Raw genomic sequence first — 110730 nt, 5'->3', positions numbered from 1 at the left:
GGTCGGATTCTGCTGAGCCAGCACCAGGGCGTTCTCCAGCAACACCGAGGAGCCGGAGCCGTTGTCGTTCATGCCGGGGCCGGCGGAAACGCCGTCCAGGTGGGAGCCGAACATGACCACCTGGTCGGCCGGCGCGGTGCCCGGCCACTCGGCGATCACGTTGTTGCCCGGGTAGGTGCAGCTCGTGCAGTTCTGCTCGGTCACCGTGTAGCCGGCGGCCTGGAGCTTGCTCTTGACGTAGCTGACGGAGGCCGTGTAGCCGGCCGAGCCGGCCCGGCGGTGGCCGCCGTTGCTGCTGGCGATGCTCTGGAGCTGGGTCAGGTGGGCCTGGACGTTGGTCACGGAGATGTCCGGGGCGGCCAGCGCGGCGAGCGCCGGGGCGGGGGCGGCGGCGGCCGGCAGCGTCGCCGTCGACGCCGTCAGCGCGACGGCGGCGGCGAGCGCGAGGCCCGCGGTCAACGTTGTGCGTCTCATGATGCTCCTCGGTGCAGGTCGGGGGTTCGTGCACCTGGGCGTGACCGGACCCCGCGCACCGGGTGGGCGGCGGGGTCCGGCGGCGTCCGGAGGGGCGCCGCGACGTTCGTTCCAGGGAAGCACACACTGACATGCGTCTATTCCCTGGTCAATATCCATTCCGGTCATACTCCGCGCCGATTCCCCGATCGCGGCTCGGCGTCGCAGCTGCCCGCCGCCGGCGGGTCCCCCGGCTCGGTGCGGTCGGGCGGTCGGGGCCGTCAGGCGGTCGGGGCCGTCAGGCGGTCGCGGCGGCCACGGCGCGTCCGGCGGTCCGGCCGGAGAAGAGGCAGCCGCCGAGGAAGGTGCCCTCCAGGGAGTTGTAGCCGTGCATGCCCCCGCCGCCGAAGCCGGCCGCCTCGCCGGCCGCGTACAAGCCGGGCAGCGGCTGCCCGTCGGCCCGCAGCACCCGGCCGTCCAGGTCGGTGTGCAGCCCGCCGAGGGTCTTGCGGGTGAGGATGTTGAGCCGGACGGCGATCAGCGGCCCGGCCGCCGGGTCCAGCAGCCGGTGCGGCGGGGCCACCCGGATCAGCCGGTCGCCCCGGTACGCCCGCGCGCCCCGGACCGCGGTCACCTGGGCGTCCTTGCCGAACGGGTTGGCGATCGCCCGGTCCCGGGCCTCGACGGTCCGCCGCACCTCTGCGACGTCCAGGCTGGGGCCGCCGTCCGGGGCGACGAGGTCGTTCATGCCGGCGACCAGGGCCTCCAGCGTGTCGGCGACGACGAAGTCCGCACCGTGCTCCAGGAACGCCGCCACCGGGGCGGGGATGCCCGCGCGGGCCCGGTCGACCACCTGCCGGATGCTGCGGTTGGTCAGGTCCGGGTTCTGCTCCGAGCCGGAGAGCGCGAACTCCTTGGCGATGATCTTCTTGGTGAGCAGGAACCAGCTGTGGTCGTGGCCGGTGGCGCGCAGGTGACGCAGCGTGGCGAGGGTGTCGAAGCCGGGGAACAGCGGCGCCGGCAGGCGTCGCCCGGTGGCGTCCAGCCACAGCGAGGACGGCCCCGGCAGGATCCGGATGCCGTGCTGCGGCCAGACCGGATCCCAGTTGCGCAGCCCTTCGACGTAGTGCCACATCCGGTCGGGGTTGATCACCTGCCCGCCGGCGGCCTCGGTGATGCCGATCATCCGCCCGTCGACGTGCGCCGGGACGCCGGAGACCATCCGCTTCGGCGGGGTGCCGAGCCGGGCCGGCCAGGCCGCCCGGACCAGGTCGTGGTCGCCGCCGATCCCGCCGGAGGTGACGACGACGGCCTGCGCCGCGTACGCGAACTCGCCGACCTCGACCCGGGAGCTGGGCGCGCCGCGCGGGGCGTCGCTGGGCTCCAGCACCGCCCCGCGTACCCCGGTGACCGCGCCGCCGGCGGTGACCAGGCCGTCGACCCGGTGCCGGAAGCACAGCCGCACCCGGCCGGTGTCCACCGTGGCGCGCAGCCGGCGGGCGAACGGCTCGACCACCCCGGGGCCGGTGCCCCAGGTGACGTGGAACCGGGGCACCGAGTTGCCGTGCCCGTCCGCCGCGCCGCCGCCCCGTTCGGCCCAGCCGACCACCGGGAAGAGCCGGTGCCCCATCGACCGCAGCCAGGCCCGCTTCTCCCCCGCCGCGAAGTGCACGTACGCCTCGGCCCACCGGCGCGGCCAGTGGTCCTCCGCGCGGTCGAACGCGGCGCTGCCCAGCCAGTCCTGCCAGGCCAGCTCCACGCAGTCGCGGACGCCCATCCGCCGCTGCTCGGGCGAGTCGACCAGGAACAGCCCGCCGAACGACCACCACGCCTGCCCGCCGAGGTTCTGCTCCGGCTCCTGGTCCAGCAGCAGCACCGTCCGGCCGGCATCGGCGGCCTCGGTGGCGGCGACCAGGCCCGCCAGTCCGGCCCCGACAACGATCACATCCGCGTCCATGCCGGAACCCTACGAACCATGGTGCCAAAATCGGTGGTACGCCGGTGCAGGATCGGCCCCGGCGTTTGTCATCCGGATGACAAGAATCGCGGTTGTGGGCGCCGCACATCGTCGGCGGATCGGGAGGGCGGGCGACCGTGGCGGACACCCTGGAAGAACTGGAGCCCCGCCTCGCCGGGCTTCCCCGACACGTCGGCGAGCACCTGCGGGCGGTCCGGCCGCGGCTGCACGAGGAGACGCTGCACAGCGTCCGGGCCACCATGCGGGCCCAGGGCCGCTCGCTGACCGGCGGGCAGGGCCGGGGCCTCGCCCTGGGCGTGGAAACCGCCGTCGACGCGTTCGTGGCGGCCGTCGCCGACCCCGGCCGGTCCCTCGCCGACACCCGGCGGGTCTTCCACGACCTCGGCCGCACCGAGTACCAGGAGGGGCACCGCGTCGACGCGCTGCGCTCGGTGCTCACCGTCGGTGCCCGGGCCCTCTGGGCGTTCCTGGTCGCGCCCGAGCGGCCGGACCGGCTCGCCGCCGACGAGCTGTACCTCATCGCCGCCGCCCTGTTCGGCTACACCGACACCCTCGCCGGGGCCGCCGCCGAGGGCTACCTCGACGAGCAGCGGGACGCCGCCCACGACTGGACCGTGGTCCGCCGCCGGCTGATCACCCTGCTCGTCCAGCCGGACCCGCCCGGCGACGCCGCGCTGCACGCCGCCGCCGAGGCCGCCCGGTGGCCGCTGCCCGGCGCCGTCGCCGTGGTCAGCGTCGACGGCACCGACGACGAGCACCTCGCCCGCGCCATCGGCGGCGGAGCGGTGGCCACGGTCATCGACGACGTGGTCCGGATCGTGCTGCCCGACCCGGACGCCCCGGGCCGTCTCGCCCATCTGCGCCGGGCGCTGACCGGCCGACGGGCGGCCCTCGGCCCGACCGTGCCGCTGCGGCAGGCCCGCACGTCGTACCGGCTGTCCCGGCGGGCGCTGCGCCTGCAACGGGACGGCGTGCTGCCCGCCGACGGCGTGCTGGACTGCGACGCGCACCTGCTCACCCTGCTCACCGCCTGGGAGCCGGGGCTGACCGACCGGCTCGTCGCGCGGGCGCTGGCGCCGCTGGCCCCGCTCGGGCCGGCCGCCCGGCGCGCCCTCGCCGACACGCTCGCCGCCTGGCTGGACAGCCAGGGCCAGGTGGTCGAGACCGCCCGGCTCCTGCACACCCACCCGCAGACCGTCCGGTACCGGCTGCGCCGGCTGCGCGAGCGGTACGGCGCGCAGCTCGACGATCCGGACGCCCGGCTCGCCCTGCACCTCGCGCTGCGTCACCACCTGGGCCGCCGCCCCTGACCGCCCATGCTGTGCCCCGGAGTCGATCACCCGGACCCGCGCCCGGCCGGGGTGGCCTTGGGAAAGGCCGGCCAACCCGACCGGGGTGGCCTTGGGAAAGGCCGGCCAACCCGACCGGGCAGCCGGCGACGCCCAACCCGGTCGCGATCTGCCGGGCGTGGCCTGCCGAGCCGGGTCAGCGGGCCGGGGCCAGCAGGGCCTCGGCCTCGGCCGCGGTGGCCGGATGCGCGGCGAGCAGAGCGATCACCTCCGGATCGACCGCCGTCCCGGGCCCGGTCGCCGGTTCGCCGACCCGCCACCCGCCGGGGCAGCCGAGCAGATCGGCGACGGCGTCGCAGGTCGCCGGGTGACCGACGAGCAGGTCGACCACCGGCCCGGCCTGGGCGGACGCCGGCGCGGCGGCGGGCGACGCCGCCGGTCGGGCCGCCCACGGCGGCACCCAGGCGTCCAGGGCGGGCAGGGTGGCGGGGAACGTCCGGCCGGCCTCGCGGACCAGCGTCGGCACCAGCTCGCCCGCCTGCTCGCGCAGGGTGGTGATCAGCGTCGGCAACCAGGGCAGCAGCACCGGGTCGGGCAGCCGGGCGAACGCCGTGGACATCAGCTCGACCACGAACGGCGCGAGGCCGGGAACCGGCTCCAGGGCCTGCACGAACCCGCTGAGGTACTGCGGGAACGCCGGCACCACCAGCGGGTTGGCCAGCAACTCCACGGCGCGGGCCCGCAGCTCGGCCAGCGGCAGCAGGCCGAGCTGGTGCTGGGCGGCCCAGTGCAGCGCCACCCGGGCCGGCGCCTCCGGCCGGGACTGCCGCACGGCCAGTTCGAGCTGGGCCCGGTCGCAGCCGAGCGCCAGCGCGAGGCTCTCCATGCCGAACAGGAAGCCCAGCATGGCGGCCACCTGACGGACCCCCGCCTCGGCGTCGACGAACGAGGTGGGCAGCAGGGTGCAGTAGTGGGCGTACCCGGTGGTGACGAAGGCCGCGCACCAGGCCGGCAGGTCCGGCTCGGTGGCCCGGTAGTGGGCCAGCAGCCGGCGGATGCGGCGCAGCACCTCGGGGGCCTCGTCGACGGTCCGCTCGGCGGCGAGCAACTCCACGGCGCGGGCGCCCAGCTCGTCGACGAGCCGGCGGCCGTCGAGCAGCAGTATCGCGTCCTCGACCGCCTCCAGCGCGACCGCCGCGGTGGCCCGGGGGCCCCAGGCCCGCCGGCGCAGCCGCTGTTCGAGGACCTGCTCGACGGTGACACCCTCGTAGCCCAGCTCGATGAGCGCGCGCTGGTGCCGGCCGAGCGCCAGGTCCCAGCTCTCCTGCGTCGAGCGCTCCCCCAGCCGCCGCTCGCCCATGATGGGGCGGACCGCGTCGCGGGGCAGCAGGTGGCGCAGCCGCCACAGCAGGTCGGAGCAGGGGACCACGGCCGGCTGGCCCTGGAGGTCCAGCAGGGCCCGCTGGATGGTGCGCTTGTCCAGGTCGAGCCCGAGCGGGGCGAGCCGGTCGAGCACGTCGCGGGCCAGCGGCGGCAGGGCTTCGTAGCCGACCTGGCCGATCCGGTCGCCGCCGAGCAGGATCTCGCAGAGCCGGCGGACGTCCCGCCGGCCCGGCACCACGTCCTTCTCGATGCAGGTCACCGCCGCGTCGGCGAAGTCGTACGGGGTGGGGCGGGCCCGGTTGCGCAGCCCGGCGAGCAGGATCGACGTCTCGAACACGGCGATCGCGTCGGCGGTACTGGCCAGGTACCCGTTGCGCCGGGCCAGCCGGACGATGTCCACGCACCAGCCGCGCAACTCCGCCTCGTCGAGGCCGTCGAGGACCGGCGGGCGGGCCAGGAAGCCCGACAGCCGGTCGGTCACCGGCTCGTCGGCCACCGCGACCGGGGCGGCGGCCCTGCGGGAGCGTCCCTTCGCGGGCTTGCCGCCCTGCTGGCCGGCGAGCCGGAACGGGACCGCGCCCGAGCGGGACACCGCCTTGGCCCAGGTGGCGGCGGCGATGGACACCGAGCCGGGTGCCAACCCGAACTGCGCCTCGATCGCCGAGTGGCTGGACGGGATCAGCCCGTACAGCCAGCGGGTGGCGGTGCGCGGGCTGATCTCGTACGGGGCCGCGTCGGGGCCGGTGCCGAACTGCGCGACGGGGCTGGCGGCGTGGAACGCGCCGCAGACGTACAGGCAGTCGGCCGGGTCGGCGCCGGAGGCTGCCAGGTGCTCCCGCATCCGGGTCCACATGTAGCGCTCGCGTTCCTCGTCGCGGTCGAGCCGCTCGGCGTCGGCCGGGCGCAGCCGCCGGAACAGGCTGCCGATCAGCACCATCACCTGGCGGTACGTCTCGTGGTCGGCGCCGACGAGGGGCTGCTCGACGTACTGGTCCCACCACTCCGACCAGTGCCGCACCTTGCCGTGGTGCAGCAGGTACGCCTCCAGCTCGGCGAAGCGGGGCCGCAGGTCGCCGATCTCCACGCCGACGGCGTCGCCGTGCAGCGCCGCCTCCTCCTCGTGGGTCGCCGCCGCCTCCTGCGGCGCACCGTCGGCGGGGCCGCCCGCCTCGCCCCCGCCCCCGGCAGGGTCCCGGGGCGACCACTGGAACACGTGGTCGACCGAGCGGTCCACCAGCACCAGCTCCACGCCGGGGGTCTCCAGCGCGTACGCGATGGCCTGGTACTCCGCTGACGCCTCGGTGATCGGGGCGACGACGCTCAGCGGCGCCCACTCGACGGGGAACCCGTCCAGCTTCGAGGCGAACGCCTGCACCGCCACCGGCAGCCGGCAGTTGCGCAGCTCGCCCAGCAGGGGTTGCAGGTCCTCGCACAGCTCCAGGTAGATGACCTTCGGCCGCTTCGCGCGCAGCCGGCGCACCATGGCCAGCGCGGAGGCCGGCGAGTGGTGGCAGACCGGAAAGATCTCCAGCCGCTCGCCGAGCGCCCGGTCGACGTCGTCGACCATCCCGGTGAGGATGCCGGCGAGCGCACCCGGGCTGCCGGCGAACATCTCGGCGGCGTCGGTGAGCTGCTCGCGCAGCCCCCGGAACGCGCCGGACGCGGCGCCGGGGGCCGGGGACCGGTCCCCGGCGGGCCCGGTGGCGCCGGCCGGCGACCCGGCCGGTGGGATCACGCCGGAGGACGGTGGTGGGGTCGCGCCGGGGGGCGGTGGTGGGGTCGCGCCGGGCGGCGCGGTCGTCGGGCCGGTCACGACAGGTTGGCGATCGCCTGGCGGCCACCGTCGAGGAAGCCCTCCCAGGAGCCGCCGTCCTTCTTGGCCCGGGGCTCCACGACGCCGTGCAGGTACTTGTTGAGGATGGCCAGGTCCTCCGGGCTGCGCCGGGCCAGCGAGCCGACCAGCGAGCCGGCGAGGGTCGCGGCGCTCAGGGTGCGGTCGCCGAAGAACTGGCTGTGCAGGATCGCGTCCTCCAGCACGCCGATCTGCTCGGCGGTGGACAGCGCCGACTCCAGCTTCTCGTCGTCGCTGGTGGCCGAGGCCGCGGCGGCCCGCAGGTCGGCGAAGCTCTGCAGCAGGATGTCCAGCAGGGTGGGCGGGACGTCCAGCTCGATGCTGTGCCGGCGCAGCAGCTCCTCGGTGCGGAACCGGACGATCTCCGCCTCGCTGCGCTTGTTGGTCACCACGGGGATGCGGACGAAGTTGAACCGTCGCTTCAGGGCCGAGGACAGGTCGTTGACGCCCCGGTCCCGGCTGTTGGCGGTCGCGATGATGGAGAAGCCGGGCTTGGCGAAGACGATGTTGTCGTCGTCCAGCTCGGGGATGGAGACGTACTTCTCCGACAGGATGGAGATCAGCGCGTCCTGCACGTCGCTGGTGGAGCGGGTCAGCTCCTCGAACCGGCCGATCACCCCCTGTTCCATCGCGGTCATGATCGGCGAGGGGATCATCGAGTCCCGGGACTGCCCCTTGGCGATCACCATGGAGACGTTCCACGAGTACTTGATGTGGTCCTCGGTGGTGCCGGCGGTGCCCTGCACGACGAGGGTGGAGTTGCCGCAGATCGCGGCGGCGAGCAGCTCGGCCAGCCAGCTCTTGCCGGTGCCCGGGTCGCCGATCAGCAGCAGGCCCCGGTCGGAGGCGAGGGTGACGATGGCCCGCTCGACGAAGCTGCGGTCGCCGAACCACTTCTGGGCGACCTCCCGGTCGAGCCCGTCGGCCCGCTCGGAGCCGAGCACGAACAGCCGCACCATGCGGGGGCTCAGCCGCCAGGAGAACGGCTTCGGGTCGGTGTCGACCGACTCCAGCCAGGCCAGTTCCTCGGCGAACTTGACCTCGACGGGGGCACGCAACATCTCGGACATGTCAGGGGTCTCCTAGGTGAGGAAGTTCTTGAGCTCGAAGACGAGTTTGCGGATGTGGCCGGAGATGACCGGGGTGCCCAGGTCCTTGAGGCGCTGGCGGAACCAGGGGTTGACGATCTGGCTGCCGGAGCTGTTGACCGAGCCGACCGGGATGAACTTCACCCCGGAGCGGTGCACCGCCTCGATGCCGTCGAACAGCGGCTGCGAGCGGCTGAACTCGTAGAAGTCCGAGATCCAGACCATGACGGTGTTGCGCGGCTCTGTGATCTTGGGCCGGGCCATGGCCATCGCCACCGGCCCGTCGTTGCCACCGCCGAGCTTCGTGCGCAGCAGCACCTCGAACGGGTCGTGCACCCACGGGGTCAGGTCCAGCGCCCGGGTGTCGTACGCGATGAGGTGCACGTCCACCTTGGGCAGCCCGGCGAAGATGGACGCCAGGATGGTGCAGTTGACCATCGAGTCGACCATCGAGCCGGACTGGTCGACCACCACGATCAGCCGGGCCGGGGTGGTGCGCCGGGCGGTCTGCCGGTAGTAGAGCTTGTCGACGTAGAGGCGCTGGTCCTCCGGGCTCCAGTTGGTGAGGTTCTTCCAGATCGTGCGGTCCAGGTCCAGGTTGCGGAACACCCGCTTCGGCGGCACCGACCGGTCGATCGTGCCGACGCTGGTCTGCTCGACCTGGGTGCGCAGCACCTCGGCGACCTCGTCGACGTACCGGCGGATCAACGCCTTCGCGTTGGCCAGCGCCACCCCGGACAGGTTGGACTTGTCCCGCAGCAGCTGTTCGATCAGCGACATGCTCGGGGTGAGCTTCGCGGCCAGCTTCGGGTCGGCGAGCACCTCGCGCAGGTGCATCCGGCGCACCAGGTCGCCCTCCAGACCGGCCAGCACGCCACCCAGCCCGCCGCCGGCCCCGGCCTGCCGGCGCAGCTCACCCGGCTCGCAGCCGAGCGCCCGCTCGAACCAGCCGGCGTCGGACTGCCACCGGGCGAGCTGGCTGGCGCTGACACTGCCCCCGCCGGTGGCGAAGACGTTGAGCAGCAGCTTGGACACCAGCGCCGCCCGCCGCACCTCGGCCTGCCCCGCCGCGGCCGGCTCGTCGTCCGCCGGCTGGTCGGGGGTGAGCAGGCCGTCCAGCTCGGTGGCGAGGCCGGGGAAGCGCTGGACCACGGTGTCGACGGAGACCGACGGGTCGAGCAGCGCGGCCGGCAGGCCGAGGTCGTCGACGACAGCCACGCTCGCCGCCTCCAGGGACGGCTGCTCGTCGGCGGGGTCGAAGAGCCGGGCCAGCAGCCGCCAGTAGAGCACCTGCCGACGGTTGGCGTCGGCGTTCACCTGCGCGCCTCCTCCGGGCGCCTCTGGGGTCGCGCTCATCGGCGCAGCAGCCGTCCGGCGCGTTCCCGCAGCACGGCGACGGAGTCGCCGGCCTTCGTTTCGGCCTTGGCGACCTTCGGGTCGGTGGGGCCCTGTGCCCAGTCGCCGTTGTGCGCGGTGACCGCGGCTCGCTTGACCGTGGCCTGCACGGCGAGCGGCTGCACCGTCCACCGGCCGTCCCAACGCAGCAGCCCCAGGCAGGCCGTCGAGGCGGCGACCAGGGCCGGGGTGAGCGGGCCGCAGGCCGGCAGCCGGTCGACGTCCACCGCGACGCGTTCCCCGTCGACGGTGAACCGGAGGCCGCCGTCCTCGTCGGTGTCGACGGCGTACCCCTCCAGCAGCACCGGCTCGGCGACGGCGACCGGGTGCCGGCCGAGCGGCGGGACCGGCGCGGCGACCGCGGTGGGCAGCAGCACCCGGGCGGTGGCGAACGGGTCGGCCGGCTCGCCGGGACGGGCCTGCCCGTCGCGCCACCACAGGTCGCCGCCGGACAGCGGAAGGTCGGTCACCTCCAGGCTGCGGTGCTCGGCGAGCGCGCCCAGCAGGACCGGGTGGTCGGTGAGCAGCCGCCACAGCGCCGGCCCGACGATGGTGTCGACCTTGGCGGCGGCGACGCCGGTGCGCACGAGGCGGGCCGGGCCGCCGTCGGCCGGTTCGAGGACGGCGTGTGCCTGCACCTGGACGGCGGTGGCGTGTTCGTGCACGTCGACGCCGAGCACCAGCAGCCGCCCGGAGACGGTCTCGACGCCGGCGGCGGACGGGTCGGGGACGCCGGCGGCCTCCTGGGCGAGCAGCACGGCGCGGGCCCACAGGTCGGCCCAGCGGCGGGCCGGCACGGCCGGCATCGTGGCGACCGGGCAGGACGCGCGCAGCTCGGCGGCCAGGCCGTCGAGGAGGACGGCCAGCCGGCGCAGCGCCGGGACGGCGAGGGTCGCCTCGACCGGCCGGCCGCCGGCCGCGACCAGGTCGTGGTCGACGCCGCGCCAGCCGGTGATGGCCAGCTCGGTCAGCCAGGACCGGGCGGCGGACAGCGGGGCCGCCGCCTCGGCGGGCGGCGGGCCGGCGGGCGGGGTCGGCCGCGCGGCGCGTTCCCGGCCGAGGGCGGCGTCGGCCCCGGCGAGCAGTGCGTCGTGCGCCGCGCCGAGCAGGGCGGTGCGCGCCCCCGCCAGGGCGGCCAGGTGCTCGTCGGCCGGCGACCCGGCGGTGAGCTTGGCGACCGCCTCGGCGACCCGGTCGCCGAGCGGGGTGGCGGCCAGGGCGGCGGCGAGGTCGCCGAGCGCGGCGGCCTGCGCCTCGCCCACCCGGGCCAGGCCGGCGACGAGCGCGTCGTCGAGGCCGGCGACCAGGTGCAGGGCCGGGGCGAGGCCGGCCGGCGCGGCGTCGCGCAGCGCGGTGAGCTGGGCCCCGCGCATCAGCGGCCCGCCCCGGTCGCCGGGAACCAGTGCAGCTCGGGCAGCGGGCCGTCGGTGGCCGGCAGCTCCAGGTAGGCCAGGTGGCGCAGGAACCGGCTGAACACCACCGCCGCCGGGGTCTGCTCGTGGTGGCCGTCGAGCCGGCGGGCCAGGTCGGCGCCGGTCCGCGCCCCGTCGGTGACGTCGATGCGCAGGTACCGGCCGACGCGCTCCACGCCGTACTGGAGGACGGCCTCGTCGAGCAGGGCGTGCAGGTGCTTGCAGGGCGCGCCGCGCAGGCCGCCGCAGGGCCGGTTGTTGTTGGTGGAGCAGTTGAAGCCGTGGCTGCCGGCCGCGATCGAGGAGACGTAGACCCGCTCGATGTCGGAACCGCTGGACACCACCCCCTGCAACCGGCCGTCCGCCAGCTCGACGAAGGGGACCTTCGCCAGCTTGCGGGGACGCACCGCGGGCAGCACCGGCGCGAGGCTGCGCCGCTCCCACGGGACGTGCTCCGTCTCCAGCACCTACGACCTCCGCACCCGGTGCGCCCGCGGGCGCACCGACTCCGCGCCGACGATGGGCCGGCGCACGACGAAAAGGGGGTGACGGGCGCGACGACCCGCCGGAACCGGGGCCACCGGGGCGCCCGTCCTGAGAAAGATCTTGCCTCACGGGTACGACAGGAAACGCCGGCCCCGGGGGCTCGGCGGCCGGTGCGGGCCCGTACACCTGCGTTCCCGGCGCGCCGACGACCCGCCGGCCCGGGAGCATCGCCCGGGTGGCCCGAGTCGGCCCGGGGTGCGACACGTCCCGGCTGGTGGCAATCTGGCCCGGGCGGGCCGGCACGCACAGTACGGTGACGGCCGCGCAACGGTTGAGCAGGTGCGGGAGGAGAGCCGGAAAATGGCCGAGGAGATCACCACCACCGACGAGTGGCGGGCGCTGGCGGCGCACGCGGAGAAGGCCCGGGACGCGCACCTGCGCGACCTGTTCGCCGCCGACCCGGACCGGGGTGAACGCCTCGCCGGTGAGGTGGCGGACCTGCACGTCGACTGGAGCAAGAACCTCGTCACCGACGAGACGCTCACCCTGCTCGCCGCCCTGGCGCGGCGGGCCCGACTGACCGACCGGATCGCCGCGATGTTCTCCGGCGCGCCCATCAACGCCACGGAGCACCGGGCGGTGCTGCACACCGCGCTGCGCCTGCCGCAGGACGCCTCGCTGATCGTGGACAGCCGGGACGTGGTGGCCGACGTGCACGAGGTGCTGGACCGGATGGCCGCGTTCGCCGACCGGGTCCGCTCCGGGCAGTGGGTCGGGCACACCGGCGGGCGGATCCGCACGGTGGTCAACATCGGCATCGGCGGCTCCGACCTCGGGCCGGTCATGGCGTACGAGGCGCTGAAGGCGTACCGGGACGCCGGGATCTCCTGCCGGTTCGTCTCCAACATCGACCCCACCGACATCGCCGAGGCCACCGCCGACCTGGACCCGGCGAGCACCCTGTTCGTGGTGGTGTCGAAGACGTTCTCCACCCAGGAGACCCTGGCCAACGCCCGGCAGGCGCGCGACTGGCTGCTGGCCGGCCTCGGCGGCGACGACTCGGCCGTGGCCCGGCACTTCGTCGCGGTGAGCACCAATGCCGATCGGGTGCGGGACTTCGGCATCGACCCGGAGAACATGTTCGGCTTCTGGGACTGGGTGGGCGGCCGGTACTCGCTGCCCTCGGCCGTCGGGCTGTCGGTGATGCTGGCGGTCGGGCCGGAGCGCTTCCGCGAGCTGCTGGGCGGGTACCACGCCGTCGACGAGCACTTCCGGACCACGCCGGTGGAGCGCAACGTGCCGGCGCTGCTCGGGCTGCTCAACGTGTGGTACACGAACTTCCTCGGCGCGCAGACCCACGCGGTGCTGCCGTACTCGCAGTACCTGAACCGCTTCCCGGCGTACCTGCAGCAGCTCACCATGGAGAGCAACGGCAAGTCGGTGACCCTGGACGGCACGCCGGTGTCGTACGACACCGGGGAGATCTTCTGGGGCGAGCCGGGCACCAACGGCCAGCACGCCTTCTACCAGCTGATCCATCAGGGCACCCGGCTGGTGCCGGCGGACTTCATCGGGTTCAGCCGCCCCCGGCACGACCTGGCCGACATGCACGACCTGTTCATGTCGAACTTCTTCGCGCAGACCGCCGCGCTGGCCTTCGGCCGGACCCGGGAGCAGGTCGAGGCGGAGGGCACGCCGGCCGAGCTGGCGCCGCACAAGGTGATGCCGGGCAACCACCCGACCACCTCGATCACCGCAGCCGAGCTGACCCCGGCGGTGCTCGGCCAGCTCATCGCGCTGTACGAGCACATCGTGTTCACCGAGGGCGCGATCTGGGACATCAACCCGTTCGACCAGTGGGGCGTGGAGCTGGGCAAGGTGATGGCCAACCAGCTCGCGCCGCTGCTCACCGGGGACGAGGCCGACCTGTCCGGGCTGGACTCGTCCACCCGCGCCCTGATCGCCCGGTACCGGACGCAGCGGCACACTGACTGATCGTCACCGCCGTCCAACCTGATCGGCCGACGCCCGCAGGGGCGTCGGCCGATTAGTCTTCTCGCGGGCCCGAAACATCTCCGCCCCGGCCCCGGCGGTTTCCTTCCAGATCACACGGCCTCGCGCTGACTTTTGTCACCCCCGACCCGTGTAACACGCATTCCGCTTCGTGACTTAGGGCACTGGGTTCGGGCGGCCACCTCCACGAAACTCGATTCAACGCCGGAGAACGGAACCGGCCGGGATCGCGGAGGGGGCCACGGTGGACGAGCGCTACGACAACTACTGCGCCGCTGACCGGCTCTTCTACGACTCGCTCGGCAGCGCGGTCGCGCAGCCGGCCTTCGCCGCCGCCGAGCGGGACGTGCCCGTGGGCTGGCGCCGCGAGTCGCTCGACGACTGGCTGATCCACGCTCCGGAGGGCGGCTCGCTGCCGCAGCAGGGCTGGAAGATCCACGTGTCGGCCACCCTCGCCAACGCCGAGCGGGTGCTCGACGCCGTGTGGGCGTACTGCGTGCCGCGCGGGCTGTCGTTCAAGTTCCTGCGCGGCCCGCGCACCCTGCTGCTGCGCAACTCCAAGTACGCGTCCCGCTCGGCCAGCGGCAAGTTCGTCACCATCTACCCCCGGGACACCGCCGAGCTGGAGCTGGCCTGCAAGGAACTCGACGCGCTGCTGGGCGGCGAGGACGGGCCGTACATCCTCAGCGACCTGCGCTACGGCGCCGGCCCGGTCCACGTGCGCTACGGCGGCTTCGCCCGCCGCTACTGCCTCTCCCCGGACGGGCAGGTGGTCCCCGCGATCGCCGACGGCACCGGCACGCTGGTGCCCGACCGCCGCGACCCCGTGTTCCACCTCCCGGACTGGGTCACCCTGCCGGACTTCCTCGCCCCGCACCTGGCCGCCCGCGGCGCCACCAGCACCACCGAGGTGCCGTACCGGATCGAGAAGGTCATCCACTTCTCCAACGGCGGGGGCCTGTACGTGGGCCGGGACCTGCGCACCGACACCGAGGTGGTGCTCAAGGAGGCCCGCCCGCACGCCGGCCTGGACGCCGACGGCATCGACGCGGTGGCCCGGCTGGAGCGGGAGGCCGCCGCCCTGCGCCGGCTCGCCGACCTGCCCCAGGTGCCCGCCGTGCACGACGAGTTCGCCCTCGGCGAGCACCGCTTCCTGGCCCTGGAGTTCATCGAGGGCCGGGCGCTGAACAAGGTCGTCGTCGACCGGTACCCGCTCATCGACGCCGACGCCACCGAGGCAGACCGGGCGGCGTACGCCGACTGGGCGCGGGGCGTCCTGACGCAGGTCGAGACGATCGTCGCCGCGATCCACGAGCGCGGCCTGGTCTACGGCGACCTGCACCTGTTCAACATCATGGTCCGCCCCGACGACCGGGTGGCGCTGGTCGACTTCGAGGTCACCGCGCCGATCGAGGGGCACCGCCGGCCGGGGCTGCGCAACCAGGGGTTCGCCGCGCCCGGCGACCGGACCGGCCCGGCGGTCGACCGGTACGCCCTGGCCTGCCTGCGCCTGGCGCTGTTCCTCCCGCTGACCCAGCTCGTCCGGATCGCCCCGGACAAGGCCGCGCACCTGGCCGACGTGATCGCCGAGAGCTTCCCGGTCCCCCGGCCGTGGCTGGCCGAGGCGGTCGCCGAGATCACCGGGACCGCCGCGCCCACCGCTCCCGGCCGAGAGGCCGGTGCCGGGGCCTCCGTGCCCGCCGCCGACCCGCGCCGGTACGACCTCGACGGCGACTGGCCCGACGTGCGGCGGCGGATCGCCACCGCCATCCTCGCCAGCGCCACCCCGGACCGCGACGACCGGCTCTTCCCCGGCGACATCGCGCAGTTCCACACCGGCGGGCTCAACCTCGCCCACGGCGCCGCCGGGGTGCTGCACGCCCTGGCCGTCAGCGGCGCGGGCCGCCGACCCGAGCACGAGGACTGGCTGGTGCGGCGGGCCACCGCCCCCGCGTCCGGCACCCGGCTGGGCTTCTACGACGGCCTGCACGGGGTGGCGTACGCGCTGGAGCACCTCGACCGCCGGTCCGACGCCCTCGACGTGCTCGACATCTGCCTGCGCCAGCCCTGGGCCGAGCTGGACCTGAGCCTGGCCAGCGGCCTGTCCGGGATCGCACTGAACCTCGCCGAGCTGGCCGGGCGCACCGGGGAGACCGGGCTGCGCGACGCCGCCGACAGGGTGACGGCGGCCGTCGTCGAACGGCTCGCCGACGACCCCGGGCCGGACATCAGCGGCGGACGCAACCCGTACGCGGGCCTGCTGCGCGGTCGTACCGGGCCGGCGCTGCTGCTGCTGCGGCTGCACGAGCTGACCGGCGAGGAGGCCCTGCTGGATCACGCGGCCACCGCGCTGCGCCAGGACCTGCGCCGGTGTGTGGTGCGCCCGAACGGCGCGCTGGAGGTCAACGAGGGCTGGCGGACCATGCCGTACCTCGGGCAGGGCAGCGTCGGCATCGGGCTGGTGCTGGACCAGTACCTGCGCCACCGCGCCGACGAGCGGTTCGCCGAGGCGAGCGCCGGGGTACGCCGGGCAGCCCGGTCCCCGTTCTACGCCCAGTCCGGCCTCTTCGCCGGGCGGGCCGGGATCATCGCGTACCTGGCCACCCTGACCGACGACCCGGGGCAGCGCCGCGAGCTGGACGCGCAGCTGCGCCGGCTCGCCTGGCACGCCCTGCCGTACGGCGGTGGCACCGCCTTTCCCGGCGAGCAGCTCCTGCGGCTGTCCATGGACCTGGGCACCGGTTCCGCCGGGGTGCTGCTCGCGCTGGCCGCCGCGCGGCACGACGAGCCGGTGGTCCTGCCCTTCCTCGCGCCGCTGGCCGGCGCGCCGAGACTCCCTCGCAGCGGCGAGGGCCACCCTGACCGCACCCACCACGGAAGGAGGTGATTTGACATGGCGCTCCTCGACCTCCAGGGCCTCGAGATGGCCCCGGCCGACCGCACCGGCGGCGGCTCCAGCGCGAGCCTGCTGCTCTGCGGCGACAGCTCGCTCTCCATCACCACCTGCAACTGACCGTACCGACCACACCGACCACCATGGATGGAGGTGATTCGACATGGCACTTTTGGACCTCCAGGGCCTCGAGATGGCCCCGGCCGACCGCACCGGCGGCGGCTCCAGCGCGAGCCTGCTGCTCTGCGGCGACAGCTCGCTCTCCATCACCACCTGCAACTGACCGGGTCGATCCGCGGCGCCCCGGGTGGACAGAACAAGTCCACCCGGGGCCGCCCGCCGTTCGAGGGGGAACCGATGCGCACGGGCGACGGGCTGTTGCGGCGGGTGGTCCGCGACGCCGGGGGGTGGACGGCCGCGCTGGCCGCGGTCACGCTGACCGGCGCCGTCGCCGAGCTGCTGCTGCCGGCGGTGCTCGGCCTCGCCGTCGACGCGGCGCTGACCGGCGGCACCCGGTGGTGGCCGGCCGCCGCCTGCGCCCTGGTCGTCGTCCTGGTCGCCACCGACACCCTCGGCGACCTGGCCAGCGGGTACGGCGCCGCCCGCGCCACCGCCCGGATCCGGGCGCGCCTGCTGCGGCACCTGTTCGCCCTCGACGTGCGCACCGCCCGCCGGCACCCGGTCGGGGACCTGGTCGGCCGGCTGGTCGGGCAGGCCGCCGACGCCGGTCAGGCCGGCACCGCCGTAGTGTTCAGCGCGATCGCGGTGCTCCCCCCGCTGGGCAGCGTCGTCGCGCTCACCCTGATCGAGCCGGTGCTCGGGGTCACCCTGCTCGCCGGGCTCGTGCTGCTGGCCGGCCTGATGCGCGCGTTCGTCACCGATGCCTCGGCGGCCACCGCCGGCTACCAGAAGGCCCTGAACTCGATCGCCGGCCGGCTGCTGGAGTCCCTGGCCGGCGCCCGGACCATCGCCGCCGCCGCGACCCGCGGCCGGGAGGAGGAGCGGATCCTCACCGCGCTGCCGGAGCTTCGCGGGTACGGCCGGCGCGGCTGGGAGCTGCTGGCCCGGGCCAGCGCCCGCACCGCCGCCGTGGCGCCGCTGCTGCAACTGAGCGTGGTCGCCGTCGGCGGGTACGCGCTGACCGCCGGCTGGCTCACCCCCGGCCAGCTCGTCTCGGCGGTCCGCTACGCGGCCACCGGCGCCGGGCTGGGCGCGGTGCTGGCCACCCTGAACCGCCTGGTGCGCAGCCGCTCCGGAGCGGCCCGGGTCGCCGAGCTGCTGGCGTACCCGGCGCCGGCCGACGGCGACCGGCCGCTGCCGCCGGGCCGTGGGGCGCTGCGGCTGAGTTCGGTGAGCGTGTACGCCGACGACGGCCGGCCCGTCCTCGACGGCGTCGACCTGACCGTCCCGGCCGGGGCAACGGTGGCCGTGGTCGGACCGTCCGGCGCCGGCAAGTCCACCCTCGCCGCCGTCGCCGGACGGCTGCACGACCCGGACGCCGGCGAGGTGCGCCTCGACGGGGTGCCGCTGCCCCGGCTGCGTCCGGACGCCCTGCGCCGGGCCGTCGGGTACGCCTTCGACCGGCCGGCGCTGGTCGGTGCGACCGTGCACGACGCGATCGGGCTGGCCCTGCCCCCGGACGGGGCCGCGCCGCCGGCCGACGGCTCCCCGGCCACCCCCGCCGTACGGCGGGCCGCCGAGACGGCGGCGGTCGCCGACGTCGTCGACCGGCTGCCGGCGGGCTTCCGCACCCCGCTGGCCGACACGCCGCTGTCCGGCGGCGAGGCCCAGCGGCTCGGGCTGGCCCGGGCCTTCGCCGCAGCCGACCGGCTGCTGATCCTCGACGACGCCATGTCCAGCCTGGACACCGTCACCGAGCACCGGATCGCCCGGGCGGTGGCGGGGCAGCCGGGCGAGCGGACGCGGCTGGTGGTCACCCACCGGGTCGCCACGGCGGCGGGCGCGGACCTGGTCGCCTGGCTCGACGGCGGCCGGCTGCGTGCCCTCGCCCCGCACCGGCGGCTCTGGGCGGACCCGGCCTACCGGGCGGTCTTCCACGCCGACGGGCAGAGCGGATGAGTCGCCGGGGACTCGGCACCAGCCACCGGGGACCCCGGATCGATCGCCGGGGCGACCCGGGCGCGACCCGCCCCGGGGTGCGGCAGGTCACCTGGGCGGCGCTGCGGGCCCGCCGGCCGGTCGTGGCGCGGCTCGCCGGTTGGTCGGTCGTCGAGGCGCTGCCTGCGCTGCTCTCCGGCGCGCTGGTCGCGCGGGCGGTCGACGAAGGCTTCCTGGCCGGCCGGCCGGGCGTGGGCCTGGGCTGGCTGGGGCTGCTCGCCGGGGCGGTGCTCGTCGGCGCGGTGGCGACCGGCCGGACGTACCGGAGCCTCGGCGCGGTGGTCGAGCCGTTCCGGGACGACCTCGCCGCCCGGGTGGTCCGGGCGGCCCTGCGGGACGCCACCCGGGCCGGCGGACGCGCGGACAGCGCCGCAGCGGCCCGGCTGACCCACCAGGTGGAACTGGTCCGGGACACCTTCGCCGGCCTGTTGATGGTGACCCGGGGCTTCCTGTTCGCCGCCGGGGCGGCCCTGCTGGGGCTGGTCGCCCTGGACCCGGTGGTCGCGGCGCTGGTGGCCGCGCCCCTGGTCGCCGGGCTGGCCGTGTTCCTCGGTGCGCTGCCGGCGATGGCCGGGCAGCAGCGCCGGTACGTCCGCGCCGGCGAGGAGCTGGGCCGGGCCGGCGCGTCCGCGCTGTCCGGGCACCGGGACGTGCGGGCGTGCGGGGCGGCCGGGCGGGTCGTCGCCGACGTGGGTCGGCGGGTGGCGGACCAGGCCGCCGCCGAGCGCGTCCTGAGCCGGATGTCCGCCGTGCGCAGCCTCAGCCTCGGCGTGGGCGGCTGGCTGCCGCTGGCGGTGCTGCTGCTGGCCGCGCCCCGGCTGGTGGACCGGGGACTGACCGCCGGCGCGTTGCTCGGCGCGCTGATCTACGTCTCCACCGGCCTGCAGCCGGCCCTGCACGCCCTGGTGCAGGGCATCGGCGGCGGCGGTCTGCGCTACGTGGTCACCCTGGACCGCATCCTGCGGACCTGCCCGGACCCCACGGACGAGCCCGACTCCCGGCGCGGCACCCCGCCGGGGGCCGCCGCGCCGGCCGGCCGTCCGGACGAGCAGGCACCGGGAGCGCCGGACCCGGGCCCGCCCGGCGGCACCGAACCGGCCGTGCGGGTGCGCGGGCTGACCTTCCGCTACGGCGCGGCGGCCCGACCGGTGCTGGCGGACGTCACCCTGAGCCTGCCCGTCGGGGAGCACCTCGCCGTGGTCGGGGCGAGCGGGGCGGGCAAGTCCACCCTGGCCGCGCTGCTGTCCGGCCTGCTCGCCCCGCAGGCCGGCACGGTGCTCCTGGGCGGGGTTCCGGTGGCCGGCGCCCCGCCGGCCGCGCTGGCCCGGCTGCGGGTGCTGGTGCCGCAGGAGGCGTACGTCTTCACCGGCTCGCTTGCCGACAACCTGCGCTACCTGTGCCCGGAGGCCGACGACGGCACCATGTCGGACGCCGTCGACGCCCTCGGGGCCGGGGCGCTGGCAGCCCGGCTCGGCGGGCTGAATGGGGCGGTGACGCCCGGCGCGCTCTCCGCCGGCGAGCGGCAACTCGTCGCCGCGGTGCGGGCGTACCTGTCCCCCGCCCCGCTGGTGATCCTCGACGAGGCGACCTGTCACCTGGACCCGGCGGCCGAGGCGACGGTGGAGGACGCGTTCGCCCGCCGGCCCGGCACCCTGGTGGTGATCGCGCACCGGATCAGCTCCGCCGTCCGGGCCGGCCTGGTGCTCGTGGTCGACGGCGAGCGGCCGGTGGCCGGCACGCACGAGGAGTTGCTGGCCCGGTCGGCGGCCTACCGGGAGCTCGTCGGGCACTGGGACGACCGGCCCACGCCGGCACCGGCACCGGCCCGACGGGGCTGACGCACCCGCCCCGCCGCCGCACCCGCCCCGCCGCCCCGCCGCCCCCCTCCGCTCGGCTCGGCTCGGCTCCGTGAGCCGCCGCGCCTCCTCGGCGGCTCACGGGGGCAGTCTTGTGTCAGATCCAGCCGGACTCGCGGGCCACCCGGACCGCCTCGACCCGGGTCCGGGCCCCGGTCTTGCGGGCGATCCGCCCGAGGTGGTTGCGGACGGTGCCGTGCGAGAGCCGCAGCGACCCGGCCACCTCGGCGACCGGGGCTCCGGCGGCGGTCAACCGCAGCACCTCGGTCTCCCGTTCGGTCAACGGGCTGTCGGCGCTGAGCGCCGCCAGCACCAGCTCGGCGTCCACCACCGACTCGTGCCGGGCGAGCCGCCGGATCCCGTCGACCACCCGGTGCGGGGCCACGTCGCTGGCCAGGATGCCGACCGTGCGGCCCGGGGAGAACACGCTGTACAGGCCCCGGGCGCGGCGGGGGTCGGCGAGCACCAGCAGGGGGCACCTGTGCGCCGCAGCGCCGTCGGTGATCAGGTCGAAGTCCACCACCGCGACGTCCGGCCGGCCGACGCGGACCGCCTGGCCGACCGCGTCGCCGCGGCCCACCTCCGCCACCACGTGGATGTCCTCCTCGGCGGCGAGGACGAGCGACAACGCGCCCCGGACCAGGGCACCGTCCAGGGCGAGCAGGGTACGGATCACGGCGGGCCTCTCCCGAGCAGCTCCATTGATCACGGACAGTCAATATTCAAACACGTTACTGACGGGTCCGCTCGGTGAGCGGGCGGGCCCGACACGCATCCGCGTCGGGCCCGCCCGCGACGGCTACAGCCAGCCGTCCCGTTGCGCCAGTCGGACGGCCTCCATCCGGTTGCGGGCACCGGTCTTGTGCAGGATGGCCGACAGGTGGTTGCGCACCGTCCCGTGGGCCAGGAAGAGCCGACGGGCGATCTCCTTGAGCGGCAGGCCCTCGGCCGCCACCCGCAGCACCTCCAGCTCCCGGCGGGTCAACGGGTTGACCGGCGGGCTCAGCACGGCCACCGCGGCGGCCGGGTCGATGACCCGCTCACCGGCGGCGGTCGTCCGGACCGCGCGCACCAGCTCCGACAGTCCGGCGTCCTTGCTGACCAGGCCGCGCGCGCCGGCCGCCAGAGCCGCCTCGACCAGCGGCGGGCTCCAGCGGTGGCTCATCGCCAGCACGGCCGTTCCCGGGGCCTCGACGGCCACCTTCGCCACCACCCAGGCCGACTCGGGCACCTCCGGCTTCAGCTCCAGCACCAACACCTCGGGGTGCTCCCGGCGCAGCACCCCCCACAACTCACCGATGCCGGCCGCATCGGCGACGACCTCGATGTCCTCCTCGTTCGACAGCGCGGCGCACAGCGCGCTGCGCAGCAGTCCCATGTCCTCGGCCACGACGACGTGGATCACCACGTATCTCCGATCTCGGGTACGCGTCGCACCGCCCGGACCACCCGGCTCGATGCCGGGGACGGGTACGGTGCGCGCGGGAACGGACAGCGTCGGCCCGGAGCGGCACCCCGACGGGTGCTCACGGGCCACGGTGGGCCACGTCGGGCGGTCGCACGGCAGGGGGCCGGCGACCGCGGGACGGGCCGGGCCGCGGGCTCAGCCGGGGCGGACGGTCACCGCCGGGGCGCGGCCGTCGACCGGAACCGACGAGCGCGTGGTGCGCTCCCGGCCACCGGTGTACGACGGCCAGCGGGCGTCGTCGGCCGAGGCGGGCACGGGCCCGGAGGTGGCACGGGCGTCGTCGGCGCGCTCGGTGGCCGGAACCGACCGGCCGGGCCCGCCCGACGGCTGCGCCTCGGCCACCGTACCGACCTGCCCCGAGGCAGCCCGGGCCGCGCCGGGGACGGCCGGACCGGCCGTCCACCCGGTCGGGGACGCCGACGCCACGGCCGGCCCGGAGGACACGCCGCCGACCAGGCCAGGCGACGGCGTGGCGGGAACGGGGGCGGGGACGGGGGCGGGGATGGGGAACGGCGACGCCCCCGGCCCGACCGGCCCGCCGGGGGACGGCGCGGGATCGGCCGGTGGGGTCGCGGGCCCGGGTGGGCCCGCCGGGTCGGCCGGGTCGGCCGGCAGGCCCGGCAGCGCCGGCAGCAGCGGGGTGAGCAGCTCGTCGACCAGCACCAGGACCGGGGGCAGGATCTGCTGCGCCGCCCCGTTGACCGTGTCTGCCAGGGCCGTCGTGAGGCTCCCGACGAGCGCCGGCAGGCGGGCCGTCACGCCGCCGACCGGGCCGGGGGGCATCGGGTCACCGGGCGTCACCGGACGCGGCCGCCCGTTCCCGGCCGGTGGGCCCTGTGGGCCGCCGGTCGCCCCGGCGACGGCCGACGCCACGTCGGGGACGCCTGGCCGGACGGCCGGACGGAAGTCCGGCCGGGTCGCTCCGTCGCCACCCGGCGACGGCGCACCGGACCCGGGACGCGTCTCGGGCGCCGACGCCGCACCGGACCCGGGCCGGGCGTGGGGCCGCGACGGCTCGCCGGACCCGGGCCGGGCGTCGGGCGGCGCGGGCCGGACCGGGCCCGGGGCGTCGGGCTCTGCCGGACGGGGAGCCGCCGGCGGCAGCGGCACCAGCAGCGGGCTGATGGGCCGGTCAACGAGGAGGTCCGGGCGGGAGGAGCCGGGCCGACCACCGTCGGAGGAGCCGCGGTCGGGACCGCCACGGTCGGGACCGGCGGGCCGGGCGTGGTCGGCGCGGGCGGGACCGGCGGGCCGGGCGTGGTCGGCGCGGGCGGGCAGGATGCCGTCGAGGGCACCGGCCAACGGGCCCGCCGAGCGGGGCGCCCCGTCGGGGCCCGCTGCGGCCGGAGGCCGGCCGCCGTCGTGCGCGGCGGCGGGGCCGGCGAGCAGCACGGCCCCGACGATCCCGGCACCCGTCGCGGCCAGCAGCAGCGCGATCCGCCGCACGACCCGGGACACCCCCACCTCCCCCACCCCCGCCCCCGCCTCCCCCGCGTGCACTTTCACGGAATGTGTGGCATCGACGCGCGCCATAGCCACACATTCCGTGAAAGTGCACGCACCGGGAACCCGCGCGACCGGGGAGGCGTCGGCGCGGCGCGGCGACGCGGTCACCACGGCCGGTGCGGAGCGGACAGCGGGACAGCGGGACAACGCACGCGGACAGCCCCCCTCCTCGATGACGTCGACACATCGTAACGATGCCGTCACCCCCACGCATCCCCCGGCCGGCCCGGTCCTGCCGGGCGAGCCGGTCGGTCACCCCGGCCGGAAGATGGCCGCGCAGGGCGGCGAACCGGGCCACCGTGAGGTACGACGGGTCGGCCCCTGCGGCTGGCGGAACACCTTCAGTCCGGCCGACCGCGGGTCAACGTGCGGACGGGGCCGGGCCGGGGGTCAGGTGTCGAGCCAGCGGTGGATGCAGTGCAACAGGTCCTCGGCGTCCACCGGCTTGGTGACGTAGTCACTGGCCCCGGAGGTGATGCTCTTCTCCCGGTCACCGTGCATCGCCTTGGCGGTCACGGCGATGATCGGCAGGTCGGCGTAGCGCGGCATCGCCCGGATGGCGGCGGTGGCTGTGTACCCGTCCATCTCCGGCATCATCACGTCCATCAGCACCAGGTCGATGTCGTCGTGGCGCATCAGGGTCTCGATGCCCTTACGACCGTTCTCGGCGTACACCACGTCGAGCCCGTGCAGCTCGAGGATGTTGGTCAGGGCGAAGACGTTGCGGGCGTCGTCGTCGACCACCAGGACCTTGCGCCCGGCCAGCCCGGCGACGCCGGCCCAGGGCGCGTCGGCCTCCTGGGCCGGCCGGCCCAGCGGCACCACCCGCCCGGGCACGTCCACCGACAGGTGCAGGGCGATCCGCTCGCGCAGGTCGTCCAGGCTGGCGACGATCTCCAGGGGGCGGCCCCCGGCCGTCGCCCGGAGCAGGGCCTCCTGCCCGGGCGCCAGCGGCCGCGCGTGGTATGCCAGCACCGGCACGCCGCCGTTCGCGGCGTCGTCGTGCAGCGCCCTGAGCAGCACGGTGCCGCTGTCGTCCGGCAGGTCCAGGTGGACCACGAGGCAGCGGTGCCGGCGGCCGGCCACGGCCTCCAGAGCCGAGGGGGCGTCCAGGACGGTCGTCACCTCGACCGGTGGGAGGCCGCCGGCCAGCCCGGCCGCGACACCGTGGACCAGCATGGTCAGCAGCCCCTTGTCGTGGTGTTCGAGGACGAGGACGCGCCGCTCGTCCGCCGGGGGTGGGCCGGTCGGCAGCCCGAACGGGCCGGGCACGGCGGCGCGGTCGCGCGCGACCATGTCGGCGAGGGCGGCGAGGGACATCGGGGGGCCGGCCGGGGCCGGCACGCCGGTGGGTACGGCCGAACCGGGCACGGTGGCCGGCAGGTAGAGGGTGAACGTGCTGCCCCGCCCGAGGACGCTGCGCGCGGTGATCCGGCCGCCCAGCAGGTGGGCGATCTCCCGGCTGATCGACAGGCCCAGCCCGGTCCCGCCGTACCGGCGGCTGGTGGTGCCGTCGGCCTGCTGGAAGGCGTCGAAGATCGCGGTGAGGTGCTGCTCGGCGATGCCGATGCCGGTGTCGACGACTCGGAAGGCCAGCACCGTCTCCCCCGGCGCGAACTGCTCGGGCAGCTCTTCCGGGCGGGCCCGCTCGATGCGCAGTTCCACCCGGCCGTGCTCGGTGAACTTGACGGCGTTGGAGACGAGGTTGCGCAGCACCTGCCGCAGCCGCTGCTCGTCGGTGTGCAGCCGCTGCGGCACGTCCGCCGCCGTGCTGATCTCCAACGCCAGGCCGCGCGGCGTGGTCAGCGGGCGGAACGTGGCGTCGACGTAGTCGCGCAGCACGCCCAGCTCGAACGTCTCCGGATTGATGTCCATCTTGCCTGCCTCCACCTTGGACAGGTCGAGGATGTCGTTGATCAGTTGGAGCAGGTCGGTGCCGGCGGAGTGGATGACGGTGGCGTACTCGACCTGCTTGGCGGTCAGGTTGCGGTTCGGGTTCTGGGCCAGCAGTTGGGCCAGGATGAGCAGCGAGTTCAGCGGGGTACGCAGCTCGTGGCTCATGTTGGCGAGGAACTCCGACTTGTACTTCGAGGCCAGCGCGAGCTGCTGGGCACGGGCCTCCAACTCCTGGCGGGCCTGCTCGATCTCGGAGTTCTTGGTCTCGATGTCGTGGTTCTGCCGGGCCAGCAGCGCCGCCTTGTCCTCCAGGTCCGCGTTGGAGCGCTGGAGTTCCTCGGAGCGGGCCTGGAGTTCCTCCGAGCGGGCCCGAAGCTCGGCGGCGAGGCGCTGCGACTCGGTGAGCAGCACGTCGGTCCGGGCGTTGGCGACGATGGTGTTGACGTTGACGCCGATGGTCTCCATGAGCTGGTCGAGGAAGTCCCGGTGCGCCTCGGTGAACCGGCTCATGCTGGCCAGCTCGATGACGCCGAGCACCTGGTCCTCGAACAGGATCGGGAGCACCACCAGGTGCTGCGGCGCGGCGGCGCCGAGGCTGGAGGAGACGGTGACGTAGTCGGCCGGGACGGCGTCCACCACGATCGCCCGCTTGCTCACCGCGGCCTGCCCGACGAGGGACTCGCCGAGGGTGTACCGGCGGCCGGAGGCCCGGTGGCCGTAGCCGCCGACCACCCGCAGGGTGGGGGTGTCCCCGGTCTCCTCCACCAGGAGGAACGTGCCGAGCTGTGCGGAGACCAGCGGGGCCAGCTCGTCCATCACCAGCCCGGCGACCACCTCCAGGTCCCGGTGGCCCTGCATCAGGCCGGAGATCCGGGCGAGGTTGGTCTTCAGCCAGTCCTGCTCCTGGTTCATCCGGGTGGTCTCGCGCAGCGATTCCACCATGGAGTTGATGTTGTCCTTGAGCTCGGCCACCTCGCCGGAGGCGTCCACGGTGATCGAGCGGGTCAGGTCGCCGGTGGCCACCGCGCTGGTCACCTCGGCGATGGCCCGGACCTGCCGGGTGAGGTTGCCGGCCAGCTCGTTGACGTTCTCGGTGAGCCGCTTCCAGGTGCCGGAGACGCCCTCCACCTCGGCCTGCCCGCCGAGCCGCCCCTCGCTGCCCACCTCACGGGCCACCCGGGTCACCTCGGCGGCGAACGACGACAGCTGGTCCACCATCGTGTTGATGGTCGTCTTCAGCTCCAGGATCTCGCCGCGGGCGTCGACGTCGATCTTCCGGGTCAGGTCGCCCTGGGCGACGGCGGTGGTCACCTGGGCGATGTTGCGGACCTGACCGGTGAGGTTGTTCGCCATCGAGTTGACGTTGTCGGTGAGGTCCTTCCAGGTGCCGGCCACGTTCGGCACCCGGGCCTGGCCACCGAGCCGACCCTCCGTGCCCACCTCCCGGGCCACCCGCGTCACCTCGTCGGCGAACGCGCCGAGGGTGTCGACCATGGTGTTGATGGTCTGGGCGAGCACGGCGACCTCACCCTTGGCCTCCACCGTGATCTTGCGGCTCAGGTCGCCCTGGGCCACCGCCGTGGCGACCAGCGCGATCGAGCGCACCTGGTTGGTGAGGTTGTTCGCCATCTCGTTGACGTTGTCGGTGAGGTCCTTCCAGGTGCCGCCGACGTTGGACACCCGGGCCTGACCACCGAGCCGACCCTCCGTGCCCACCTCCCGGGCCACCCGCGTCACCTCGTCGGCGAACGCGGAGAGCTGGTCCACCATCGTGTTGATGGTCTCCTTGAGGGCCAGGATCTCGCCCCGGGCGTCGACCCGGATCTTCTGGGTCAGGTCGCCCTTGGCCACGGCCGTGGTCACCTCGGCGATGCTGCGGACCTGGGCGGTGAGGTTGTCGGCCATGACGTTCACCGACTCGGTGAGGTCCTTCCAGGTGCCCGAGACGCCCTTGACGTCGGCCTGGCCGCCGAGCCGACCCTCCGTGCCGACCTCCCGGGCCACCCGGGTCACCTCGTCGGCGAACGACGAGAGCTGGTCCACCATCGTGTTGATGGTGTTCTTCAGCTCCAGGATCTCCCCGTGCGCGGTGACGGTGATCTTCTGCGACAGGTCGCCCCGGGCCACCGCCGTGGCCACCTGGGCGATGCTGCGCACCTGGTCGGTGAGGTTGACCGCCATCGAGTTCACCGAGTCGGTCAGGTCCCGCCACGTCCCGGCGACGCCGCTGACCTGGGCCTGGCCGCCGAGCCGACCGTCGGTGCCGACCTCCCGGGCCACCCGGGTCACCTCGTCGGCGAACGACGAGAGCTGGTCCACCATCGTGTTGATGGTGCTCTTGAGTTCGAGGATCTCGCCCCGGGCGTCCACGGTGATCTTCTGCGACAGGTCGCCCCGGGCCACCGCCGTGGTGACCTGGGCGATGTTCCGCACCTGACTGGTCAGGTTGCCGGCCATGAAGTTCACCGAGTCTGTCAGGTCGCGCCAGGTGCCGGCCACCCCGGGCACCTCGGCCTGGCCGCCGAGCCGGCCCTCGCTGCCGACCTCACGGGCCACCCGGGTCACCTCGTCGGCGAACGACGAGAGCTGGTCCACCATCGTGTTGATGGTGACCTTCAGCTCCAGGATCTCGCCCCGGACGTCCACGGTGATCTTCTGCGACAGGTCGCCCCGGGCCACCGCCGTGGCCACCTCGGCGATGTCGCGCACCTGGTCGGTGAGGTTCCCGGCCATCGCGTTCACCGAGTCGGTGAGGTCCTTCCAGGTGCCCGACACCCCGGGCACCTCGGCCTGGCCGCCGAGCTGGCCCTCAGTGCCCACCTCACGGGCCACCCGGGTCACCTCGGAGGTGAACAGCGAGAGCTGGTCGACCATGCCGTTGAACACGGTGGCGATCTCGCCGAGCAGGCCGTCACCGTCCTCCGGCAGCCGGGTGCCGAAGTCGCCGTCGCGCACCGCGGTCAGGCCCGCCAGCAGCTGCCGCAGGCCCGGGTCGGTCACCGAACCGGCCGGACCGGGAGCCGCACCACCACGTCGTACCGCCGACCGCTCGACCATCGCAACCCCCCGGAACCGACCCGCCGGGTGAACGGCCCGACGGCGACGACAGCAAACCGGGCCAGTATGCACGTGACGGCGGGCGGGCGGTGAGCAGTGGTCCTCCGCGGCTCAGCCCGGGCAGATTCGGGGCGGGGGCGTGGTCACCGCCCCGGGCCCGCCGGGGTGGCCAGCCGGGCGCTGACCCGGACGGTCGTGCCCCGGCCGTCGGCGCGGATCTCCAGGCCGTCGGTGAGCTGTTGGGCGAGCCACAGGCCGCGCTGGCCGACCTCGTTCGGCGCGGGGAGCGCGACCCGCACGTCGCCGAGGCCGGGGCCGTCGTCGGTGATCTCGCACGTCAGCCGGTCGCCGTCGCGGCACAGTCGCAGTTCGCCGCTGCCCCCGCCGTGCCGGACGACGTTGGCGACCAACTCGTGCACCGCCAGCACGAAGTCGTCCAGGACCACGCCGGCCAGTCCGGCCGCGCCGGCCGCGGCGACGACGGCGTGACGCAGCGACGTCACCTGCCCGGCGGCGATGGTCTGCGCCAACAGCGTCAACTCGGTACCCGCACGGGACGCGCCGGCTTCCGAGCCGCCACCGTCACCCCCATCGCTGATCATGGCCGGGACCGTACACGGTCCGCACCCGCCCGGGGCGTACCCTGCTGGATCTTCCGGCAGTCCGCGCTCAGCCGGCCCGGGTCGCGGGCAGCCGGGACATCAGCTGGATCTGGGCGGTCCGGGACCGTTCGATTCGGTCGGCGAGGTCACGTACCTCGGCGCCGACCGCCGCCGGCCGGTGCGCGCGGGCCAGCGCGGCCGCCCGGCGCTGGTGAGCGGTGAGCACGTCGACGAGCACGGCGTCGAACCGGTCGGCGGGCGCGGAGCGCAGCCGGGCGAGGTCCGCGTCGGCGGTCGGCGACCCGCTGGGGTGCGCGTGGTGCCCGGCGTGCCCGTCGTCGTCGCCGGGCGGGGTCGCGGCGGCCAGCCAGCGCCGCATGGTGGCCAGCTCGTCGGCCTCGGTCGCGTCGACGGCGGCGACCAGGGTGCGCAGCTCGGCGTCGGTCACCCGGCCCGTCGACTCGGCGGCGATCACCCGGGTCCGGTCGTGGTGGGCCACCATGGCCGTCAGGAACGGCACGTCCGCCGGGTCGGGCCGGGCCGACCGGGCGGCGGGCGGAGCGCCGGTCCCGCCGGAGGGCGGAGCGGGGACGGCGGCGGGCGCGGCGCAGCCGGCGACCGCGAGGAGCGCGGCGAGCGGGAGCGCCGCGAGGCGGCGGCGCACGCCGTGGACTGCGTCGGGTCTCATGGTGCCGTGGCCTTCCGTACTCGGCGGGTGTGGCCCGGGACCGGACCACACCCGGGGCTTCCGTGCTGGGCGGGTGTAGCCCGGGACCGGACCACACCCGGGGCTTCCGTGCTGGGCGGGTGTAGCCCGGGACCGGACCACACCCGGGGCTTGCGTGCTGGCGGGTGTGGCCCGGGACCGGGCCACACCCGGGGCGGGTCAGAGCCGGGTCCAGAGCGCCGGCACGTTCGGCGGCTCCCAGCCGGGCAGGGCGGTGTGCGGCTGCGTGCACCGGTACGTCGCGCCGCCGTAGGTGACCTGGTCACCGGCCCGGTACGCCTGCCCGGAGGTCCAGGTGCCGGACGGGGCCGGGGTGGTCGGCGCGGGCGTGGTCGGGGTCGGCGTGGGGGTCCGCGTCGGCGACGTGGTGGGGGTGGGCGTCGGGTTGCCGCCCCCGCCGATCTGGAGGTCCACGCAGGAATAGAAGGCGTTGGCGGTGTCGGAGATGTTCCAGATGGCGAGCAGCTTCTGCCGCCCCGAGTACCCGCCCAGGTTGACGGTGTGCGAGACGGTGGCGCCCGGCTGCTGCCCGCCCCCGTTGACCACGGCGACCCGGGTGCCGCCGATCCAGTACTCCCAGTTGCTGGTGGCGTGCCGGGCGGTGTTGGTCCAGGTGAAGGTCACCGAGCTGCCGACCGAGGTGGCCGGCCAGCCCCGGGCGTCGTCGTTGAGGACGGCGAACTGGCTGATCCCGGCGTGGCAGCTGCGCAGCCCCTTCGGGCCCTCGACGCTCTGCGGCTCGTACTTGATCTGGCCGCAGTCGGGCACCCGGTTCTGGGCGCAGAGCGCCTGCCGGCTCGGCGGACCGGAGATGTACCCGTGTGCCTGGACTGGTACCGCGACGGCCAGCGAGGCGATGACGGCACCCGCCGACGCGAGCGGAAGGACGACTGTTCGACGCATGTGAATGCTCCTTCGGATCGAAGCGGACGTCGGCGCACCGCCGAGCTGGGGGAACGCGCCCGCCTGGGGGATGCGATGAACATAAAGTAAACATTCTTAACAGTAAATACCCCAGGCGGAAAACATCCCGGGCGGCCCGCGCCCGCCACCCCGTCGCCGCCCCGTGCAGGGCGGGGCGGCCGGGCTGCCGGTCCCCGGCCACGGAAGCCGACCCGGGGCCGGGCCGCATTCGGCGAGGTCAGCGGCAATTCATTCCGCGGCGGCAGCTCATATCTCCGGTTCCGCTCGGACAAATTGCCATTGACGGCTGTTGACCGATTTGAGCACACGCCGCAAGCCGACGGCGGCCAAAAGGCTGCTTTTCCGATAGGGAATTCGTAGTTATCGGGGGTGGAGGAAACCAGCCCTCCGACTCGCCGAACAGGGAGCACGGAGGGTGACAATCGGTCCCGCGATCATAGGCCGCCCGACACGCATCGAGCCAGCCCAGGGCCCTGCCCAGGTCAGTCGACCCCGCAGGGCGGCAACCGGCGGTCACGACGGGTCGCCTGCCGCCGCGCCGGGCGAGCAGATTGCAGAATGCACGGGTTGACGCGCCGCACCCCCACGACAATCATTGCTGTCACTGGACGGCGATTATCGCGATTCCGGATAGACGACGTTTTCCCACGTCAGTGGGTTTATTCGCCGCATCCGCAGAACGCGCGGTCGCCGTTGGCGTCCAGTCAGGGAATACACCATCGGAACACCCGCCAGCAACGAGCGAGGAGCCAGCCGGTGAAGGGGAACGACGAAGCTCCCGCGCCGCCCCGGCCACTGCCGGCGGCGCGCCACGACCGACCGGAGGACCGCCTCGCCCTGCACGGCGGCGCGCCGGTCCGCCACACCCCCTGGCCCACGTACGACAAGGGCGCCGTCTTCGTCCATCCCGAGGACGAGGAGGCGGCCTGCCGGGCCGTCCGCAGCCACCTCTACTTCCGCTACGACCACCGGCCGCAGCACGAGACGGAGTGCGGCCGGTTCGAGGACGAGCTGTGCCGCTTCTTCGGCACCCGGCACGCCCTCGCGGTGTCCAGCGGCACCGCCGCCCTGGCCCTGGCCCTCATGGCCGCGCGGGTGCCCCCGGGCTCGCTGGTCGCCTGCCCCGGGTTCACCTTCGTCGCCACGCCGAGCGCCATCGTCATGGCCGGGTGCCGGCCTTTCCTGGTCGAGGTGGACCAGGATCTGCGGATGGACATCGACGACCTGCGGCGCCGCTGGGACCCCCGGATCGGCGCGATCCTCGTGGTGCACATGCGCGGCTTCGCCGCCGACGCCGAGGCGCTGGCCCGGTTCGCCACCGAGATGGGGGTGCCGCTGATCGAGGACGCGGTGCCGGCGCTGGGCGCCGAGCTCAACGGCCGCAAGCTCGGCACGTTCGGGGCCGCCGGGGCGTTCAGCACCCAGTCCGACAAGGCGCTCAACAGCGGCGAGGGCGGCTTCCTGGTCACCGACGACCGGGAGCTGTACGCCCGCGCGGTGGCGCTGTCCGGGGCGTACGAGGGGCGGTTGCGGCGGCACTTTCCCGACGGCGAAGCGCCGTTGACCGGCCTGGACCTGCCCCTGCTGAGCCTGCGGATGGACGAGATCCGGGCCGCGCTGCTGCGCGCCGAGATGGCCCGGCTGCCGGAGCGGCTGCGGCTGTTCCACCGCAACTACGGGTACGTTGCCGCCGCGCTGGCCGACCTGCCGGGCATCGCGATCCGCCGGCCGGTCGCCCCCGGGGCGTACCTCGGTGAGGCGTTCGTGTTCCGGGTGCCCGGCGGCGACGCCGGCTGGTTCGCCCGCGCGCTGTGCCGGGAGGGCGTCGACGCGCGCAACATCGGCGCCGACGACGACCTCAACGTCCGAGCGTTCTGGAACTGGCGGTTCGTGTACGACACCGACGACCTCGACGAGATCCGGGCGATGCTCCCGCGCACCGCCGGGTACCTGCGGGAGGCGGTGGACGTGCCGCTGTCGTCCAGCCTGACCCTCGACGACTGCGACGACCTGGTGCGGGCGGTCCGCAAGGTGGCCGCCGCCGCGTCCGCCGAGCACCCCGTGGCCGCCGAGCACCCCGTGCCCGCCGGACCCGCGTCGGCCGGGCCGGCGGAGCCGGTGCGCCGATGACGGCCGCCCCGACCCGCGCCGTGCCGCGCCCGGCCCTGGTGGGCATCTTCGGCGGGCTCTTCGCCGGCTACCTCGGCCTCACCGCGGTGCTCCCGGTGCTGCCCGGGTTCCTGCGCGACCGGCACGACGCCGGGGACCTGGTGGTCGGGCTGGTCGTCACGGTGACCGCGGTGACCGCGCTGCTGGTCCGGCCGGTCGCCGGTGCGCTGGCCGACCGGTACGGCCACCGCACCGTGATGCTCACCGGCGCCCTCGTGGTGGCCGGCGGCGGGTTGCTCTACTTCCTGCCGCTCAGCGTGCCGGTGCTGGTGGCGGTGCGGCTGCTGCTCGGCGCCGGCGAGGCCGCCCTGTTCACCGCCGGGGCGGTGTGGACGGTGGCGCTGGCCCCGCACCACCGCCGCGGCCAGCTCATCGGCCTGTACGGGATGAGCATGTGGGGCGGTATCTCCGCCGGCACCTTCCTCGGCGCCACCCTGCAACAAATCTCCTTCACGGCGGTCTGGGCGCTCGCCGCCGCCGCTCCCCTGCTGGCCGCCGCGCTGGTGGCCATGGTCCCGGTCCAGCCCCGGGATCCCGCCGCCGCACCGGCGAAGGGCGGCGGCGGGCTGCTGCTGCGCCCGGCGCTGCTGCCCGGCACCGCGCTCGCCCTCGGCGCCGCCGGGTACGCCGGCCTGGCCGCGTTCATCGTGCTGCACCTGGACGCGCGCGGGATCGGCTCCGGCGTGGTGGTGCTGAGCTGCTTCAGCGCCGTGTACGCGCTCACCCGCCTGGTCATCGGCCACCTGCCGGACAAGCTCGGCCCGCGCCGGGTGGCGGCCTGGTCGGCGGCCGGCGAGGCGGTCGGCCTGGTGATCATCGCGGTGGCCCCGAACCTGCCCGTCGCCGTGGCCGGCGGCGTGATCACCGGCGTCGGGTTCTCCCTGCTGCACCCCTCGCTGGCGCTGATGGTGATGAACCGGGCCGAACCGACCCGGCAGGGGGCGGCGATCGGGGCGTACACCTCGTTCTGGGACCTGGGGCTGGCCGTGTGGGGGCCGGTGACCGGCCTGGTCGCGGCGACCCTCGACTACCCCGCCGTGTTCGGTGTCGGCGCGGTCTGCGCCGTCGCGGCGGCGGTGCTGGCGGCGTGGATCGGCCGCCCGGCGGCCGGTCCCGGCGCCACCCGACCCGCAGGACGAGAGACGGAGGCCCGCGCGGCATGAGCGACCTGACCGTCCTGTGCGTCACCGGCTGGTGCCGCAACGGCAGCACCATCATCGGCAACGTGCTCAACGAGGTGCCCGGCTTCTTCCACGTCGGCGAGCTGCACTTCCTGTGGGGGAACTCCACCGGCCGGGGGGTCAACGACCTGTGCGGCTGCGGCGTACCGCTGACCGCCTGTGACATCTGGTCGCGGGTGCTGCCGGTCGGCCGCCCGGCGGGGATGTCGCCGGACGCGCACGCCGCCGCGGTGATCGGCCGCCAGCGGTCCCGGGTACGCACCCGACACACCTGGCGGGTGCTGCGCCGGGGCCTGTACGACGACGAGATCCGCGCGCACGCCGACCTGATGGGCGAGGTCTACCGGGCCGCCGCCGAGCGCACCGGAGCGCACACCATCGTGGACACCACGAAGATCCCCGGCGAGGCCGCGCTGCTGCCGTACGTCGCGGGGATCACCCCGTACTACGTGCACCTGGTCCGCGACCCGCGCGCGGTGGCGCACTCCTGGCGGGAGCCGAAGCAGTACGTCTACGCGATGTCGGCGGCGCGCAGCACCGCGTACTGGCACGGGTTCAACCTGGCCTCGGCGGCGATCACCCGGCGCTTTCCCGAGCGGTCGACGCTGCTGCGCTACGAGTCGTTCACCGCCGACCCGGCCAACACCGTCGACGCGCTGCTGCGGCTCTGCGGGGCCGACCCGGCCGGCAACCCGGTGCGCGGGCGGACCGTCGAGCTGCACACCAACCACACGGTGACCGGCAACCCGGACCGGTTCCGCACCGGGGCCACCGTCATCCGGGACCGCGACGACTCCTGGCGGCGCACCCTGTCCCGGGCGGACCGGCTGGCCGCGACGGCCCTGGCCCAGCCGCTGTTCGCCCGCTACGGCTACCGTTCCGCCCCGCGCGGGGCGGACCGACTGTCACCGACCAGCGGATCAGGGAGGTAACGAGCGTGGATCTCGGGCTCAAGGGACGGGTGGTCCTCGTCTCGGGCGGGTCCAGCGGAATCGGGCTGGCCTGCGCGAAGGAGTTCGCCGCCGAGGGCGCGCACGTGGCGATCTGCGGCCGCGACCCGGACCGGCTCGCCGCCGCCGAGCGGGAGCTGGCCGGGGTGGCCGCCGGCCGGGTCAGCGCCACCAGCGTGGACGTCACCGACACCGACGCGGCCCGCCGCTGGGTGGACGGGGTGGCCGCCGACCTCGGCGGGGCCCACGTCCTGCTGGTCAGCGGCGGCAGCCCGCCGGTCGGCACGGCCGCGCTGTTCGAGGTGGCCGACTACCGGGCCGCCGTCGACCGGGTGTTGCTGCCGGCCGTCGGGCTGGCCCTGGCGGCGCTGCCGCACCTGCGCACCGCCGGCTGGGGGCGGCTGCTATTCGTCGCCTCCGAGACCGCGAGCGTGCCGATCGGCCCGCTGGTCCTCTCCGGGGTGACCCGGGCCGCGCTGGTCCGGTTCGCCCAGGGCCTCGCCGTCGACGTGGGCCGCGACGGGATCACCGTCAACGTGCTCGCCCCCGGCAGCGTGCGCACCCCGCCGATGGAACGGGCCGCCGCGCGGCTGGCCGGCGACGGCGACGTCGAGGAGCAGCTCGCCGCCATGGGCCACCACAGCGCGCTGGGCCGGCTGGCCGACCCCGGGGAGGTCGCCGCCGTGGCCGCGTTCCTGGCCAGCGAGCGGGCCTCGTTCGTCACCGCGGGCGTGCACCTGATCGACGGTGGCGCCGGCGCCACCGGCCCGGAGCTGCCACACCTGACGGGCGTCCGCAAGGACACCTACGCCTGACCCCTCCCCCGATCCGGCGGCGGCGACGCCGGCCGGCGGCACAGCACGAAGGAGTGCGTGATGTCCACGACCAGCCCCACCTTCACCGAGCGGGACGTCTCCGAGTTCTTCGACGAGACCACCCAGACGTACCTCAGCTTCTGGGACAGCGAGGGCGTGCTGCACACCGGATACTTCGCCGCCGACGACGACGCCGACTACCACGCCGCCGCCGACCGGACCTCCGACCTGCTCGCCACCGAGGCGGGCGTCGACGCCGGCTCGACCGTGCTGGACGTGGGCTGCGGCTGCGGCAACTTCCTGCTCCGGCTCGCCGGGCAGACCGGCTGCCGGGGCGAAGGGCTGGACCTGAGCATCGAGCGGATCCGGTTCGCCCAGGCCAAGCGCGCCGAGCGCGGGACGCCGGGGATCGCCTTCCGGCACGGGTCGGCCACCGCCCTGCCGTACTCCCCGGGCAGCTTCAGCCACGTGGTCAGCCAGGACGCGCTGTTCCTGGTGCCGGACAAGCCGCGCAGCCACGCCGAGATGCACCGGGTGCTCGCCCCCGGCGGGATCCTGGCGATCACCGACTTCCTCCAGCCGACCACCGAGATCGGCGAGGCCGCCCGCCGGCACGTCTACGACCGGGTGCGCTGGAGCAGCGGCTACTCCCTCGACGGGTACGCCGAGGCGCTGACCGGGGCCGGGTTCGAGGTGCTGGTCGCCCGCAGCCTCGACACGCACATCCGGCAGACGTACCGGGTGCTCGGCGAGACCGCCCGGCAGCGGGCCGCGTCCACCGACGACCCGGCCGCCCGGGAGTGGATCCTCGGCTTCGCCGCGTCCTGCGGGGAGATCCAGGCCGCCATCGACCGGGGCGAGTTCGGCTGGGGCATGTTCATCGCCCGCAAGCCCGCCGCGCAGTGAACGGCGCCGAGCAGCGTTCCCGTCGTGCAGTGACCGTCCGACCACGACCCGAGGTGTGAGGCCATGCAACGAACCGACGTCATCAAGCGGACGATCGCCGAGGTTGTCGAGGACCGCAAGAAGCAGCTCTCGCCGGGGCAGGTCTTCGCCGACGCCTTCGCCGAGCAGGGCTTCGACACCCGCGTCGAGTACGACGTCACCATCACCGACTCGCTGACCAGCTCCCGGCGCAAGCCGCGCTACCCGTCGCGGAACGTGCTGAAGGTGGTGGACCTGTCCCGGGACCCGCAGGAGTTCTACTGGCACGAGAGCCCGGCCCGCCCGGACGACCCGACGGTCGACGGCGCCGACCTGCGCCGGGAGGCGGCCAACCACTTCCACCGCTCCCCCATCCCACCGCTGTTCACCACGAAGGCGTGGGTGCAGGTCCCGGACGGGCTGTGGGACGACCCGACGAGCTTCGCGGAGTTCATCAACTACCGCCTCGTCGTGCGGCTGGCCACCGCCGAGAACGTCACCATCCTGCGCGGCGAGGGCGGGCTGCTGACCATGCCGGACATCGCCCGGCTCACCGACCCGGGCCCGTTCGGCTCCACCATCCTGTCCGCCTGCAACGAGGTGGAGCAGAACGGCAGCACCGCCGACGGGCTGATCATCAACCCGGCGGACTACTACCGGCTGCTCGGCTCCGGCACGCTGATGCGCGACGTCGAGGAGAACGGCGTATTCATCGTCCGGACCCGGCTGGTCGACCCGGGCACCGCGATCGTCGGCGACTTCGGCCACGGCGCGCTGCTGTTCGACGCCGGCCGCTCGATGATCGGTTTCGCCGAGCCGCCGCCCGGCACGTTCGCCGAGCCCGGCCTGGCGCTGACCGCCGAGATCTACGAGCGGGTGGTGCTCAACCTGCCCACCTGCTTCTTCGTCGTGAGCGTGTAGGGCGCGGCGATGTCGACGACGCCCGCGCCGCGCCCGAGCGGCGGCGAACCGTCGCGCCCGCCCGGCGACGAGCCCGCGCCGCGGCCGAGCGGCGACGAGCCCGACGTGCTGGTGGTCGGCGCGGGCATCGTCGGCCTGTTCTGCGCCTGGTTCCTGGCCCGCGACGGCCACCGGGTCACCGTCGTCGACCGGGGCGAGGTCGGCGACCCGGCGGCCTGTTCCTCGGGTAACACCGGCTTCGTCGGCACCCAGGGCTCCGCGCCGCTCGCGGAGCCCGGCGTGCCGGCCAAAGGGCTGCGCTACCTGCTGAACCCGGAGAGCCCGTTCCACATCCGGCCCCGCTGGGATCCGGCCCTGCTCGCCTGGCTCTGGCACTTCCGCCGGCTCTGCACCGAGGCCGACGCCCGGGCCGCCTTCGAGATCCTGCTGTCGCTCAAGCAACGCAGCCTTGCCATCCTGCACGAGGTGTGCGCGGCGGGACCGCTCGCCGACACCCTCACCGCCCAGGGCATGCTGCTGGCCTGCAAGACCCCGGAGGGCTTCGAGCAGGCCCGCCGCTCGGTGCCGGCGGCGGTCGCCCGGGGGGTGCCGCTGCGGGTGCTCGAACCCGGCGAGCTGGCCCGCCTCGAACCGGGCGTCGAGTTCGACGTGGCCGGGGCACTGCTCAACGCCGAGGGCGCCGCGCTGCGCATCCCGGCGTTCCTCGTCGAGTTCGCCCGGGTGCTGCGGGGCATGGGCGTGGACATCCGCACCCACACCGAGGTCCGCGACTTCGAGGTGGCCGGGGACCGGGTCCGGGCCGTGCGCACGAGCCGGGGGGACCTGCGCCCGGCCGAGGTGGTGATCGCCGCCGGGATCTGGTCGGTGGCCTGCGCCCGCAAGCTCGGCCTGGACCTGATGCTCCAGCCGGCGAAGGGCTACGCGGTCACCGTCGCCGCCCCGGAGACCCCGCCCCGGCTGCCGATCCTGCTCAGCGAGGGCAAGGTCGCCGTCATGCCGCTCGGCGACCGGCTGCGCCTCGCCGGCACCCTGGAGCTGACCGGGATGGACGTCTCCGTCTCACCCCGTCGGGTCGACGGCATCGCGCGCACCGTCCGGTCGTACCTGCCGGGCCTGGACACCGACCGCCGGGTGCAGGTGTGGAGCGGGCTGCGCCCCTGCACCCCGGACAGCCTGCCGCTGCTCGGCCGCGCCGGGGCGTACCGGAACGTCTGCGTGGCCGCCGGGCACGGCCACATCGGGATGGGCCTGGCACCGGCCGGGGGGCAGCTGATCGCCCAGCTCGTCGGCGGCGTCCGCCCGGAACTGGACCTGGCCCCCTTCGCCGTGGACCGCTGGCGGCGTCGCTTCCCGCGCCGCCGCCCGACCCCTGGGAGTACGCGATGACCGACGACGCCCCGATCGGGGTGCTCTGCCTGGACACCTCGTTCGAGAAGATCCCCGGGCACATCCGCAACCCGGCCACCTTCGACTTCCCGGTGCGCTACCGGGTGGTCGAGGGCGCCACGCCGCAGCGCCTGGTCCGCGAGGCCGACCCCACGCTGTTGGAGCCGTTCATCGCGGCGGCCAAGGATCTCGAGGCCGCCGGGGCCGCCGGCATCACCGGCGCGTGCGGCTTCCTGGTGCTGTTCCAGGCCGAGCTGGCCGCCGCCGTGTCGGTGCCGCTGTGGTCGTCCAGCCTGGTCCAGCTTCCGATGGTGCACCGGATGGTCGGGCGGCCGGTCGGGCTGCTGGTCGCCGACGAGAACGCGCTGACCCCGCGCCACCTCGCCGCGATCGGCGCCGAGTCGGTGCCGGTGCGGGTCACCGGCATGGCCGGCCAGCCGGAGTTCCGCGAGGTGATGCTGGAGGGCCGCCGTGACGCTCTCGACGTCGACCGGCTCGGCCGGGAGGTCCTCGACCGCGTCGACCGGCTCGCCGAGGCGCACCCGGACCTCGGCGCGCTGGTCATCGAGTGCACCGACCTGGTGCCGTTCGCGCACGCGATCCAGGCCCGGCTGGGCCTCCCGGTCTTCGACATCGTCACCCTCACGACGATGCTGCACGCCACGCTCACCCGCCGCCCGTACCCCCGCCACCCCTGACCCACACCCCACACCCCACACCCCACACCCCACACCTGCGCGCAGTTTCACGGAAAGAGTGGTCATTCCGGCCGGGATAGCCACTCTTTCCGTGAAAGAGCGGGCGGGCGAGCGGGCGAGCGGGCGAGCGAGCGAGCGCCGGGTGGGGGGCGGCGGGGGCGGGCAGGGCGGGCGCACGGCGGCGCCGGGGGTCAGGGACGGCGGGCGTACGGGGCGATGGGGTTGGCCAGGGTGCCGGCGAACTGGAGCGCCGCCGACGGGTCGGACAGGTCCACCATCTGCTCGTTGTTGCGCAGCTGGAGCCGGTTGAGGCAGGAGTGCGTGAACTCCGGGGCGAACAGGTCGTAGCGGCGCAGCCGGTCGGCCAGGTGCGGGACGCGGTCGGCGTAGCCGTACGCGCAGTCCGCGACCGCCCGCCAGAACTCCTCCTCGGTGAGCAGCCCCGCGTCGGTGAACACGACGTTCAGGTGGCGCAGGTAGCAGGAGAACACGTCGGTGAAGATCGACAGCAGTTTCTCGTCGTCGGGGATGTCGGCCCGGACGCGGTGCACCGCCTCGGGCAGGTCGGCGTCCGGGTCCATCACCACGATCTCCTCGGCGATGTCCTTGAAGATCGCCCGCTCCACCGCCCCGTCGCGCAGCACCAGGATGACGTTCTCGCCGTGCGGCATGAACGCCAGGTCGTACGCGTACAGGGAGTGCAGCAGCGGGACGAGGTACGCGTCGAGGTACCGGCGCAGCCAGACCCCGGCGGACAGCCCCGACTCGGCGACCAGCGCGGCGGCGAACGACCCGCCGGCCGAGTCGACGTGCAGCAGCGATGCCATGGTGGCCAGCCGCCGCCCCGGTTCCAGACCGGGGACGGGGCTCTCCCGCCACAGCGCCGCCAGCATCTTCCGGTACGGGGAGTACCGGTCGGTGGCCGCCTCGAACCGGCGGTTACGGTACCCGATCGCGGCCCGCTCCCTGATGATCGTCAGCCCGGTGGCCCGGAGCACCTCGTCGCGCTCGATCAGGTCGGCGAGCCAGTCGTTGATGGCCGGGGTGGCCTCCATGTACGCCGCCGACAGCCCCCGGATGAAGCCCATGTTCAGCACGGACAGCGCGGTCTTGACGTAGTGCCGTTCGGGGCGGGTGATGTTGAAGAAGGTGCGCACGGACTGCTGGGGAAGGTACTCGTCCGGGCCGGGGCCGACCAGGACGAGGCGGCGCTCGGCCACGTCGGCGGCGAAGGTGACGGCGAGCCGGTTCCACCACTGCCACGGGTGCACGGGGATGAACAGGTAGTCGGCCGGGTCGAGGCCGAGCCCGGTCAGCGTGGCGGCGAAGCCGGCCAGCGCGTCGTTGCCCAGCTCGTCGCGCAGCAGGGCGTCGGCGTCGGTGTCGGTGGAGCAGGTGAAGGTGGTGTGGTCGCGGTGCGCGGCCAGCCAGAGCAGCCGAACCGGCCGGCCGACCTCCGGGGCGTACCGGTGGTACTCGTCGATGCCGAAGCCGATCCGGCCGTTGTTGGCGACGAAGCCCGGGTGGCCCTCGGTCATCCGGGTCTCGATGGTCTGGAAGTCGGCGCGGGCCAGCGCGGCTGCGTCGATCTCCGGCCGGTCCAGTTTGTACGCCCACCCGGCCAGGGTGGAGGTGATCTCCTCCAGGTACACGGGCAGCACCCGGTCGGTGAGCCCGAGCGCGCCGCGCAGCTCCACACACAGGTCGAGGGCGTCCAGGGGCAGCTCTGCGCCGTCGCGGCGGCGGGTGATGCTGTCCGGGTCGATTCGCCAGTGGTCGAGGGCGAGCCGCCGGGCGGCGAACCGGTAGGTCACCGCGCCGTCGTCGCTGGCCACCTCGTACTCCCCCGGCTCGCCGGGGGCGGCGGCGGGGCCGACTGGCTCGGGGGCGAGCAGCCGCTCGTGGGCGAACTCGGCGAGCGCCTTGCGCACCAGCAGCCGGTTGGCGCGCGCCCAGGTGTCGGGGGTCAGGTGGGCGACGGCGTCCTGCGGGTCCACGGTGGCGGTCGGTCCTTCGCTGGTGGTGGCCGCGCCGGTGGCAGCGGCGAACTGGGCGCGGGTGCAGAAGCTGAGCAGGCCGGTCTTGCCGGGCAGCTCCACGGTTCCGGCGGGGACGAAGCCGACGGCGGCGTTCAGCGCCTGCACGGCGGTGTTGCGCACGTCCGGCTCGACCACCACCCGGCGGTGCGCCGGGTCGGCGAACAGCCAGTCCATGACGGTGGTGATGACGGCCCGGGTGAAGCCGGAGACCGGGGCGTCGACGGGCGCGCAGAGGAAGTGCATGCCGACGTCCCCGGGGCGGGCCGGGTAGCGGCCGGCCAGCTCGACCCACGCCGGGTCGTACCGTTCGACGAGGAAGGCCGGCTCGCCCCGCCACAGCCCGACGAACGCGTCGTGGTGCTCGTCGGCGGCGATGCGCGCGTACTCGGCGGCGACCCGGGCCACGTCGGCGTCGGCCATCAGCCAGAACGCGGCCTTCGGGTGGGTCACCCAGGAGTGCAGCAGCGCGGCGTCGGCGACCGGGTCGAGGGTACGCAGGGCGAAGTCACCCAGCCGGGGGTCGGTGCGGGTGTGCACGACCTCGGTCACGCACCCACCCCCGCCGACACGCCGAACTCCTGGAACGCGATCCGCCGCTCGACCGGGTAGTGCTCGCGGCCGAGCAGCTCACGGATGATCACGGCGTTGCGGTACGGGCCCATGCCCAGGTCGGGCGAGGTGACGCTGTGGGTGTGGGTGCCGGCGTTCTGGAGGAACACCCGGCCGGCGTGGTCGACGCTGTAGTCGCGGGCCACGTCGAACCGGCCGTGGGTGTCGAAGCGCAGCAGGTGACGCACCGGGTCGAGGAAGTCCGGCACCGTGTAGCGGTACCCGGTGGCCAGCACCAGGCCCTGGGTGGCCAGGGAGAACTCGCCCTCCTGCTCGACGTGGCGCAGCCCGAGGGTGTACTCGCCGGCGGCCGGGTCGTGCCGGGCCCTGGTCACCTCGGTGTTGGTGAGCAGCCGGGTGTCCACCGGCCCGGGCACGCTCTTGGCGTAGAGCAGGTCGTAGATCTCGTTGATCAGGTCGGCGTCGATGCCCTTGAACAGCCCCTTCTGCTCGGCCTCCAGCCGGTAGCGGGTGGACTCGGGCAGGGCGTGGAAGTAGTCGACGTAGTCGGGGGAGGTCATCTCCAGGGTGAGCTTGGTGTATTCCAGGGGGAAGAACCGGGGCGAGCGGGTGACCCAGTTCAGCCGGTAACCGTACGTGTCGATGTCGCCGAGCAGGTCATGGTAGATCTCGGCGGCGCTCTGCCCGGAGCCGACCACGGTGACGCTGTTCTTCTCCCGCAGGGCGGCCCGGTTCTCCAGGTACGCCGAGGAGTGCACCACGTCGCCGTCGAGCCCGGCGCAGGCGGCCGGGACGTGCGGCGGGGTGCCGGTGCCGAGCACCAGGTGCCGGGCCCGGTGGGTGACGGTCTCCCCGGTGGCGGTGACGGTCACGTGCACGGTGAACAGGTCGTCGGTCTCGTCGTGGGTGACGGCGGTGACCCGGTGGCCGAAGCGCACCCCGGTCAGCTTCGCCGCCGCCCACCGGCAGTACGCGTTGTACTCGCTGCGCAGCGGGTGGAACCGCTCGCGGATGTAGAACTGGTACAGCCGCCCGGACTCCTTGAGCCAGTTCAGGAAGGAGTACGGCGAGGTGGGGTCGGCGAGGCTGACCAGGTCGGCCAGGAACGGGGTCTGCAACCGGACGGTCTCCAGCAGCATCCCGGGGTGCCAGTCGAACGAGTCCCGGGCCTCCAGGAACAGGCAGTCCAGGTCGGTCAGCGGCTCGGTGAGGCAGGCCAGGCCCAGGTTGTACGGGCCGAGCCCGACGGCGATGACGTCGTGGGTGGACATGGGTTCGCTTTCTGCGCGGGGGGTGGGCACGTTCGCGGTCAGCCGACGGGGCAGGGGGTGACGGCGGTGGCCCGCTCGTGCGCGTACCGGCCGGCGTGCTCGGCGATGAGGTCGACGACGTGCGCCACGTCGTCCAGCGTGGTCTCGGGGTTGAGCAGGGTGAACTTCAGGTACTGCCGGCCGTCGACCTTGGTGCCGGCGACGACGGCCGCGCCGGAGGCGGCCAGCGCCCGGCGGGCGTACCGGTTGGCGTCGTCGGCCAGCCCGGCCCCGGTCCCGGTGGGCAGGTAGCGGAACACCACGGTGCTCAGCGCGGACCGGGTGACCACCTCGAAGCGGGGGTCGCCGGCGAGCAGCCGCCACGCCCCGTCGGCCCGGTCGATCACCTCGTCGAAGAGCGCGCCGACCGCGTCGGGGCCCATCATCCGCAGGGTGAGCCAGAGCTTCAGCGCGTCGAACCGGCGGGTGGTCTGGAGGCTCTTGTCGACCTGGTTGGGCAGCTGCTCCCCCGTCGCCCGGGGGGCCGGGTTGAGGTAGTCGGCGTGGTAGGTGGCGTGCCGCAGCGCCTCGCCGTCGCGGACCAGCAGGGCGCTGGAGGAGACCGGCTGGAAGAAGGACTTGTGGTAGTCGACGGTCACCGAGTCGGCGCGTTCGATGCCGGCGAGCAGGTGCCGCCGGGTGGGCGAGACCAGCAGCCCGCAGCCGTACGCGGCGTCGACGTGCAGCCGTACCCCGGCGGCGGCGCACCGGTCGGCGATGGCGTCGAGGGGGTCGATGGAGCCGAAGTCGGTGGTGCCGGCGGTGGCGACGACCGCCATCACGGTGAGCCCGTCGGCGTGGCAGCGGGCCAGCTCCGCGTGCAGGGCGTCGGGGCACATCCGGCGGTCGGCGTCGGTGGGCAGGGCGATCACCGCGCCGGTGTCGAGGCCGAGCAGGCCGGCCGACTTCTGCACGCTGAAGTGGCCGGCGCCGGAGGCGATCACCCGCAGCCGGGGCAGCAGCTCACGGCGGGACGTCGTGCTGCGGGCGCACGCCTCCTCCCGGGCCAGCAGCAGCGCCTGGAGGTTGGACAGGGTGCCACCGCTGGTGAACACGCCGTCGGCGGCGGGGCCGAGGCCGATCCGCTGGGCCGTCCAGTCGATCAGGCGGCGCTCGATGAGGGTGCCGCCGGCGCTCTGGTCCCAGGTGTCCAGGGAGGAGTTCACGGCGGTGAGCACGGCCTCGCCGAGCAGCGCGGGGATCACCACCGGGCAGTTGAGGTGGGCCAGGTAGCGGGGGTGGTGGAAGTAGACCGCGTCGCGCAGGTACACGTCCTCCAGCTCGTCGAGGGCGGCGGCCGGGTCGGCGAGCGGGCGGTCCAGGTCGACGGCGGCGACGGTCGGGGCGAGCGCGGCCGGGGTGACGCCGGTGAACGGGCGGTCGGTGTTGGCGATCCGGGCGCTGACCCGGTCGATCCCGTCGGCCAGCACCCGCCGGTACTGCTCGGCGGTGCCGTTGGTCAAGAGGTGGGCGCGGGGGCCCGCCGGAGTGCCGGTGGCGGGCGGCACGTCCGGAGCGGGACGACCCGGGATGCTCATGCGGTTCCTCGACGGTCGGTGGGACTCGGGGCCGGCGGTGGGGCGGGGGCGGTCGGTGACCCCGGCGGGTAGGGCGCTCGCGGCCACGGTCGGGCGGTCGGTGACCCCGGCGGGCGGGGCGCTCGCGGCCACGGTCAGGCCACCGCGGCGGCGGGGGCCTCGCCGCGCAGGGCGTCCTCGGACATGCCGCACCGCCAGTAGCCGGAGAAGACCACCCGACGGCGGTCGGTGCCGCGCTCCTGCACGAGGTGGCGGCGCAGGCCACGGACCGTGGCGGACTCCCCGGCGAGCCACGCGTACGGGACGACGCCGGGCAGCCGGGCCGCGCGGACGGCGTCGCGCAGCAGGCCGGAGCCGGGCGGGGTGGTGCCCCGGACCAGCCAGGTCACCTCGACCCCGGGCGGGGCGGGCAGGTCCTGGATGTCGGCGACGTGCGGGACCTCGATCCAGGCGCGGGCGCGGGTCCCGGCGGGCAGCCACTCCAGGATGGCGCCGACGGCCGGCAGCGCGGTCTCGTCGGCGGCGAGCAGCATCCAGTCGGCGTCGACGGGCGGCCGGAAGCAGACGGCGCGGTTGTCGGCGACGGTCGGGCCGAGCAGTATCACCTGGTCGCCGGGGCGGGCCCGGCCGGCCCACCGGGAGGCGGGGCCGGTGTCGCCGTGGCCGACGAAGTCGATGTCGACCTCGCCGACCTCGGGGCGCTGGGCGCGGACGGTGTACGAGCGCATCACCGCACGGACGGCCGGGTCGAGGGCCCGCCACCGGCCGAACCAGTCGTCACCGGCGTCGACCGGCACCACGGGGGCGCTCTGCCCGGGGTGGGGCAGGAAGAGGTTGACGCTCTGGTCGCGCCCGCCACCGGCGAAGGAGGTGAGCTGCGGGCCGCCGAGGGTGATCCGGGTCAGGGTCGGGCCGAGGCGGCGGGCGCGCACGACCCGCGCCTCGTAGAACCGGAACCGGGTGGCGACCGGGTCGAGGGTGACGCTGGCCAACTCAGCTCACCTTCTTGGCGGCGGCGATCGCCTTGGCGAGGTTCTCCAGCAGCGGGGCCGCGCCGGCGTACGAGAAACGCGGCACGGCGTCCCACGGGGTGACCTGGTTGGCCTTGACCGCCGGGAGCTGGGCCCAGGTGGGCTTCTTGGCCATGTCGGCCGGTTGCAGGGCGGTGGCGCGGTTGTCCAGCAGGATCAGGTCGGCCGGGAACTTGCCGGCGTTTTCCCAGCTGAGGGACTCGAAGTAGTCGCCCTGCTCCAGCTTGGTCGGCACCACGATGTCGACGCCCAGCTCGGCGAAGTACATCAGGTCGGTGCTGACCTTCGGGTTGGAGGCGTAGAACAGGTCGGGGCTGCCGGACGCCGCGAGCACCTTGATCCCGGGGTTGGCCTTGACCGCCTGCCGGACGGACTCGGCGGCGGCCTCGAACCGGGCCTTGGCGTCGGTGACCTTCTTCGCCTTCAGGTCGGCGCCGAGGGACGCGGCCAGCTCGGCGTACCGCTCGATCGGGCGGTTCATCGGCACCCGGGCGGTCTTGATCGCGACGGTGGGGGCCAGGCCGAGGATCTTGTCGCGGCTCTCGTCGGGGACGTACCAGAAGGCGCCCGGGTCGTACATGTGGGTGACCAGCAGCTCGGGGTTGAGCGCGGCGTACTTCTCGATGCTGAACTCGCCCCAGACGTTGCCGAGCACGGCCACCTTGCCCACGTCGAGGTCGCCGGCCTGCGGCTCCTTCGACCCGTCGGCGCGGGTGGTCTCGCCGAAGACCCCGACGAGCTGGGCGTCGAGTCCGAAGTCGACCAGGGCGGCGGCGACGCCGGTGAAGGCGACGATGCGCTTCGGCGTGGCGTCCCGGGTGACCTTCTCGGGCCGGTCGTCGGTGAACGACCAGGGGCCGCTTCCGGCGGCCGGCGAGGAGGCTTCGTCGTCCTTGCCGCCGCAGCCGCCGAGCAGGGCACCGAGGGCGAGCGCGCCGCCGGCGGAGAGCAGGCCGCGGCGGGTCAGACGCGGACGGGACACGGGTACGGGCATGACGACTTCTTTCCACTCCGGGGTGGTCTGATGACCAAGTGCGAGGTTAAGTTACCCTAACCTAAGTCCTTGTCAACAGCGTCGTCGGTCGATTCCTACCCACACAGGAGCTTGCACTGTCCGTCATCGACTCGTCGCCGACCGCCCTCGCTCCGCCGTCGACGCCCCCACCCCCGCCGCCCCGCCGCGGCCGGCCCGCGGCCCGCCTGGCCGGGCTGCTGGCCGCGTTCCTGCTGCTGGCGGCCGTGGCCACGATCAGCCTCGCGGTCGGCGCGAAGCAGCTCACCCTCGCCGAGGCCTGGCAGGGGCTGTGGGACGCCGACTCCCCCGCGCACGCCGTGGTGCGGCAGATGCGGCTGCCACGCACCCTGCTCGGCCTGATCGCCGGCGCGGCGCTCGGGGTGGCGGGCGCGATCATGCAGGCGGTCACCCGCAACCCCCTCGCCGACCCCGGGCTGCTCGGCATCAACGCCGGCGCGTCGGCGGCCGTGGCCACCGCCGCCGCGTTCCTCGGCGTCACAGGCGTCGACGGGTACGTCTGGTTCGCCCTGGCCGGCGCGGCGGCCGTCACCGCCCTCGTGTACGCCGTCGGCGGCGGCCGGGGCGCCACCCCGGCCCGGCTGGCCCTCGCGGGGGCGGCGCTCAACGCGGCCCTCTACTCGTACGTCAGCGCGGTGATGCTCCTCGACGCGGCCTCGCTGGAGAAGATGCGGTTCTGGACCGTCGGCTCGCTGGCCAGCGCCGACCTGGCGACGGTGGTCCGGGTGCTGCCGTTCGCGGCGGCCGGGCTGGTGATCGCACTCGCCACGGCCCGGCCGCTCAACGCCCTCGCGCTCGGCGACGACCAGGCGCGGGCCCTGGGCGCCCGGCCCGCCGCGACCCGGGCGGCCGTCGTCGTCGCGGTGACCCTGCTCTGCGGCGCCGCGACGGCCGCCTGCGGGCCCCTGGTCTTTGTCGGGCTGCTCGTGCCGCACCTGGTCCGCGCCCTGACCGGGCCGGACCTGCGCTGGCTGCTGCCGGCCTGCGCGCTGCTGGCCCCGGTGCTGCTGCTCGGCGCCGACGTGGCCGGCCGGGTGCTCGGCCGCCCCGGCGAGATCCAGGTGGGCATCATGACCGCCGTGCTCGGCGGCCCACTCTTCCTGCACCTCGTCACCCGGACCCGGGCGGTGCGGTCGTGACCGTCGTACGGGTACGCCACTGGTCGGTGCGGTTCCGGGCCCGGGCCCTGTTCGTCGGCCTCGGCTGCGCGCTGACCGCGCTGGCCCTGGGCGTGCTGTCGATCGGCGGCGGCGACTACCCGATGGGCTCCGCCGACGTGCTGCGCACCCTCACCGGGGGCGGCACCCCGGCCGAGGACTTCATCATCGGCGAGCTGCGGCTGCCCCGGCTGGTCACCGCCCTGCTCGTCGGGGCCGCCCTGGCGCTGGGCGGCGCGGTGTTGCAGGCCCTCGTGCGCAACCCGCTCGGCAGCCCCGACATCCTCGGCGTCACCCAGGGCGCGGCCACCGGCGCACTCGTCGTGGTGGTGGTCGGCGGCAGCACCCTCGCCCTGGCCGGCGCGGCCGTGGTCGGCGGCCTGGCCACCGGCCTGCTGCTGTGGGCGGTGGCCTGGGCGCGCGGCGCGCACGGCCACCGGCTGATCCTCGCCGGCATCGGCGTCGCCGCGATCCTCACCGGCGTCAACGGCTGGCTGCTGACCCGCGCGCAGCTCATGGACGCCGCCCGCGCCGTCCTGTGGCTCACCGGCAGCCTCGACGGGCGCGGCTGGGCGCAGGCCGTCCCGCTCGCCGTCACCCTGGCGGTGCTGGTCCCGGTGGTGCTGTTCGGCTGCGGGCCGGCGCTGCGGATGACCGAGCTGGGCGACGACACCTCCGCCGCGCTCGGCGTACCGGTGCGGGCTCTGCGCACGGTGCTGCTGGTCGCGGCGGTGCTGCTGGTCTCCGTCGCCGCCGCCGCGGCCGGGCCGGTCAACTTCGTCGCGCTCACCGCGCCGCACCTGACCCGCCGGCTGACCCGCGCGCCCGGGCCGAACCTGGCCGCCGCCATGGCGCTCGGCGCGGCGATGCTGGTCGCCGCCGACCTGGTCGCCCAACGCGCCTTCACCGGGCACCAGCTCCCCGTCGGCGTGATCACGGGCGCGCTCGGCGGCGGCTACCTGGTGTGGCTGCTGGCCACCGAACGCAAGGCGGGCCGGCTGTGACCGGCGACCTGAAGACTGGAGCACCCCTGATGCAGCCCGGCACCCCCCGGCTCAGCGGCGACGGCCTGACCCTCGCGTACGACAAGCGGACCATCACCGAGCGACTCAGCGTCGCCGTCCCCGACCGGTCGTTCACCGTCGTCATCGGACCGAACGCCTGCGGCAAGTCCACTCTGCTGCGTGCCCTGGCCCGGATGCTCCGGCCGGCCGCCGGCACGGTGCTGCTCGACGGGCGGGACATCCACGCCCAGCCGGCCCGCCGGGTCGCCCGCACCCTCGGGCTGCTGCCGCAGTCGTCCATCGCCCCCGACGGCATCACGGTCGCCGAGCTGGTGGCCCGGGGCCGGTACCCGCACCAGGGCCTGCTGCGGCAGTGGTCCCGCGACGACGAGCGGGTGGTCGACGAGTCGATGGCCGCCACCGGCGTGGCCGACCTCGCCGACCGGCTGGTCGACGAGCTGTCCGGCGGGCAGCGGCAGCGGGTGTGGATCGCCATGGCCCTGGCCCAGCAGACCGAGCTGCTGCTGCTCGACGAGCCGACCACGTTCCTCGACATCGCCCACCAGATCGAGGTGCTCGACCTGTGCGCGAGCCTGCACGAGGAGCAGGGGCGCACGCTGGTCGCGGTGCTGCACGACCTCAACCAGGCCGCCCGGTACGCCACCCACCTGATCGCGATGCGCGACGGCGCCGTGGTGGCCGCCGGAGCGCCCCGGGAGATCGTCACCGCCGAACTGGTGGAGCGGGTGTTCGGGCTGCCCTGCCGGGTCATCGACGACCCGGAGACGGGCGGGCCACTGGTCGTCCCCGCCGCGCGGCGCCCGTCGGCGGTACGCCGCTGAGCAGAGACAGCCGGACGCCGACACTCGACCCTCAAGGTTCATCCTTAGAGGCTCAGAGCGCAGGCACGCGCCTCCGGCGGGATACAGCCCGAATGGTCAGGTAGGTTGCCCGCGTGGATCCCTGCCTGCACTTGGCCCTGCTTGAGGCCGACTATCTCAACGACGCGGTCGCCAAGATCCGCGAACGTTCGGTCGAGGAGCTCAAAGCCCGGTATGCCGAGGTGCTCGCGTTGGAAGTCCTGGCGGGCGCAGATCAGGCGTCCTGGACCGACGAGGCGGATCTGTGGGACGCGCTGCCGGACGGCGCCGACGGCACGATCCGGTCGCTGACCGGCATCGAGGGCTTTCCGGAAGTGAACAACCTGTACCTGCGCGAGTCCGAGGTCAGTGATCTCGGACCGCTCACCGCGCTGCCTGCGCTGGAGCTGCTGTGGGTCGGTGTGCCGCCGGACGCGGACCTGACCCCGCTGCTGGCCTGCGATCAGCTCAAGCGGGTGCACATCGGCTGTGCGGCCGTGCTGCGCCCAGCGGGCCACGAGGTGCTCGCGGCGCTGGCCGCGCGCGGAGTCCAGGTGGACAACTTCCTGCCAGACCCGGTCAAGGCGGCGGCACCATTCAGTGATCCGATCCTGAAGCTGGCAGTGCTCGATAGATTGATGGGCTCGGTCGAGCTGCCGCCGACGTACTTCTTCGACGGGTTCGAGTTCGACGAAGGCAACCTGGCCCGGCTGATGACGGTCGTGATACCCCAGGCGGCGCTCGACACCGTCGAATCCCTCAGCTGGCTCGGGGGTGGGCACGACACGGCGCACATGGTGTGGGAGCAGTGGGACGGCGAGTCCGACGAGTTCCGCATCCGATCGCTGGCAGGCGTAGAGGCGCTGCGCAACCTGCGCGAGCTGAAAATCACCCCGCTCGCCGTACTGCCCGAGCACCAGATCGCGCAGCTGCGAGCGCGTGGCGTCACGGTCAGCGAGGCGGACTGAAGCAGCGAGGTGGGCAGCGCCGGGCGTTGCCCTATCTGTGCTGCGCCGCGAGGGCTTGTCCGATGGCTCGTGCTCCGTCGGGGAAAGCGCCGGGGTTGGGGCCGGAGTAGTTCAGGCGCAGGTATCGGCCGGTGGGTTCGGCAGGAAACCAGTCGCCTCCAGCCGCGACCAGGACACCCGCTGCCTCGCAGTCGCGGGCCAGGCGCATCAGGTCGGTGTCGTCGGGCAGCCGAAGCCAGAGGTTCAGTCCGCCGTGCGGCACCGCGTCGAGGTGGGAGTCAGGCACGTGCTCGCGCAGCGCGCCGACGAGGAGGTCGCGGCGCGCGGCAAGTTGATATCTCAGTCCGCGCAGATGGGTATGCCAGGCGGGCTGGGTGACGACCTCGAGGGCGGCGGCTTGCAGGACGCCGCTGACGTACATGGATTGGGCCTGCGCATCGGCGAGGATACGGTCGCGGGCGGGCCCGCGGGCGATGAGCCCGGCGACGCGGACAGCCGGTGACACGCTCTTGGTCAGCGACCGCAGGTAGACGACGTGCCCCCCGTCGTCGCGCGCGGCCAGCGGCGCGGCTTCGGCGGTGATCCCGAAGTCGTGGGCCCAGTCGTCCTCGATGAGGAACGCACCGTGCTCGCGCACGATGCCCAGCACCCGGTCGGCGAGGTCTGGCGACCACTGGGCTCCGGTGGGGTTGGCGAAGTTCGGCTGGGCGTAGAACGCCCGCGCCCCCGTCTGGGTGAACGCGCGGTCGAGTTCGTCGGGGTCCGGCCCGTGGGGGCCACTGGTGATCGGCACGAGTTGCACGCCGGTCTGCTCGGCGGCCAGGATCGCGCCCCAATAGGTCGGCGACTCGATGAGCACGGGCCGGTCAGCTCCTACGAGTGCGCGGAAGATCGTGCTCAACCCGCTCTGGCTACCGGGCAGGACAATCACGTCGCTCGCGGCCGGGGGTGCGAGACCGGGCGGGGTGACCGCACCGAGTTCTGTGGCGAACCATGTCTGCAACTCCGGCAGCCCCGCAGCCGGTGGTCGCCCGACAGCAGCATCGCTGCGGGTGGCACGTGCGAACGCCGACCGCACCAATCTCTCGGGAAGGAGTTCCCTGTCGGGGTAGCCCGCGTGCAGGGCGATCACGTCGTTGGGTGTCGTGCGCAGCGCCGTGAACGCCTGTGCCCTGCGGTTCGGCGGGGAACCGAGCGCGGCGGTCTGCCACCCGTAATCGTTCGGTCGGGCCGTGCGGACGGCCCGCACGAAGGTGCCCACGCCCGGCCGGGCCTCCACGAGCCCCTGCGCGGCCAGCGTCCGGAGGGCTTTCTGCACCGTGACCGGGCTCGCCCCGTGACGCGCTACGAGGGCCCGCGTCGAGGGCAGCCGCGCCCCGGCGGGAGCCGCTGCCACCCAGCTGCGCAGTTCATCCAGGATCCGCTGACTGCTACCGTTTATCATGAGGACTGACGATAGCGCTACTCTAGTTTTGTCGCCACCGCTACCGAAGGCTCATGCCGGGCTGTGGTGGGGTCTGCTCGGTGTCGTGGCGTTCTCGTTCACGGTGCCGTTCACCCGCGTCGCAGTCGGAGGCGGGCGCATGTCCCCGTTGTTCGTCGGCTCCGGGCGCGCCGTCGTCGCGGCGCTCCTCGCCGCAGCCGCGCTGTGGCTGACCCGGCAGCAGATACCGCGCGGCACCCAGTGGGTCCAGGTAGCGGTCGTGGCCGGTGGCGCGGTCGTCGGGTTTCCGTTGCTGACCTCGTACGCGCTCACCACCGCACCCGCGAGCCACGGGGCGGTCGTCATCGCGCTCCTGCCCGCCGCGACGGCCGTGATGGCCGTGATTCGGGGTCGCGAGCGGCCTCGGACCCCGTTCTGGGTCGCCGCAGGGATCGGCGCGATCGCGGCCGTGGTGTTCACCGCGATCCAGGGCGGTGGCCTCGCCGGGCTGCACCGGTCCGACCTGCTGCTGTTCGCTGCCGTCATCGTGTGCGCGATCGGCTACGCCGAGGGCGGGCTCCTGTCCCGCGAGTTGGGCTCGTGGCAGACCATCTCCTGGGCCCTCGTGCTGGCCTCCCCGCTGATGATCGTGCTCACCGGCGTCTCGATCGTTGAGCAGCCACCGACGGGCTCGGTGATCGAGTGGGGCGCGTTCGCCTATCTCGCCGTGGTGAGCATGTTCCTCGGGTTCTTCGCCTGGTACCGGGGCCTGGCCATTGGACCGATGGCGCAGGTCAGCCAGGTGCAGTTGACCCAGCCGGTGATGAGCATCTGCTGGGCCGCTCTCCTCCTGCACGAGCACCTGGCCTGGCCCACGATCCTCGGCGGCATCGCGGTTATCGGCTGTGCGCTCCTCGCCGTTCGAGCCAGGAATCGCGGGAACCGACCCGCAAGCGCTTCCGGCCCGCATCAGCGCTCCACTGTCTCCGGGAGCCAACCGGTGCGGGTGAAGTAGTCGACGTAGGTGCCGAACAGCGCCTCGTCCACCTCGGGGCGGGACACGCCGGAGCCGGCCAGGGCGGCGTCGGTGGCGTCGGGGTCGAAGACCAGGCCGCCCTCGGAGCCGGCCCCTTCCAGCTCGGCGGCCAGCGTGCCCAGCAGCGGGAACGCCGCGTTGCCCGGGTCGGCTCCGATCCGGTCCAGCCACTCCCCCGGCTCGACCTCGGGCAGCGCGTAGCCCCTGGCCCGCAGCCAGCCCAGCGCGGTGTCCAGCCGCAGCAGCCGCCCGGCGGCCAGGTGGAAGGTGCGGCCGGCCGCCGCAGGCTGCCGGGACAGGATGACGATGGCGTCGCTGACGTAGTCCACGGGCACCAGGTCGAAGGCGGCGTCCACTCCGGCGGGCGCGGCCTGGGCCTGGACGCAGCCCTTGAGCAGCAGCCACAGGTAGTCGCCGCGCTGGCAGGCGCCGGTACGGCTGTGCCCGGCAATGCGGGTGGGCCGATAGACGGTGGCGGGCAGGGACCGGGCGCGGGCGGCCTCGATCAGCCCCTCGGCCACCCACTTGCTCCGCGTGTAGCCGTGCACCAGGTCCTCCGCCGGACCCGTGGGATGCTCCGGGCCGATCGGGTGGTCCCCGTGCCCCGCGTACACGCCGACGGTGGAGACGTGGTGCACCGGCACGCTGCGGTGCCGGGCCGCCAGCCGCAGTATCTCGGCGGTGCCGTCCACCGTGCTGGCCCTGAGCTGCTCGTACGGGGCGAAGAGGTTCACGGCGGCGCCCACGTGGTACACCGCGTCCACCCGGCGGGACAGCTCGTCGAAGGCGTCGTCGGACAGCCCCAGGCGGGGCCGCGCCAGGTCGCCGGGGACGGTGACGACCCGCTGCTCGTCGCGGCCTTCCCAGAGGCCGTAGCCCTCCATGACCCGGCGCAGCCGCGCCGCGGCCTGCTCCTGGTCCGCGCCGCGCACCAGGCAGTGCACCACGGCACGGGTACGGTTCAGCAGCGAGCGCACGGTGAACGCGCCGAGGAACCCGGTGGCACCGGTGAGCAGCACGTGAGCGGGATCCTGCGCCACCCGGATCGTCTCGCCGGCCGGGACGATGTCGGCCGGCAGCTCGACCTCGGCGGCCAGGTCGAGATCCCGCACGGCATCCTCCCGCCCAGGTGTCCGATCGCGGTCGACCAGCGTGGCAAGGCCGGCGACGGTCGGCGACGCCGCCAGGACCCCGAGCGGGATCTCCACCCCCAGCTCCTGCCGGAGCCGCAGCATCAGGCGGGTGGCCAGCAGCGAGTGGCCGCCCAGGGCGAAGAAGTCGTCGTGAACACCGATCCGGGCCGTACCCAGCACGTCCCGCCAGATCCCGGCGATGCTCTTCTCGGTGGGGGTCCCCGGCGTCACGTACGAGTCCGTCGGCTCCACCGCGAGGGCGTCCGGCGGCGGCAGCGCGGCCAGTTCCAGCTTGCCGCTCGACGTGCGCGGGAACGTCTCCACCGGCACGCAGACCGACGGCACCAGGTACTCCGGCAGCCGCGCTGCCAGCGTACGGCGCAGCACGTCCGGTGGCAGGGCGGCCCCGGCGGCCGGCTGGTAGTACGCGACCAGGCGCTTGCCCCCCGAGACGGCGTCCCGGGCCAGCACGGCGGCGTGGGCCACCCCGGGCACGGCCTGGACGGCGGCGGCGACCTCTTCTGTCTCCACCCGGTGGCCGCGGATCTTGACCTGGGTGTCCAGGCGGCCCAGGCACTGGATCCGCCCGTCGGGCAGGTACCGGGCCAGGTCGCCGGTGCGGTAGAGCAGGGTGCCCGGATGGAAGGGGTCCGGGATGAACTTCTGCGCGGTCAGCTCCGGGCGCCCCAGGTAGCCGATGGCCAGGGCCCGGCCGCCGACGCAGATCTCCCCCACCGCGCCCACCGGGCAGAGCTGTTGCCGCCGGTCCAGCAGCATGACCCGGGTGCCGTCCACCGGGCGGCCGATGGGCGGCAGGTCGGGCCAGGTGTCAGGGTCGGCGTCCAGGCGTTCCGCGGTGACCACGTGCGTCTCGGACGGGCCGTACTGGTTCTCCAGCACCGCGCCGGGCGCCCACCGCCGGAAGAACTCCCGCAGGGCGGGCGTGGCGTGCAGTTGCTCCCCCGCCGTGACGACCTCCCGGAGCGTGGCCGCCGGGCGATTGGTGGCGCAGGCGTACTCGGCGAGTTGCTGGAGTGCGACGAACGGCAGGAACAACCGCTCGACGCGCTCGGCGGCCAGCAGGTCGAGGAGGCGGGCGGGGTCGCGTCTCGTCTCGTCGTCGACCATGACCAGGGTGCCCCCGGTGGCCCAGGTGCTGAAGAACTCCTGGAAGGCCACGTCGAAGCTGAGCGCGGCGAACTGCAACGTCCGGGTGCCGGACCCCGCGAGGGAGCGGGTTCGCTGCCAGGCCAGCAGGTTGGCCAGGGCCCGGTGCGGCATGGCCACGCACTTGGGACGGCCGGTGGAGCCGGACGTGAAGATCAGGTAAGCGAGGTCGGCGGGCGCCGCCACGGGCAGGTCTGCTTCGGGTACGGGCGGCAGGTCGTCAAGGGAGATCGTCTCGACGGTGTCGGGGAGGAGCCCGGCCAGGTCCTGCTGGATCAGGGCGACCCGGATCCCGCTGTCGGCTGCCAGGTAGGCGATCCGGTCGGGGGGGTACGCGGGGTCGATGGGCAGGCAGGCGCTGCCGGCCTTGAGCACCCCCAGGACCGCGACGGCCAGCTCCGGGGAGCGCCGCAGGCAGACGCCCACGGGACGCCCGGCCGCGCCCCGCGCGACCAGGTGTGCCGCCACCGCGTCCGCCGCCCGGTCCAGCTCCGCGTAGGACAGGACCCGGTCCCCGTGTACGACCGCCGGGGCGTCGGGCGTGCAGAGGGCCTGGGCGGCGAAGGTCTCGTGCGCGAGGGGCGGTCCGGCCGGGGCGGCGGGCCCGGGCACCCAGCTTTCGAGGATCAGCCGGCGTTCGGCGGCCGGCAGGATGTCCAGTTCACGCAGGGGCAGGTCGGGATGGGCGACGGCCTCGGTCAGCAGAGTCAGCAGACGCTCCGCCAGGCGCTGGGCGGCGCCACGGCCGAAGAGGTCGGTGGAGAACTCCAGGAAGCCGTCGAATCCGCCCCGCGCGGGCACCAGGTGCAGGAAGATGTCGTACTTGGCCGTACCCGGGTGGAGGTACAGCCGCTCGGCGGTCACGCCCGGCAGGTCCAGAGCCGGGGCAGGGGCGTCGTCCAGCCCGATGACCACCTGGAAGAGGGGGAAGCGGCTCGGCGAGCGCTCGACCTCCAGCTCGCGAACCAGGTGCGAGTAGGGCACGTCGCGGTGCGCGACGGCACCCCACACCTGCTCCTTCGTCCGGGCGGTCAGCTCGGCGAAGGACACGTCGGCCGGCACCCGCTGGCGCAGCGGCATGATGTCGGTCAGGCAGGCGATCATCGGTTCGAGGATCTCGTCGTCCCGGCGGGAGACGGGCGTGCCGATCACCACGTCGTCCACCCCGGACAGCCGGGAGATGAGTGCGGTCAGCGCCGTGGCCAGGACCGTGAACGGCGTGGTCCTGGCCCTGCGGGCGAGCAGGCGGATGCCGGTGCCGAGCGTTTCGTCCAGGGTGAACTCGACGCGGTCACCGCGCGCGCCGAGAATCGCGGGCCGGGGCCTGTCGGTGGGGAAGGAAGACGCCGGCGGTGCCCCGCGCAACGTCTCCCGCCAGTACTTCACGGATTCCCTGCGGTCGCCTGCGCCCGCTCGGCGGCGCTGTTGCGCGTACGGGCCGAACTGGAGGGGAAGGGCGGGCAGCCCGGGTTCCGTGCCGTCCAGCGCGGCCCGATAGAGGGCGCTGAACTCGGTGTCCAGCAGGCTGAAGCACCAGCCGTCGAGCACCGCGTGGTGGATCGCCACCACCAGGACCGCGTCGTCCTCGGCCAGTTGCAGCAGCGTCCCCCGCAGCAGGGGTGGCCGGTCCAGGGGCACCGGCCGGGTCGCCGCCGCGACCTGGGCGGCGGGCAGCTCGTGCGGGCTCACCTGACGGACGTCCAGCTCGACCGGGGCCGGCGGCAGCACCGCCTGCCACGCTTCTCCCTCGACCAGGGCGAGGCGGCTGCGCAGCGCCTCGTGCCGGGCCACGATCCCGGTGAGTGCCCGCTGGGCGGCGGGCGGGTCGATCCGCGCGCCGCGCAGCCGGTACGCCCACGACTCGACGTACCGGGAGGTGCCCTCCTGGAACTGGTCGTTCAGCCAGATCGACTCCTGCTCGAAGGACATCGGGTAACCGGGGGCCGGTGCGTCGGCAGGGGGCGTGGCGAGCGTCATGGGAGGCGCTTTCCGGTTCGGGAGGGGCCAGGTCACAGGGAGGCGAGCAGGGCGCTGCGGTCGAGCTTGCCGGTGGTCGTGGTCGGCAGGGCGGCACGCCGGTGCACGTTGTGGGGCACCAGGTAGCCGGGCAGCTTGGCGGCCAGCGCGCGGCGCACCACGGCGGGGGTCGGCGCGGTGGGGTCGTCGGCCGTGTAGAACATGGCCAGCCGGTCGTATCCGCCGCCCGGGGCCGGGACGGGAACCACGGCGGCCTCCCGGATTCCGGGTATCCGGCGTGCGACGCTCTCGATCTCGCCCGGCTCGATCCGGTGCCCGGCGATCTTGACCTGGAAGTCGGTGCGGCCACGGAAGTGCAGCACCCCGTCGGAGTCCAGGAAGCCCAGGTCTCCCGTCCGGTACACACGCACGGGCTCCCCGTCGAGCGGGAGGAGGGTGAAGGCGGCAGCCGTGGCATGGGCGTCACCGACGTACCCGAGGGCCAGGCCCGCACCGGCGAGGCAGATCTCCCCAACCGTCCCCGGGGCGAGAGACTCTTCCCCGTCCAGGATGTGCACAATGGTCTCCGGCACCGGGACGCCGAGGGGGATGCCGTCCGGGTGGTCGCAGTCCACCGCGCTGATCCGGTGGGTGGTGGCGAAGACGCAACTTTCCGCCGGCCCGTAGCCGTTGATCAGGGTGCTGTCCGGGTACCGGGCCAGGAATCGGGCCACATGGGTGGGTGAGAGCCGCTCGCCGCCCGTGAGGACCTGGCGCAGGCCCGCGAGGCAGGGGCGTTCCGGGTCGTCCTCGTCGACGAGAAAGTTGAACAGGGAGGAGGTCAGCCAGGCGGTGTCCAGCCCGGTCGCGTTGACGAGGTCGGCGAGGTCGTCGGGGAGGAGATAGTCCGCGTCCGCGATGACGCAGGTGCCGCCGCTGGTCAGCGGGCCCCACAGCTCCAGGGTGAAGGCGTCCCAGGAGACCGGGGCGGCCTGCAGCACCACCCGGCCCGGCCCGAAGTCCGCGAAGCCGGGTGCGGGAAAGAGCCGGGTGGTCGCGTGGTGCGGGGAGAGGACTCCCTTGGGTACGCCGGTGCTGCCTGAGGTGAAGAAGACCGTGGCAGCAGCGGAGCTGTCGACGTACACCGACGGGGGTTCGGCCCGGCGCGACGCCGCCTGTGCCAGCGACTCGTTCGGTGCGGTCCAAGAGGGTACGTCTCCGTGCGCCCCGGCGTCGGTCACCATGACGGACGCCCCCACCATCCTGGTGACCTGGTCGATCCGCTCCCCCGGCCAGCGGCGGTCCAGAGCCGCGTACGCCGCACCGCACTTGAGGACCGCCAACAGGACGGCCACCAGTTGAGGTGCCCGGGGCAGACGCACCGGAACGATGGTCCCGGGCCGGACTCCGGCCGTCCACAGAGCAACGGCGTAGGCATCCGCAGCGGCGTCCAAGGTGGCGTAATCGACACGCTCGTCGCGGTGGGCGAGCGCGACGGCGGAGGGACGCAGGCGTGCCTGGTGGGCCACCGCTTCGTGGATGAGTCGTGGGGCTGCGGGCAGGGGGTGCGGCACGGAGTTGACTCCCGAACGTCCGGCAGGGCTGGGGCGGCGCGAGATGGGTGCGGTGCTCAGGCCTCGGTCGCCGAGATGACGTCGGCCAGGGTGTCGCTGTCGAACAGGACCGCTGGGCTGACGCGGACGCCCAGTTCCTTGCCGATCCGGGCGCAGATCCGCATGGCCTGCAGAGACGTGCCGCCGAAGTCGTAGAAGCTGTCGGCCGCCGCGACGTGCGGCACCTTCAGCACGTCGGCGACGATGCGGAGGACGGCGTCGTGGCTACCGGTGCGCGGTGCGGGGATGTGCTGCTCGGTCAACGTCCTGTGCCCACTCTCGCCTCGGATGGGAGTCTCGCCGGCGCGATGCTCGGAAGCAACCGTAGTCAACCCTGCCGACGTCTAGGAGCCCGCCGGCCTTACCCTCGCGCCATGGCCAGGCAGGGCGATTGCGAAGTCGGGCGGGAGCGCTTCGATCAGGATCCCAAGGTATCTACGACTGCCCGGACGCGTAGGCAGCACCGAACGAAGCCGAGGGGTGGGTCACGTTCGCGGCCACTCAGTCGAGACAGAACTCGTTGCCCTCGATGTCCTGCATCACGAGGCATGACTCGTTGTAGCCATCGGCCCGCAGTAGTCGCACGCGTACCGCGCCGAGCGCGACCAGTCGTGCGCATTCGGCCTCCAGCGCGGCCAGGCGCTCTTCACCCACGAGCCCGGTGCCGACCCGCACGTCGAGATGCAGCCGATTTTTGACGACCTTGCCTTCGGGAACGCGCTGGAAGAACAGTCGCGGGCCCACACCCGAGGGATCGTTGCATGCGAACGCCGAACCCTGACGCTCAGGCGGCAACGCGCGATCGAAATCGCCCCAGGTAGCAAACCCCTCCGGTGGCGGCGGCACGACGTACCCCAACACCTCGCACCAGAAACGAGCGACGCGCTCGGGTTCTGCGCAGTCGAAGGTGACTTGGATCTGCTTGACCGACGCCATCGGCCCACCATAGAGACGGGGTCTTTCGTCGTCCACCCGGATTCGCCCTGGTGCCCGGCATCGTCTTGACGGCAGCCACCGCCCAGGCCCGTCCCACGCGATCGGTGGAATCGAGAGGTCATCCGGCCGCCGACTCCCCTACGATCGCGTGATGTCCCGGCCGCCGTACCCGATTCGCACCGCGCGGCTCACCCTGCGCCCGGTCACGCTGGACGACCTCGACGACGTGTACGCCTATCAGCGCCGACCCGACGTCGTGCGCTGGATGCTCGGCGCGGAGCCGCGTACCCGCGAGCAGTCGCGGTCGTCGGTGCTCGCCATGGCGGGCGAGGACGCGCTGCGCGCGGAGGGCGACTGCCTGACCCTGGCCGTGGCCACCGACGCCGGGGTGATCGGGACCGTGGAGCTGGTCTGGCGCAGCCGGCTCGACCGCACGGCCGAACTCGGGTACGTCATCCACCCCGACCACGGCGGACGGGGGCTGGCGACGGAAGCCGTGACGGCGCTCCTGGACTGGGGATTCGACGAGTTCGGGTTGCACCGGATCTACGCCCGGTGTCACGGCCGCAACGACGCGTCCGCCCGGCTGATGACCCGGATCGGCATGCGCCAGGAGGCACGCCATGTCGAGAGCTACCTGTTCCGGGGGGAGTGGGCCGACCGACTCGTCTTCGCCGTCCTGGCCCACGAATGGCGGTCACGCACCGCGACAGCAGCGAGCTGCGCAGGGCAGGACCAGTTGTCAATGTAACGTTGACAGATGACACCCGAGTTGATCGAGCTGACCGATGTCGCAGTCGACCGGGCCCGGCTGGACGAGCGAGAGCTGGAGCTGATCGACCGCGCGCGGCACGCGGGTGCGACCTGGGGACAGATCGCCGCCGCGCTCGGCCTCGGCAGCCGGCAGGCCGCGGAGCAGCGCCGGCAACGCCTGGCGGCCGTACGACGGTCGCGGCGGCACGAACGGGATCTCGGGTACTCGACGCGGATCGCGGCGATACGGGGTGCGGTCCTCGATCTCCAGCGGTGGATCGACGCGGACCGGCGGTGGGATACGCGGTTCGGGCGTGCGGCTCTCGTGCGGAAGACCGCGGAGGCGGCCCTCGACGCCGACCCGGGCTCGCTGTACGCGTTGACATCGCTTCTCGCGCTCGACCTGGCAGAAGCAGGACGCGAACGGCTGCCGGGGCCGGTGCAGGCTGTCGCGGCACGATTCGACGATCTTCTGTCAACGAAACCTTGACAGACCGGGAACGTATTGCCTGAGCCCCGCTCAACATCAAGGATCTGAGTCGTCCCGACTCAGCTTTGGAGGGCTCATGCGCCGGAACGCCGGCCTGTTCGTGGCGATCTCGCTGCTGTCCGGCTTCGGCAGCAGCGCCATGTCGCTGGTGGCCGGGATCTGGATCCTGGACCTCACCGGTTCCACCGGCCTCGCCGCCCTCGCCGGGCTCTGCGTGTACGCCCCGGTCCTCGCCGGCCCGTGGCTGGGCGGCCTGCTCGACCGAGCGTCACGGCGATCGCTGGTCATGGCGGTCAACCTCGCTCTGGCCGCTGCTCTGCTCAGTCTCCTCACGGTTCGCGGACCAGGTCAGACGTGGCTCATCTTCCTGGTCTCCTGTGCGTACGGCGTCAGCTACGTGCTGATCGACGCGGGCGAGACGGCGCTGTTGCCCTCCGCGCTGTCACCTGCGGAGCTGGGCGACGTCAACGGCTGGCGTTCCAGCGCCCAGGAAGGCATGAAGCTCGTGGCGCCCCTGGCCGGCGCGGGCCTCTACGCGTGGCGCGGGGGCCACGCGGTCGTCCTGCTCAGCGCGGCGATGCCGGTTCTGGTCGCCCTCCTGTACGCGGCCGTACGACTGAAGCAGACGCCACCCGACCTACCGACCGAGCGGCAACGTGGCCTGCGCGCGGGCCTCGCCGTCCTGCTCGCCCAGCGGGCGACACGCGTCACGGTCGCGCTCGCCGCCGTGTCCATCGCCATGTCCGGCTTCACGACCGCCGCCAACTACGCGATGGTCACCGGGACGCTGGGCCTACCGACGACGTTCATCGGAGTGCTGTTCAGCGCGCAGGGCGCCGGCTCCATCATCGGCGGTCTCATCGTGGGCCGGCTCATCGTCCGATGGGGCCCGGTCACCGTGGGCGTCGCCGGCACGACGCTGTTCGCCGTCAACTGCCTGGTGCGCTGCCTGCCCTGGTGGCCCGGCACGGTGGCTGCCTCGGTGGTCGCCGGCATCGGCCTGCCCTGGGCCCTGGTCGCCGCAGTGACGGCGGTGCAGACGCACACGCCGACAGCGGTCCTCGGCCGAGTGGCCGGGACCGCGAACACCGCGATGTTCGGTCCTATCGTGCTGGCAATTCCCCTCGGCTCCGCCGCCGTCCAGCTCGGCGACCGCCCGACGCTTGTCGTAGCCGCCGCGATCTGCCTGGCTTCCGCATTCGGCGTGGCCTATCGCCCTATCGGGCGGCGGGAAAAGGAGCGTACGTCGGCAGCGGTGCTGCCTACCGGCGAGATGGCGCTACCCATCGCAGATGAACCGCACCCTGACCGAGCTCAACCCCCACAGGGTGCAACCCTCGCACGTTCGCCATCTGCCATGGAGCACCCATGAACCACGCTCAGGACAGCTCCGGAATCGAGAAATCACAAACATGCGCGAGCACTCGCATGCCTCCATGGTCGCCATGGCGGGCGAGGACGCGCTGCGCGCGGGGGGCGACTGCCTGACCCTCGCCGTGGCCACCGATGCCGGGGTGACGGCGTCAGCCCGCCGCATCGGCTCACCGAGAGGCTAACCGCGCTGCGCCTCGACGGGCGCATGGTGACCGAGGCAGCCGCATACGGATCAGGCAGGCGAGCGTTCGTCGAGATCCGACTGCTGTACCGGTGCGAAAAGCCGATTCCCGATGCCGTCAAGCCGTTCTGTCGCCGTGATCAGCAGGTGACCCTCGATGCTTACCTTCAAGGGATGCGGCGCATGGGGATGCTTGGACTGGTCTGCGTGTTGGTGCTGGCCGGGCTGACCAGCTGCAGCGCGGCTACCGAAGGCGCGGTCGGGGTACGGCTGGACGCCGACGGCCGACTCATTGGAGTGTTCGACTGGTGTCGGGGCAAGGCCGGGACTCACGAGATCATCCTCTACCTCGGCATGGACGGCGGCGGGGTCACCGACGAGGTGGTCCAGCTCGATCGGGATCCCGGCCGCAGCGACCGCACCACGGAGGAAGTCGTACTGCTCGGCCCAGCGGCCGGCTGGCAGACGAAGCTGGCACCGCCCACGTTGGACGACGACCAGCTCTACACCCTGCGCGCGTGGAACAAGGACCGCGGCGCAGTGCGTGACTTCCCGTTCCGGATCAGCGAGCTGCGTGGCCGCACCGGCTCCGACGTGATCCTCGCTAAGCGGTGGGAGGGCGAGCACGGCTACGTTGCCACGTTCCGCACCCCCGAGGACTTCGTCCGCTACGCCGACACGGTGTGCGACGACTGAAGGGGAGCACCTGATAACAACTAACGCGCGCGGGATGCTTCAGGCAGGGGTGTAGTCGTAGCGGATTTTCGCTAGAAGCGTGCTCAGCCCGCCGGCACCGCCTTCACATAGACGCCCTCGCCCTGGCGGCCCTCGACCAGGCCCTCGGCCTTGAGCACCAGCATGGCTCCACGGATCGAGCCGTAGGACACGCCGTGCTGGGTCTGCAGCGCGGTAGTCGAGGGCAGTTTGTCTCCAACGGACAGCTTGCCGGTACGAATCTGCTCGCGGATGGCCTCTGCCACCCGCTCATACTTCGCGGTCATTTGAAACTCCTCGGGTCGCACCCCGAGTAGATCACCTCCAGAAAGCTGCATCAACTATGTCGAGCAGGCTAGACCAGGTCTACTATGTTGATTAAGCTACAAGCCGTGTTCGTCCTCGGGTCGCACCAGGAGGGGCACAAGTCCGGTGCCTGCTCATTTGTCCCCGTTGCCGAGTTGCGGCAGGCACCGGACCCGATCAGCCCACACCGCGCCGAGCCGAGTCACTCCAGCGGCCGGGCAGGACAGCGCTGTCGACAGCCCAGGACGGAGGCACATGGAGCCCAACACGGACGCGGTTGGGGACGGGCCCTTTATCAAGGCCGGCGGCACCAGCAAGGGCGGCGCGGTCTACCAGTCCAGGCGGAATCTGCTGACGCCGGCCGACATCCGGTGGCAGGACTTCCCGATGACCAGGTTCGGTCGGCGTGGCCTAGACCCGGAGGCAGTCGGCAGGTTCCTGCGTCGGGTCGAGGCCGATCTGGACGCCCTGTACCAGGAGATCGTCACCGCTCGCGACGAGGCGTGCTACCACCGGGACACCGTGACGGAGCTGCGAGCGGAGCGCCGGCGTCCCCGCGAGCCGTGGGCACAGCGACCACACGGTGAGTACAGACGCCCGCCCATGTGGCCGACCTACTCCCCCCGCCGGCAAGGCTGCCACCGTCACCCAGAAGACGAATCGGGCGATGGCTGACTACCCGGCGCTCCACGGCCCGTCGAGGCCGGACTGGACCTGCCTCGTCTGCGGCGAACCCTGGCCGTGCCTGGCCCGCAAGCGCCAGCTCAAGGAGCTGTGCCAGTGCAACATCCGAACGCTCGTCCGCTACATGACCGCGTACCTGCCGAACGCCCACGCGGAAATCACCGGCATGAGCACCGCCGAAATCACCGAGCGCATCGTCGGATGGTGCGGCAGACCGTTGGAGATGTGGGTGGTCCAGGAGCACCCGGCCGACGCGAAAGATCAAGACCGGCAACAACGCTATCTACCCAACCAGAAGGCAGGGAGATATGGACGGCACGAATAGCGACCCGGGGCAGCGCCGGAGCGAGCAGGCCGAGGCCGCCGAGCGGGAGGCGGCGAGGCGACGGCTGTTGGCGCAGGCCGAGGCGGACCGGGTGCCGGTGGACGACACCACCAGGGCGGTGCCGGACCGGCGGTGGCGTCGTGACCACCCATGACCTGCCGATAGGCCGCCGGGTCGCCCGGTTACGAGCCCAACGGCGGCTGACTCAGCAGATGCTGGCCGACCGGCTCGGCAAGTCGAAGAGCTGGGTGGACAAGGTCGAGCGGGGTGCCCGCTCCCTCGACAGGTTCACCGTCATCCGGGACCTCGCCGACGCGCTCCGCGTCGACCCGGTGGCGCTGCTCGGCCGGGACGGCCGGCCGGCGGCGACCCGTGCCACCGTGGACGGGGTGGACGGGGTGCGGGCCGCCCTCGCGCGCTACGACACCGTCCTGACCGGGCCGGGCGGCCGGGCGGCACCGCCGGCCGGCGAGTTGAGCCGGCGGGTGCGGCACGCCTGGCTGACGTACCAGCATGCCGACTATCCGCAGCTGCTGCGGATGCTGCCGGCCCTGCTCGGCGACGCCCAACGCGCCCACACGGGCGGCGGGGACGACGTGGCGGAACTGCTGGCGCAGGCGTACCGGATCACCTCGTCGGTGCTGGTGAAGCTCGGCGAGGGCGACCTCGGCTGGCTCGCCGCCGACCGGGCCATGTCCGTGGCCACCGGTGACCCGCTGCTGGTGGCGGCAGCCGCCGTCCCGCTGGGGCAGGCGCTGCGCGCCCTCGACCGGCCCCGGCCGGCCCTGACCGCCACGATCGCCGCCGCCCACCACATCGCCCCCACGGTGCCGCGCGGCGGCCCGCCGCAGCACCTGGCGCTACACGGGACGCTGCTGCTCCAGGCCGCCCTGGCCGCCGCCGCGTGCGGCGACGAGCAGAGCGCACGGGAACTGGTCGACCGGGCGGCCGGGATCGCCGACGAGATCGGCGACGGCCACGACCGGCACTGGACCAACTTCGGGCCCACGGCCGTCGAGCTGGCCCAGGTGGCGACCGCCGTCGACCTCGGCGACGGGGGCGAGGCCGTCGCCCGGCACGAGAAGGTCATCGGCTCGGACGACTGGCGGCGGTTGCCGGCCGAGCACCGGGCGGCGTACCTGCTCGACGCTTCCCGCGCGTACCTCCAGGTCGGCGACCTGCTCGCGGCGGGGCGCGTGCTGGTCGACGCGGACCGGACCGCGCCGGCCGAGGTCCGGTTGCGGCCGGTGGCCCGTACGGTGATCGCCGCCCTGATGCGCGGCGGGCCGGTCCCGGCCGACGTGGCGCACCTGGCCACGGTCGTCGGGGTCGCGTGAGGACCGCCCGCGCCGGACCCCCGTCCGGGTCCGCGCGATCCTGATCCCGCCGGCCTGGCCTCACCTGGCCTGTCTCGGTGCTGCCGCGCTCATCCGCCGGGAGCGGCGGGCCACCCACACCAAACCGGTGAGCACTACGGTGGACGCTGCCGCGAGTGCCCCGCCGACCGTGGGCCAGTTGGTGCTGACTCCGGACAGCCTGCTCGGCTGACCTGGCTCGCCCGCCCGGGGGAACGTGATCGTGCCGGCCGCGCTGTGCTTGACGGTGCCGCTGGTCAGGCTGACGCGGACCTTCCAGGGTCCGTCCGCGAGATCGGCCGGCAGCGACGCGGTGACCTTGCCTGGTTCGCCGGGCGCCAGCGTCGTGGTGTCGAAGGAGAAGGGTCCGGCGCGGGTGTCGTCGGGTCCGTCGGAGAGGCTCATCTCGCCGGTGATGTCCAGGGCCCGCCCGCCGGTGTTGGTCACCTCGACGGTGACGGTGGGTTCACCTTTGTCGTCGAGGGCCGGGACCATCGTTCCTATGGTGAAGTCCGATGGCGGCTCGTCGCCGGGGCCGACATGCAGGTAGATGCGGATGCCGACCCGGTTGACGGCGTCGATCTGGCTGCCACCCGGGCTTGCGTTGTCTCTTGAGGACAGCGAGGCCCACACCATCGCGTACCGTTCCCCCGTCGTGGCGGTGCTCGGCACGCGAATGGTCACCTCGACCGGTGTCTTGTCACCAGGTGACATGCCCACCCGGTCGTGGTCCAGCGAGATCCAGGACGTCAACTCGTTCGTGGCGTGCCCTTCGCCCACCCGGAGCTTGCCGTTCCCGATCGCTGCTGCGCCTGGATAGATCTCGATGACCCTGCGCTGGTGCAGCTCGCTGATCAGCAGCACCCGCCGCTTGATGACCGTGCCGGGCGTCAGGTGGTCCACGATCTTGGTCAGCGCGCGAGGGTCCGAGCGGTGGCTGGGCGTCACGTCGAGCAGCGAGATCCCGAAGCTTCCCTTGTCCTCAGCCGGATCTGTGGCGCTGGCCTGGGCGGGTGTCCCCAGGCCAGCGACGCACAGCAGCACCACGCAGGACCATCCGGCGAGCCGGCGGCGCGGGCTAGAACACCGAATGCGTCACCGTCCCGCGGTAGGTGCCCGGGGCCGATCCCGCCGGGACCGTGAACTGGAACTGGGGGTTCCAGGTCGCCGTGTCCCCGGTCGAAGCGGTGGTGGCGTTGACCACCGTCTGAGGTGCGCCACTGAGGGTGACCGGTGCTGTCGGAGTGCAGGTGGTGGTGCCGACGACCGTGCAGAACGGGATGACATAGGTGATGGCCGACGCGGGAACCGTCGCCCCGGCCGCCGCGTTGGCGAAGGCGGTGGACGACACCTGCGCTGTCCATGTCCCCGTGCTCGGGGCCTCGCTACGCCCGTCGGTGACCTGGACGTTCCCGAACGAGACAGCGGCCGGGACGCCCACCTGGACAAAGCCGAGGTCCACCGGGTCAGGCGCGGTGATGTCCAACGAGCCGCTGAAGGCGGTGAATGACGTATCTGAGTCAACTGAGGGGGCGGCGGCTGCCGGGGCGGCGACCGCCACCAACGCAAGGGCGGCGACGGCGCCCCCCAGCACGATTCTCACAGAGCGCACGAGACGTGACTCCCTTTCGACGATTGGATGCCACCAGACGCCTTCTTCACGGAGGTATCTGGATTATCCCGGTATGGGCGGTTTGACGTTACCCGTCCCGACAGGGGTTGCGGCGCGAAAGGGCCAACCTGCTGGTTCAGTCCTCCCCGACCACGGACAGGTCGTCGCCGAGGGCCGCGGCGATGGCCGCGGCGCGCGAGTGGTCGCCCAGCCTGCGGGTGAGGTAGGCGCAGGCGTGGTGGTGGGTGAGTGACCACCAGGCGGCGGAGCCCCCGATGCCACCCTTCGCGATCTTGCCGCGGTCGCGGATGAATCCGAGTGTCCAGGTGAGCCTGGTGCCGAAAACCTCGTCGTGTCCGGTGACCTGGGATCTCAGCAGCTCCGCGTGCAGGTGTGGACCGAGTAGCTGACGCAGGGGCCCGTCGTCGCTGGTGAGGTGGGCAAAGAAGCCGGCCATGGCGGTTGCGGTGGTGTGCAGGTTGACCGCCGCGAAGACCGACTGACGCCAGACCCTGGAGTTCGCCTGCGTGGTGCCGAGCACGCCTGCGGGTATCTGCAGCCACGGGGCCGCGTGGAGTTGAATTGGCCAATCCGGACTTGCGTACTCCAGGTCGGCGACGCGGTCCAGGGCGCCGTCCGGTACGCCGAACCACGCGTCCAGCCCGAGTGCGGGGCGTACGACGCCGTCGTACACCTCTTGAAGTGTGCTGCCGGTGGCGGCGCGCAGGATGCCGTCGATGAGGTGGCCATAGGTGAGCGCGTGCTCTCCCAGCGACGTGCCGGGTACGTACTCGGGTGCCGCCCCGGCCAGGCTCGCCCGGAGCGCGGCGTCGTCGAGCAGGTCGAGTGTGGCGGCCTCGGCCGGGAACCGGGGTTGACCCGCCTGGTGGGTGAGCACCTGACGTAGCGTGGTCCGTTCCTTGCCTCTGGTGCCGTATTCCTTCCAGTAGGTGGCGATCGGCTCGTCCAGGGACAGCGCGCCGTCGCGGACGGCGATCAGGGCGGCGAGCGTGGCGAAGGTCTTGGACAGTGAGAACGGCTGCACCAGGGTGTCGGCGCGCCAGGGACGCCGCCGTTCGGGGTCGGCCCAGCCGCCGCTGAGCCGGACGACCTCCCGGCCGTCGCGCCAGACCGACACTCCCGCCCCGGTTTCCCGACCGTCGTCCAGTAGTTGTTGGAAGACCTGGCGCACCGCGTCGTACCCGTGCTCGGCGAACCCTTCGACCTGAACCATTTCCGCCTCCCCGCTTCACGGCAACTGACTGCTGCGGGGCCCCGGGACAGGCGATGGTCGTTCCGGCGGCACCGCAGACAGCCTCTGACGGCACAGACGCACCTCGGACAGATCGAGGCACGCCCTTCGCAAACTTACCCCCCGGGGGTATGTGAGGCAATGGACGACGCCGGAGACGACGGGCGGTTTCGGGCTTTTCGCGGTCAATGGCATTGCGCGGACCAGGCTGGGTACGCCGCCGAGTCCGGAGAAACCAGTCCCAAAGGGGAAATTTCACTCCACCCCTTGCACCTATACCCCCGGGGGGTATATTGGCCACGACGATAAGGAGGCGATGAGATGCGCCAGGACGTAACAAGCGATGGTTCGGGCCGGCCGGCGAGCGAGCATGATCAGCACGCCGGTCACGGTGGGCATCAGGGGCACGACAAGCACGCCGGGCACGACCCCGAGATCTTCCGCCGCAAGTTCTGGCTGAGTTTCGCGCTGACGGTGCCGATCGTGGTCACCAGCCACATGGTGATGGACTGGTTCGGGTACTCGCTCGACTTCCCCGGCATGTCATGGGTCGGGCCGGTGCTCGGCACGGTCGTGTTCTTCTACGGCGGCTGGCCGTTCCTGGTCGGCGCGGTCCGCGAGCTGCGCGACCGCGCGCCCGGGATGATGCTGCTGGTCTCGATGGCGATCACCGTCGCCTACGTCGCGTCGCTGGCCACCACCGCCGGAGCGTTCGACCTCGACTTCTGGTGGGAGCTGGCCGCGCTGGTGACGATCATGCTGCTCGGGCACTGGCAGGAGATGAAGGCCATCGGCCAGGCCCGGGGTGCGCTCGCCGCGCTGGCCGCGTTGCTTCCCGACGACGCCGAACGCGTCACCGACAGCGGCGTCCAGCGGGTTCCCGTGGATCAGCTGCGCGTCGGCGACGTGGTGCTCGTCCGCCCCGGCGCCCGGGTGCCGGCCGACGGGCAGATCGTGGACGGCAGGGCCGAACTCGACGAATCGATGATCACCGGCGAGTCGCGGCCAGTGCCGCGAGGTGCCGGCGACCGGGCGGTCGCGGGCACGGTCGCCACCGACTCCGCGATCCGGGTACGCGTCGACGCGATCGGCGAGAACACCGCCCTGGCCGGCATCCAACGCCTCGTCGCCGAGGCGCAACAGTCACAGGGGCGGGCCCAACTGCTCGCCGACCGGTTCGCCGCCTGGCTGGTCTACATCGCCACCGGCGCCGCCATCCTCACGTTCGTCGTGTGGTCCGCGCTCGGCGACGTCAACGAGGCGGTGATCCGTACCGTGACGGTCCTGGTCATCGCCTGCCCCCACGCCCTCGGCCTGGCCATCCCCCTCGTCATCGCCCTGTCCACCGCGCTGGCCGCGAAGTCCGGCATCCTGGTCAAGGACCGGCTCGCGCTGGAACGGATGCGCACCGTCGACGCGGTGCTGTTCGACAAGACCGGCACCCTGACCAAGGGCGAACATGCCGTCACCGCAGTCGCCGCGACCGCCGGCGGCAGCGAGGACGAGGTGCTCCGGCTGGCCGGGGCGGTCGAGGCGGACAGCGAGCACCCGCTCGCCCGCGCGATCGTGGCCGCCGCCGCCCGACACGGGCAACCGCTACGGGCGACCGGCTTCGAGTCGCTGACGGGCCGGGGGGTACGCGCCACCGTCAACGGCGCCCAGTACGCCGTGGGCGGCCCCGCGCTCCTGCGTGAGCTCGGCGCCGACGTCCCCGACGACATCATTCACGCGTCCGGGCAGTGGTCGGACCGGGGAGCGGCGGTGCTCTACCTCGCCCGACTCGACGCGACCGCGAAGATCGTAGGCGCACTCGCCCTCGAGGACGAGGTACGCCCGGAGGCCCGGCAGGCGATCGACCAGCTCCGACGGCTGGGCGTCGGGAAACTGATGATGATCACCGGCGACGCCCGCCCGGTCGCCGAGGCTGTCGCCGCCGACCTGGGGTTCCGGCCCGGCGTCGACGAGGTGTTCGCCGAGGTCCTGCCGGCGGACAAGGACGACATCGTCGCCGACCTGCAACGGCGCGGGCTGACCGTGGCGATGGTCGGCGACGGGGTGAACGACGCTCCCGCCCTGGCCCGCGCCAACGTCGGCATCGCCATCGGCGCCGGCACCGACGTCGCCATCGAGTCGGCCGGGGTCGTGCTCGCCTCCTCCGACCCCCGCGGCGTCACCGGGATCATCCGCCTGTCCCGCACCTCGTACCGCAAGATGATCCAGAACCTGGCCTGGGCCGCCGGCTACAACGTCATCGCACTCCCGCTCGCCGCCGGAGTGCTGGCCTGGGCCGGTTTCGCCCTGAACCCCGCCATCGCCGCCGTCCTGATGTCGGCGTCGACGATCGTCGTGGCACTCAACGCGCAACTACTCCGGCGGGTACAGCTCGCGCCGACCGAACAGTGAGATGGTGTTCGGCGCTCCGCGCGAGGCGCGGTCGCGGGACCGCCGACGCCGACGTCCGGAGTGTGTCACGGCCCCGGGAGCCGGTGCTCAACCAGTTGGCAGAAGCACCGGCGTTGTGTTCGGGGCGAGCGCGCCCGCTACGGCCGGCGTGAATTCGGTGATCAACCGCCAGATCACGGGTGCACCGGCAGCGGCTGTGGCGGCGACGGTGGGATCGGTCTGCCGCAGGAAGGCGAGGTGACGGCAGGCATGAACAGCGACGTCCACGGGCCGGATCCCGGCGGGGGCCGGGGCGAGGGGATCGTCGGAACCGAGCACCGGCGTGCGTTCGATCGGCGTCGTGGGAACGCCTGGACGAGGGTCGGGTAGTGCCACGTAGGTGACGGTCAGGCGGCGGCCGGCGAAGCGCCACGACGTGGAGTGCAGGAGCCCGTCGAGGCGGCCCGGCGGCAGTTCTGCCAACGACCGCGCGACGACGTCGGGGTGTTCGTCCCGCAGCGGCGCGGCGGTGGCCCGGAACCGTAACCCGTCCTGGTCCGCGCTGATCAGGAGCACCTCGACGACGACGGTCGGGAGCGGCAGCGTCGTCGGTGCGGCGGTGATCTGCGGTGGCGGTGGCACCTGGTCAGCTTAGGCAGGAGGCCATCTGGGCCTCGGTCGGTCCCTGAGGGATTCACCCCTGCCGGGGGTCGGGGCGGACCGCTCAGGCGGCGGAGGCATCGGCGGGCACGGCCACCTCCCATTGCGTGCCTGCCCGGGTGTCGTGGATGGTCAGGCCGGCGGCTGTCAGGGCCGCCCGGATGCTGTCCGCAGCCTGGTACGCCTGTTCCCCGCGTAGCCGCTCGCGTAGCGCGAGGAGCGGTTCCACCAGGGGGCGGAGCCGGTCGTGTGGGTCCCGAAGACCTACCGCGGCGGCGTGTCCGAGCCGCACGATCAGGCTCCGGAGCACCGCGCGGGCCTGGGTGGTGCCCTCGTCCTCGTCGGTGTCCGCCCCCCAGACGCCGATCGTCTCCTCGAGGTCGAGGACGGCTTGCACCATGTCGTCGGCCGCTCCGGCGAGCCGGGCCGCCTCGAAGCGCCGCTCGCAGTCCAGGGTCACCTCCGGCAGGGGCGCCGGTCGAGCCGCCCGTGACGGTTGGCCGGGGACACCGTCGACCCTCCCCGCGGCGAGTCGGTCGCTGCGGGTCAACGCGCACAGCTCGGCCAGGCTCAGGGTGGCGCCGGCCGTCAGTACGCGGCTGCGGCCGGCGCGGCGTACGGTCAGGCCACCCCGGCCGGTGATCTCCACGCTGCCGCCGAGCAGGTCGACGATCACCGCAGTGTGTTCGTCCACCCCGAGAATCGCGGCGTCGGCCGGCAGTTCCCGTTCGAGGATGGTCAGGCGGCGTTCTCCCAGGTAGGAATAGCGGGTGTCGTGGGTTCCGCCCTCGGTGTTGTCGTAGTGCGGGATCACCACCACCTGGAGATCAAGGCAGGCGAGCAGGTTCAGCCCCTCGCGCCAGTGCGGCGCGGCTCCGACCTTGTAGATCTCGTAGACCGGCACGGCGAGACACCCCATCGTGGCGGCGGCGGCCGAGGCGAACACGACCGCGCCTCGCGGGTGTCGGATCCGTTCGGCGAGGGCCGCCGCGACGGGCTGTCGATGCCAGTGGTCAAGGGCGTAGGACGGGCTCCCCGGGCCGGAGAAAACCCAGTCCGCGGTCTGCACCATCGCCAGGCCCCGGTCAGCATCCGCCGATGCCTGACCGCGCATGCCCGGTGCCACCGACACCCGCAGCCCGACGCTGCGGTGGAAGTACTGCTGCGCGCGGGCGGAGATGTCGGCGACATTCTCCTGAAAGCCGTACGGCGTCTCAAGGAGCACCGCGTTCGGCCGGTCCGGCGGCAGCCGGTCGACCACCGCCCGGTGAACGCTGACCATGGTCGGGCTGGTCTCGCCGGATCCCATGATCGCGAGCAGGCCGCACTCGACTCGCTGCATGAGCTGCCTCCTCGGCCAGACCCCAACCCGCGACCATCTCGGACCGTAACCCACCGAAGTGGTGATGTCACTCCAGTCCGCTCCCGCCCGGATCCCGACCGGCTCACGCCGGGTCAGCGCGGGTCGTGCTGCTCCCCACGCGCCCGCCGGTGCTCGCCGGCCGCCCGGCCGTGCGCACGGGCGAGCAGCCGGTCGACCTCGGGGAGCCGCCGGATGCCGGGGTTGAGCACGCACGCCCAGCCGTACGTGCCGTAGGCGGGGTGGGGCAGGACCTCGTCGCACCGGGTGAAGTCGATCCCCGACCGGTGGTCGGGGAGTTCTGCGGGCGGATAGCCGAACCGGCGCAGGAACTCCTCGCGGCCGACGTGCACGTTGAGACGGAAGATCCCCGGCCGGTCGAGGTGCGAGTCCTCGTCGAACCCGGGGACGTCGTGTTCCACGATGGTGGCGAACGGCCGGCGACGGTCGGACCCGACGAAGAAGAACCGGTCGCCCCAGCTCGCCTCCGGCGCACCGGACCGCTCGTCGGCCTGCACCTGTGTGACGTGCGGCAGCGCGACGATCCGCTCGACGAGCTCGGCCACGGCCGGTGCCGCCCGATCGCCGGAGGACTCAGGCAGAGAAGTCATGACCTTTACCGTATCGTTGACCCACCCTGTGAAGGTTTGGCGTTATCTGCTGCTTGGAGGCCGGGCTGAAGTCTCAACCGGGAGAACGCGGGCGTTCGTACCGTCCCGCGGACCTCGCCCGGGAGCACGGCATCTCCACCCAGGCGGTCCGCAACTACGAACGCGACGGGGTGCTGCCGCCGGCCCCGCGCACGCCGAGCGGCTACCGCGCCTACTCGACCCTGCACGCGCACGCGCTGCGCGCCTACCTCGCGCTCGTCCCGGCGCACGGCTACGCGACCGCCGGCGAGATCATGCGCGCCGTCAACGCCGGCGACGTGGACACCGCACTACGGGCGATCGACCGCAGCCACGCCCAGCTGCTCCGCGACCGGGAGACGCTCGACGTCGTCGAGGCGACCGTCGGGGTCCTGGCGGTCACCGGCGTACCCGCCGGGGCCGCACCGGCGGGTACGCCGGCCACGGGCCGGGCCGACCGTCCGCTGACGATCGGCCACCTCGCCCATCGGATCGGCGTGACGCCGGCCACCCTGCGCAAGTGGGAGCGGGCCGGCGTCCTCGTGCCGCAGCGCGGTCCCGACACCGGCCACCGGCTGTACCGGGTCGACGACGTCCGCGACGCCGAGCTGGCGCACCTGCTCCGGCGCGGCGGCTACCGGCTCGACCACATCGCCACGGTCCTGCGCCAGGTCCGCGCCGCCGCCGGCCCCGAGGCGTTGGCCGGCTCACTGGAGGGCTGGCGACGGCGGCTCACCGACCGGGGGCGGGCCATGCTCACCGCCGCCGCGCGGCTCGCGGACCACCTGGCTCTCGGCAGTTACCCGGATCACCATGTTGCCGTTCCGAAGGCGTAGCACCGGGTCTGCCGGGCGGTGCGGCTACCTGTCCAGGTCAGCTCGGCCCCATCAGGACGTGTGTCGAAGTCGGTGCCAGGGCTCGAGTTGACGCGCGGTCGGTCATTTCGGCAGGTTCGCGCTCGACTTGGCCAGCTGGTACGCCGGGAGCATCGCCTCGAACTCCTCGTCGTCCATCCCTCCGAGGGTGAGCATGAGCCGGCCGTGCGGGGTGGGGACCACGATCGCCCGCTTGCGGCTGCCCTCCTCGGTCCAGGTCGCCTCGAACGAGTCCAGCGGCCCGGCCTTGGTCCGGCGATACTGCGGGCCCTCGGCCTTGCTGCTGTACTCGGCGAGGAACTTGTCCACTGTGACCTGCGGGTCGAGCGGGGTGGCTCCCTCGATCTGCCAGACCCGGAGGAAACCGATGTGCCCGGCCGGCTTCGCGTCGATCTCGCAGAGCAGCAGGGCGGGGCCGGCCCGGTAGTCCGTCCCGGACCCGACCGCCTTCACCTTCCACTCCGGTGGCACCGAGAAGGTCATCGACAGCGGGCAGGCGCTGCCCTCGGGGCCGACCGTGGTGCCGGCCGCCGCCGGGGCGACATCGTCGTACCAGGGCGGGCCGGCCACGACCGGCGACGCGGTCGGGCTGGCCGGCGACGAGGGTGCCAGGGTGGGCGTCGCCTTGTCGGCGCAGCCGGCCGTCGCGGTGAGGGTGAGTGCGGCCAGTAGTACGGCCACCCGTCGGAACATCTGTCGTCGCCCCCGTCGTGGTTCGCGCCGCCGGTGTCGCGGCGACGGATGCTAACCCGCCCGCGCCCCGCCGTGCTGCCCACGCCCCGCCCTCGGCGCGGTCAGGTTCGGGTCCCCTGGGCCGTCAGGCGGCCTCCCGATCGGCGCGGGACCGCGGCGGGGCCGGTGCGGCGGACCGGGGGCGGGGTGCGGCCCCCTGGGTTCCGACGGCGCCGGCCCCCCGGGCCAGTTCCATGGCGCGCTCCGCGTTGTGCAGCGTCTCGCACGGGCCCTGCTGGCCCGCGCAGAGCAGGCTGCGGCAACGGCCGGTCTCGTCGGGTTGGTGGGCCTCGGCGACGTCGTACGCCAGGCGCCACAGCAGCGGGTCCGTCACGTCGCTCGGTGCGGTTGCGTCGTGACTGGACCGGTGGTGCGTTGTGCCGGACACGCGGGACCCCTCTCGTCATCGCTGTTCCTGAACGTTCACCTTCCGGGGGCGCGCTAAACCCTGCCGGGCGGGGGCGTGGGTCACACCCGCGCGGCGGCGTCAGATGATGAAGTGGGTCCAGTAGGTCAGCCAGACCACGAACAGGGCCCCCTGGAACAGGGCCAGGGCGGCGGTGAGCCAGGTGTCGACGGTGGCGCGGCGGGCCCACCGGGCGAGGGCCAGGGCGACCGGGAACGCGGCCAGCAGGTAGCGCAGCAGGCTCTTGTACACCGGCGGCCCCATCGACAGCGGCACCAGCACCACGATCAGGGTGTAGACCAGGTAGGGCAGCTCGGCGCGGCGGAACCCGGCGACGGCCACCGCCACGACGGCCAGGGCCAACCAGACCCGCGCGGCGTCGGCGGCCGAGCCGCCGGTCAGGCCGTGGTACGCCACCCAGAGCGGGTTCTGCACCCTGATCCCCCAGCCCCGCTCCTGGGCATGCTGGTAGGCGAACCAGTCCCCCGTCTGCCACCCGGCGAACGCCATGAAGGCGAGCCACCCGGCCGGCAGGAGCAGCAGCGGCCAGCCGAGCCGCAGGTACCGGCCGAGCGTGCCCGGGTCCAGCCGGTACGCGTGCTGGCGCAGCAGGACCAGGGCGAGCGGGACGACGACGAGGAAGCCGACCGACCGGCTCAGCGCGAGGAAGAAGCCGACGACGCCGACGAGCAGCCACCGCCGCCGCTCGGCGTACCAGAAGGCGGCGAGGGCGAGGCAGAGGAAGAGCGACTCGGTCAGCGCCGCCTGGAAGAGGAACGCGGCGGGCAGCAGCAGCAGGTACCGGACGAATCGCCGGGCCGCCGCGTCGTCGCCGCAGAGCCGCTCGCCGAGCCGGTGAGCGTAGTAGAGCTGGAACAGGAACGCGACGTTGGCGACCAGCAGCAGCGCCCATGCGGTGTTCCCGCCCAGCAGCGCGGCGACCGGCCGGGCCAGGAACGGGTAGAGCAGCGGGAAGCCGAACTCGCTCCACCCGCCGGTGAGCGGCAGCCGGGCCAGGTGGTCGTAGAGCAGGGAGTCCCAGGCGTACCAGAGGGAGAGCCACCGGTGCGGCGACATGGCGTCCTGCTGGGCGCGCATCGTCGCCTCGTCCACCGGGGGTGCCCCGGGGACCCCGTCCCAGGCGGTCAGCGCGGTCACGGCGACCAGCGACAGCACGAGCTTGGAGCCGACGAAGACGGCCAGTACGAACCCCCAGGGCGCGGGGACTCTGGCGGCCAGGCGGGCCGCCCCCCGCGTGGCCCGGCCCGGCCAGCCCCGTACGCCGGTCGGCCGGTCTTCGGCGTCTCCGCGCCCCTCGCTCATCTGGTGGTCCCCCGGCTCGTCCGCGACCGGCCGGGGATCCCCGCTCCCGGCCGGCTCACACCCGGCCGGCAGGTGAATTCGGCGGCGGACCGGGTAAGGGCGCTGCCTCATTCGGCAACTACGGGGGGCAGCACGGGCATGGGCGCGGAACCCGGCACGGTGGTCATCGGCGCGGGCCCGGCCGGCCTGACCGCGGCGTACGAGCTGCTCCGGCACGGCGAGCCGGTGCGGGTGTACGAGGCCGACGACGTGGTCGGCGGCATCAGCCGCACGGTGGAACGCGACGGGTGGCGCTTCGACATCGGCGGGCACCGGTTCTTCACGAAGGTGTCCCGGGTCGAGGCGTTCTGGCACGAGATCCTGCCTGACGAGGACTTCCTGCTCCGCCCCCGGATGAGCCGGATCTTCTACCGGGGCGCGCTCTACGACTACCCGCTCAACGCGCGCAACGCGCTGCGCAACCTCGGCCTGCGGGAGGCGGTGCGCTGCGTCGGGTCGTACGGCCGGGCCCGGCTGCGCCCGCCGAAGGACCAGTCGCACTTCGAGGGCTGGGTGTCGGCGCGCTTCGGCTGGCGGCTGTACTCGATCTTCTTCAAGACGTACACGGAGAAGGTGTGGGGAATGCCGGCGGACCAGTTGCAGGCCGACTGGGCGGCGCAGCGGATTAAGAACCTCTCGCTGTCCCGCGCGGTGTGGGCCGCGCTGCTGCCCCGGCGCAACCGCAGGGACGTGACCAGCCTGATCGAGGAGTTCCAGTATCCGAAGTTCGGGCCGGGGATGATGTGGGAGCGCTGCACCGAGCAGGTCCGGGCCCGCGGCGCGACAGTCAGCACCGGCACCTGGGTACGGGCGGTGCACCGCGATCCGGACGCCCGGCGGGTGACCGGCGTGACCGTCGCGGGGCCGGACGGCGAACGACGGGAGGAGGCCGCGCACGTCGTCTCCTCGATGCCGATCTCCGAGCTGGTGGCGGCGCTGGACCCGTCGGCACCGGCGGAGGTGCTCGCCTGCGCCGCCGACCTGCGCTACCGGGACTTCCTGACGGTGGCGCTGGTGGTGCCGGAGGAGTTCTCGTTCCCGGACAACTGGATCTACGTGCACGACCCGACCGTGCGGGTGGGGCGGATCCAGAACTTCGGCTCCTGGTCGCCGTACCTGGTCAAGGACGGCCGGACCTGCCTGGGCCTGGAGTACTTCGTCTTCGAGGACGACGAGATGTGGCGGCGGTCCGACGAGGACCTGGTCCGGCTGGCCACCGCCGAGCTGGAGCAGCTCGGCCTGGTCGCGCCGGGCGTCGTCGAGGCGGGCCACGTCGTCCGGATGCCCAAGGCGTACCCGGTGTACGACGAGCGCTACCAGCACAACGTCGACGTGATCCGGGGCTGGCTGGCCCGCGAGACGCCGAACCTGCACCCGGTCGGGCGCAACGGGATGCACCGCTACAACAACCAGGATCACTCCATGCTGACCGCGATGCTCACCGCGGAGAACATCGCCCACGGCATGACGCACGACGTCTGGTCGGTCAACGTCGAGCAGGACTACCACGAGCAGCGCACCGACGGGGGCGACGGCCGGCGGGGAACCGGTCGCGACGCCCCGACGGTCCCGGCCCCGCCCGGTGGCCCACGCCGACGACCGGCTGCCAGGGGCACATCTGGCCCGGTCACCACAACGCCGCCGAACTGACCGCCCTGGCCGACCACCTGACCGAGCGGGCCGCGCTCGCATGATCGTCTGCTGATTCTGGCGACTACGGCCGGCGTGTCGTCTCACTTCCCGTCAAACGATCATGAAGCGCCGGTCCGGCCTGTGCGGGTGACCACTTCGAGCGTTACCCGCACTCCTGCGGGGTACTGCGCTGGCCGGAACCGGTTGGCCGGGGGTGCGGCGCGCCGTGCCCGGGTCCGCCGTGGCGGCAGGCGGGCGGGCGGCGGGAGGCGCGGGATGCGGAGCTGGGAACGGAGCGTGGTGGGCCGGTCACGGGATCGGGTACGAGCTGCGGCTGACCGGCCGTGGGGCCGGGCTCAGGAATGGGTACGAGCCGCGGCGAACCGGACGCGGGACCGGGCGCGGGCGGCGGTGGGCCGGTTGCGGCGAAACTGGCTGGACGTGGTCGAGGCGGCCCTCGCGGCGACGGTGGCGTGGTTCGTGGCCTCCCGGCTCATCGGCCACCCGGACCCGTTCTTCGCGCCGACCGCGGCCCTGGTCGTCCTCGGCGAAGCGCGCGGGCAGCGGCTCCGACAGACGATCGAGATCGTCCTCGGTGTCGCGGCGGGGGTGCTGGTCGCCGAGCTGGTGGTGCAGGCCCTCGGCCCGGGCAGCGGAACGCTGCTGGCGGTTCTGGTGCTGACCATCGGCCTCATGGTGACGATCGGGGCGAGCAGAACCCTCGTCGTCCAGGCGGCGATCTCCGCGCTGTACCTGGTCGCGGTGGCCGCGCCGAAGGGCGACCTGGTGCCGTTCCGCTTCGTCGACGCGCTGGTCGGCGGCGCGGTGGCGCTCGCCGCCAGCCAGCTCACCGTGGGCCGCAACCCGCTCGCGCCGCTGGTCGCCGAGGCGCGCCGGACGTTCGCCGACCTCGCCGAGGTGCTCACCCGCATCGACGAGGCGCTGGCGCGGTGCGACGAGGTGGCGGCCCGGGCGGCGCTGGAGCGGGCCCGCGAGGTCGACGGCTGCGTGGAGCGGCTGCGGACGGCGGTGCAGGCATGCGGCGAGACGCTGCGGCTCGGCGTGCGCCGCCGCCGGCACCTGGGCCGGGTCAGGGGCGTCGAGGCCACCGCCCGGCAGCTCGACTACGCGGCCCGCAACATCCGGGTGCTGGCCCGCGCCGGGGTCACGCTGGCCCGGCTGCACGAGGCCACCCCGCCCGAGGTGGGTGCCGCGATCCGCGCGCTGGCCGAGGCGGTACGGGCCGCCGGGGCGGCGCTGGCCACCGACCTCGCCGGCCGGCAGGAGGCGGCCCGGCACGCCGAGCAGGCGGAGGCGACGGCACTCGAAGCGGTCCGAACCGCCGCCCAGCTACTCAGGTCCAACCCCCCGCTACCGGTGGTGATGATCATCGGACAGATCCGCGCCACCGCCATCGACCTGCTACGCGGCGTCGACGGAGAAGACGACTCGGTACTGACCCGAGTGGACCAGGCCCTCTCCCCACCCACCCCGACCCCAGCCCGCTGACGTTGAGCAAGAGGCGTGCTCTCAGGACCGGAGCCTGACGCAAACCTCTTGACCGACGCCGAGAGGGGGCGGGTGGTGGTCCAACCAGTTGACGGGTTGATGCGGTGGGGGACACACTGCTCGGCATGGTGTTTGTGCCTGTGCCCCGGGGGTCCGTGTCCGATCACGTCTTCGGCCAGCTCCGCGACGCGGTGGTCAGCGGCGCGTACCGGCCCGGCGACACGCTGCCCGGTGAGCGGGAGCTGGCCACCGCCTTCGCGGTGAACCGGCACGCCGTCCGGGAGGCGCTGCGCCGGTTGCAACAGCTCGGACTGGTCCGGGTCAGCCAGGGCGGCGCGACCCTGGTGCTGGACTGGCGGGTGCACGCGGGGCTCGACCTCGCGCTGTCCCTGGTCCGCTCCGGCGACGTCCTGCCCGTCGACACGCTGGTGCGGGACATGCTGGAGATGCGGGCCTGCATCGGCGTCGACGCGGCCCGGCTCTGCGCCGAACGGGCCGACGCGGCGACGCGCGAGACCGTCACCCGCGCCGCGCAGGAGTACGCCGGGCTCGCCCCCGACCTGCCCCGGATGGCCGAGGCCAACATCGCCCTGTGGCGACATGTGGTGCGCGGTTCGGGCAACACGGCGTACCTGCTGAGCTTCAACAGCCTCGTGGCCGGCGCGCTCGCCGTCGGCGAGGTGCCGCCCGAGCGGCACGCCGCCGAACTGCTCGACGTGGCCGGGCACCACCGGCTCGCCGAGGCCGTGGCCGCCGGCCGGGGCGACGCCGCCGCCGAGCAGGCCCGGGCCCTGCTCACCGCCGCCCTCGCCACCCCCGTCACCCCACCCGGAAGGGAATGCCGAGCATGATCCCCGCCGTGCTCTACGCCGTACCCGCGTTCCTGCTGCTCATCGTCGTGGAGGCGCTGTCCTACCGGTTCGCCCCCGACGACGACGAACGCGGCTACGAGCTGCGCGACACCACCACGAGTCTCACCATGGGCGCCGGCAGCCAGGTGATCGGCCTGCCGTGGAAGCTGCTCACCGTCGGCCTCTACGCCGCAGTGTGGACGGTCGCGCCGATCCAGCTCTCCCCCACCAGCGTCTGGACCTGGGTGCTGCTGTTCTTCGCCGACGACCTGGCCTACTACTGGTTCCACCGCACCCACCACGAGGTACGGCTGTTCTGGGCCGGTCACGTCGTGCACCACTCCAGCACGTTCTACAACCTGTCCACCGCGCTGCGGCAGAGCTGGACGCCGATGACCTCGCTGCCGTTCTGGCTGGCCCTGGCCCTGCTCGGCGTCCCGCCGTGGATGATCTTCCTCCAGCAGTCGGTGAGCCTGTTGTACCAGTTCTTCCTGCACACCGAGCGGGTCCGGGTGCTGCCCCGGCCGATCGAGTGGCTCTTCAACACGCCGTCGCACCACCGGGTCCACCACGGCGTCAACGCCGAGTACCTGGACCGCAACTACGGCGGGATCCTCATCGTCTGGGACCGGCTGTTCGGCACCTTCGAGCCGGAGCGCGCCCCCGCCCGGTACGGGCTGACCAAGAACATCGGCACCTACCACCCGCTGCGGGTGGCCACCCACGAGTACGGGGCGATCTGGGCCGACGTGCGGGCCTCCGGGTCCTGGCGGCACCGGCTGGGCCACGTGTTCGGCCGTCCCGGCTGGCAGCCCGCCCGATGAGGCGGCTCATTCCCTTCGGCGTGGCCGCCGCCGTCGAACTCGTCGGCGTCGCCACGGACAGCACCGTGCTCCAGTGGCTGGCCAAGCCGCTGCTCGCCCCGCTGCTGCTGCTCTGGCTGCTGCGCTCCGGCCGACGCTTCGACGGGTTCGCGCTGGGGCTGGTCTTCGCCACCGCCGGCGACGTGGCGCTGCTGCTGCCCGACGAGCCCGCGTTCCTGGTCGGGATGGGATTCTTCCTCGGCGCCCAGGTCAGCTTCATCGTGACGTTCACCCGGCACCGACGGCCGCCGGTGGCGGTGGTGGCCGGCTACCTCGTGCTGTGGGCGCTGGCCAACGTCGTGCTGTGGGGCCCGCTCGGGGAGCTGCGGCTGCCCGTGCTCGGCTACAGCCTCGCCCTGTGCCTGATGGCTGCCGCGGCGGCCGGCGTGTCGGCCCGCGCGGCGGTCGGCGGAGCGTTCTTCCTCGTCTCCGACCTGCTGATCGGCCTGGACGCGGCCGGCACCACCCTGCCCGGCCACGGGCTGCTCGTGATGAGCACCTACAGCACGGCGCTGCTCCTGCTCACCACGGCGTGGGCGGCTGCCGGTGGGCCCGACGCCACGCGCCGGCCGGACCGGCGTACCGGCGAAGGCCCGGCCGCCCGGGCGGACGCCCCGGCCACGCCCTGACGCCGGCCGCCGGCCCACCCTGGTTCGGGCGGGCCGGCGGCCGGAGGGGCGAGCGCCGACGGAGGCGGAGCGGCCGTCGGGCGCGGCGGGTCAGTGTCGGCGGCGGCCGTAGGCGCCGGCGGCGAGCGCCACACCGACCGCGGCGAAGATGACCTGGATCAGCAGCTCGATCCAGTCGATGCCGGCGGTGTCGTCCACGCCGAACGCGCCGGCCACGAGGGTGCCGAGGATCGCGGCGACCACGCCGATCAGCAGGGTGAGCCAGATCGGGATGGTCTGCTTGCCCGGTACGACCAGCCGGCCCAGCGCGCCGATGATCAGGCCGATGATGATGGCGGTGAAGAACCCGGTTACTTCCACGGTGGGCCGTTCCTTTCGAAGTGTTGTCGCCTGCGTCCTCCACGGTGCCCCCGGAGGCCGCCCGGCCAAACCGCCGACGGCCCGACCGGCGCATTCTTCACAGGACTGTCATGGTCCCGCGCGGCAACCGTCACACCCCGTGGCCGGCCCCGGTCAGCCGGCGCAGTGGGCGTACCTGGCGGCCCGCTCGGCCAGCCACAGCCACCGGCGCTGCGTCTCCCCGGCGGTGGCGGCGACCATGGCGAGGGCGTCGCCGCGCACGGCGGTGAGGGCCGCGCCGGTTGCCGACGGGTCGTCGAGCAGGGCCGCGCCGTCGCGGAACGCCTCGGCCTCGGCCGAGCCGCCGAACCGGGGGGCCACCTCGTCGCGCCAGAAGTCCGCCCAGGCCAGCTCCGGATCCCAGGAGAACCGGGCGTACGCCAGGTAGCTGATCTCGTTGGTCGGGTGGTACGCGGACGGCTCGGCGAAGATGGTCAGCCCTCGCATCCCGGCGGCCCCGGAGCGGGTGGCCATGTCGGCGTACATCTCGGGAACCCAGGAGTGCCGCTGCCGGTTCCACTGCGACCCGGCGTGGGTGCGCAGCACGCTGGTCGTGTGTGGCAGGCGGTCGACGTGCTCGGCGGTCAACCGGTCCCGCTGGTCGTACCAGAACCCGCGGTTCACGCAGTACTGGTACGCCACGTCGTCGGGCAGGTCGGCCAGTGGCTTCTGGGCGTCCAGGTCGAAGATGTTGTCCCAGTACACCTCGACGAGGTGACGCAGCGGCACCCCGGCCGGACCGTTGCGCCGGGCGGTCTCCAGCAGGGTCGGGTAGACCGACCGCATCGCCTCGTACGACCAGGAGGTGCGCTCGCCCCCGGCGCGGGCGGCGCACCGGGCGCAGGCGCAGCTTCCGTAGTCGCCGGTCTCGAAGTTGATCCCGCCGACGGGCAGGGTGTCCAGCAGCCAGTCGATGGCGTCGCGGTGCCAGGCCAGGTTGTCCGGCTGGGACGGGCAGGCGGCCATCATGTACTCGCTGGCCGGGAAGTGCAGGTCGCCGAACTCGTCGATGTCGAAGCCGACCTTCTTCGGCAGCTCGGCGGCGAGGTCGGGGCGCCGGCGCAGCCAGGTGGCCAGGTTGTACCGGTGCCGGCCGTCGAAGTAGATGCCGCCGTAGGCGTTGATCCCGACCCCGGCGATGATCCGCACGCCCCGGGCGTTGGCGTACTCGCACAGCTCGCGGGCCGCCTCGACGCCGCCGTGGGCGTCGCGCAGCAGCCCGTACACGACGATCCCGCCGATCCGTTCGCGGCTGCAGAAGTCGACCAGCCGGCGGTAGTCGGCGCCGAACGCGTCGGCGGACTTCGCGTACGGGTTGAGCGCGCCGATCTCCTGCTGGCCGAGCTGCCGGGTGTCCCAGTTGGTGGAGTGGTCCCAGGTCCACAGGGTGCGCAGCGGCAACCCGGGGGCGGCGGCGGACGCGCCGACGGGCAGGCCGGCCGGGGTGGCCGCCGCGACCAGGGCACGGGCGGCGTACACCAGGCCGGCGAACGGGTCGCCGGTGAGCCGGATCTCGCCCCGCTCGGGCACGTCGGTCCGGTGGCCGCCCTCGGGCAGCGCCGGGTCGACGGCGAGGCGGACCGGCACGGCGTCCGGGCCGCCCTCGCCGAAAGCCTCGCGCAGCAGCCCGGCGGCGAAGGGCGCGTGCTCGGCCCCGAGCACCCGCACGCCGGAGACCTGGCGGTACGACGACATCATGTCCTCCCGATGGTGTGGGCGGTGGCGGCGAGGTAGTCGACCACGTCGATCGCGGTCCACACGCCGTGCCGCCAGTAGGGATCCTGTTCGATGAGGGTGCGGGCGGCGGGCGCGTCGGCGGCCCGCAGCACCAGCACGGAGGCGCTCAGGTCGGCACGCGCCCCGGCGATCAGGGCGGTGCCGTCGGCGAGCAGGGCGCGCACGTGCGCCAGGTGCGCGGCCCGGTGGGGTTCGCGCCGGACGACGACGTCGGCGGCGAAGGTGGCGGTGACCAGGTAGGTCGGTTCGAACTTCACGAGTGGATTCCCCCTGCGGTGACGGCCCGCCCGGTCCCGGTCGGCCCGGCTCGGCCGCGCCGGGGGCCGGCCGTCACGCCCCGGCCCCGATGGCGCAGACTCATGCCTCGGCTCCGATCGCGCCGAGCAGTCGCCGCATGGCGACCCGGTAGACGGTCTGCGGGCGGCCCGCTCCGGTGCTGACGTGCACCCCGACCTCCTCGGCGAAGCCGGCCGCGCGCAGCGCCTTGAGCAGCCGGCGGGCCGAGCGCGCCTCCACCCCGTACGCGTCGGCCAGCCCTCGGGCGGTGACCTCGTCGGGGTCCATCTGGTGCAGGGCCTCCAGCAGCCGCCGGGTGGACAGCGGCCCGATCCCGAGCTGCTCGGAGACCCGCAGCACGCCCGGGGCGGTCTCCCGCAGCCGGGGCCGCACGGCGGTCTCCCGGCTGGAGTAGACCTCCCCGTCGGGGAACACCACGTGGGTGTCGCCGCTGTGCCGGCCCAGCGCGAGGGCCTTGCGGGCGTTGTCCTCCGCGGCGGCGATGGTGGTGCCCGCGCCGAAGCCGACGGCGTGCTCGACGTCGACCCCGCGCAGGGCGAGCAGGGAGGCGTGCCCGTCCCGGTGCCGGGCGATGGCGCTCTCCACGGTGCCCCGGGTGGTGGTGATCAGCAACGTCCGGTCGTCGACGGCGGCCAGCCGGCCGCGCATCCGCTCGGCGTGCTCCAGCAGCGCCTCGCGTACCCGCAGCCGTTGCCGTTCCGCCTGGTACGGGTCCTGCGCCCGGGTCGTCGGCACACCCAGGTCGACCATCATCACGGCGATCTGGGTGGCCCGGGACTGGCGGATCTCGGCGGCGAGCCAGGCCCGGCGCAGCGCGTCGCGCACCGACGCGCGGGTGTGCTCGACGCGCCACACCGGGACCCCGCTGTCGACGAGGTCCCGGTGCACCGCGCCGAGGCAGGTCAGGCACGCCTCGACCGCGCCGGAGGCGTACCGCTCCCGGTGGTACGCGGTGATCTCGTCCAGGCCGGTGAAGAGCAGCCCGGAGGAGTCGGCGATCGGCAGGATCTCCGTGGGCGGGGCGACCTCGATGTCGTGGTACGTCTCGCGGACGGTCTCCGCCTCTATGGTGTCCACACTGACCCGGGGCAGCTTCCCGCCGGTGGCCAGCAGCATCCGCGACAGCGTCCGGTACAGGTCGATGCCGGCGTGCGGGACGTAGTCGATCTCCGCCCGCAGCTCGTCGGCCGCGTTGGCGAACGCGTACGGGATGCGCCCGGTGAACAGCAGCACCTGACACACCTCGTCCAGCTCGCGGGCCAGCTCGGGGGCCTGCTCGGGGCGGGTGTACACGCGTGTTGTCACCGCCTCCGCGCGGCCTTCCCCGACCGCCACCTCCTGCACGAGCCGGATCGAGTCCTCCGGGCCGATGATCCCGATCACGATGCTGCCTCCACGTGGTGTCCCGCTGGCCTAGAGGGTGGGGTGCTCAGCCCGTGCAGACCGTGCCGACCAGGCCGGCGCTGACGGGCGACGCCAGCAGCACCAGCACCGAGGCGACGTCCTCGGGGCGGCCCAGCGCGGCCTCGATCGCGGCGACCCGCCCGCCGTCGGTGCCGTTGACCCGCGCCTCGTCCAGCGACCGCCGCATCAGCGGCGTGTCGATGTCTCCCGGGCAGAGCGCGTGCACGCGGATCCCCTGTGGACCGAGCTGTCGGGCCAGCGTGATCGCCAGGCCGTGCAACCCTCCCTTACTCGCGCCGTAGGGTACCGAGCCGGAGCCGGTCTGGACGCCCGCCTTCGATCCGACCAGCACGAGCACCCCGTCGTCGGGGCTCAGGTGCCGGGCGGCGTGCTTGGCGACCAGGAACGGGCCGGTGAGGTTGACGGCGATGACCCGCGCCCACAGCTCGACCGGCACGTCCCGCACGTCCAGGCCCTGGCCGCCCATGATCCCGGCGACGTGCAGCACGGCGTCGACGCCGCCCAGTTCGGCGGCGACGGCGTCGAGCGCCCCGGCGACCTCGGCCTCGACGGTGACGTCGACGCCCCGGGCGCAGGCGCTCGCCCCGGCAGACCGGGCCTCGGCGGCGGCCTCGGCCGCGCCGGCGGCGTCGGCGTCCAGCACGGCGACGGCCGCGCCGGCCCCGGCGGCGGCCAGCACGGTGGCCCGACCGATGCCGGACGCCCCGCCGACGACGACCACCCGCCGCCCGGCCAGCAGGCCGACCGAGGCGGTTCCGCCACGTGGACCCGGGCCGACCGACGCGGTTCCGCCGCCCACGCCCGGTCCGGGCGGCGGGGTGCCGCCGCCGCCCGGGTCGGCCGCCGGGGTGCCGCCGCTCACGCGCGGACCGTGCGGCGCACCGCGTCGGCCACGGTCGCCGCCTCGGGCACCACGACCGCCTGGAGGGCGGGCGCGGCGGGCATCGGCACGTCCGGGGCGGCCACCCGGGCGATCGGGGCGCGCAGGTCGGCGAAGCACTCGGCGGCGGCCCGGGCGGCGATCTCCGCGCCGAAGCCGCCGGTCAGGTTGGCCTCGTGGGCGACGACAAGCCGGCCGGTGCGGGCCACCGACGCGGCGACCGTGTCGAAGTCCAGCGGGTTGAGCCAGCGCAGGTCGATCACCTCGACGTCGACGCCCTCCTCGGCGAGGGTCGCGGCAGCGTCCAGGGCCGCCGACACCATCCGGGACCAGGCGACGACGGTGACGTCGGCGCCGGGCCGGACCACCCGGGCCCCGCCGATCTCCTCGACGGGGGCGTCGGTACGCACCGGGCCCCGCGTCGGGTAGAGCATCCGGGCCTCGGCGACCACCACCGGGTCGTCGCTGACGACCGCGGTGCGCAGCATCTGGTACGCGTCATCCGGCGTGGCCGGCAGCGCCACCCGCAGGCCGGGGGTGTGCGCGAAGTATGCCTCCGTCGAGTGCGAGTGCTGGGCGCACGCCCCGGGCGAGTAGCCCTGCTGCATCCGGATCACCAGCGGGGCCTTCCACCGGCCCGCGCTGGAGTAGTGGATGTTGGCGATCTGGTTGACGATCTGGTCCATCGCCACGAACGAGAAGTCGGCGTACATGATCTCGGCGATCGGCCGCAGGCCGGTCATGGCCGCGCCGAGGGCCATGCCGAGGAAGCCGGTCTCGGAGATCGGGGTGTCGAAGATCCGGTCGGAGCCGAACCGCTTGTGCAGCCCCTTGGTGGCGCCGAACGGCCCGCCGGGCAGCGCGACGTCCTCGCCGAAGTAGATGGTGTCGGTCCGGCTGTCCAGGGCCCAGGTGAGCGCCGCGTTGACGGCCTGGATGTAGCGCATCGACTCAGACATAGACGTGCTCCTTGGCGGTCGCCGGGTCCGGGGTGGGCACGGCGCGGGCGGCGGTGACGGCGGCCTCGATCTCGTCGGCGACCTCGGCGTCGATGGCGTCGAGCCGGGCGGCCAGGTCGGCGTCGGCGGCCCGGCGGATGCGGGCCAGCGGCTCGCGTTCCCGGGCGGCGGCGATCTCGCCGGCCGGGCGGTAGTGCTGCACGTCGCCGCTGTAGTGGCCGACCAGTCGCTCGGTCATCGCCTCCACGATGGACGGCCCGGAGCCCTCCCGGGCCCGGTCCACGGCCTCGGCCATCGCCTCGGCGACGGCGTCGGGGTCGTTGCCGTCGACCACCCGGCCGGGCAGGCCGTAGCCGGCGGCCCGCTCGGCGAGCTGCCGGACCCGCACCATGTCCTCGATCCGGGACATCTCGGAGTAGACGTTGTTCTCCACCACCAGCACCAGCGGCAGGTCGAGCACGGCGGCGAGGTTGAGCGCCTCGTGCACGTTGCCCTGGTTCATCGCGCCGTCGCCGATGCTGACCACCGACACGGCCCCGCTGCCGGTGCGCTGGGCGCTGAGCGCCGCGCCGGTCGCGATCGGCACCCCGGCGCCCACGATGGAGTTCTCGCCGACGAACCAGCGCCCCGGGTCCGACAGGTACGGCGACGCGGCCCGCCCGCCGCAGAGGGCGGAGTCGCGGCCCATCATCTCGGCGAACAGGCCGGTGAGGTCGACGCCCCGGGCGATCGCCCAGCCGTGGCCCCGGTAGGTCGCGGTGACGTGGTCCCCGTCGCGCAGCGCCCGGCAGGCGCCGACCGGGACGGCCTCCTGGCCGTTGCACAGGTGGATCGAGCCCGGGATCTCGCCGGCGTCCTTGAGGGCGGCCAGCCGCTCCTCGAACCGGCGGATCCGGGCCATCAGCCGATAGTCGTCGGGCAGGCCCATCACACCCCCTGAGATAATTGAGCCTTATTCCGGCTCGTTGGTTGAGGAGCCTAGACCAGCAGTCCAAGGCTATGGAAGAGTGCACAAGCAAGTTTGTGGCCGTTATTGGTCTCTAATTTGGGGAGCGGGCATGGAGATCGCCGAGGTGGAGTCCGTGGTGCGCGGCGACGCGCACTTCGTCCAGCTGCGCACGTCGGACGGGCTGACCGGGGTCGGCCAGTCCGCCTGCTGGGGATACCCGACGGCGGTGCACGCCGTGGTGGAGACGTTCCGGCCGTACCTGCTCGGGGCGGACCCCGACCGGATCGAGCACCACTGGCACCACCTCTACCGGATGGGGCCGTTCCGCGGCTCGGTGCTCACCGCCGCCGTCTCGGCCGTCGACCTGGCCCTGTGGGACCTGCTGGGCAAGCGGCTCGGCGTGCCGGTGTGGCAGCTGCTCGGCGGCCGGGTGCGCGACCGGATCCGGCTGCACCTGCTGCTGGGCGGCACCGGGGCGGAGGCCCTCGCGGCCCAGGCCGCCGCCGCCGTCGCCGACGGCTTCACCGCCGTGAAGTTCGACCCGCTGCCCGCCGACTACGGCGACGTGTCGCTGGCCCGCCTCGTCGCCGAGACCGAGGCCACCACGGCGGCGGTGCGCGACACCGTCGGCCCGGACGTCGACCTGCTCGTCGAGCTGCACCGCAAGCTCACCCCGTTGCAGGCCACGGCCGTCGTGCCGGCGCTGGCCCGGCACCACCCGCTGCTGGTGGAGGACCCGATCCAGATCGACAGCGTGAGCAGCCAGGCCGAGGTGGCCCGCCGGGCGCTCGGCGTGCCGATGGCCAACGGGGAACGGCTGCACACCATCTGGGAGTTCAAGGAGCTGCTGGCCCAGGGCGGCGCCCAGTACGTCCGGCCCGACATCGGGCTCGCCGGCGGGCTCAGCCACGGCCGGAAGATCGCCGCGCTGGCCGAGGCGTACCACGCGGCCGTGGTCACCCACAACTGCCTCGGCCCGCTGCTGACCATGGCCTCGCTGCAGCTCGACACGGTCATCCCGAACTTCGTCACCCAGGAGTACTCCCCGATCGACGACCGGCTCGCCGACGGGCCGGCCCGGGCCTGCGTCCGCCGCGAGGGCGGGTTCCTGCCGGTGCCGCAGGCCCCGGGGCTGGGCGTGACGCTCGACCTGGCCGACGAGCGACCGCTGGACCTCACCGGCCGGCCGCTGACCCGGATCCCGTTGCGCGCCGACGGTTCGGTCGCGTACGCGGTGTAGGGAAGGGCACCTTCCACCCGCCACCGCCCTCGGCGACCCGCGGTACGACCAGGGTCAGGCTGGTCCCCGGCGTCATGGTGATCGGCGCGAGGGCGACCAGGAAGCCGAGTACGGAGATTCCCCGCATCCTCAGACCACCACCCGGTAGTGGGTGGTCAGCAGCCCCGCATCGTCGTAGACGTGGAACGCCACCCCGGGCGGCTGCCGCAGATCGACCAACGGCCCGTCACCCTCCCAGGGCAGCCGGAGCGTGGAGACGACGCCGGGCGCGATCCGCAGTGGCCGCCCGGCGAAGGTGCTCGCGGCGGCGGTGTGGAAGTGCCCGGTCAGTACCGCGACGACCTGCGGATGAGCGGCCAGCAGTTCGGCCAGCGGCTCGGCGGGAAACAGCCGGATCGAATCGATGACGGGGTGGTGCAGTTCGACCGGCGGATGGTGGAAGGAGACGAAGACCGGTGTCCCGGCCGGCACCGAGCCGAGTTGGTCGGCGAGCCAGTCCATGGTCTCCGCGTCGAGGTGGCCGTCGTCCTCGCCCGGAATCGACGAGTCGGCGAGCAGGAAGACCGCGCCGGCGACGTCGTACCGGGTGTTGATCGGGCCGTTGCCGCCGCCCCCGTCACCGAGCAGACCCTTGCGGTACGCGGCACGGACATCGTGGTTACCGGGGCAGAGCATGACAGGCAGCGGGGACGCGAAGAGCTTCGCGGCGGTCCGGTACTCGGCCACCTCGCCGTGGTCGGCGATGTCCCCGCTGATCAGGATCGCGTCGACCGGTCGGGGCAGGGCGTGCAGGTGGTCCATCACCCGGGCGGTCCGTTCGGCTGACCGAGGATGGCTGTCGAGGTGCGTGTCGCTGAGATGCGCGATGACGAGCATGCTTCCCCCAATGGCTGTTCTCATCCCGGGCATTAGGGGAAGCATGCTCGCTGATCATGCCCGCGTCAGGTAGCGGCGCGACAGTTCAGCGGGTCGGCGGGCGGCCGGGGTGGTGGAAGACCGGGTGCGCCCACAGCGGCTCGCCGTCGGCGTCGGCGATCTCGGCGAACAGGTGGGCCAGCGACGCCGTCCAGCGGGCCTGCACGTCCGAGGCGCCGGTGACCGCGCCCGCGTGGGCGAAGCCCCACCGGGTGCGCAGCACGCAGATCAACAGCAGGTCTCGCCGGTAGATGGCGTAGTCGTAGATGCCCGCCTCGTCCAGCAGCGCGGACAGCTCCGGCCAAATCTCGGCGTGGCGGCGCTCGTACTCGGCCTCCGCGCCGGGGCGCAACCGGTACAGGTGGCAGACCTGCTCCCCCGGCCCGGCGGTCGCGCTCACCGGACGCCCCGCCGGGCCGGTGGCAGGGCCGCCACCGGCCCGGGTGGACAGGGGGCCGCCCTGGGCGGACCGGAAACCGTCACTTGCCGGAGCCGGCGAGCGCGCCGGAGACGAGCTGCCGCTGGAAGACCAGGTAGATGATCAGCACCGGCAGCAGGGCGACGATCAGCCCGGCGCTGACCAGCGGCACCGACACGTCGTACTGGCCGCTGAGCATGGAGACGCCGACCATCAGCGTCTTGCTGTCCGAGCCGCCCATGATGACCAGGGGCAGCAGCAGGTCGTTCCACATCCAGACGAAGTTGAAGATGGCCAGCGCCGCCAGGGCCGGGGTGGCGATCGGGGCGAGCAGCCGGAACAGGATGGTCAGGTGTCCCGCGCCGTCGACCCGGGCCGCCTCGATCAGCTCGTCGGGAATCTGCTGGAAGTACCCGGCGAGCTGGTACGTGCCCAGCGGCAGCCCGAACGCGGCGTACGCCAGGATCAGGCCCTGGTACTGGCCGGACATGCCCAGGTCCAGCACCGTCTGGTAGAGCGGGTAGATGATCGCCTGGCTGGGGATCGTCAGCGTCACGATGATCAGCAGGAAGACGATCTTCCCGCCGCGGAAGCGCATCTTCGTCACCGCGTACGCGACGAACAGCGCGGCGAGCACCGACAGCACCAGCCCGCCGAGCGTGGTGATCAGCGAGTTGAGCAGCAGCCGGGGCATGTTCATCCGGCGGAACGCCTCGAAGTAGTTGTCCAGGGTGATCCCGGCCGGCAGGCCCAGCGGGTCGTGGGCGAAGCCGGACTGCGTCTTCAGGGAGCTGACCACGGTGAACAGCAGCGGGTAGATCGCCGCGACGGCGACGACGACCAGCGCGAAGGTCAGCAGGTAGCGCCCGATCCGGGCGGAGTGGCGCGGGTTCATCGCGGCTTGCGGGTCCCCTCTGTGAACATGTGCCGCACGCTGAAGATCGACAGCACGGCGACGAAGACGAACAGGGCGATGCCGATGGCCGAGCCGTAGCCGCGGTCAAGGAACTGGAAGGTGGTGAGGAAGACCAGGTACTCGGGGAGCATGGTGGCGTCGCCCGGCCCGCCCTGGGTCAGCGCGTAGATCAAGGGGAACAGCCAGATCAGCACGCCGGAGGCGCAGACCACGCTCCAGTACGCCACGGTCGGGCGCAGCATCGGCACGACCACCGACCACAGCCGCCGGAAGAACCCGGCGCCGTCGAGGTACGCCGCCTCCAGCATCTCGTCGGGGATGGTGGACAGGCCGGCCAGGTAGGTCATCACGCCGAGCCCGAAGAAGCTCCACAGGGCGACCGCCACCAGCGAGAACAGCGCGCTGTACCGGCCGTTGAGCCACTCGATCGCCAGCGGTTCCAGGCCGACGCCGCGCAGCAGGGCGTTCAGCGGCCCGTCGGGGGAGAGGATCTGCCGGAACATGATGCCGACGACGATGGGCGCGATGGTGTACGGCACGAAGTAGACGGCCCGGAAGAACTTCCAGCCCGGCGAGCGCTGGTGGATCAGCAGGGCCAGCACCAGCGGGAGCACGATCCACACCGGCAGGGTGGCCACCACCAGCAGGGCATTGCGGAAGCTGGTGAGGACCATCGAGTCGTCGAACATCCGGGTGTAGTTGTCCGCCCCGGCGAACTCGCTGCCGCCGAACCCGCTGGACGACTCGAAGCTGGTGAGCACGCCCCGCACGAGGGGCACCAGCTTGAACAGCACGGCCAGCACGAGGGCGGGCAGCACCAGCGCGGCGGCCAGCCACCACTCCCGGGCCCGCCCGGGTCGTGGCGGGCGGCGGGCCGGCGCGGGCGGGGTGTCGGCGGCCACCGGCTCCGACACCGGCGCGGTGGAGATCGTCATCAGGGTTCCTTCCCCCGGGCTGGCCGGGCGGGGCGACACGGCGTCGCCCCGCCCGGGTGCTGCTACTTGGTCTGCTTCTTCGTGGGGCTACGCTCCAGCGCCTGCTGCATCTGGTCGGCCCACTTGTCGACGGTGAGTTGGCCGAGGGTGACCTGCTGCCAGCCGCGGGCCAGGGCGTCGGCCTCGGGGCCGGAGAGCATCACCCCGGCGTGCAGGGTCGGCTGGGCGACCATTTCCTGGATCTTCTGGAAGGCCGGCGACGAGGGCAGCAGCGCCTTGTCGACGTTCTTGTTCAGCGGCTGGCCCTTGCCGTGCTTGACCCACAGCTCGCCGTTCTCCTTGCCGGCCAGCCAGCTGATGAACTCGAGGCCGGCCTGCTTCTTCTCGCTCCACTGGGTCACGCCGTAGACGGCGCCCTCGATGCCGGAGAACTTCTGCGCCAGCGGCGCGGACGGGTCGACCGCCGGCCACCGGGTGACGCCGAGCTTGTCGTCGCCGAGGGCCTTGCCGAACGCCTCCCAGTTCACCGCGTCGGAGATGATGGTGCCGGCGAACGCGGCGTCGCCGCGCTGGAAGATGTCGGCGCCGTCGGGGAGCATGGTGATCGACGGGGCGTTCTTGTTGGCCCAGCCCTTGGTGGTGATCTCGGCGAGCTTCTCCAGCACCGAGACGAGCTTGGGGTCCTTCCAGGACAGCTTGCCGGCGAGCAGGGCGCGGATGTCGTCCTCGGTGAGGTAGTTGCGGGCGATCTCCGGGAAGTCCCAGTAGGCCGGGAAGGTGCCGGACAGCCCGAGGGCCAGGCAGGTCTTGCCGGCCTTCTTCACCGCGTCGCAGGCCGCGCCGAACTCGTCCCAGGTCACCGGCGGCTTCTCCGGGTCGAGCCCGGCGGCGGTCAGGACGGCCTTGTTGTAGTAGAGGACGTTGCCCTGGTAGGAGAAGGGCACGCCGTAGCAGGGCTTGGCGGTGTCGAAGCCCTCGCAGGCGCCGCTGTAGGTGACCAGGTCCTTGGTGATCTCGGCGGCCTTGTCACCCAGCGGCACGTACGCGCCGCGCCGGTCGAACAGCTCCAGCCCGGCGTTGTTGGCCATCACGTCCGGCCCCGACTGCGAGGTGATGTACGGGCCCTGCACCTCGGGGTACTTGTCGAACGGTACGGACTGCATCTCCAGCTTGATGTCCGGGTGGCCGGCCTCGAAGCTGGTCTTGACCTGCTTCCAGTACTCGGTGCCACCCGGCTCCCAGGTCAGCACCTTGAGGGTGACCGGGCCGCCGGCGGCGTCGTCGCCGCCGCATGCGGTCAGCAGCGCGGCGGCTGCCATGCCGGCGGCGAGGACGCCGGCCAATCTCCGTCGAAACATCGGGTAGCTCCTGTCACAAGTGGGGGCTCGGGGGGATCCGGCGGACCGCGCCGCCGGCGGTGGCGCTGTCGGCCACGGCCTCGGCGACCTGCACGACGTGCAGGCCGTCGGCGAGCGGGACGACCGCCGTCGGTTCGGTGCCGTCGACCTGGCCGAGGAAGTGCCGCAGCTCGGCGGCGAGCGCTCCGCCGCCGTCGACCGGGGAGAGGAGCCAGTCGGGCGCCTCGGTCGACTCGCCCTGGACGAGCAGGGTGGGGTGGCCGAGGTCGACGTGCGCGACCCCGTCGGTGCCGTACACCTCGACCAGGTCCGAGGTGTGGTTCGGGGTGTGCTCGGGGAGCAGGTAGCTGTTGCGGATCGACGACACGACGTCGTTGGCGTGCCGCAGCTCCGCCCACACCAGGACCGGGGTGGCCGATCCGGGTCGGGCCCGGGCCGCCGCGCGGACCTCGACCACGGGCGCTCCGGCGTACCAGAGGGCCAGGTCGATGTCGTGCACGGCGGTGAGCAGCGCGGGGTGTTCGCGCGGGAAGAGCCGGCTGAGCGTCCGGGGCCGGTCGCGGCGGGACGAGACGGCGAGCACGTCGCCGAGCCGGCCGGCGCGGACCGCGTCGTGCAGGGCCCGGTGCGGGGCGCTGTAGCGCAGGATGTGCCCCGGCTGGCAGAGCACGCCGGCGCGCCCGGCGGCGGCCACGATGGCGGCGGCGTCGGTGACGGTCGCGGCCAGCGGCTTCTCCACCAGCACGGGCACCCCGGCGGTGAGCAGGTCCACGGCCACCGGGCGGTGCGCCGGGCCGGGCACGCACACCGACGCCGCGTCGGGCGGGGCGGCGGCGAGCAGGTCCGCCACGGAGGCGTACGTCTGCGGCACCCCGTGCTCTGCGGCGACCCGCTGCCGGGTCGCGGCGTCCGGCTCGACCAGCGCCCGCACGGGCACGCCGAGCGACCGGTACGCGGCCAGGTGCCGGACGCCGAACGCCCCCGCGCCGACCACGGCGACCGACGGGCGGCTCATGCGCGGACCGCCTCGACGGCGGCGGCGCGGTCGCCGGGGCCGGCCCCACCGGCTCCGTCGGGCTCGTCGGCGCCGGCCTCGGCGAGCCGGCCGGCGAGGACGGCCCGGGTGAGGCGCTCCAGGGCGGTCGCCCCCACCCCGATGCACCGTTCGTCCACGTCGAACGCGCCGGAGTGCAGCGGCGCGCCGCCGCGCTCCCCGGTGACCCCGAGCTTGACGTACAGGCTGGGGCCGAGCGCGCCGAGCAGGGCGAAGTCGTCGGTGGTCAGCGGGGGCGCGGTCAGGTCGGCGACCTCGACCAGGCCCGGCAGCTCGGCGTGCGCGAGCGCCACCAGCGAGGCGGCGTTGCGCACCGGGGGCATCTCGTTGGCCCAGGTGAACCGCAGGCCGAGGTCGAGCGCGGCGGCCTGCTGCCGGGCGATCCGCTCGATGACCTCCTTGAGCCGGGCGCGGGTGGCCTCGTCGTGGGTGCGCAGCGTGCCGGTCGCCTCCGCCCGCTCGGCGACCTGGCTCTGGCTGGCCCCGCCGTCGATCGTGCCGATGTTGAACGCGACCAGCTCGTGTGGGTTGCGGGAGCGGGCCACTCCGGCGTGCAGCAGGGTGATCATGCCGGCCAGGCCGAGGATGGCGTCGCGGCCGAGCGCCGGGGTGGCGGCGTGCGCGGCCCGGCCGAGCACCTCGACCCGGAAGGCGTCCTTGGCCGCCATCGCGGTCATCCGGTCCACACCGACCGTCCCGACCGGCAGGTCGGGCCAGCAGTGCAGGCCGAGGACGGCGTCGAAGCGCCGGCCGCGCAGGGCGTCGTCGGCGAGCACCGCGGCGGCGCCGGAGTCCTCGCCGAACGGGATCTCCTCGGCCGGCTGGAACAGCACGGTCACCGAGCCCCGGGCGGGCGGGTCGGCCGCGAGCCGGGCCGCGACGCCGTGCACGACGGCCATGTGCACGTCGTGCCCGCAGGCGTGGCAGACCCCGGCGTTGCCGGACGCCCAGGGCACCTCCTTGGCGTCCTGGACCGGATAGGCGTCCATATCGGCCCGAAGCAGCACGGAGGGCCCCGACGCACGTCCTTCGATCTCGGCCACGAGGCCGGTCCCGGCGACTCCGGAGCGGACCCGGGCGATCGGGGCGAGCCGGTCGGCGAGAACCGCTGCGGTCTGCCGTTCCGTGAACCGCAGCTCCGGGTGCTGGTGAAGCTGCCGACGCAGCCGTACCAGATCGTCAACGTCCTCGTGCGCCTGCACCACGCGGTCCACCCCTCGCCTGCGGCCGATAATCCGGACCTAATTGAGACAAGAACCTAAAGGAGGGGTCCTCCCACGTCAATGGTGCTGCCGGAATCGGTTAGGGTCCGGCCATGCCACGCGCCGACGCACACCTGCACCTGTTCGCCGACGGTTACCCCGGCCGCTACGGACGGTCCCCGGCCGGGGGCGACGAATTCGCCGTCTACCAGACGTTGCGTCGCGAACACGACATCGACCGGGCGCTCGTGGTCGGCTACGAGGGCGCACCGGAGTTCGCCGGCAACAACGGCCATCTCGCGCGGCTCGCGGCCGAGCACGACTGGATCGCGCCGCTGGCGTACCTGCCGGCCACCGGCACGGACCGGCGCGGCCTGGACCGGATCCGGTCGGCGGGCTTCGCGGGCGTCGCCGCGTACCTGCCGGACCCGGCCTCGGCCGACGCGTTCGTCGACTGGGCCGCGACGGCCGCCGGGTCGCTCAACGACGCGGCGGCGGTGGTCAGCCTCAACGCCACCCCGGAGGCCGCCGGCCGGCTCGGCCGGGCGTCGGCCGCCCTCGACGGGTGCGCGGTGCTCCTCAGCCACCTCGGCCTGCCCGGCCGGCACCCGACGGTCCCGACCCCGGAGGCGGTCGCGGGCCGGCTCGCCCCGCTCACCGAGCTGGCCCGGCTGCCCCACGTCGGGGTCAAGGTCTCCGCCCTGTACGCCGTCAGCGACCCCGCCGACGCGTACCCGCACGCCGCCGCCCGGCCGTTCGTCGACCTGCTGCTGGACCGCTTCGGCCCGGCACGGCTGTACTGGGGCTCGGACTTCTCCCCCAGCCTGGACCACGTGTCGTTCGCGCAGACGCTGCACCCGGTCGGGCTGGACGGGCTCTCCGCCGCCGAGGCGGCCGACGTGTTCGGCGGCAACCTCCGCCGCGCCCTGGGCCGACGCTGACGCAGTCGATCCCGCCCGGCGTTCCCGAGGCCCGACGGAGTTCCGGCGGGGCTCCCGGGACCGGGCGGAGAGATAGGGTCGGCACCCATGCGGACGAAGCAGGAGTTGGGCGCGGCCATCCGGCGGGAGCGGCGGGCGGCGCTGGTGGTCAACGCCCGCTCGCGTCAGGGCCGCCGGCTCTACGAGCACGCCCGTGCCCGGCTGGCGGAGGCCGGCTTCACCCTGCTCGGCTGCTACCCGGCCGACCGCCCCGGCGAGCTGGAACGGAGCCTGGACGACGCCCTCGCGCTCGGGCCGGACCTGCTCGTGGCGGGCGGCGGCGACGGCACGCAGAGCGCCGCCGCGCGGCTGCTCGCCCACCGCGACGTCGCGCTGGGACTGCTGCCGCTGGGCACCACCAACAACTTCGCCCGCACCCTCGGCCTCCCGCTCGATCTCGACAGCGCCGTGGCCGTCCTGGCCGAGGGCAAGGTGATAGACGTCGACCTGGGGCTGGCCGGGGACGTGCCGTTCGCCAACCACGTCGGCGTCGGGCTGTCGGCCGACATCATGCTCCGGACGCCCCCCGCCCTGAAACGGGTCACCGGCCGGCTCGCGTACCCGGCCACCGCGCTGGCGCTGCTGGCCCGGCATCGGGCGCTGCGGGCCACCGTCCGGACCGGGGGAACGACGCACGAGTTCCACACCCACCAGATCTACGTGGCCAACGGCGGCTTCCACGCCGGGCGGCCGATCACGGCCGACGCCGACGCCGACGACCGGCTGCTGGTCGCGTACCCGGTCGGCGGGCCGACCCGGCGCGGGCTGCTGCGGGACACGGCCCGCAACGCGGCGACGGGTCACCGCCGCACGCTGGCCGAGACCCCGTTCCTCGCTGTCGGCGAGCTGTGGCTGGAGACCGACCGGCCGGCGCGCGTCGAGGTCGACGGCGAGCTGTGCGGCCACACCCCGATCCGGATCGGCCTGGCCGCCAACGCGCTGCGGGTGATGGCCCCCGCCGACACCGAGGACCGCTGACCGGCCGCCACACCGCCCCAGGCCGCACGCCCTCCGGCCGTCCGCGCGAAAGCGGTGATCAAGAGGTTTGCGGCCCGAGTCCGACGCAAACCTCTTGATCACCGCACATGGTGGGGCCGGGGCCGGCGCGGTGCGCCGACCCCGGCCCCGGGGTGGTGGGTGGTCGGGGGATCAGCGCTGGGCGCCGGCGGTTGCCGGGGCCGGCCAGCTGCCGGTGAAGACGCCGGCGCCGGTCGCGCTCCGGGGTGCGAAGCCGAAGAGCTGGTCGACCCTGGCGGCCTCGGCGGCGCTCGGGTACGGGTTGGTGCAGGAGGTGCCGGCGCTGCCGCCGGACATCAGGAGGGCGCAGTTGCCGTTGTAGTTGTCCGGCAGGCCGAGGATGTGCCCGATCTCGTGGGTCATGATCCGCAGCGGGCTGTACTGCTGGGCCTGGTAGTAGTCGATGACGACGCGACCGTTGCCGAGGCTCGTGCGCTGGGCGTACGAGCCGCCGCCGTAGGTGTAGGAGATCACCAGGTTCGAGCCGCACTGGGCCATGTTGATGTTGTTGGTGTAGTTGTTCCAGATCGTGGCGGCCTGGTTGGCGTAGCTGGCGAAGGGGCCAGCCTGGCTGGTGTTGTAGCAGACGTTGCTGACGGCGGCGGAGGCCGGCGCGGCCTGCACGGCGGTGAGGCCGAGCGTCGCCATCGCGGCGGCGGCGAGGGTGGCGAGGATCCGGGAAACCTTGGACAGACGCATGGGTCACGCTCCACTGAGTGACGGGGCGAGCGGGGACCGGGTCAGCGTATTCATCGACATAGATCGATAGCAACCCTCCTTACATTTAACAATCTTTACTGATACGCTCCCGCCCATCGACGAGAGGGGATGTCATGAAGCTTCGACGCGGGGCCACCGCCCTGCTGGCAGGGGCGACGCTGGTCGTCGCCACCGGGGCCCTAACCGCCACGGGCGGTCTCGCCGCGGCGGCCACCGACCCGGCGACGGTCGCCGCCGTGGCCTGCTCCGCCCCCGGCTGGGCCGAGGGCACCAGCTATCCGGCGGGCACCCGGGTCAGCTACGCCGGCCGGATCTACCAGGCCCTCGTGACGCACACCCCGCCGGCCGGCGCGGGCTGGAACCCCGCAGCCGCGCCCTCGCTGTGGAAGGACCTCGGGCCCTGCGACGGCACCCCCTCCCCCACGCCCACCGCGTCCTCGTCGCCCTCCCCCACCGCGTCGCCGACCGCACCGCCCACACCGACACCGACGCCGACCACGACGCCTCCGCCGGGCGACGAGACCTGCGCGGTCAAGCCGAGGCCGGCCGGCAAGGTGCTCCAGGGCTACTGGGAGAACTGGGACGGCGCGGCCAACGGCGTGCACCCGCCGCTGGGCTGGATCCCGATCACCGACTCCCGGATCACCGCCCACGGGTACAACGTGGTCACCGCCGCGTTCCCGGTGATCCGCGCCGACGGCACCGCGCTGTGGGAGGACGGCATGGACGTCACCGTGAAGGTGCCCACCCCGGCGGAGATGTGCCGGGCCAAAGCCGCCGGCCTGACCGTCCTGATGTCCATCGGCGGCGCGGCGGCCGGCATCGACCTCGGCTCGGCGACCGTCGCCGACCGGTTCGTCGCCACCATCGTGCCGATCCTCAAGCGCTACAACTTCGACGGCATCGACATCGACATCGAGACCGGCCTGACCGGCAGCGGCAACATCAACCAACTCTCGGCGTCGCAGGCGAACCTGATCCGAATCATCGACGGCGTGCTCGCCCAGATGCCCGCCGGGTTCGGCCTCACCATGGCGCCGGAGACCGCGTACGTCACCGGCGGCAGCGTCACCTACGGCTCGATCTGGGGCGCGTACCTGCCGATCATCAAGAAGTACGCCGACAACGGCCGGCTGTGGTGGCTGAACATGCAGTACTACAACGGCTCGATGTACGGCTGCTCCGGTGACTCCTATTCGGCCGGCACCGTGCAGGGCTTCACCGTGCAGACCCAGTGCCTCAACAACGGGCTGACGATCCAAGGCACTACGATCAAGGTTCCGTACGACAAGCAGGTGCCCGGCCTTCCCGCGCAGCCCGGAGCGGGCGGTGGCTACATGACCCCGTCCCTGGTGTCGCAGGCGTACAACAGCATCAGCGGGCTCAAGGGCCTGATGACCTGGTCGATCAACTGGGACGGGTCGAAGGGCTGGACGTTCGGCGACAACGTACGGGCCCTCCAGTCCCGCTGAGGCGGGCCCCGCGTGGCGTCCGGCCCGGCGCGGACCGGGCCGGACGCGCCCCGGCCGGCGCGTCGATCAGGCCAGCAGCGGACGGACGTCCCGGGCGACGAAGCGTACGAAGCCCTCCGGGTCGGGATCGTCCGGGGTCGGTTGCAGGACGATCGTGTCCGCCCCCGCCTCGGCCCACCGCCGCACCCCGGCCGCCACCGCTTCGGCGTCGCCGGAGACAGCCCGGTCCGCCATTGTCGAGTAGCCCCGGCGTTCCCGCTCCCGCTCCAACCGCGCGTCGGCGTCCGGGCCGGTGGCCGCGTGCAGGTAGACGACGACCGGGTACGCGCCGACCCGCCCGGCCTCTTCGCGGCCCTCGGCGACGAGTGCGAGCGCGTCGCGTACCCCCTGCGGAGTGGTGCCGCCGGTGAGCACCACGCCGTCGGCGGCGGCGCCGCACAGCCGCATGGACTTCGGCCCCGTCGCCCCGGCCAGCAGCGGGACCGGGGCCGGCGGAGGCCAGTCCAGCGCCACCTCGGAGAGCCGCACGTACCGGCCCTCGGTCGTCACCCGCTCCCCGGCCAGCAGCGCTCGCAGCGCCGTGAGGTACTCCCGCAGCAGGGTCAACGGCGACTCGACCCGGGCTCCCACCTGCCCCATCCAGTCCTGCACGCCGTGGCCCACGCCGATGCGGAACCGGCCAGGGAAGAGCCGTTCGAGGGTGGCGACCTCCATCGCGGTCAGCGCCACGTTGCGCAGCGGCACCGGCAGCAGGCCCACCCCGACGCGGACCCGCCCGGTCCAGGCCAGGGCGGCCGCGGCCGTGGCGATGCCGCCTTCCAGGAAGCAGTCCTCCCAGAGCCACAGCTCCTCAAGCCCGGCCTCGTCGGCGGCCAGGGCGATGTCGCGCAGTCGCTCCGGCGGCGACTGCGGCAGGAACACCACACCGAGATCCGTCATGCCGGTATTGTCTCCCGGCGCGGCGGGGTGACTCAAACACCGGTGTTCGTCGCGGCGTCCGAAGGGCCGGCGGCTGCCACGGGACACCGAACCCGATCCCCACCTTCTCGAAGGCGCTCAGCCGCGGAAGGTGCGGTCCAGCAGGTCGAACAGGGCGGCCCAGTGCCGCTCGGCGGCCCGCTCGTCGTAGGCGGCGGTGTCGGCCATGGTGAACCCGTGGGCGGCGCCGACGTACAGCTCGGACCGGTGCCGGACCCCGGCCGCGTCGAGCGCCGCCTCCAGCGTCGCGACATGCTCGGGCGTCATGGACCGGTCCTGGTCGGCGTGGGCGAAGTACAGCTCGCCGGTCACCGAGCCGACGCCCAGGTGAGGGCTGTCCGGTGAGTCGGTGACGACCCGGCCGGCGTGGAAGCTGGCCATCGCCGCGATCCGGTCGGGATGCGCCTCGATGGCGCGCAGGGCGTTCGTACCGCCCATGCAGTAGCCGGTGACCACGACCGGGCCGGACGCGACGTCGTCCCGGGTGGCCAGGAAGTCCAGGTAGGCCGCCGCGTCCCCGGCCACCACCTCAGGGGTCAGCGCGGCGACGAGCGGCATGATCCGCTCGAAGGCCCGGCCGCGCTCCTCCGGGTCGTCCAGGCGGGAGAGGTCGAACAGCGGGGCCCGGCCGGCCCGGTGGAACAGGTTGGGCGCCAGCACGACGTGCCCCCGGGAGGCGATCCGCCCGGCCATCTCGACCAGCCGGGGTCGCAGGCCGAACGCGTCCATGAAGAACAGCACGGCCGGGAACGGTCCGTCGCCGTCCGGCCGGGCCAGGATCGCGTCGGCGACGCCGTCACCCACCGGCACGTCCACCGTCGTCGTGTGCGCCACGTCATCCTCCGTCGGGTCGTCGTCCGGCCCGCACCCTATCCGCCCGGCTGGCGGCCCCGGTTTCGGTGCCCGGCTCCCCCGGGTCGCGGCGCGGTCGGGGCGGCCGGTCGTCCCGGTCGATGCGCAGTTCCCGCTCCAGCTCGCCGATGACGGCCCGCAGGTCGTCCAGTCGCTGCGTGAGCGCGATCCGGTCCACCTCGTCGGGCACCCCGTCGCCGTCCTCGTCGTAGCCGGGCCCGAGCCGCTCGGTCATCTCCAGCCGACGGGCCTCCTCCATCGAGTTGACGATGACCGCGATCAGGATGTTGAGCAGCAGGTTCACGGTGATGATGACGTAGCTGACGTAGTAGACCAGGGTCCACGGGGACAGGGCCATGCCCTGCTCGACGAGGTCCGGCAGCGTCTCCAGGGACAGCAGCACGAACAGGGTCAGCAGCGACCGTCCGATGTCGCCGTACTGCTCCGGCTGGGCCTCGCCGAAGATGAGCCAGCCGGCCATCCCGTACACGTAGAGGGTCACCCCGGCCAGCGCGAGGAAACCGGCGACGCCGGGCAGGCTGCGCAACAGCGCCGCGACGATGGTGCGCAGCCCGGGCGAGAACCGCACCAACCGCAGCATCCGGGCGACCCGCACGACGCGCAGCAACGCGGAGTCGCCGTGCAGGCCGGGCAGGAAGATCGCGACTGTCACGACGAAGTCGAAGACGTTCCATCCGTGCCGGAAGAAGTCCTGCGGCCGGCGACCGTAGGCCAGCACCCGGACGGCGATCTCGGCGACGAAGGCGGCCCGGAAGACCCACTCCAGCCATTGCAGCACCGGCCGCGCCGGCCCCAGATCGGGGTACGTCTCGACGCCGAGCACCACCCCGTTGGCCATGATGAGCACGACGATGGCGACCTCGAAGAGCCGCGACCGGACGACCCGTAGGCACCACCCGGCCAGCCCTGGCGGCCCGGCCCGGCGCCCCGGTCGGTCCTCGGTCGACGCCGGCCAGGGTACGTCGAGCATGGCCCCACCCTACCGAGGGCACCGACCGGCGACGTCACGCGCCGGCCGGGCCGGGCGTACGCGAGCCGCGTCGCACGATGACCGCCACCGACGGGGTCAGACCCCGCCACGAGCGCGGAGCCTGACCCACCACAGGAGCACCGTCGGGATCAGCCCCAGGTTCCGGCGTACGCGAGCCGCCAGTGCTGGTTGGTTCCACCCCAACAGTCGCCCTGCACGACCCGGGCGGCGTGGGCGGTGCTGGCGTTCGCCACGTCCAGGCACTTGTCACTGTGTCGCGCCCGGATCTCGTAGAAGCCGTTGGAGAGCAGGACGAAACGCCAGTGCTGGTTCGTCCCGCCCCAGCAGTTGCCCTGCACGACCGGCGTGCCGTGGGCGGTGCTGGCGTTCGCCACGTCCAGGCACTTGTCACTGTGCTGCGCCCGGATCTCGTAGTAGCCGTTCCCGACCGCGATCCACCGCCAGTGCTGGTTCGTCCCGCCCCAACAGTTGCCCTGCACGATCGGCGTGAGGTGGGCGGTGCTGGCGTTCGCCACGTCCAGGCACTTCTCACTGTGCTGCGCGCGGAACTCGTAGTAGTCGATCGCCTGAGTTCCCAGTGCCGCACTCCCCCGAGCCTGCGGCGTGCCCGCGCCGGCCTGGGCTGCACCGGCGCCGAGCAGCAGCAGGCCGCTGGCCAGGAACACACCGAGCAGCGACTCCAGCGCGACACGCAGGGTCCCCCGGCGATCGCGTGACCTGCCGGGCAGGCTTCCCGACTGTGTCTTTCCGCTTACTTCGATCACTACAGCTCCTTGCCTGTTGTGGTAATCGGACGGTGACCAGGTCGATCCAGCATCGCGGCGGCCGGTGCTGTCCGGTGGTTTCCCGGACAGCACCGGGCAGAGTCGACTCGTCGCAGCGCCCCGGCCGGGAGCGTCGGCCGCGCGATCCGAGCGGTGGGCCGCGCCGCCTCGGGGCGCGGCTTCGGGCTCATGCATCACCCCGAGAGGGCCGCCGCCTACCCGGCCGGGTCGCGGTCGGCCGCCCGTCGGGCGGCGTTGCGGATGGCGCGCAGGCGTAACAGCACGTCGTCGCCGCCCCGGCCGAAGTGGTCGTGCAGCCGCCGGTACTCGGCGTACAGCGCGTCGTAGGCGCGGGCCCGCTCCGGGTCGGGCCGGTACACGTCGCGGTCGACCCGGCCCATCGCCGCCGAGGCGGCCGGCACGTCGGGGTACGCGCCGGCGGCGACCGCCGCGTGGATCGCCGAGCCCAGTGCCGGGCCCTGCGCGGAGCCGATGATGCCCAGCGGGCGCTTCGTGACGTCGGCGTAGATCTGCATCAACAGGGCGTTGGCGGTGAGCCCCCCGGCCACGATCAGCTCGTCGACCGGCACGCCCGCCTCGGCGTACGCCTCGATGATCATGCGGGTGCCGTACGCGGTGGACTCCAGCAGGGCACGGTAGACGTCCGGCGGCCGGGTGGCCAGGGTGAGCCCGACGATCAGCCCGCTGAGGTCGTGGTTGACCAACGGGGAGCGGTTGCCGTTCCACCAGTCCAGCGCCACCAGGCCGTGCGCGCCGACGGGCTGGGCGGCGGCGGCAGCGGTCAGCGCCTCGTGCGAGGCGTAGCCGGCGGGGGCGGCGTGCGCGACGTACCAGCCGAAGATGTCGCCGACGGCGCTCTGGCCGGCCTCGTAGCCCCAGGAGCCGGCGCTGATCCCGCCGTCCACGACGCCGCACATGCCGGCCACCTCGGCCGGCTCGGTGGCGTTGACCATGTGGCAGGCGGAGGTGCCCATGATGACGACCAGCCGGCCCGGGGCGAGGGCCCGCGCGGCGGCGGCGGTGACGTGGGCGTCGATGTTGCCGACCGCCACGGTGACGCCCTCGGGCAGGCCGGTCCACGCCGCGGCCCGCGCGGTCAGCCCGCCGGCCCGGGCGCCCAGCGGGGCGAGCGGACCATCGATCTTGGCGGCGAAGTCGGCGAAGCCGGGGTGCAGGGCGGTCAGGTAGTCCCGGGACGGGTACCGGCCGTCCTGGTAGAGGCCCTTGTAGCCGGCGCCGCACACGTTGCGGGTCTCGACGCCGCAGAGCTGCCAGACGATCCAGTCGGCGGCCTCGATCCACCGCTCGGCCCGGTGGTAGACCTCCGGGTCCTCCTCCAGCAGTTGCAGGCCCTTGGCGAACTGCCCCTCGGCGGAGATCTTCCCGCCGTAGCGGCCGATCCACGGCTCGCCGCGGGCGTGGGCCAGGGCGTTGATCCGGTCGGCCTGGGGCTGGGCGGCGTGGTGCTTCCACAGCTTGACCCAGGCGTGCGGGCGGGTGCGCAGCTCGGGCAGCTCACACAGCGGGGTGCCGTCGGCCAGGGTGGGCAGCACCGTGCAGGCCGTGAAGTCGATGCCGACGCCGACGACGCGACGTGGGTCGATGCCGCTGGCGGCCAGGGCGGCCGGGACCGCGTGTCGCAGCACGTCGCGGTAGTCCTGCGGGTCCTGCAGGGCCCAGTCCGCCGGCAGCGCCCGCCCGTCGACGGCGAGCGCCGAGTCCAGCACGCCGTGCCGGTAGTCGTGCACCGCCGTGCCCAGCTCGGCGCCGTCGCCGACGCGCACCACCAGCGCCCGACCCGACAGCGTGCCGTAGTCGACACCGACGACGTACCGGTCCCCTGGCCCTGGCGAAACGCTCATGACACCCTCCGCTCACCCGCTCGCGACATCTTCGGCAACGCTCGATCGGTCGCCGCCGTCCCTCGGCCCGAGACCCTCGGCCCGCGACGGAGCGTTCGCGTGGGTCATCGCATCGGCTGGCCGACGCGGGGTGCGATGAATCGCCGCAGCGGCAGGCCGATGAGCAGTGCGACCGCCACCAGGAGGCCGCTGACCCACACCGGGCCGAGGTCGCCAGCATCGGCCCCGAGGGTCGCTGCCGCAACGACGGGGCCGCCAGCAGCGCCGATGTTGAGCGCCGCGGTCGCATAGGACCCTCCCATGGTGGGGGCGCCCGCTGCCTCGTAGAGCACCCTGGCGATCAGGGTGCTGCCCAACGCGAAGGAGAGCGTGCCCTGCACGAACACGAGGAGCAGAAGCGCCACCGGCTGGGCGGCCAGGGTCGCCAACGCGACCCAGCCGAGCAACAGCAACGGGCCACCGACAGCGATCACGATGCCGGGACGCTGATCGGAGAGCCGTCCCGCGAGGGTGACGCCGACGAAGGACCCAACGCCAAAGAGCACCAGCGCGACCGAGACCCACAGCTCGCCCAGGCCGGCGGTGTCAGTCACGATCGGTGTCAGGAAGGTGAACGTGGCGAAGGTGGCAGCGTTGACCAGGGCACCGAGCAGCATGACCAGGAGCAGCCTGGGCATCGCGAGTTGGGCGATCTCGTGCCGAAGAGACAAGCCGGCCCGAGTGTCCCGAGGGGTCCTTCCGACACGGGCCGGGATGCCCTTCACGACGCCGAAGGCAGCGGGAAGGCAGAGCAGTGCGATCGCCCAGAAGGTCGCCCGCCAGCCGAGCAACGTGCCGAGCACCGCACCGCCGGGAACCCCGGCGATGGTGGCCACCGTCGTACCCGAGAGCAGCACCGCCAGCGCGCGCCCTTTCTGATCAGATGCGACGAGCGTGGCCGCCGTGCTCAGTGCCACAGCCAGGAAGCCCGCGTTGGCCAGGGCGGCGATCACCCGGGTGACAAACAGAACCGCGAAACTCGTGGTGAGGGCGCCTGCCACGTGGGCCACGGCGAAAACCAGCACGAAGCCCAGCAGGCTGGCCCGGGCGGGCCACCAGCGCGCAAGCGCCGCCATCAGCGGCGCACCGACGATCATCCCGGCAGCGAACGCCGAGGTCAGAAGCCCGGCGGCCCCGACCGACACGCCGAGGCTCGTGGCGATGTCCGGCACCAAGCCGGCGAGCATGAACTCCGAGGTGCCCATGGCGAAGACCGCCACGGCAAGCAGGTAGAGCGGCAGAGGCATCAAGAGCTCCGAGGTGAGCGGAAACGGGGAGACGTCTCGTCACCGCGGCCAGCACCCCAGGGGCGCGCGCGAATGTCCCATGCAGCGAGACTGCTGGGGAGCGGGCGATGAACTCAGTGGCTCAGGGGGCTGACGGCGTGACCGAAAGCCCCCACCTTGGATGCCTCAGGGCTCGACATGGCGCGAACACTACTCAAAACCACCGGTCAACACGCAACCGGTTTATGCCCCGGGGCGCGTGTCGTCAACCTCGCGCCGCACGACAGCGCTCGCATACATCGCCGTCAAGATGCTGGCCATCGAGTGTCCGCGGCCGGCCCCGGGCGACCGGAGCTTTCGGAGATGTTTCGGCTGCCGGGCGGTGGTGGAGGAGGAAACAGCCGCGACGACTGGACCGGCACCGGTTCCGGGAGGGCCGACCGCCGAAAGTTTCGGGATATGCTGCGGCCGGGCCGACCTCGTGAGGGAGATGTGATGGAGCAGCGGCGGGCGACGCTGGCGGAGATCGCGCACGCCGCCGGCGTGTCGGTCCCCACCGTCTCGAAGGTGCTCAACGGCCGACCCGACGTCGCGCCGGGCACCCGCCGGCGAGTGCAGACGCTGCTCGACGAGCGTGGCTACACCGCGCGCGGGTCCAGCCGGCCGGCTGCCCGGGCCGGGCTGATCGACCTGGTGCTGCGGGACCTGGGCAGCCCGTGGGCGATGCAGATCATCGACGGGGTGGAGGAGTTCGCCTACCGTGCCGGGTTCGGCGTGGTCGTCTCCGCGGTGCACGGCCGGCACCGCAACCGCCCCGACCGCCGGTGGACCGAGCAGCTCGCCGCCCGGCGCTGCGACGGCGTGCTCCTCGTGCTGTCCGACATCTCGACCGGCCAGCGCGGGCAGCTCGACGAGCTGGGCATCCCGGTGGTGATCATCGACCCGGCCGGGCAGCCCGAGGCGGACATCCCCTCCGTCGGCGCCACGAACTGGGCGGGCGGGCGGGCCGCCACCGAGCACCTGCTCGGCCTCGGGCACCAGCGGATCGCCGTGATCGGCGGGCCGGCCGCCGTGCCGTGCAGCCGGGCCCGGGTCGACGGGTACCGCGCCGCCATGGACGCCGCCGGGCGGCGGATCCCCGCCGGCTACGTCCGCGCCGGGGACTTCACCTCACCGTCGGGCTACCGGGAGACGAACGCCCTGCTCGACCTGACCCGGCCGCCCACCGCGATCTTCGCGTGCTCCGACGAGATGGCCTGGGGGGCGTACGAGGCCCTCTACGAGCGCGGGCTGCGAGTGCCCGACGACTTGAGCGTCGTCGGCTTCGACGACCTGGACGCCGCGCGGTGGGTGGTGCCGCCGCTCACCACCGTCCGCCAGCCGCTGACCGAGATGGCGGGGATGGCCGCCCGGATGCTGCTCAACCTGATGGACGGCGAGGAACTGGGCAGCCACCGCATCGAGCTCGCCACCCCGCTGATCGTCCGGCACAGCACGCGCGCCCACTGACCGCACCACGCCGCACGCATCACGCCGGACCGCAGGGCACCGCCCGGCACGGCACGCACCACACGGGACCGCAGGTACGGCATCGCCGCACCGCCGTACGACGCCGGCCGGCGTCCGCGGGTCGTCGAACCGGGCAGCGGGCTTCGCGGACTTCGATGTATCGACATGTTGCATGAAGGTTACGGACGCCTTTAAGCTGCCGTGGGAGCGCTCCCGAGGACTCCGCCGATCGGGCGGATGCGCGCGTAGGCACGTCCCGCACCACACCCCCACCGCCGGGGCGACCCCCGTCCCGGGCCCCGCCCCACCACCCCCGACGGAAGAGACGGTCCGATGAAGAGAGTCCCCCGCCCGTCCCGACGACACCTGGCCATGGCAGGCGCCGTCGGCGCGCTGACCCTGGGCGCGACGGCGGTCCTGCCGGCCACCAACGCCATCGCGGCC

General features: G+C 73.6%; 96 protein-coding genes and 1 pseudogene (1 of these 97 cut by a window edge). 42 read left to right on the top strand and 55 right to left on the bottom strand.

Annotation, left to right across the window (positions count from 1 at the left end; translation table 11 throughout):
• On the bottom strand, positions 1–474 hold a 474-nt coding region (locus tag ACH4T9_RS15135; RefSeq protein ID WP_396672812.1), incomplete at its 3' end, for a M28 family peptidase.
• A 277-nt stretch (positions 475–751) separates the two neighbouring features.
• Complete coding sequence (locus tag ACH4T9_RS15130; protein WP_396672813.1) at positions 752–2410, bottom strand: FAD-binding dehydrogenase; 1659 nt, start codon at positions 2408–2410, stop codon at positions 752–754.
• A 137-nt stretch (positions 2411–2547) separates the two neighbouring features.
• On the opposite strand from ACH4T9_RS15130, the gene ACH4T9_RS15125 reads away from it, so the two are divergent.
• Positions 2548–3741: a helix-turn-helix domain-containing protein gene (locus ACH4T9_RS15125; protein ID WP_396672814.1), complete on the top strand. Its 1194-nt coding sequence runs from the start codon at positions 2548–2550 to the stop codon at positions 3739–3741.
• 175 nt (positions 3742–3916) lie between these two features.
• Here ACH4T9_RS15125 and ACH4T9_RS15120 read toward each other — a convergent pair whose 3' ends face one another.
• The 5 genes from ACH4T9_RS15120 to ACH4T9_RS15100 form a co-directional block, all read right to left on the bottom strand.
• Positions 3917–6715 carry a hypothetical protein gene (locus ACH4T9_RS15120; RefSeq protein ID WP_396673054.1) on the bottom strand — a complete coding sequence of 933 codons (2799 nt, stop codon included), beginning with the start codon at positions 6713–6715 and terminating at the stop codon, positions 3917–3919.
• A 197-nt stretch (positions 6716–6912) separates the two neighbouring features.
• Positions 6913–8025: an AAA family ATPase gene (locus ACH4T9_RS15115; protein ID WP_396672815.1), complete on the bottom strand. Its 1113-nt coding sequence runs from the start codon at positions 8023–8025 to the stop codon at positions 6913–6915.
• Positions 8026–8037: 12 nt separating this feature from the next.
• Positions 8038–9399: a VWA domain-containing protein gene (locus ACH4T9_RS15110; protein ID WP_396672817.1), complete on the bottom strand. Its 1362-nt coding sequence runs from the start codon at positions 9397–9399 to the stop codon at positions 8038–8040.
• Positions 9396–10811, bottom strand: a complete 1416-nt coding sequence (locus tag ACH4T9_RS15105; protein ID WP_396672819.1) for a hypothetical protein — start codon at positions 10809–10811, stop codon at positions 9396–9398. The genes ACH4T9_RS15110 and ACH4T9_RS15105 overlap by 4 nt, the downstream gene beginning before the upstream one ends.
• Positions 10811–11317, bottom strand: coding sequence for a hypothetical protein (locus ACH4T9_RS15100; protein ID WP_396672820.1), 507 nt, complete (start codon positions 11315–11317; stop codon positions 10811–10813). Before ACH4T9_RS15100 ends, ACH4T9_RS15105 begins: the two co-directional genes overlap by 1 nt.
• Before the next feature lie 379 nt (positions 11318–11696).
• On the opposite strand from ACH4T9_RS15100, the gene pgi reads away from it, so the two are divergent.
• From pgi to ACH4T9_RS15070, 6 genes are all read left to right on the top strand, one after another.
• Entirely contained in the window at positions 11697–13331 is a 1635-nt protein-coding gene (gene pgi / locus ACH4T9_RS15095; protein ID WP_396672821.1) for a glucose-6-phosphate isomerase, read from the top strand.
• 262 nt (positions 13332–13593) lie between these two features.
• Positions 13594–16236, top strand: a complete 2643-nt coding sequence (gene lanKC, locus ACH4T9_RS15090; RefSeq protein ID WP_396672822.1) for a class III lanthionine synthetase LanKC — start codon at positions 13594–13596, stop codon at positions 16234–16236.
• Between the two features lie 6 nt (positions 16237–16242).
• A complete protein-coding gene (locus tag ACH4T9_RS15085) occupies positions 16243–16362 on the top strand; it encodes a SapB/AmfS family lanthipeptide (RefSeq protein WP_117669281.1) in 120 nt (39 codons plus the stop codon).
• 43 nt (positions 16363–16405) lie between these two features.
• Positions 16406–16525, top strand: coding sequence for a SapB/AmfS family lanthipeptide (locus ACH4T9_RS15080; protein ID WP_117669281.1), 120 nt, complete (start codon positions 16406–16408; stop codon positions 16523–16525).
• Between the two features lie 74 nt (positions 16526–16599).
• Entirely contained in the window at positions 16600–18321 is a 1722-nt protein-coding gene (locus ACH4T9_RS15075) for an ABC transporter ATP-binding protein (protein ID WP_396672823.1), read from the top strand.
• Positions 18318–20198 (top strand): ATP-binding cassette domain-containing protein, encoded by a 1881-nt coding sequence (locus ACH4T9_RS15070; RefSeq protein WP_396672824.1) that lies wholly within the window; start codon positions 18318–18320, stop codon positions 20196–20198. Before ACH4T9_RS15075 ends, ACH4T9_RS15070 begins: the two co-directional genes overlap by 4 nt.
• A 115-nt stretch (positions 20199–20313) precedes the next feature.
• On the opposite strand, the gene ACH4T9_RS15065 is transcribed toward ACH4T9_RS15070, so the two are convergent.
• The 7 genes from ACH4T9_RS15065 to ACH4T9_RS15035 form a co-directional block, all read right to left on the bottom strand.
• Positions 20314–20892 carry a response regulator transcription factor gene (locus ACH4T9_RS15065; RefSeq protein ID WP_387017771.1) on the bottom strand — a complete coding sequence of 193 codons (579 nt, stop codon included), beginning with the start codon at positions 20890–20892 and terminating at the stop codon, positions 20314–20316.
• Between the two features lie 123 nt (positions 20893–21015).
• The gene (locus ACH4T9_RS15060; protein ID WP_396672825.1) at positions 21016–21621 is read right to left on the bottom strand and encodes a response regulator transcription factor; all 606 of its coding nucleotides are present in this window, start codon (positions 21619–21621) and stop codon (positions 21016–21018) included.
• Positions 21622–21819: 198 nt separating this feature from the next.
• Positions 21820–23142 carry a hypothetical protein gene (locus tag ACH4T9_RS15055; protein ID WP_396672826.1) on the bottom strand — a complete coding sequence of 441 codons (1323 nt, stop codon included), beginning with the start codon at positions 23140–23142 and terminating at the stop codon, positions 21820–21822.
• Positions 23143–23580: 438 nt separating this feature from the next.
• Positions 23581–28143 carry a HAMP domain-containing protein gene (locus tag ACH4T9_RS15050; RefSeq protein WP_396672827.1) on the bottom strand — a complete coding sequence of 1521 codons (4563 nt, stop codon included), beginning with the start codon at positions 28141–28143 and terminating at the stop codon, positions 23581–23583.
• 143 nt (positions 28144–28286) lie between these two features.
• Positions 28287–28745: an ATP-binding protein gene (locus ACH4T9_RS15045; protein ID WP_396672828.1), complete on the bottom strand. Its 459-nt coding sequence runs from the start codon at positions 28743–28745 to the stop codon at positions 28287–28289.
• A gap of 67 nt (positions 28746–28812) precedes the next feature.
• Positions 28813–29433 (bottom strand): DUF305 domain-containing protein, encoded by a 621-nt coding sequence (locus ACH4T9_RS15040; protein WP_396672829.1) that lies wholly within the window; start codon positions 29431–29433, stop codon positions 28813–28815.
• A 198-nt stretch (positions 29434–29631) separates the two neighbouring features.
• The gene (locus ACH4T9_RS15035) at positions 29632–30375 is read right to left on the bottom strand and encodes a lytic polysaccharide monooxygenase (RefSeq protein ID WP_396672830.1); all 744 of its coding nucleotides are present in this window, start codon (positions 30373–30375) and stop codon (positions 29632–29634) included.
• Between the two features lie 777 nt (positions 30376–31152).
• On the opposite strand from ACH4T9_RS15035, the gene ACH4T9_RS15030 reads away from it, so the two are divergent.
• From ACH4T9_RS15030 to ACH4T9_RS14995, 8 genes are all read left to right on the top strand, one after another.
• The gene (locus ACH4T9_RS15030; RefSeq protein ID WP_396672831.1) at positions 31153–32526 is read left to right on the top strand and encodes a DegT/DnrJ/EryC1/StrS family aminotransferase; all 1374 of its coding nucleotides are present in this window, start codon (positions 31153–31155) and stop codon (positions 32524–32526) included.
• Entirely contained in the window at positions 32523–33728 is a 1206-nt protein-coding gene (locus tag ACH4T9_RS15025; RefSeq protein ID WP_396672832.1) for an MFS transporter, read from the top strand. Before ACH4T9_RS15030 ends, ACH4T9_RS15025 begins: the two co-directional genes overlap by 4 nt.
• On the top strand, positions 33725–34678 hold the full coding sequence (locus tag ACH4T9_RS15020) for a sulfotransferase (protein ID WP_396672833.1): 954 nt from the start codon (positions 33725–33727) through the stop codon (positions 34676–34678). Before ACH4T9_RS15025 ends, ACH4T9_RS15020 begins: the two co-directional genes overlap by 4 nt.
• Before the next feature lie 5 nt (positions 34679–34683).
• Positions 34684–35511, top strand: coding sequence for an SDR family NAD(P)-dependent oxidoreductase (locus tag ACH4T9_RS15015; protein WP_396672834.1), 828 nt, complete (start codon positions 34684–34686; stop codon positions 35509–35511).
• 60 nt (positions 35512–35571) lie between these two features.
• A complete protein-coding gene (locus ACH4T9_RS15010; RefSeq protein ID WP_396672835.1) occupies positions 35572–36417 on the top strand; it encodes a class I SAM-dependent methyltransferase in 846 nt (281 codons plus the stop codon).
• Between the two features lie 63 nt (positions 36418–36480).
• The gene (locus ACH4T9_RS15005; protein ID WP_396672836.1) at positions 36481–37356 is read left to right on the top strand and encodes a family 3 encapsulin nanocompartment shell protein; all 876 of its coding nucleotides are present in this window, start codon (positions 36481–36483) and stop codon (positions 37354–37356) included.
• A gap of 9 nt (positions 37357–37365) precedes the next feature.
• The gene (locus ACH4T9_RS15000) at positions 37366–38742 is read left to right on the top strand and encodes an NAD(P)/FAD-dependent oxidoreductase (RefSeq protein WP_396672837.1); all 1377 of its coding nucleotides are present in this window, start codon (positions 37366–37368) and stop codon (positions 38740–38742) included.
• Entirely contained in the window at positions 38739–39440 is a 702-nt protein-coding gene (locus tag ACH4T9_RS14995) for an aspartate/glutamate racemase family protein (RefSeq protein WP_396672838.1), read from the top strand. The genes ACH4T9_RS15000 and ACH4T9_RS14995 overlap by 4 nt, the downstream gene beginning before the upstream one ends.
• 191 nt (positions 39441–39631) lie before the next feature.
• Here ACH4T9_RS14995 and ACH4T9_RS14990 read toward each other — a convergent pair whose 3' ends face one another.
• From ACH4T9_RS14990 to ACH4T9_RS14970, 5 genes are all read right to left on the bottom strand, one after another.
• Positions 39632–42028, bottom strand: a complete 2397-nt coding sequence (locus ACH4T9_RS14990; RefSeq protein WP_396672839.1) for a GNAT family N-acetyltransferase — start codon at positions 42026–42028, stop codon at positions 39632–39634.
• A complete protein-coding gene (locus ACH4T9_RS14985; RefSeq protein WP_396672840.1) occupies positions 42025–43320 on the bottom strand; it encodes a lysine N(6)-hydroxylase/L-ornithine N(5)-oxygenase family protein in 1296 nt (431 codons plus the stop codon). Before ACH4T9_RS14985 ends, ACH4T9_RS14990 begins: the two co-directional genes overlap by 4 nt.
• Positions 43321–43358: 38 nt before the next feature.
• The gene (locus tag ACH4T9_RS14980) at positions 43359–44897 is read right to left on the bottom strand and encodes a pyridoxal phosphate-dependent decarboxylase family protein (protein WP_396672841.1); all 1539 of its coding nucleotides are present in this window, start codon (positions 44895–44897) and stop codon (positions 43359–43361) included.
• Positions 44898–45031: 134 nt separating this feature from the next.
• Entirely contained in the window at positions 45032–45889 is an 858-nt protein-coding gene (locus ACH4T9_RS14975) for a siderophore-interacting protein (RefSeq protein ID WP_396672842.1), read from the bottom strand.
• Position 45890: 1 nt separating this feature from the next.
• Complete coding sequence (locus tag ACH4T9_RS14970; protein WP_396672843.1) at positions 45891–46922, bottom strand: ABC transporter substrate-binding protein; 1032 nt, start codon at positions 46920–46922, stop codon at positions 45891–45893.
• A gap of 116 nt (positions 46923–47038) precedes the next feature.
• On the opposite strand from ACH4T9_RS14970, the gene ACH4T9_RS14965 reads away from it, so the two are divergent.
• The 4 genes from ACH4T9_RS14965 (at position 47039) to ACH4T9_RS14950 (ending at position 50950) form a co-directional block, all read left to right on the top strand.
• Positions 47039–48100, top strand: a complete 1062-nt coding sequence (locus ACH4T9_RS14965; protein WP_396673056.1) for a FecCD family ABC transporter permease — start codon at positions 47039–47041, stop codon at positions 48098–48100.
• On the top strand, positions 48097–49122 hold the full coding sequence (locus ACH4T9_RS14960) for a FecCD family ABC transporter permease (RefSeq protein WP_396672844.1): 1026 nt from the start codon (positions 48097–48099) through the stop codon (positions 49120–49122). The genes ACH4T9_RS14965 and ACH4T9_RS14960 overlap by 4 nt, the downstream gene beginning before the upstream one ends.
• Positions 49123–49151: 29 nt before the next feature.
• Complete coding sequence (locus ACH4T9_RS14955) at positions 49152–49964, top strand: ABC transporter ATP-binding protein (protein ID WP_387017821.1); 813 nt, start codon at positions 49152–49154, stop codon at positions 49962–49964.
• Between the two features lie 113 nt (positions 49965–50077).
• Positions 50078–50950, top strand: coding sequence for a DUF6892 domain-containing protein (locus ACH4T9_RS14950; RefSeq protein ID WP_396672845.1), 873 nt, complete (start codon positions 50078–50080; stop codon positions 50948–50950).
• A gap of 31 nt (positions 50951–50981) precedes the next feature.
• Here ACH4T9_RS14950 and ACH4T9_RS14945 read toward each other — a convergent pair whose 3' ends face one another.
• Positions 50982–52394, bottom strand: coding sequence for a PLP-dependent aminotransferase family protein (locus ACH4T9_RS14945; protein ID WP_396672846.1), 1413 nt, complete (start codon positions 52392–52394; stop codon positions 50982–50984).
• Here ACH4T9_RS14945 and ACH4T9_RS14940 point away from each other — a divergent pair.
• The gene (locus tag ACH4T9_RS14940; RefSeq protein ID WP_396672847.1) at positions 52393–53388 is read left to right on the top strand and encodes a DMT family transporter; all 996 of its coding nucleotides are present in this window, start codon (positions 52393–52395) and stop codon (positions 53386–53388) included. The genes ACH4T9_RS14945 and ACH4T9_RS14940 overlap by 2 nt on opposite strands.
• Here the strand turns inward: ACH4T9_RS14940 and ACH4T9_RS14935 are convergent.
• From ACH4T9_RS14935 to ACH4T9_RS14920, 4 genes are all read right to left on the bottom strand, one after another.
• Positions 53343–57638 (bottom strand): amino acid adenylation domain-containing protein, encoded by a 4296-nt coding sequence (locus ACH4T9_RS14935; RefSeq protein ID WP_396672848.1) that lies wholly within the window; start codon positions 57636–57638, stop codon positions 53343–53345. The genes ACH4T9_RS14940 and ACH4T9_RS14935 overlap by 46 nt on opposite strands.
• An 80-nt stretch (positions 57639–57718) precedes the next feature.
• Positions 57719–59194 (bottom strand): amino acid adenylation domain-containing protein, encoded by a 1476-nt coding sequence (locus ACH4T9_RS14930; protein WP_396686834.1) that lies wholly within the window; start codon positions 59192–59194, stop codon positions 57719–57721.
• Between the two features lie 101 nt (positions 59195–59295).
• Positions 59296–59541 (bottom strand): acyl carrier protein, encoded by a 246-nt coding sequence (locus ACH4T9_RS14925; protein WP_396672850.1) that lies wholly within the window; start codon positions 59539–59541, stop codon positions 59296–59298.
• Positions 59542–59779: 238 nt separating this feature from the next.
• On the bottom strand, positions 59780–60214 hold the full coding sequence (locus tag ACH4T9_RS14920) for a VOC family protein (protein ID WP_396672851.1): 435 nt from the start codon (positions 60212–60214) through the stop codon (positions 59780–59782).
• 151 nt (positions 60215–60365) lie between these two features.
• Here ACH4T9_RS14920 and ACH4T9_RS14915 point away from each other — a divergent pair, with 151 nt between their 5' ends.
• The 5 genes from ACH4T9_RS14915 to ACH4T9_RS14895 all read left to right on the top strand — a co-directional run bounded on the left by ACH4T9_RS14915 (position 60366) and on the right by ACH4T9_RS14895 (position 63708).
• Positions 60366–60965 carry a GNAT family N-acetyltransferase gene (locus ACH4T9_RS14915; RefSeq protein WP_396672852.1) on the top strand — a complete coding sequence of 200 codons (600 nt, stop codon included), beginning with the start codon at positions 60366–60368 and terminating at the stop codon, positions 60963–60965.
• 9 nt (positions 60966–60974) lie between these two features.
• Positions 60975–61457, top strand: coding sequence for a hypothetical protein (locus tag ACH4T9_RS14910; RefSeq protein WP_396672853.1), 483 nt, complete (start codon positions 60975–60977; stop codon positions 61455–61457).
• A gap of 76 nt (positions 61458–61533) precedes the next feature.
• Positions 61534–62829, top strand: a complete 1296-nt coding sequence (locus ACH4T9_RS14905) for an MFS transporter (protein ID WP_396672854.1) — start codon at positions 61534–61536, stop codon at positions 62827–62829.
• Between the two features lie 40 nt (positions 62830–62869).
• Positions 62870–63013 carry a hypothetical protein gene (locus ACH4T9_RS14900; protein ID WP_396672855.1) on the top strand — a complete coding sequence of 48 codons (144 nt, stop codon included), beginning with the start codon at positions 62870–62872 and terminating at the stop codon, positions 63011–63013.
• 188 nt (positions 63014–63201) lie between these two features.
• Positions 63202–63708, top strand: a complete 507-nt coding sequence (locus tag ACH4T9_RS14895; RefSeq protein WP_396673057.1) for a hypothetical protein — start codon at positions 63202–63204, stop codon at positions 63706–63708.
• A gap of 83 nt (positions 63709–63791) precedes the next feature.
• Here ACH4T9_RS14895 and ACH4T9_RS14890 read toward each other — a convergent pair whose 3' ends face one another.
• Positions 63792–64013, bottom strand: a complete 222-nt coding sequence (locus ACH4T9_RS14890) for a FadR/GntR family transcriptional regulator (protein WP_396672856.1) — start codon at positions 64011–64013, stop codon at positions 63792–63794.
• A gap of 274 nt (positions 64014–64287) precedes the next feature.
• Here ACH4T9_RS14890 and ACH4T9_RS14885 point away from each other — a divergent pair, with 274 nt between their 5' ends.
• Genes ACH4T9_RS14885 through ACH4T9_RS14870 form a run of 4 tightly spaced genes read left to right on the top strand, consistent with a single transcriptional unit; the run spans position 64288 to position 66378 of the window.
• On the top strand, positions 64288–64707 hold the full coding sequence (locus ACH4T9_RS14885) for a DivIVA domain-containing protein (RefSeq protein WP_396672857.1): 420 nt from the start codon (positions 64288–64290) through the stop codon (positions 64705–64707).
• Positions 64700–65041, top strand: a complete 342-nt coding sequence (locus ACH4T9_RS14880) for a hypothetical protein (RefSeq protein ID WP_396672858.1) — start codon at positions 64700–64702, stop codon at positions 65039–65041. Before ACH4T9_RS14885 ends, ACH4T9_RS14880 begins: the two co-directional genes overlap by 8 nt.
• The gene (locus ACH4T9_RS14875; protein WP_396672859.1) at positions 65025–65195 is read left to right on the top strand and encodes a hypothetical protein; all 171 of its coding nucleotides are present in this window, start codon (positions 65025–65027) and stop codon (positions 65193–65195) included. The genes ACH4T9_RS14880 and ACH4T9_RS14875 overlap by 17 nt, the downstream gene beginning before the upstream one ends.
• Positions 65182–66378 carry a helix-turn-helix domain-containing protein gene (locus ACH4T9_RS14870; RefSeq protein ID WP_396672860.1) on the top strand — a complete coding sequence of 399 codons (1197 nt, stop codon included), beginning with the start codon at positions 65182–65184 and terminating at the stop codon, positions 66376–66378. Before ACH4T9_RS14875 ends, ACH4T9_RS14870 begins: the two co-directional genes overlap by 14 nt.
• Positions 66379–66438: 60 nt before the next feature.
• On the opposite strand, the gene ACH4T9_RS14865 is transcribed toward ACH4T9_RS14870, so the two are convergent.
• The 3 genes from ACH4T9_RS14865 to ACH4T9_RS14855 all read right to left on the bottom strand — a co-directional run bounded on the left by ACH4T9_RS14865 (position 66439) and on the right by ACH4T9_RS14855 (position 69242).
• Positions 66439–67443, bottom strand: coding sequence for a hypothetical protein (locus tag ACH4T9_RS14865; RefSeq protein ID WP_396672861.1), 1005 nt, complete (start codon positions 67441–67443; stop codon positions 66439–66441).
• Between the two features lie 31 nt (positions 67444–67474).
• Positions 67475–67999, bottom strand: coding sequence for a hypothetical protein (locus ACH4T9_RS14860; RefSeq protein ID WP_396672862.1), 525 nt, complete (start codon positions 67997–67999; stop codon positions 67475–67477).
• Between the two features lie 145 nt (positions 68000–68144).
• Positions 68145–69242: a serine hydrolase domain-containing protein gene (locus ACH4T9_RS14855; protein ID WP_396672863.1), complete on the bottom strand. Its 1098-nt coding sequence runs from the start codon at positions 69240–69242 to the stop codon at positions 68145–68147.
• Positions 69243–69581: 339 nt separating this feature from the next.
• Here ACH4T9_RS14855 and ACH4T9_RS14850 point away from each other — a divergent pair, with 339 nt between their 5' ends.
• Positions 69582–71663 carry a heavy metal translocating P-type ATPase gene (locus tag ACH4T9_RS14850; RefSeq protein WP_396672864.1) on the top strand — a complete coding sequence of 694 codons (2082 nt, stop codon included), beginning with the start codon at positions 69582–69584 and terminating at the stop codon, positions 71661–71663.
• 87 nt (positions 71664–71750) lie between these two features.
• On the opposite strand, the gene ACH4T9_RS14845 is transcribed toward ACH4T9_RS14850, so the two are convergent.
• The 3 genes from ACH4T9_RS14845 to ACH4T9_RS14835 form a co-directional block, all read right to left on the bottom strand.
• Positions 71751–72284, bottom strand: a complete 534-nt coding sequence (locus ACH4T9_RS14845; protein ID WP_396672865.1) for a hypothetical protein — start codon at positions 72282–72284, stop codon at positions 71751–71753.
• A gap of 82 nt (positions 72285–72366) precedes the next feature.
• Positions 72367–73644, bottom strand: coding sequence for a hypothetical protein (locus ACH4T9_RS14840; RefSeq protein ID WP_396672866.1), 1278 nt, complete (start codon positions 73642–73644; stop codon positions 72367–72369).
• A gap of 113 nt (positions 73645–73757) precedes the next feature.
• Entirely contained in the window at positions 73758–74273 is a 516-nt protein-coding gene (locus tag ACH4T9_RS14835) for a DUF6194 family protein (protein ID WP_396672867.1), read from the bottom strand.
• 53 nt (positions 74274–74326) lie between these two features.
• Here ACH4T9_RS14835 and ACH4T9_RS14830 point away from each other — a divergent pair, with 53 nt between their 5' ends.
• Positions 74327–75127 carry a TioE family transcriptional regulator gene (locus tag ACH4T9_RS14830; RefSeq protein WP_396672868.1) on the top strand — a complete coding sequence of 267 codons (801 nt, stop codon included), beginning with the start codon at positions 74327–74329 and terminating at the stop codon, positions 75125–75127.
• A gap of 102 nt (positions 75128–75229) precedes the next feature.
• Here the strand turns inward: ACH4T9_RS14830 and ACH4T9_RS14825 are convergent, their stop codons facing one another.
• The 3 genes from ACH4T9_RS14825 to ACH4T9_RS14815 all read right to left on the bottom strand — a co-directional run bounded on the left by ACH4T9_RS14825 (position 75230) and on the right by ACH4T9_RS14815 (position 77627).
• Positions 75230–75847 (bottom strand): lipoprotein, encoded by a 618-nt coding sequence (locus ACH4T9_RS14825; protein ID WP_396672870.1) that lies wholly within the window; start codon positions 75845–75847, stop codon positions 75230–75232.
• A gap of 136 nt (positions 75848–75983) precedes the next feature.
• Positions 75984–76232 carry a hypothetical protein gene (locus tag ACH4T9_RS14820; RefSeq protein ID WP_396672871.1) on the bottom strand — a complete coding sequence of 83 codons (249 nt, stop codon included), beginning with the start codon at positions 76230–76232 and terminating at the stop codon, positions 75984–75986.
• A 153-nt stretch (positions 76233–76385) separates the two neighbouring features.
• Entirely contained in the window at positions 76386–77627 is a 1242-nt protein-coding gene (locus ACH4T9_RS14815; RefSeq protein WP_396672872.1) for a hypothetical protein, read from the bottom strand.
• Between the two features lie 138 nt (positions 77628–77765).
• On the opposite strand from ACH4T9_RS14815, the gene ACH4T9_RS14810 reads away from it, so the two are divergent.
• The 5 genes from ACH4T9_RS14810 (at position 77766) to ACH4T9_RS14790 (ending at position 83150) form a co-directional block, all read left to right on the top strand.
• Entirely contained in the window at positions 77766–79316 is a 1551-nt protein-coding gene (locus ACH4T9_RS14810; protein ID WP_396672873.1) for an NAD(P)/FAD-dependent oxidoreductase, read from the top strand.
• A 393-nt stretch (positions 79317–79709) separates the two neighbouring features.
• Positions 79710–80807, top strand: a complete 1098-nt coding sequence (locus tag ACH4T9_RS14805) for an aromatic acid exporter family protein (RefSeq protein WP_396672874.1) — start codon at positions 79710–79712, stop codon at positions 80805–80807.
• Between the two features lie 125 nt (positions 80808–80932).
• A complete protein-coding gene (locus ACH4T9_RS14800) occupies positions 80933–81658 on the top strand; it encodes a FadR/GntR family transcriptional regulator (protein WP_396672875.1) in 726 nt (241 codons plus the stop codon).
• Complete coding sequence (locus ACH4T9_RS14795) at positions 81655–82482, top strand: sterol desaturase family protein (RefSeq protein ID WP_396672876.1); 828 nt, start codon at positions 81655–81657, stop codon at positions 82480–82482. Before ACH4T9_RS14800 ends, ACH4T9_RS14795 begins: the two co-directional genes overlap by 4 nt.
• Positions 82479–83150 carry a lysoplasmalogenase family protein gene (locus ACH4T9_RS14790; protein WP_396672877.1) on the top strand — a complete coding sequence of 224 codons (672 nt, stop codon included), beginning with the start codon at positions 82479–82481 and terminating at the stop codon, positions 83148–83150. Before ACH4T9_RS14795 ends, ACH4T9_RS14790 begins: the two co-directional genes overlap by 4 nt.
• A 90-nt stretch (positions 83151–83240) precedes the next feature.
• On the opposite strand, the gene ACH4T9_RS14785 is transcribed toward ACH4T9_RS14790, so the two are convergent.
• The 7 genes from ACH4T9_RS14785 to ACH4T9_RS14755 all read right to left on the bottom strand — a co-directional run bounded on the left by ACH4T9_RS14785 (position 83241) and on the right by ACH4T9_RS14755 (position 89775).
• A complete protein-coding gene (locus tag ACH4T9_RS14785; RefSeq protein ID WP_396672878.1) occupies positions 83241–83510 on the bottom strand; it encodes a GlsB/YeaQ/YmgE family stress response membrane protein in 270 nt (89 codons plus the stop codon).
• A gap of 153 nt (positions 83511–83663) precedes the next feature.
• On the bottom strand, positions 83664–85244 hold the full coding sequence (locus tag ACH4T9_RS14780) for a hypothetical protein (RefSeq protein WP_396672879.1): 1581 nt from the start codon (positions 85242–85244) through the stop codon (positions 83664–83666).
• On the bottom strand, positions 85244–85543 hold the full coding sequence (locus tag ACH4T9_RS14775) for a YciI family protein (RefSeq protein ID WP_396672880.1): 300 nt from the start codon (positions 85541–85543) through the stop codon (positions 85244–85246). Before ACH4T9_RS14775 ends, ACH4T9_RS14780 begins: the two co-directional genes overlap by 1 nt.
• A gap of 100 nt (positions 85544–85643) precedes the next feature.
• Positions 85644–86966, bottom strand: coding sequence for a hypothetical protein (locus tag ACH4T9_RS14770; protein ID WP_396672881.1), 1323 nt, complete (start codon positions 86964–86966; stop codon positions 85644–85646).
• Between the two features lie 46 nt (positions 86967–87012).
• The gene (locus tag ACH4T9_RS14765; protein WP_396672882.1) at positions 87013–87870 is read right to left on the bottom strand and encodes an SDR family NAD(P)-dependent oxidoreductase; all 858 of its coding nucleotides are present in this window, start codon (positions 87868–87870) and stop codon (positions 87013–87015) included.
• On the bottom strand, positions 87867–88847 hold the full coding sequence (locus ACH4T9_RS14760) for an alpha-ketoacid dehydrogenase subunit beta (RefSeq protein WP_396672883.1): 981 nt from the start codon (positions 88845–88847) through the stop codon (positions 87867–87869). The genes ACH4T9_RS14765 and ACH4T9_RS14760 overlap by 4 nt, the downstream gene beginning before the upstream one ends.
• A complete protein-coding gene (locus ACH4T9_RS14755) occupies positions 88840–89775 on the bottom strand; it encodes a thiamine pyrophosphate-dependent dehydrogenase E1 component subunit alpha (RefSeq protein ID WP_396672884.1) in 936 nt (311 codons plus the stop codon). Before ACH4T9_RS14755 ends, ACH4T9_RS14760 begins: the two co-directional genes overlap by 8 nt.
• A 130-nt stretch (positions 89776–89905) precedes the next feature.
• Between ACH4T9_RS14755 and ACH4T9_RS14750 the strand changes: the two genes are divergently transcribed.
• Complete coding sequence (locus ACH4T9_RS14750; RefSeq protein ID WP_396672885.1) at positions 89906–91036, top strand: mandelate racemase/muconate lactonizing enzyme family protein; 1131 nt, start codon at positions 89906–89908, stop codon at positions 91034–91036.
• Positions 91037–91165: 129 nt separating this feature from the next.
• On the opposite strand, the gene ACH4T9_RS14745 is transcribed toward ACH4T9_RS14750, so the two are convergent.
• The 7 genes from ACH4T9_RS14745 to ACH4T9_RS14715 all read right to left on the bottom strand — a co-directional run bounded on the left by ACH4T9_RS14745 (position 91166) and on the right by ACH4T9_RS14715 (position 97837).
• A complete protein-coding gene (locus ACH4T9_RS14745; protein ID WP_396673058.1) occupies positions 91166–91912 on the bottom strand; it encodes a metallophosphoesterase in 747 nt (248 codons plus the stop codon).
• 85 nt (positions 91913–91997) lie between these two features.
• Positions 91998–92351, bottom strand: coding sequence for an L-rhamnose mutarotase (locus ACH4T9_RS14740; RefSeq protein ID WP_396672886.1), 354 nt, complete (start codon positions 92349–92351; stop codon positions 91998–92000).
• A gap of 79 nt (positions 92352–92430) precedes the next feature.
• Positions 92431–93264: a carbohydrate ABC transporter permease gene (locus tag ACH4T9_RS14735; RefSeq protein ID WP_396672887.1), complete on the bottom strand. Its 834-nt coding sequence runs from the start codon at positions 93262–93264 to the stop codon at positions 92431–92433.
• Positions 93261–94220: a carbohydrate ABC transporter permease gene (locus ACH4T9_RS14730; RefSeq protein ID WP_387017921.1), complete on the bottom strand. Its 960-nt coding sequence runs from the start codon at positions 94218–94220 to the stop codon at positions 93261–93263. Before ACH4T9_RS14730 ends, ACH4T9_RS14735 begins: the two co-directional genes overlap by 4 nt.
• A 62-nt stretch (positions 94221–94282) precedes the next feature.
• Positions 94283–95578: an ABC transporter substrate-binding protein gene (locus ACH4T9_RS14725; RefSeq protein WP_396672888.1), complete on the bottom strand. Its 1296-nt coding sequence runs from the start codon at positions 95576–95578 to the stop codon at positions 94283–94285.
• A gap of 13 nt (positions 95579–95591) precedes the next feature.
• Entirely contained in the window at positions 95592–96593 is a 1002-nt protein-coding gene (locus tag ACH4T9_RS14720) for a Gfo/Idh/MocA family protein (RefSeq protein WP_396672889.1), read from the bottom strand.
• Positions 96590–97837, bottom strand: coding sequence for a M20 family metallopeptidase (locus ACH4T9_RS14715; RefSeq protein ID WP_396672890.1), 1248 nt, complete (start codon positions 97835–97837; stop codon positions 96590–96592). Before ACH4T9_RS14715 ends, ACH4T9_RS14720 begins: the two co-directional genes overlap by 4 nt.
• Before the next feature lie 110 nt (positions 97838–97947).
• On the opposite strand from ACH4T9_RS14715, the gene ACH4T9_RS14710 reads away from it, so the two are divergent.
• The gene (locus tag ACH4T9_RS14710) at positions 97948–98775 is read left to right on the top strand and encodes an amidohydrolase family protein (protein ID WP_396672891.1); all 828 of its coding nucleotides are present in this window, start codon (positions 97948–97950) and stop codon (positions 98773–98775) included.
• Between the two features lie 87 nt (positions 98776–98862).
• Complete coding sequence (locus ACH4T9_RS14705; protein WP_396672892.1) at positions 98863–99792, top strand: diacylglycerol/lipid kinase family protein; 930 nt, start codon at positions 98863–98865, stop codon at positions 99790–99792.
• A 171-nt stretch (positions 99793–99963) separates the two neighbouring features.
• On the opposite strand, the gene ACH4T9_RS14700 is transcribed toward ACH4T9_RS14705, so the two are convergent.
• The gene (locus tag ACH4T9_RS14700) at positions 99964–100530 is read right to left on the bottom strand and encodes a snapalysin family zinc-dependent metalloprotease (RefSeq protein ID WP_396672893.1); all 567 of its coding nucleotides are present in this window, start codon (positions 100528–100530) and stop codon (positions 99964–99966) included.
• 134 nt (positions 100531–100664) lie between these two features.
• On the opposite strand from ACH4T9_RS14700, the gene ACH4T9_RS14695 reads away from it, so the two are divergent.
• A complete protein-coding gene (locus tag ACH4T9_RS14695) occupies positions 100665–102023 on the top strand; it encodes a carbohydrate-binding protein (protein WP_396672894.1) in 1359 nt (452 codons plus the stop codon).
• Positions 102024–102089: 66 nt separating this feature from the next.
• Here ACH4T9_RS14695 and ACH4T9_RS14690 read toward each other — a convergent pair whose 3' ends face one another.
• From ACH4T9_RS14690 to ACH4T9_RS14665, 6 genes and pseudogenes are all read right to left on the bottom strand, one after another.
• Complete coding sequence (locus tag ACH4T9_RS14690; protein WP_396672895.1) at positions 102090–102962, bottom strand: LLM class flavin-dependent oxidoreductase; 873 nt, start codon at positions 102960–102962, stop codon at positions 102090–102092.
• A 117-nt stretch (positions 102963–103079) separates the two neighbouring features.
• On the bottom strand, positions 103080–103835 hold the full coding sequence (locus ACH4T9_RS14685) for a dienelactone hydrolase family protein (RefSeq protein WP_396672896.1): 756 nt from the start codon (positions 103833–103835) through the stop codon (positions 103080–103082).
• Position 103836: 1 nt separating this feature from the next.
• Positions 103837–104844, bottom strand: coding sequence for an ion transporter (locus tag ACH4T9_RS14680; RefSeq protein ID WP_396672897.1), 1008 nt, complete (start codon positions 104842–104844; stop codon positions 103837–103839).
• A 149-nt stretch (positions 104845–104993) separates the two neighbouring features.
• Positions 104994–105629, bottom strand: a complete 636-nt coding sequence (locus tag ACH4T9_RS14675) for an RICIN domain-containing protein (RefSeq protein WP_396672898.1) — start codon at positions 105627–105629, stop codon at positions 104994–104996.
• A gap of 215 nt (positions 105630–105844) precedes the next feature.
• Positions 105845–107512, bottom strand: a complete 1668-nt coding sequence (araB, locus tag ACH4T9_RS14670; protein ID WP_396672899.1) for a ribulokinase — start codon at positions 107510–107512, stop codon at positions 105845–105847.
• Positions 107513–107614: 102 nt separating this feature from the next.
• Positions 107615–108798, bottom strand: a pseudogene (locus ACH4T9_RS14665) (Cmx/CmrA family chloramphenicol efflux MFS transporter); the annotation flags it as partial.
• Between the two features lie 474 nt (positions 108799–109272).
• On the opposite strand from ACH4T9_RS14665, the gene ACH4T9_RS14660 reads away from it, so the two are divergent.
• Together ACH4T9_RS14660 and ACH4T9_RS14655 are read left to right on the top strand one after the other, a co-directional pair.
• A complete protein-coding gene (locus ACH4T9_RS14660; RefSeq protein WP_396672900.1) occupies positions 109273–110286 on the top strand; it encodes a LacI family DNA-binding transcriptional regulator in 1014 nt (337 codons plus the stop codon).
• A gap of 333 nt (positions 110287–110619) precedes the next feature.
• Positions 110620–110730, top strand: partial view of a cellulase family glycosylhydrolase gene (locus ACH4T9_RS14655; protein ID WP_396672901.1) — the start only. The gene runs 1335 nt beyond the window's last position; the window shows 111 of its 1446 coding nt (coding positions 1–111); the start codon lies at positions 110620–110622; its stop codon lies off the right edge, out of view.

The organism is Micromonospora sp. NPDC020750, from assembly GCF_044334565.1.
GTDB lineage: Bacteria > Actinomycetota > Actinomycetes > Mycobacteriales > Micromonosporaceae > Micromonospora.
Note: the sequence above shows the minus strand (reverse complement) of the source record. Positions and strands in the feature narration are given on the sequence as shown.

Bases quoted from the DNA above. Each gene is read 5' to 3' on its own strand.
- ACH4T9_RS15130 (WP_396672813.1), bottom strand. From the start codon at position 2,410: ATGGACGCGGATGTGATCGTTGTCGGGGCCGGACTGGCGGGCCTGGTC.
- ACH4T9_RS15120 (WP_396673054.1), bottom strand. From the start codon at position 6,715: ATGTTCGCCGGCAGCCCGGGTGCGCTCGCCGGCATCCTCACCGGGATG.
- ACH4T9_RS15115 (WP_396672815.1), bottom strand. From the start codon at position 8,025: ATGTCCGAGATGTTGCGTGCCCCCGTCGAGGTCAAGTTCGCCGAGGAA.
- ACH4T9_RS15110 (WP_396672817.1), bottom strand. From the start codon at position 9,399: ATGAGCGCGACCCCAGAGGCGCCCGGAGGAGGCGCGCAGGTGAACGCC.
- ACH4T9_RS15105 (WP_396672819.1), bottom strand. From the start codon at position 10,811: ATGCGCGGGGCCCAGCTCACCGCGCTGCGCGACGCCGCGCCGGCCGGC.
- pgi (WP_396672821.1), top strand. From the start codon at position 11,697: ATGGCCGAGGAGATCACCACCACCGACGAGTGGCGGGCGCTGGCGGCG.
- ACH4T9_RS15085 (WP_117669281.1), top strand. From the start codon at position 16,243: ATGGCGCTCCTCGACCTCCAGGGCCTCGAGATGGCCCCGGCCGACCGC.
- ACH4T9_RS15080 (WP_117669281.1), top strand. From the start codon at position 16,406: ATGGCACTTTTGGACCTCCAGGGCCTCGAGATGGCCCCGGCCGACCGC.
- ACH4T9_RS15075 (WP_396672823.1), top strand. From the start codon at position 16,600: ATGCGCACGGGCGACGGGCTGTTGCGGCGGGTGGTCCGCGACGCCGGG.
- ACH4T9_RS15070 (WP_396672824.1), top strand. From the start codon at position 18,318: ATGAGTCGCCGGGGACTCGGCACCAGCCACCGGGGACCCCGGATCGAT.
- ACH4T9_RS15050 (WP_396672827.1), bottom strand. From the start codon at position 28,143: ATGGTCGAGCGGTCGGCGGTACGACGTGGTGGTGCGGCTCCCGGTCCG.
- ACH4T9_RS15045 (WP_396672828.1), bottom strand. From the start codon at position 28,745: ATGATCAGCGATGGGGGTGACGGTGGCGGCTCGGAAGCCGGCGCGTCC.
- ACH4T9_RS15040 (WP_396672829.1), bottom strand. From the start codon at position 29,433: ATGAGACCCGACGCAGTCCACGGCGTGCGCCGCCGCCTCGCGGCGCTC.
- ACH4T9_RS15035 (WP_396672830.1), bottom strand. From the start codon at position 30,375: ATGCGTCGAACAGTCGTCCTTCCGCTCGCGTCGGCGGGTGCCGTCATC.
- ACH4T9_RS15025 (WP_396672832.1), top strand. From the start codon at position 32,523: ATGACGGCCGCCCCGACCCGCGCCGTGCCGCGCCCGGCCCTGGTGGGC.
- ACH4T9_RS15020 (WP_396672833.1), top strand. From the start codon at position 33,725: ATGAGCGACCTGACCGTCCTGTGCGTCACCGGCTGGTGCCGCAACGGC.
- ACH4T9_RS15010 (WP_396672835.1), top strand. From the start codon at position 35,572: ATGTCCACGACCAGCCCCACCTTCACCGAGCGGGACGTCTCCGAGTTC.
- ACH4T9_RS15005 (WP_396672836.1), top strand. From the start codon at position 36,481: ATGCAACGAACCGACGTCATCAAGCGGACGATCGCCGAGGTTGTCGAG.
- ACH4T9_RS15000 (WP_396672837.1), top strand. From the start codon at position 37,366: ATGTCGACGACGCCCGCGCCGCGCCCGAGCGGCGGCGAACCGTCGCGC.
- ACH4T9_RS14995 (WP_396672838.1), top strand. From the start codon at position 38,739: ATGACCGACGACGCCCCGATCGGGGTGCTCTGCCTGGACACCTCGTTC.
- ACH4T9_RS14985 (WP_396672840.1), bottom strand. From the start codon at position 43,320: ATGTCCACCCACGACGTCATCGCCGTCGGGCTCGGCCCGTACAACCTG.
- ACH4T9_RS14980 (WP_396672841.1), bottom strand. From the start codon at position 44,897: ATGAGCATCCCGGGTCGTCCCGCTCCGGACGTGCCGCCCGCCACCGGC.
- ACH4T9_RS14970 (WP_396672843.1), bottom strand. From the start codon at position 46,922: ATGCCCGTACCCGTGTCCCGTCCGCGTCTGACCCGCCGCGGCCTGCTC.
- ACH4T9_RS14955 (WP_387017821.1), top strand. From the start codon at position 49,152: ATGCAGCCCGGCACCCCCCGGCTCAGCGGCGACGGCCTGACCCTCGCG.
- ACH4T9_RS14940 (WP_396672847.1), top strand. From the start codon at position 52,393: ATGAGGACTGACGATAGCGCTACTCTAGTTTTGTCGCCACCGCTACCG.
- ACH4T9_RS14945 (WP_396672846.1), bottom strand. From the start codon at position 52,394: ATGATAAACGGTAGCAGTCAGCGGATCCTGGATGAACTGCGCAGCTGG.
- ACH4T9_RS14935 (WP_396672848.1), bottom strand. From the start codon at position 57,638: ATGTCCTTCGAGCAGGAGTCGATCTGGCTGAACGACCAGTTCCAGGAG.
- ACH4T9_RS14920 (WP_396672851.1), bottom strand. From the start codon at position 60,214: ATGGCGTCGGTCAAGCAGATCCAAGTCACCTTCGACTGCGCAGAACCC.
- ACH4T9_RS14915 (WP_396672852.1), top strand. From the start codon at position 60,366: ATGTCCCGGCCGCCGTACCCGATTCGCACCGCGCGGCTCACCCTGCGC.
- ACH4T9_RS14910 (WP_396672853.1), top strand. From the start codon at position 60,975: ATGACACCCGAGTTGATCGAGCTGACCGATGTCGCAGTCGACCGGGCC.
- ACH4T9_RS14905 (WP_396672854.1), top strand. From the start codon at position 61,534: ATGCGCCGGAACGCCGGCCTGTTCGTGGCGATCTCGCTGCTGTCCGGC.
- ACH4T9_RS14900 (WP_396672855.1), top strand. From the start codon at position 62,870: ATGCGCGAGCACTCGCATGCCTCCATGGTCGCCATGGCGGGCGAGGAC.
- ACH4T9_RS14895 (WP_396673057.1), top strand. From the start codon at position 63,202: ATGCTTGGACTGGTCTGCGTGTTGGTGCTGGCCGGGCTGACCAGCTGC.
- ACH4T9_RS14890 (WP_396672856.1), bottom strand. From the start codon at position 64,013: ATGACCGCGAAGTATGAGCGGGTGGCAGAGGCCATCCGCGAGCAGATT.
- ACH4T9_RS14885 (WP_396672857.1), top strand. From the start codon at position 64,288: ATGGAGCCCAACACGGACGCGGTTGGGGACGGGCCCTTTATCAAGGCC.
- ACH4T9_RS14880 (WP_396672858.1), top strand. From the start codon at position 64,700: ATGGCTGACTACCCGGCGCTCCACGGCCCGTCGAGGCCGGACTGGACC.
- ACH4T9_RS14875 (WP_396672859.1), top strand. From the start codon at position 65,025: ATGGACGGCACGAATAGCGACCCGGGGCAGCGCCGGAGCGAGCAGGCC.
- ACH4T9_RS14855 (WP_396672863.1), bottom strand. From the start codon at position 69,242: ATGGTTCAGGTCGAAGGGTTCGCCGAGCACGGGTACGACGCGGTGCGC.
- ACH4T9_RS14850 (WP_396672864.1), top strand. From the start codon at position 69,582: ATGCGCCAGGACGTAACAAGCGATGGTTCGGGCCGGCCGGCGAGCGAG.
- ACH4T9_RS14840 (WP_396672866.1), bottom strand. From the start codon at position 73,644: ATGCAGCGAGTCGAGTGCGGCCTGCTCGCGATCATGGGATCCGGCGAG.
- ACH4T9_RS14835 (WP_396672867.1), bottom strand. From the start codon at position 74,273: ATGACTTCTCTGCCTGAGTCCTCCGGCGATCGGGCGGCACCGGCCGTG.
- ACH4T9_RS14815 (WP_396672872.1), bottom strand. From the start codon at position 77,627: ATGAGCGAGGGGCGCGGAGACGCCGAAGACCGGCCGACCGGCGTACGG.
- ACH4T9_RS14810 (WP_396672873.1), top strand. From the start codon at position 77,766: ATGGGCGCGGAACCCGGCACGGTGGTCATCGGCGCGGGCCCGGCCGGC.
- ACH4T9_RS14800 (WP_396672875.1), top strand. From the start codon at position 80,933: ATGGTGTTTGTGCCTGTGCCCCGGGGGTCCGTGTCCGATCACGTCTTC.
- ACH4T9_RS14795 (WP_396672876.1), top strand. From the start codon at position 81,655: ATGATCCCCGCCGTGCTCTACGCCGTACCCGCGTTCCTGCTGCTCATC.
- ACH4T9_RS14790 (WP_396672877.1), top strand. From the start codon at position 82,479: ATGAGGCGGCTCATTCCCTTCGGCGTGGCCGCCGCCGTCGAACTCGTC.
- ACH4T9_RS14780 (WP_396672879.1), bottom strand. From the start codon at position 85,244: ATGTCGTCGTACCGCCAGGTCTCCGGCGTGCGGGTGCTCGGGGCCGAG.
- ACH4T9_RS14760 (WP_396672883.1), bottom strand. From the start codon at position 88,847: ATGTCTGAGTCGATGCGCTACATCCAGGCCGTCAACGCGGCGCTCACC.
- ACH4T9_RS14755 (WP_396672884.1), bottom strand. From the start codon at position 89,775: ATGGGCCTGCCCGACGACTATCGGCTGATGGCCCGGATCCGCCGGTTC.
- ACH4T9_RS14750 (WP_396672885.1), top strand. From the start codon at position 89,906: ATGGAGATCGCCGAGGTGGAGTCCGTGGTGCGCGGCGACGCGCACTTC.
- ACH4T9_RS14745 (WP_396673058.1), bottom strand. From the start codon at position 91,912: ATGCTCGTCATCGCGCATCTCAGCGACACGCACCTCGACAGCCATCCT.
- ACH4T9_RS14735 (WP_396672887.1), bottom strand. From the start codon at position 93,264: ATGAACCCGCGCCACTCCGCCCGGATCGGGCGCTACCTGCTGACCTTC.
- ACH4T9_RS14730 (WP_387017921.1), bottom strand. From the start codon at position 94,220: ATGACGATCTCCACCGCGCCGGTGTCGGAGCCGGTGGCCGCCGACACC.
- ACH4T9_RS14725 (WP_396672888.1), bottom strand. From the start codon at position 95,578: ATGTTTCGACGGAGATTGGCCGGCGTCCTCGCCGCCGGCATGGCAGCC.
- ACH4T9_RS14720 (WP_396672889.1), bottom strand. From the start codon at position 96,593: ATGAGCCGCCCGTCGGTCGCCGTGGTCGGCGCGGGGGCGTTCGGCGTC.
- ACH4T9_RS14710 (WP_396672891.1), top strand. From the start codon at position 97,948: ATGCCACGCGCCGACGCACACCTGCACCTGTTCGCCGACGGTTACCCC.
- ACH4T9_RS14705 (WP_396672892.1), top strand. From the start codon at position 98,863: ATGCGGACGAAGCAGGAGTTGGGCGCGGCCATCCGGCGGGAGCGGCGG.
- ACH4T9_RS14700 (WP_396672893.1), bottom strand. From the start codon at position 100,530: ATGCGTCTGTCCAAGGTTTCCCGGATCCTCGCCACCCTCGCCGCCGCC.
- ACH4T9_RS14695 (WP_396672894.1), top strand. From the start codon at position 100,665: ATGAAGCTTCGACGCGGGGCCACCGCCCTGCTGGCAGGGGCGACGCTG.
- ACH4T9_RS14690 (WP_396672895.1), bottom strand. From the start codon at position 102,962: ATGACGGATCTCGGTGTGGTGTTCCTGCCGCAGTCGCCGCCGGAGCGA.
- ACH4T9_RS14680 (WP_396672897.1), bottom strand. From the start codon at position 104,844: ATGCTCGACGTACCCTGGCCGGCGTCGACCGAGGACCGACCGGGGCGC.
- araB (WP_396672899.1), bottom strand. From the start codon at position 107,512: ATGAGCGTTTCGCCAGGGCCAGGGGACCGGTACGTCGTCGGTGTCGAC.
- ACH4T9_RS14660 (WP_396672900.1), top strand. From the start codon at position 109,273: ATGGAGCAGCGGCGGGCGACGCTGGCGGAGATCGCGCACGCCGCCGGC.